This window comes from Blattabacterium sp. (Cryptocercus punctulatus) str. Cpu (assembly GCF_000236405.1).
In the GTDB taxonomy this organism is placed as follows: Bacteria; Bacteroidota; Bacteroidia; order Flavobacteriales; family Blattabacteriaceae; genus Blattabacterium; species Blattabacterium punctulatus.
In genome coordinates this window covers 1-115343 of record NC_016621.1, presented here as the reverse complement: position 1 = coordinate 115343, position 115343 = coordinate 1, and the positions used below count along the sequence as shown (strand labels likewise).

108 protein-coding genes, 5 tRNA genes, 1 other RNA gene and 2 pseudogenes (1 of these 116 running past the window's edge) are annotated in these 115343 nt (G+C 22.7%); 46 read left to right on the top strand and 70 right to left on the bottom strand.

All coding sequences use genetic code 11. The features are described 5' to 3' along the window. Together asnS and rpoN are read left to right on the top strand one after the other, a co-directional pair. A protein-coding gene (asnS, locus tag BLBCPU_RS00550) for an asparagine--tRNA ligase (RefSeq protein ID WP_014246063.1) crosses the window boundary here: on the top strand, positions 1-327 show its end. 1092 nt of this gene lie to the left of the window's left edge; the window shows 327 of its 1419 coding nt (coding positions 1093-1419); its start codon lies beyond the left edge, outside the window; the stop codon is at positions 325-327. 3 nt (positions 328-330) lie between these two features. Continuing rightward, a complete protein-coding gene (rpoN, locus tag BLBCPU_RS00545) occupies positions 331-1821 on the top strand; it encodes an RNA polymerase factor sigma-54 (RefSeq protein WP_014246062.1) in 1491 nt (496 codons plus the stop codon). Positions 1822-1823: 2 nt separating this feature from the next. Here the strand turns inward: rpoN and BLBCPU_RS00540 are convergent, their stop codons facing one another. From BLBCPU_RS00540 to BLBCPU_RS00520, 8 genes are all read right to left on the bottom strand, one after another. Then, positions 1824-3182 carry an aldehyde dehydrogenase family protein gene (locus BLBCPU_RS00540; protein ID WP_014246061.1) on the bottom strand — a complete coding sequence of 453 codons (1359 nt, stop codon included), beginning with the start codon at positions 3180-3182 and terminating at the stop codon, positions 1824-1826. 59 nt (positions 3183-3241) lie between these two features. Further along, positions 3242-3667: a SufE family protein gene (locus tag BLBCPU_RS00535; protein WP_014246060.1), complete on the bottom strand. Its 426-nt coding sequence runs from the start codon at positions 3665-3667 to the stop codon at positions 3242-3244. A 79-nt stretch (positions 3668-3746) separates the two neighbouring features. Then, entirely contained in the window at positions 3747-3800 is a 54-nt protein-coding gene (locus tag BLBCPU_RS03070; RefSeq protein ID WP_235609661.1) for a hypothetical protein, read from the bottom strand. A gap of 198 nt (positions 3801-3998) precedes the next feature. Further along, a complete protein-coding gene (locus BLBCPU_RS03065; RefSeq protein ID WP_254044406.1) occupies positions 3999-4115 on the bottom strand; it encodes a hypothetical protein in 117 nt (38 codons plus the stop codon). Positions 4116-5195: 1080 nt separating this feature from the next. Then, on the bottom strand, positions 5196-5357 hold the full coding sequence (locus tag BLBCPU_RS03055) for a hypothetical protein (protein WP_254044405.1): 162 nt from the start codon (positions 5355-5357) through the stop codon (positions 5196-5198). A gap of 91 nt (positions 5358-5448) precedes the next feature. Beyond that, entirely contained in the window at positions 5449-6651 is a 1203-nt protein-coding gene (locus BLBCPU_RS00530) for a putative sugar nucleotidyl transferase (RefSeq protein WP_014246059.1), read from the bottom strand. An 18-nt stretch (positions 6652-6669) separates the two neighbouring features. Then, a complete protein-coding gene (locus tag BLBCPU_RS00525; protein WP_014246058.1) occupies positions 6670-6924 on the bottom strand; it encodes a type B 50S ribosomal protein L31 in 255 nt (84 codons plus the stop codon). Continuing rightward, positions 6893-8032 carry a 3-oxoacyl-ACP synthase III family protein gene (locus tag BLBCPU_RS00520; RefSeq protein ID WP_014246057.1) on the bottom strand — a complete coding sequence of 380 codons (1140 nt, stop codon included), beginning with the start codon at positions 8030-8032 and terminating at the stop codon, positions 6893-6895. Before BLBCPU_RS00520 ends, BLBCPU_RS00525 begins: the two co-directional genes overlap by 32 nt. 114 nt (positions 8033-8146) lie before the next feature. On the opposite strand from BLBCPU_RS00520, the gene ubiE reads away from it, so the two are divergent. The 5 genes from ubiE (at position 8147) to BLBCPU_RS00495 (ending at position 13906) form a co-directional block, all read left to right on the top strand. After that, a complete protein-coding gene (gene ubiE / locus BLBCPU_RS00515) occupies positions 8147-8890 on the top strand; it encodes a bifunctional demethylmenaquinone methyltransferase/2-methoxy-6-polyprenyl-1,4-benzoquinol methylase UbiE (protein ID WP_014246056.1) in 744 nt (247 codons plus the stop codon). 22 nt (positions 8891-8912) lie between these two features. Continuing rightward, entirely contained in the window at positions 8913-10418 is a 1506-nt protein-coding gene (locus tag BLBCPU_RS00510; RefSeq protein WP_014246055.1) for a GH3 auxin-responsive promoter family protein, read from the top strand. A gap of 60 nt (positions 10419-10478) precedes the next feature. After that, the gene (rpsO, locus tag BLBCPU_RS00505; RefSeq protein WP_014246054.1) at positions 10479-10748 is read left to right on the top strand and encodes a 30S ribosomal protein S15; all 270 of its coding nucleotides are present in this window, start codon (positions 10479-10481) and stop codon (positions 10746-10748) included. Positions 10749-10876: 128 nt separating this feature from the next. Then, on the top strand, positions 10877-13024 hold the full coding sequence (locus BLBCPU_RS00500) for a polyribonucleotide nucleotidyltransferase (RefSeq protein WP_014246053.1): 2148 nt from the start codon (positions 10877-10879) through the stop codon (positions 13022-13024). Between the two features lie 18 nt (positions 13025-13042). After that, the gene (locus BLBCPU_RS00495) at positions 13043-13906 is read left to right on the top strand and encodes an RNA polymerase sigma factor RpoD/SigA (protein WP_014246052.1); all 864 of its coding nucleotides are present in this window, start codon (positions 13043-13045) and stop codon (positions 13904-13906) included. 9 nt (positions 13907-13915) lie between these two features. Here the strand turns inward: BLBCPU_RS00495 and BLBCPU_RS00490 are convergent. From BLBCPU_RS00490 to BLBCPU_RS00480, 3 genes are all read right to left on the bottom strand, one after another. Beyond that, positions 13916-13989: transfer RNA gene (locus BLBCPU_RS00490), tRNA-Arg, on the bottom strand. 38 nt (positions 13990-14027) lie between these two features. Further along, positions 14028-14783 (bottom strand): triose-phosphate isomerase, encoded by a 756-nt coding sequence (gene tpiA / locus BLBCPU_RS00485; RefSeq protein ID WP_014246051.1) that lies wholly within the window; start codon positions 14781-14783, stop codon positions 14028-14030. A gap of 112 nt (positions 14784-14895) precedes the next feature. Next, a complete protein-coding gene (locus BLBCPU_RS00480) occupies positions 14896-15357 on the bottom strand; it encodes a DUF1599 domain-containing protein (protein WP_014246050.1) in 462 nt (153 codons plus the stop codon). A 39-nt stretch (positions 15358-15396) separates the two neighbouring features. Here BLBCPU_RS00480 and folP point away from each other — a divergent pair, with 39 nt between their 5' ends. The 5 genes from folP to BLBCPU_RS00455 all read left to right on the top strand — a co-directional run bounded on the left by folP (position 15397) and on the right by BLBCPU_RS00455 (position 20664). After that, positions 15397-16227 carry a dihydropteroate synthase gene (gene folP, locus BLBCPU_RS00475; protein WP_014246049.1) on the top strand — a complete coding sequence of 277 codons (831 nt, stop codon included), beginning with the start codon at positions 15397-15399 and terminating at the stop codon, positions 16225-16227. A 63-nt stretch (positions 16228-16290) separates the two neighbouring features. Further along, a complete protein-coding gene (locus BLBCPU_RS00470; protein ID WP_014246048.1) occupies positions 16291-17058 on the top strand; it encodes a diadenylate cyclase in 768 nt (255 codons plus the stop codon). 29 nt (positions 17059-17087) lie between these two features. Next, complete coding sequence (murF, locus tag BLBCPU_RS00465) at positions 17088-18392, top strand: UDP-N-acetylmuramoyl-tripeptide--D-alanyl-D-alanine ligase (protein WP_014246047.1); 1305 nt, start codon at positions 17088-17090, stop codon at positions 18390-18392. Positions 18393-18461: 69 nt separating this feature from the next. After that, complete coding sequence (gene pdhA / locus BLBCPU_RS00460) at positions 18462-19466, top strand: pyruvate dehydrogenase (acetyl-transferring) E1 component subunit alpha (protein WP_014246046.1); 1005 nt, start codon at positions 18462-18464, stop codon at positions 19464-19466. Between the two features lie 37 nt (positions 19467-19503). Beyond that, the gene (locus BLBCPU_RS00455) at positions 19504-20664 is read left to right on the top strand and encodes a dihydrolipoamide acetyltransferase family protein (RefSeq protein ID WP_014246045.1); all 1161 of its coding nucleotides are present in this window, start codon (positions 19504-19506) and stop codon (positions 20662-20664) included. Here BLBCPU_RS00455 and BLBCPU_RS00450 read toward each other — a convergent pair. Then, entirely contained in the window at positions 20661-21389 is a 729-nt protein-coding gene (locus tag BLBCPU_RS00450; RefSeq protein WP_014246044.1) for a DUF475 domain-containing protein, read from the bottom strand. The two genes, BLBCPU_RS00455 and BLBCPU_RS00450, sit on opposite strands and share 4 nt — an antisense overlap. A 16-nt stretch (positions 21390-21405) precedes the next feature. Next, positions 21406-23223: an ABC transporter ATP-binding protein gene (locus BLBCPU_RS00445; protein WP_014246043.1), complete on the bottom strand. Its 1818-nt coding sequence runs from the start codon at positions 23221-23223 to the stop codon at positions 21406-21408. 91 nt (positions 23224-23314) lie between these two features. On the opposite strand from BLBCPU_RS00445, the gene secD reads away from it, so the two are divergent. After that, positions 23315-26146: a protein translocase subunit SecD gene (gene secD / locus BLBCPU_RS00440; protein WP_014246042.1), complete on the top strand. Its 2832-nt coding sequence runs from the start codon at positions 23315-23317 to the stop codon at positions 26144-26146. Further along, positions 26143-26388 carry a twin-arginine translocase TatA/TatE family subunit gene (locus tag BLBCPU_RS00435; protein WP_014246041.1) on the top strand — a complete coding sequence of 82 codons (246 nt, stop codon included), beginning with the start codon at positions 26143-26145 and terminating at the stop codon, positions 26386-26388. Before secD ends, BLBCPU_RS00435 begins: the two co-directional genes overlap by 4 nt. On the opposite strand, the gene BLBCPU_RS00430 is transcribed toward BLBCPU_RS00435, so the two are convergent. The 3 genes from BLBCPU_RS00430 to BLBCPU_RS03050 are packed head-to-tail and all read right to left on the bottom strand — an operon-like array spanning position 26385 to position 30005. Continuing rightward, on the bottom strand, positions 26385-28517 hold the full coding sequence (locus BLBCPU_RS00430; RefSeq protein ID WP_014246040.1) for a peptidylprolyl isomerase: 2133 nt from the start codon (positions 28515-28517) through the stop codon (positions 26385-26387). The two genes, BLBCPU_RS00435 and BLBCPU_RS00430, sit on opposite strands and share 4 nt — an antisense overlap. Before the next feature lie 3 nt (positions 28518-28520). After that, positions 28521-29798, bottom strand: a complete 1278-nt coding sequence (locus BLBCPU_RS00425) for a hemolysin family protein (protein WP_014246039.1) — start codon at positions 29796-29798, stop codon at positions 28521-28523. Between the two features lie 9 nt (positions 29799-29807). Continuing rightward, positions 29808-30005 (bottom strand): hypothetical protein, encoded by a 198-nt coding sequence (locus BLBCPU_RS03050; RefSeq protein WP_014246038.1) that lies wholly within the window; start codon positions 30003-30005, stop codon positions 29808-29810. Positions 30006-30138: 133 nt separating this feature from the next. Between BLBCPU_RS03050 and BLBCPU_RS03045 the strand changes: the two genes are divergently transcribed. Together BLBCPU_RS03045 and BLBCPU_RS00415 are read left to right on the top strand one after the other, a co-directional pair. Next, positions 30139-30384 (top strand): hypothetical protein, encoded by a 246-nt coding sequence (locus BLBCPU_RS03045; RefSeq protein ID WP_254044404.1) that lies wholly within the window; start codon positions 30139-30141, stop codon positions 30382-30384. Then, a tRNA-Phe gene (locus BLBCPU_RS00415) sits at positions 30375-30447 on the top strand. Before BLBCPU_RS03045 ends, BLBCPU_RS00415 begins: the two co-directional genes overlap by 10 nt. A gap of 15 nt (positions 30448-30462) precedes the next feature. Here BLBCPU_RS00415 and BLBCPU_RS00410 read toward each other — a convergent pair. The 4 genes from BLBCPU_RS00410 to BLBCPU_RS00395 all read right to left on the bottom strand — a co-directional run bounded on the left by BLBCPU_RS00410 (position 30463) and on the right by BLBCPU_RS00395 (position 35235). Next, positions 30463-30969, bottom strand: coding sequence for an OmpH family outer membrane protein (locus BLBCPU_RS00410; protein ID WP_014246037.1), 507 nt, complete (start codon positions 30967-30969; stop codon positions 30463-30465). Between the two features lie 31 nt (positions 30970-31000). Then, complete coding sequence (locus BLBCPU_RS00405; RefSeq protein ID WP_014246036.1) at positions 31001-33376, bottom strand: outer membrane protein assembly factor; 2376 nt, start codon at positions 33374-33376, stop codon at positions 31001-31003. 155 nt (positions 33377-33531) lie between these two features. Beyond that, positions 33532-34263, bottom strand: a complete 732-nt coding sequence (uppS, locus tag BLBCPU_RS00400) for a polyprenyl diphosphate synthase (RefSeq protein WP_014246035.1) — start codon at positions 34261-34263, stop codon at positions 33532-33534. 87 nt (positions 34264-34350) lie between these two features. Next, positions 34351-35235: an NAD kinase gene (locus tag BLBCPU_RS00395; RefSeq protein ID WP_014246034.1), complete on the bottom strand. Its 885-nt coding sequence runs from the start codon at positions 35233-35235 to the stop codon at positions 34351-34353. A 156-nt stretch (positions 35236-35391) separates the two neighbouring features. On the opposite strand from BLBCPU_RS00395, the gene BLBCPU_RS00390 reads away from it, so the two are divergent. From BLBCPU_RS00390 to BLBCPU_RS00380, 3 genes are read left to right on the top strand one after another with little or no spacing between them, the layout of a single operon-like run. Then, a complete protein-coding gene (locus BLBCPU_RS00390; protein WP_014246033.1) occupies positions 35392-36333 on the top strand; it encodes a mevalonate kinase in 942 nt (313 codons plus the stop codon). Positions 36334-36370: 37 nt separating this feature from the next. Continuing rightward, positions 36371-37117, top strand: coding sequence for a pseudouridine synthase (locus tag BLBCPU_RS00385; protein WP_014246032.1), 747 nt, complete (start codon positions 36371-36373; stop codon positions 37115-37117). Further along, complete coding sequence (locus tag BLBCPU_RS00380) at positions 37104-37529, top strand: type II 3-dehydroquinate dehydratase (RefSeq protein ID WP_014246031.1); 426 nt, start codon at positions 37104-37106, stop codon at positions 37527-37529. The genes BLBCPU_RS00385 and BLBCPU_RS00380 overlap by 14 nt, the downstream gene beginning before the upstream one ends. Here BLBCPU_RS00380 and yihA read toward each other — a convergent pair. The 5 genes from yihA to BLBCPU_RS00355 are packed head-to-tail and all read right to left on the bottom strand — an operon-like array spanning position 37496 to position 41218. Beyond that, entirely contained in the window at positions 37496-38137 is a 642-nt protein-coding gene (yihA, locus tag BLBCPU_RS00375; protein ID WP_014246030.1) for a ribosome biogenesis GTP-binding protein YihA/YsxC, read from the bottom strand. The genes BLBCPU_RS00380 and yihA overlap by 34 nt on opposite strands. Further along, complete coding sequence (locus tag BLBCPU_RS00370; RefSeq protein ID WP_014246029.1) at positions 38112-38894, bottom strand: alpha/beta fold hydrolase; 783 nt, start codon at positions 38892-38894, stop codon at positions 38112-38114. The genes yihA and BLBCPU_RS00370 overlap by 26 nt, the downstream gene beginning before the upstream one ends. Before the next feature lie 52 nt (positions 38895-38946). Further along, positions 38947-39660, bottom strand: coding sequence for a ribonuclease III family protein (locus BLBCPU_RS00365; protein WP_014246028.1), 714 nt, complete (start codon positions 39658-39660; stop codon positions 38947-38949). Then, positions 39647-40909 (bottom strand): beta-ketoacyl-ACP synthase II, encoded by a 1263-nt coding sequence (gene fabF / locus BLBCPU_RS00360; protein ID WP_014246027.1) that lies wholly within the window; start codon positions 40907-40909, stop codon positions 39647-39649. The genes BLBCPU_RS00365 and fabF overlap by 14 nt, the downstream gene beginning before the upstream one ends. Before the next feature lie 42 nt (positions 40910-40951). Further along, positions 40952-41218: an acyl carrier protein gene (locus BLBCPU_RS00355; RefSeq protein ID WP_014246026.1), complete on the bottom strand. Its 267-nt coding sequence runs from the start codon at positions 41216-41218 to the stop codon at positions 40952-40954. Positions 41219-41308: 90 nt separating this feature from the next. Between BLBCPU_RS00355 and pckA the strand changes: the two genes are divergently transcribed. Continuing rightward, the gene (gene pckA / locus BLBCPU_RS00350) at positions 41309-42892 is read left to right on the top strand and encodes a phosphoenolpyruvate carboxykinase (ATP) (RefSeq protein WP_014246025.1); all 1584 of its coding nucleotides are present in this window, start codon (positions 41309-41311) and stop codon (positions 42890-42892) included. 9 nt (positions 42893-42901) lie between these two features. Here the strand turns inward: pckA and BLBCPU_RS00345 are convergent, their stop codons facing one another. Next, positions 42902-43486, bottom strand: a complete 585-nt coding sequence (locus tag BLBCPU_RS00345; RefSeq protein WP_014246024.1) for a riboflavin synthase — start codon at positions 43484-43486, stop codon at positions 42902-42904. Between the two features lie 59 nt (positions 43487-43545). On the opposite strand from BLBCPU_RS00345, the gene pdxA reads away from it, so the two are divergent. Then, positions 43546-44589 (top strand): 4-hydroxythreonine-4-phosphate dehydrogenase PdxA, encoded by a 1044-nt coding sequence (pdxA, locus tag BLBCPU_RS00340; protein ID WP_014246023.1) that lies wholly within the window; start codon positions 43546-43548, stop codon positions 44587-44589. On the opposite strand, the gene BLBCPU_RS00335 is transcribed toward pdxA, so the two are convergent. Then, the gene (locus BLBCPU_RS00335) at positions 44584-44820 is read right to left on the bottom strand and encodes a F0F1 ATP synthase subunit epsilon (RefSeq protein ID WP_014246022.1); all 237 of its coding nucleotides are present in this window, start codon (positions 44818-44820) and stop codon (positions 44584-44586) included. The two genes, pdxA and BLBCPU_RS00335, sit on opposite strands and share 6 nt — an antisense overlap. A gap of 24 nt (positions 44821-44844) precedes the next feature. After that, positions 44845-46350 (bottom strand): F0F1 ATP synthase subunit beta, encoded by a 1506-nt coding sequence (atpD, locus tag BLBCPU_RS00330; RefSeq protein WP_014246021.1) that lies wholly within the window; start codon positions 46348-46350, stop codon positions 44845-44847. Positions 46351-46439: 89 nt separating this feature from the next. Between atpD and BLBCPU_RS00325 the strand changes: the two genes are divergently transcribed. From BLBCPU_RS00325 to tyrS, 3 genes are all read left to right on the top strand, one after another. Next, the gene (locus BLBCPU_RS00325) at positions 46440-47402 is read left to right on the top strand and encodes a bifunctional riboflavin kinase/FAD synthetase (protein WP_014246020.1); all 963 of its coding nucleotides are present in this window, start codon (positions 46440-46442) and stop codon (positions 47400-47402) included. Beyond that, positions 47386-50118: a PD-(D/E)XK nuclease family protein gene (locus BLBCPU_RS00320; protein WP_014246019.1), complete on the top strand. Its 2733-nt coding sequence runs from the start codon at positions 47386-47388 to the stop codon at positions 50116-50118. The genes BLBCPU_RS00325 and BLBCPU_RS00320 overlap by 17 nt, the downstream gene beginning before the upstream one ends. A 596-nt stretch (positions 50119-50714) precedes the next feature. Continuing rightward, positions 50715-52004 carry a tyrosine--tRNA ligase gene (gene tyrS, locus BLBCPU_RS00315; protein WP_014246018.1) on the top strand — a complete coding sequence of 430 codons (1290 nt, stop codon included), beginning with the start codon at positions 50715-50717 and terminating at the stop codon, positions 52002-52004. A gap of 2 nt (positions 52005-52006) precedes the next feature. On the opposite strand, the gene era is transcribed toward tyrS, so the two are convergent. From era to BLBCPU_RS03020, 3 genes and pseudogenes are all read right to left on the bottom strand, one after another. Beyond that, positions 52007-52912: a GTPase Era gene (gene era / locus BLBCPU_RS00310; RefSeq protein WP_014246017.1), complete on the bottom strand. Its 906-nt coding sequence runs from the start codon at positions 52910-52912 to the stop codon at positions 52007-52009. Between the two features lie 70 nt (positions 52913-52982). Further along, positions 52983-53227, bottom strand: a pseudogene (locus tag BLBCPU_RS03025) (hypothetical protein); the annotation flags it as partial. 235 nt (positions 53228-53462) lie between these two features. Beyond that, positions 53463-53609: a hypothetical protein gene (locus tag BLBCPU_RS03020; RefSeq protein WP_167532484.1), complete on the bottom strand. Its 147-nt coding sequence runs from the start codon at positions 53607-53609 to the stop codon at positions 53463-53465. A 463-nt stretch (positions 53610-54072) separates the two neighbouring features. Between BLBCPU_RS03020 and prfB the strand changes: the two genes are divergently transcribed. The 6 genes and pseudogenes from prfB (at position 54073) to menD (ending at position 60616) form a co-directional block, all read left to right on the top strand. After that, positions 54073-55175, top strand: a protein-coding gene (gene prfB / locus BLBCPU_RS00305) for a peptide chain release factor 2 (protein ID WP_254044403.1) whose coding sequence is annotated in 2 segments (ribosomal slippage) — positions 54073-55117 and positions 55117-55175 — 1104 coding nt in all. Because the reading frame shifts where the segments join, the coding sequence is not laid out codon by codon here. Positions 55176-55201: 26 nt separating this feature from the next. After that, positions 55202-56593, top strand: a complete 1392-nt coding sequence (locus BLBCPU_RS00300) for a decarboxylase (protein WP_014246015.1) — start codon at positions 55202-55204, stop codon at positions 56591-56593. A gap of 40 nt (positions 56594-56633) precedes the next feature. Then, positions 56634-57480: pseudogene (gene speB / locus BLBCPU_RS00295) on the top strand (agmatinase). After that, positions 57477-58178 (top strand): (d)CMP kinase, encoded by a 702-nt coding sequence (gene cmk, locus BLBCPU_RS00290; protein ID WP_014246013.1) that lies wholly within the window; start codon positions 57477-57479, stop codon positions 58176-58178. Before speB ends, cmk begins: the two are co-directional and overlap by 4 nt. 9 nt (positions 58179-58187) lie before the next feature. Continuing rightward, a complete protein-coding gene (locus BLBCPU_RS00285; RefSeq protein WP_014246012.1) occupies positions 58188-58922 on the top strand; it encodes a beta-ketoacyl-ACP reductase in 735 nt (244 codons plus the stop codon). Positions 58923-58933: 11 nt separating this feature from the next. Then, positions 58934-60616, top strand: a complete 1683-nt coding sequence (gene menD / locus BLBCPU_RS00280; protein WP_014246011.1) for a 2-succinyl-5-enolpyruvyl-6-hydroxy-3-cyclohexene-1-carboxylic-acid synthase — start codon at positions 58934-58936, stop codon at positions 60614-60616. Here the strand turns inward: menD and BLBCPU_RS00275 are convergent. From BLBCPU_RS00275 to BLBCPU_RS00265, 3 genes are all read right to left on the bottom strand, one after another. Beyond that, positions 60608-61144 carry a vancomycin high temperature exclusion protein gene (locus tag BLBCPU_RS00275; protein WP_014246010.1) on the bottom strand — a complete coding sequence of 179 codons (537 nt, stop codon included), beginning with the start codon at positions 61142-61144 and terminating at the stop codon, positions 60608-60610. The two genes, menD and BLBCPU_RS00275, sit on opposite strands and share 9 nt — an antisense overlap. 83 nt (positions 61145-61227) lie before the next feature. Then, positions 61228-64512, bottom strand: a complete 3285-nt coding sequence (gene secA, locus BLBCPU_RS00270; RefSeq protein ID WP_014246009.1) for a preprotein translocase subunit SecA — start codon at positions 64510-64512, stop codon at positions 61228-61230. Positions 64513-64541: 29 nt separating this feature from the next. After that, a complete protein-coding gene (locus BLBCPU_RS00265) occupies positions 64542-64775 on the bottom strand; it encodes a DUF2795 domain-containing protein (RefSeq protein WP_014246008.1) in 234 nt (77 codons plus the stop codon). 159 nt (positions 64776-64934) lie between these two features. Between BLBCPU_RS00265 and fmt the strand changes: the two genes are divergently transcribed. Both fmt and BLBCPU_RS00255 read left to right on the top strand, forming a co-directional pair. Further along, on the top strand, positions 64935-65894 hold the full coding sequence (gene fmt / locus BLBCPU_RS00260; RefSeq protein ID WP_014246007.1) for a methionyl-tRNA formyltransferase: 960 nt from the start codon (positions 64935-64937) through the stop codon (positions 65892-65894). Positions 65895-65997: 103 nt separating this feature from the next. Next, complete coding sequence (locus BLBCPU_RS00255; RefSeq protein WP_014246006.1) at positions 65998-66264, top strand: HU family DNA-binding protein; 267 nt, start codon at positions 65998-66000, stop codon at positions 66262-66264. A 47-nt stretch (positions 66265-66311) separates the two neighbouring features. Here BLBCPU_RS00255 and pdxH read toward each other — a convergent pair whose 3' ends face one another. Then, positions 66312-66977, bottom strand: coding sequence for a pyridoxamine 5'-phosphate oxidase (gene pdxH / locus BLBCPU_RS00250; RefSeq protein WP_014246005.1), 666 nt, complete (start codon positions 66975-66977; stop codon positions 66312-66314). Between the two features lie 106 nt (positions 66978-67083). Here pdxH and BLBCPU_RS00245 point away from each other — a divergent pair. The 3 genes from BLBCPU_RS00245 to pheT all read left to right on the top strand — a co-directional run bounded on the left by BLBCPU_RS00245 (position 67084) and on the right by pheT (position 70401). After that, a tRNA-Met gene (locus BLBCPU_RS00245) sits at positions 67084-67157 on the top strand. 26 nt (positions 67158-67183) lie between these two features. Then, positions 67184-68326 carry a DNA polymerase III subunit beta gene (gene dnaN, locus BLBCPU_RS00240; RefSeq protein ID WP_014246004.1) on the top strand — a complete coding sequence of 381 codons (1143 nt, stop codon included), beginning with the start codon at positions 67184-67186 and terminating at the stop codon, positions 68324-68326. Beyond that, the gene (pheT, locus tag BLBCPU_RS00235) at positions 68323-70401 is read left to right on the top strand and encodes a phenylalanine--tRNA ligase subunit beta (protein ID WP_014246003.1); all 2079 of its coding nucleotides are present in this window, start codon (positions 68323-68325) and stop codon (positions 70399-70401) included. Before dnaN ends, pheT begins: the two co-directional genes overlap by 4 nt. A 12-nt stretch (positions 70402-70413) precedes the next feature. Here the strand turns inward: pheT and BLBCPU_RS00230 are convergent, their stop codons facing one another. Continuing rightward, the gene (locus BLBCPU_RS00230) at positions 70414-71877 is read right to left on the bottom strand and encodes a glycine--tRNA ligase (RefSeq protein ID WP_014246002.1); all 1464 of its coding nucleotides are present in this window, start codon (positions 71875-71877) and stop codon (positions 70414-70416) included. Between the two features lie 30 nt (positions 71878-71907). Continuing rightward, positions 71908-72846 (bottom strand): thioredoxin-disulfide reductase, encoded by a 939-nt coding sequence (gene trxB / locus BLBCPU_RS00225; protein WP_014246001.1) that lies wholly within the window; start codon positions 72844-72846, stop codon positions 71908-71910. Positions 72847-72875: 29 nt separating this feature from the next. Here trxB and BLBCPU_RS00220 point away from each other — a divergent pair, with 29 nt between their 5' ends. Further along, a complete protein-coding gene (locus BLBCPU_RS00220) occupies positions 72876-73307 on the top strand; it encodes a type I restriction enzyme HsdR N-terminal domain-containing protein (RefSeq protein WP_014246000.1) in 432 nt (143 codons plus the stop codon). On the opposite strand, the gene gap is transcribed toward BLBCPU_RS00220, so the two are convergent. The 6 genes from gap to fabZ form a co-directional block, all read right to left on the bottom strand. Continuing rightward, the gene (gene gap / locus BLBCPU_RS00215; protein ID WP_014245999.1) at positions 73295-74317 is read right to left on the bottom strand and encodes a type I glyceraldehyde-3-phosphate dehydrogenase; all 1023 of its coding nucleotides are present in this window, start codon (positions 74315-74317) and stop codon (positions 73295-73297) included. The two genes, BLBCPU_RS00220 and gap, sit on opposite strands and share 13 nt — an antisense overlap. Positions 74318-74333: 16 nt before the next feature. Further along, entirely contained in the window at positions 74334-76130 is a 1797-nt protein-coding gene (gene lepA, locus BLBCPU_RS00210) for a translation elongation factor 4 (protein ID WP_014245998.1), read from the bottom strand. 109 nt (positions 76131-76239) lie between these two features. Beyond that, positions 76240-76803, bottom strand: coding sequence for an aminoacyl-tRNA hydrolase (gene pth / locus BLBCPU_RS00205; protein ID WP_148256100.1), 564 nt, complete (start codon positions 76801-76803; stop codon positions 76240-76242). A 7-nt stretch (positions 76804-76810) separates the two neighbouring features. Further along, complete coding sequence (gene sucD, locus BLBCPU_RS00200) at positions 76811-77698, bottom strand: succinate--CoA ligase subunit alpha (RefSeq protein WP_014245996.1); 888 nt, start codon at positions 77696-77698, stop codon at positions 76811-76813. Between the two features lie 35 nt (positions 77699-77733). After that, positions 77734-78300 carry an elongation factor P gene (locus BLBCPU_RS00195; protein ID WP_014245995.1) on the bottom strand — a complete coding sequence of 189 codons (567 nt, stop codon included), beginning with the start codon at positions 78298-78300 and terminating at the stop codon, positions 77734-77736. A gap of 53 nt (positions 78301-78353) precedes the next feature. Then, positions 78354-79628: a 3-hydroxyacyl-ACP dehydratase FabZ gene (fabZ, locus tag BLBCPU_RS00190; protein ID WP_014245994.1), complete on the bottom strand. Its 1275-nt coding sequence runs from the start codon at positions 79626-79628 to the stop codon at positions 78354-78356. Positions 79629-79803: 175 nt separating this feature from the next. Between fabZ and BLBCPU_RS00185 the strand changes: the two genes are divergently transcribed. Both BLBCPU_RS00185 and rpmH read left to right on the top strand, forming a co-directional pair. Next, a complete protein-coding gene (locus BLBCPU_RS00185; RefSeq protein WP_254044402.1) occupies positions 79804-80166 on the top strand; it encodes a hypothetical protein in 363 nt (120 codons plus the stop codon). A gap of 16 nt (positions 80167-80182) precedes the next feature. After that, entirely contained in the window at positions 80183-80332 is a 150-nt protein-coding gene (rpmH, locus tag BLBCPU_RS00180) for a 50S ribosomal protein L34 (RefSeq protein WP_014245992.1), read from the top strand. Here rpmH and BLBCPU_RS00175 read toward each other — a convergent pair. Continuing rightward, positions 80322-81584 carry a M14 family zinc carboxypeptidase gene (locus tag BLBCPU_RS00175; protein WP_254044401.1) on the bottom strand — a complete coding sequence of 421 codons (1263 nt, stop codon included), beginning with the start codon at positions 81582-81584 and terminating at the stop codon, positions 80322-80324. The genes rpmH and BLBCPU_RS00175 overlap by 11 nt on opposite strands. Before the next feature lie 180 nt (positions 81585-81764). Between BLBCPU_RS00175 and BLBCPU_RS00170 the strand changes: the two genes are divergently transcribed. After that, on the top strand, positions 81765-82553 hold the full coding sequence (locus BLBCPU_RS00170; protein WP_014245990.1) for a type II CAAX prenyl endopeptidase Rce1 family protein: 789 nt from the start codon (positions 81765-81767) through the stop codon (positions 82551-82553). 74 nt (positions 82554-82627) lie between these two features. Next, on the top strand, positions 82628-83551 hold the full coding sequence (locus BLBCPU_RS00165) for a ribonuclease Z (protein WP_014245989.1): 924 nt from the start codon (positions 82628-82630) through the stop codon (positions 83549-83551). Here the strand turns inward: BLBCPU_RS00165 and BLBCPU_RS00160 are convergent. Then, positions 83540-84745, bottom strand: coding sequence for an ABC transporter permease (locus tag BLBCPU_RS00160; protein ID WP_014245988.1), 1206 nt, complete (start codon positions 84743-84745; stop codon positions 83540-83542). The two genes, BLBCPU_RS00165 and BLBCPU_RS00160, sit on opposite strands and share 12 nt — an antisense overlap. Before the next feature lie 6 nt (positions 84746-84751). Further along, positions 84752-85075: a ribosome-binding factor A gene (locus tag BLBCPU_RS00155; RefSeq protein WP_014245987.1), complete on the bottom strand. Its 324-nt coding sequence runs from the start codon at positions 85073-85075 to the stop codon at positions 84752-84754. 89 nt (positions 85076-85164) lie between these two features. Here BLBCPU_RS00155 and BLBCPU_RS00150 point away from each other — a divergent pair. Next, positions 85165-85238: transfer RNA gene (locus BLBCPU_RS00150), tRNA-Ile, on the top strand. A gap of 20 nt (positions 85239-85258) precedes the next feature. Here the strand turns inward: BLBCPU_RS00150 and BLBCPU_RS00145 are convergent. From BLBCPU_RS00145 to BLBCPU_RS00075, 15 genes are all read right to left on the bottom strand, one after another. After that, a tRNA-Arg gene (locus tag BLBCPU_RS00145) sits at positions 85259-85332 on the bottom strand. A 14-nt stretch (positions 85333-85346) separates the two neighbouring features. Then, the gene (rpmA, locus tag BLBCPU_RS00140; protein WP_014245986.1) at positions 85347-85601 is read right to left on the bottom strand and encodes a 50S ribosomal protein L27; all 255 of its coding nucleotides are present in this window, start codon (positions 85599-85601) and stop codon (positions 85347-85349) included. 25 nt (positions 85602-85626) lie between these two features. Continuing rightward, positions 85627-85953, bottom strand: a complete 327-nt coding sequence (rplU, locus tag BLBCPU_RS00135; RefSeq protein ID WP_014245985.1) for a 50S ribosomal protein L21 — start codon at positions 85951-85953, stop codon at positions 85627-85629. Positions 85954-85959: 6 nt separating this feature from the next. Beyond that, complete coding sequence (locus BLBCPU_RS00130) at positions 85960-87195, bottom strand: aminotransferase class V-fold PLP-dependent enzyme (protein WP_014245984.1); 1236 nt, start codon at positions 87193-87195, stop codon at positions 85960-85962. A 3-nt stretch (positions 87196-87198) separates the two neighbouring features. Further along, positions 87199-88497 carry a Fe-S cluster assembly protein SufD gene (sufD, locus tag BLBCPU_RS00125; RefSeq protein WP_014245983.1) on the bottom strand — a complete coding sequence of 433 codons (1299 nt, stop codon included), beginning with the start codon at positions 88495-88497 and terminating at the stop codon, positions 87199-87201. A gap of 14 nt (positions 88498-88511) precedes the next feature. After that, positions 88512-89273: a Fe-S cluster assembly ATPase SufC gene (sufC, locus tag BLBCPU_RS00120; RefSeq protein WP_014245982.1), complete on the bottom strand. Its 762-nt coding sequence runs from the start codon at positions 89271-89273 to the stop codon at positions 88512-88514. A 26-nt stretch (positions 89274-89299) separates the two neighbouring features. Beyond that, positions 89300-90742, bottom strand: a complete 1443-nt coding sequence (gene sufB, locus BLBCPU_RS00115; RefSeq protein WP_014245981.1) for a Fe-S cluster assembly protein SufB — start codon at positions 90740-90742, stop codon at positions 89300-89302. Positions 90743-90776: 34 nt separating this feature from the next. Next, on the bottom strand, positions 90777-91106 hold the full coding sequence (locus tag BLBCPU_RS00110; protein WP_014245980.1) for an iron-sulfur cluster assembly accessory protein: 330 nt from the start codon (positions 91104-91106) through the stop codon (positions 90777-90779). A 40-nt stretch (positions 91107-91146) separates the two neighbouring features. Further along, positions 91147-91503 carry a DUF192 domain-containing protein gene (locus tag BLBCPU_RS03040; protein ID WP_014245979.1) on the bottom strand — a complete coding sequence of 119 codons (357 nt, stop codon included), beginning with the start codon at positions 91501-91503 and terminating at the stop codon, positions 91147-91149. A gap of 170 nt (positions 91504-91673) precedes the next feature. Then, positions 91674-92525 (bottom strand): prolipoprotein diacylglyceryl transferase, encoded by an 852-nt coding sequence (lgt, locus tag BLBCPU_RS00100; protein WP_014245978.1) that lies wholly within the window; start codon positions 92523-92525, stop codon positions 91674-91676. A gap of 5 nt (positions 92526-92530) precedes the next feature. Then, positions 92531-92749 (bottom strand): membrane protein insertion efficiency factor YidD, encoded by a 219-nt coding sequence (gene yidD, locus BLBCPU_RS00095; protein ID WP_014245977.1) that lies wholly within the window; start codon positions 92747-92749, stop codon positions 92531-92533. A gap of 12 nt (positions 92750-92761) precedes the next feature. Next, complete coding sequence (locus BLBCPU_RS00090) at positions 92762-95023, bottom strand: aconitate hydratase (RefSeq protein ID WP_014245976.1); 2262 nt, start codon at positions 95021-95023, stop codon at positions 92762-92764. 275 nt (positions 95024-95298) lie between these two features. Next, positions 95299-95514: a hypothetical protein gene (locus BLBCPU_RS00085; protein WP_041178598.1), complete on the bottom strand. Its 216-nt coding sequence runs from the start codon at positions 95512-95514 to the stop codon at positions 95299-95301. 113 nt (positions 95515-95627) lie between these two features. Continuing rightward, positions 95628-96362: a pyridoxine 5'-phosphate synthase gene (locus tag BLBCPU_RS00080; protein ID WP_014245975.1), complete on the bottom strand. Its 735-nt coding sequence runs from the start codon at positions 96360-96362 to the stop codon at positions 95628-95630. Positions 96363-96378: 16 nt separating this feature from the next. Then, positions 96379-97635, bottom strand: coding sequence for a mechanosensitive ion channel family protein (locus BLBCPU_RS00075; RefSeq protein ID WP_014245974.1), 1257 nt, complete (start codon positions 97633-97635; stop codon positions 96379-96381). Between the two features lie 182 nt (positions 97636-97817). Between BLBCPU_RS00075 and nusA the strand changes: the two genes are divergently transcribed. From nusA to aspS, 3 genes are read left to right on the top strand one after another with little or no spacing between them, the layout of a single operon-like run. Then, a complete protein-coding gene (nusA, locus tag BLBCPU_RS00070) occupies positions 97818-99074 on the top strand; it encodes a transcription termination factor NusA (protein ID WP_014245973.1) in 1257 nt (418 codons plus the stop codon). Positions 99075-99115: 41 nt separating this feature from the next. After that, positions 99116-101758: a translation initiation factor IF-2 gene (gene infB / locus BLBCPU_RS00065; protein ID WP_014245972.1), complete on the top strand. Its 2643-nt coding sequence runs from the start codon at positions 99116-99118 to the stop codon at positions 101756-101758. 1 nt (position 101759) lies between these two features. Beyond that, the gene (gene aspS, locus BLBCPU_RS00060; RefSeq protein WP_014245971.1) at positions 101760-103487 is read left to right on the top strand and encodes an aspartate--tRNA ligase; all 1728 of its coding nucleotides are present in this window, start codon (positions 101760-101762) and stop codon (positions 103485-103487) included. Positions 103488-103498: 11 nt separating this feature from the next. Here the strand turns inward: aspS and BLBCPU_RS00055 are convergent, their stop codons facing one another. Further along, positions 103499-103990: an inorganic diphosphatase gene (locus BLBCPU_RS00055; protein WP_014245970.1), complete on the bottom strand. Its 492-nt coding sequence runs from the start codon at positions 103988-103990 to the stop codon at positions 103499-103501. Beyond that, positions 103987-105192, bottom strand: a complete 1206-nt coding sequence (locus BLBCPU_RS00050; RefSeq protein ID WP_014245969.1) for a dihydrolipoamide acetyltransferase family protein — start codon at positions 105190-105192, stop codon at positions 103987-103989. Before BLBCPU_RS00050 ends, BLBCPU_RS00055 begins: the two co-directional genes overlap by 4 nt. Before the next feature lie 70 nt (positions 105193-105262). Between BLBCPU_RS00050 and BLBCPU_RS00045 the strand changes: the two genes are divergently transcribed. Continuing rightward, positions 105263-106810, top strand: a complete 1548-nt coding sequence (locus BLBCPU_RS00045; protein ID WP_014245968.1) for a bifunctional ADP-dependent NAD(P)H-hydrate dehydratase/NAD(P)H-hydrate epimerase — start codon at positions 105263-105265, stop codon at positions 106808-106810. A 4-nt stretch (positions 106811-106814) separates the two neighbouring features. Here BLBCPU_RS00045 and lnt read toward each other — a convergent pair whose 3' ends face one another. Then, positions 106815-108491 (bottom strand): apolipoprotein N-acyltransferase, encoded by a 1677-nt coding sequence (lnt, locus tag BLBCPU_RS00040; protein ID WP_014245967.1) that lies wholly within the window; start codon positions 108489-108491, stop codon positions 106815-106817. A gap of 24 nt (positions 108492-108515) precedes the next feature. Further along, positions 108516-108914: a transfer-messenger RNA gene (gene ssrA / locus BLBCPU_RS02960) on the bottom strand. A 37-nt stretch (positions 108915-108951) separates the two neighbouring features. Here ssrA and BLBCPU_RS00035 point away from each other — a divergent pair. Then, the gene (locus tag BLBCPU_RS00035) at positions 108952-109803 is read left to right on the top strand and encodes a YitT family protein (RefSeq protein ID WP_014245966.1); all 852 of its coding nucleotides are present in this window, start codon (positions 108952-108954) and stop codon (positions 109801-109803) included. Positions 109804-109823: 20 nt separating this feature from the next. Here BLBCPU_RS00035 and rodA read toward each other — a convergent pair whose 3' ends face one another. Genes rodA through BLBCPU_RS00010 form a run of 5 tightly spaced genes read right to left on the bottom strand, consistent with a single transcriptional unit; the run spans position 109824 to position 115343 of the window. After that, positions 109824-111062, bottom strand: a complete 1239-nt coding sequence (rodA, locus tag BLBCPU_RS00030; RefSeq protein WP_014245965.1) for a rod shape-determining protein RodA — start codon at positions 111060-111062, stop codon at positions 109824-109826. Continuing rightward, complete coding sequence (gene mrdA, locus BLBCPU_RS00025) at positions 111046-112950, bottom strand: penicillin-binding protein 2 (RefSeq protein ID WP_014245964.1); 1905 nt, start codon at positions 112948-112950, stop codon at positions 111046-111048. The genes rodA and mrdA overlap by 17 nt, the downstream gene beginning before the upstream one ends. Next, the gene (locus BLBCPU_RS00020; RefSeq protein ID WP_014245963.1) at positions 112947-113462 is read right to left on the bottom strand and encodes a hypothetical protein; all 516 of its coding nucleotides are present in this window, start codon (positions 113460-113462) and stop codon (positions 112947-112949) included. The genes mrdA and BLBCPU_RS00020 overlap by 4 nt, the downstream gene beginning before the upstream one ends. After that, the gene (gene mreC / locus BLBCPU_RS00015) at positions 113459-114286 is read right to left on the bottom strand and encodes a rod shape-determining protein MreC (RefSeq protein ID WP_014245962.1); all 828 of its coding nucleotides are present in this window, start codon (positions 114284-114286) and stop codon (positions 113459-113461) included. Before mreC ends, BLBCPU_RS00020 begins: the two co-directional genes overlap by 4 nt. Positions 114287-114305: 19 nt before the next feature. Continuing rightward, positions 114306-115343: a rod shape-determining protein gene (locus tag BLBCPU_RS00010; protein WP_014245961.1), complete on the bottom strand. Its 1038-nt coding sequence runs from the start codon at positions 115341-115343 to the stop codon at positions 114306-114308.

Below are 115343 nucleotides of genomic sequence, written 5' to 3'. Positions count from 1 at the left end.
TATCCTTCCTGTATTAAAGCTTTTTACATGCGTATAAATAATGATGGAAAAACAGTGAGGGCAATGGATATTTTGTTCCCAAAAATAGGAGAGATTATTGGAGGATCTCAAAGAGAAGAACGTTATGATCTTTTATTGAAGCGAATGAAAGATACAAAAATAGATGATAAAAAACTTTGGTGGTATTTAGATACTCGTCGTTTTGGTTCTGTTCCTCATAGTGGATTTGGATTAGGATTTGATCGTTTAGTTCAATTTATTACAGGAATGAAAAATATTCGTGATGTAATTCCTTTTCCAAGAACACCAAATAATGCAGAATTCTAAAACATGTTAAAACAAAAATTATTACAGAAAGGAAAACAAAAACTTTCTCCCCAGCAAATAAAACTAATGAAATTGGTGCAATTATCTACTTTGGATTTTGAACAAAGAGTTAAACAGGAATTGGAAGAAAATCCAGCATTGGAAATGGAAGATGATCTATTAAATTCTATCAGTATTAGTGAAGAAGAGGAAAATTTAGATATATCAGAAAATATGATGGATCTTTCAGAAGATCAAAATCCATCTATAGATAGTGATGAAATAAATATTGATGAATATTTAAGTGATGATGAAATTTTGGATTTCAAAAATAATATCCCTAATCAAAATCATAGTGAAAAAAAATATATCCCAATAATTTCTGGAATTTCTTTTCAAGAATATTTAAAAAATCAATTACATACTTTTCGTTTTTTAAATAATGAAGATTTATTGATATCAGATTTTATAATAGGAAATATAGATGAAGATGGATATATAAGAAGACCAATTTCTTCTATAGTAGATGACATATTTTTGATACTTGGAATATCTGTTACTGAAGAAAAAATTGAAAAATTACTTTCAAATTATATACAAAAACTAGATCCTATAGGAATAGGAGCTAGGAATTTACAAGAATGTATTCTTATACAATTAGAAAATAAAAAAAAAACTACAGAAGTTTTTCTTGCCAAAAATATTATACAAAATAATTTTGAATTTTTTACAAAAAAACATTATCAAAAGCTGCAAAATAAATTAGGAATAACAAAAAAAAATTTACGAAAAGCTATTTATCAAATAGAAAAATTGAATCCAAAACCAGGTAAAATATATTCTGAAAATACTAGAAATTTAAATCATTTAATTCCCGATTTTACAATTTGTATTGTAGAAGGTGATTTAGAACTATCTCTAAATCATAGAAATACTCCAGAATTAAAAATATCTTCTATATATTTAGATATGTTGAAATCTTATAAGTATTCAAAAAAAAATATGAAAAAAAACGATAATAATACTATTTTTTTTATAAAACAAAAAATAGATTCTGCTAAATGGTTTGTTGAATCGATAAAACAACGTCAAAATACATTAATGTTAACAATGAACGCTATTATGGATTATCAAAAAGAATATTTTTTTACTGGAGATCCATATAAAATAAAACCTATGATTTTAAAAAATATATCCCAAAAAATTGGAGTAGGTATATCCACTGTTTCTCGTGTTGCTAATAGTAAATATGTGAATACTCCATATGGAACATTCTTGATAAAAAGTTTTTTTTCTGAAAAAATGATTAATAAAGAAGGAAAAGAAATTTCTTCCATTGAAATTAAAAAATTATTAGTAGAATCTATTGAAAAAGAAAATAAAAAAAACCCACTTACTGATGAAAAATTATCAAAAATTTTAAAAAAAAAAGGATATATAGTGGCTCGAAGAACTGTAGCTAAATATAGAAATCAAATGAAAATATCTGTATCAAGAATGCGAAAAATTTTATGATCTTATTTTTTTATAATAATAGTTTTCCAATTAGAAAATTCTTTTATAGATAGAGCAGAAAGTTCTCTTCCATATCCAGATTTTTTTACTCCTCCAAAAGGGAAACGAGGATCTGATTTTACAATTTCATTAACAAATACCATTCCAGTATTTATTTTTTGGGATAATATTTCTGCTTTTTTTAAATTTTTAGTCCATATAGATGCTCCTAATCCATAACAAGTAGCATTAACAATAGAAGGAATTTCTTTTTCATTATAAAAAGTATAAACTAATCCTATTGGACCAAATATTTCCTCTGAAAAAAATAGATTATTATCTTCTATTTTTAATAAAGAAGGAGAAAAAAAATTTCCATTTTTTTTAGTTTCTAAGCATATTTTACATCTATTAGATGAAATAATATTCTTATATTGTTTATACAATTTTTCCGATAAGTCTGAACGAGCAATATAACCTATATTAGTAGATTCCTCATATAAATCTCCTTGATGATATTTTTTCATTTCTTGAATAATAAGATCTATAAAATCATCTACAATAGAATGATCTATAATAAAACGTTTAGCAGAAATACACGATTGTCCTGTATTATTTAATCTCGACTCTGTAGCAAATTTTGCCGTTTCTTGGATATTTTTTACATCTTTCATTACAATAAAAGCATCATTTCCTCCTAATTCTAGAATAGATTTTTTAATATGCTTACCAGCTATATTTCCTATATGACTCCCAGTTAAATAACTTCCTGTAAAAGTGACTCCTTGTATAATAGGATTTTCTATTACTAATTCTATTTTAGGTATATCTATTAAAAAAACTTGAAAAATTCCTTTTGGAAATCCAGATTCAATAAATATTTTTTCTAAAAGAATAGAACAACCTACCGTATTAATAGCAGGTTTCAAAACAATTACATTTCCTAGTAAAATATTAGGAATTGCATATCTTATAGTTTGCCAAATAGGATAGTTCCAAGGCATAATTCCTAATATAGGACCTATAGGTTCAAATCTAATATAAGATTTTTCATATTCAGTATAGATATTTTTAAAAAAAATAGATTCTTCTAAATCAATATAATATTTGCATAAATTGATACTTTTATTTACTTCTTTACGGGATTGCGTTATAGGTTTTCCCATTTCTTGGGTTATTAAATATGATAAAATATCTAAAACCTCTTTCATGGAAGATATTAATTTATTAATGTATTCAATCCTAGAAGAAAAAGAAAAAGATTTCCATTCTTCATATGCTTTATTAGCTAAATTAAGTTTATCATTAATTTTTTCATCCTCTATAAAAGAATAAGTATTTAATATATTATTATCAACAGGATTAATAGTTTGGAATTTCATAATTTTTTTTATAAAAAATAAAAGAATGGTAAAATTTCTATATATTATTACCATTTAAGTTAACAGAAATTTTTTCCATTAAAAGCTATTGCATAAAACTTAATTTTTTTTAAAAATAAAAGCATACCATTAGCACGAATCGGGGATAAAAATGATCGAAACCCAATTTCAGAAATAAAATTGGCCTTATATGAAATAATTTCAAATGGAAAATGACCTGAATATATCCGAATCATAATAGCTGCCATCCCTCTAGGTAAAAGAGCATCACTATCTGCATCAAAAAAAATACGTACTCCTTTTAATTTAGCTTCTAACCAAACATTAGATTGACATCCATGAATTAATTTATCTTCAGATCTAAAAATATTGGACTTTTTTGGTAAATTTTTTCCTAAATCTATAATGTATTCATATTTTTCTTCCCAATTTTTGAGAAGAAAAAATTCCTTTTTAATTTTTTCTTCTTTATTCTGTAATGTCATTTCAAATATTTTACAAAATTAAAATATAATTGATCAATTTTTTTATAGCTATTTTTTCCGATACTATCATATTTTTAAGTTATTTTATTACTTCATACCATTTTCTATTTTTTAATCCACAATCTGGATTAATCCAATTATTTTTATAATTGATATTCTATTAGAAACTTTTTGAATTAAATCGAATATTTTTTTTACAGTAGAAATTTTTGTAGAAAAAATATCATATACCACTTCTAAATTTCATTTGGATAAGAAAATTTTGAAAAGGCCTTTAATAATTTAATTATTTCTAAAGTAATCACATCGGAATATAGATCTTTTATATGTTTCAATATATTATTAAAAAATACCTGTAACACATATGTGTATGAATTTGTATTTCATCTTCCACTCCACTTGAAGAAAGACGAAAGTCTTTAATAGACCATTTAAAATAAAAGTCCAAATCTTTTTTTTTCAACAGATTTTTTCTAAAGATTTTACTTCATCTACCCCCTAATAATCCAAAAAATCTGATAGAAAATAGTAAAAATAGGTTGATCATTTTTCTCAAATGATCCATGTCCCAAAACATCTAAATTTATTTTTTCATATTTTCTTTTTTACTTAACTTTCTTTTTCGGAATTTACTTTTTAAATTTCAAATTTATTTTTTTTGAGGAAATGATCCAATAGTTATTATTGGAAATAAAGATAAATTAAATTTTTGATGCTATTTTTTTTTACGAATCTTAAAAGGATTTTTTATTTTTAGTACTCTTTCTTTAACTTTTTTATCATTAAAAATAAAAGAAGTTTTTATTTTTTCAAAAAAATACAAATTTTTTATTAAAATAGAATTATTTCCTTTTATAATATTTTTTAAATTGATTAATTCATAAATTTTTTGTTTAGTAAAAGACTATTTTTTTTTGATATCCATACATAGGAATAGAATGTTCATATCCTATATATATCTATATAGGAATATGTAAAAGTGAACAATTAGGTGCAATCATCACTCTTTTTTCTCCTAATAATTTTATTGATTTTTCAATTTTTTTTATGGAATTAACATAATTATTTTTCAAAATATTTTTTCCATCGATGAATACTAAAGATAAAATTGTTTTTTTATCTATTAAAAAATCTAAGATTATTTATAATTTTCTGGATATTCTATTAAATAAATATGTAAAGTTTGGATAGAAAGATTTTTAAGAAAAAAAATATTTTCTAAAATTCCATCAAAATAGGATGGAAGTAAAATATTTATTTCCGAACAAATTTTATATATTTCTTGATAATCATATTTAAATATTTCTATTTTTTTTTAAAATAAATCTAAAACTAAAATTGATACATCTATTTGAATATAAGTAGCTTCTTAATCCTTTAATTTTTTAATTATTTTTATATAAACTGGAATAATATTTTCAATTAAATCCATTTTATGAAATAAATTTTCTTTTTTTATATCCCATACATCTTTTTAAACTCCTCTAACCATGGAAAAAATAAAGATCTATATCATGTTTCATAGGAATTAAAGAATAATATTTTGGAATAGATTCCAATAAAAAAATATATCTAGAACATGATCATAAAAACTAAAATCATTACATGGAATCAAATCTAAACCAGCATATTCTTGTATTTTTAAATTTTTTTTTCGTATTTTATAACCAATGTTCAATAAATCCTTCAATAGGATAACCTAAATTATGTTTCAGCATAAAATTATTTTTATTTATATTAAAAACCAATTATAATTCTATTTGTTATAAGAAATAAATAAGTTATATTTTATTACCCATTGAATGATATAAATATTCTAATATTTCTTTATCTAAAAAAGAAAAAGAAATATTTCTTCTATTCATCATTATCTCAGCAGTTTCACAAACCTTTACAAAAGGAATTACTTTTCTATTTTGTATTCCACCTAAAGAAAAAGAAGGAATATATCTAGGAGGAAATCCATATCCAAAGATATTTGTATTTACACCTACTATTGTAGCTGTATTAAATTGAGTATTAATTGAAGATTTGGAATAATCGCCCATGATCATTCCAAAAAATCGAACATCAATAGGAAAAAATTTTTTTTTTTCATAACTCCAAACTTTAACTTTAGAATAATCATTTCTTAAATTAGAAATATTGGTACCAGCTCCTAAATTACACCATTCGCCCAAAACCGTATTTCCCAAAAAACCATCATGAGCTTTATTAGAATAAGAAAAAATAACAGAATTTTTAATTTCTCCTCCTACTTTACAATTAGGACCAATCGTTGTCCCACCATATATTTTAGATCCCATATTTAAGATGGATTTTTTACAAATTGCTACAGGTCCTCTAATCATAGATCCTTCCATTATTTGAACTTCTTTTTCAAGATAAATGGGACCAAATTTTGCATTTAATACAATATTCTCGGCTGTCATATCTTCTTCTAAAAAAATTTTTTCTTTACAAAGAAGGTTATTTTTTCCAAATAGAGAAAACGAATTTTTTCCTTTTGTTAAAAAATGAAAATCTTGTTTTAAGATAATTTCATTGTTTATAAATATATCCCATGGATATTGAATATAAATTACCTGGTTAATATGATATATTTTTTTATATTTTTTTAAAAATGGAGTATCTTTTCTATAAAAAAAAAGAGATTTTCGTACAGCTACCATTTTTTCTTGAAAAAAGATAGCCTCATTTTCTTTTAATTCAAAAATTATTTGAATCAATTTTTCATTTGGAATAAATGAAGAATTGATTAGTAATATATTTTTGTGCATTCCCTTTTTTTTTTCTATTCCAAAAGAATATTTTTTTGAAAGAAATGGTTTTGTAAGAACAAATGCTTTTCCTCCAATATATTTTTCCCATCTTTCTCTTATTGTAAATATTCCTAATCGAATTTCTGATACTGGTCTAGTAAATGTGATAGGAAGTAAATTTTGCCATTCAGTATTACCATCGTATAATATGAAATAATCCATATAGTAAGATAATTTATATTAAAATTTTTTATATTTTTCGTATTTTTTTTTAAATTTTTCTGCTGGTCCTGTTTTACCTAAAAATTTTTTTTCTCCAGTAAAAAATGGATGAGAATAACTAGATATTTCCATTTTATATAGTGGATAAATAGATTCATCTATTTTAATGGATTCTTTTGTATTGACGGTAGATCTACAAATAAATAGTATTTCGTTGTTAATATCTTTAAATACAACAGGTCTATAATTTTCTGGATGTATTTTTTTTTTCATAATATTTTTTAATTTTTTTTTTAGGAAAACGATAAATCATTCCATTAATATTCATACCTGCTCCTAATGAAGCCATTAATATGGTATCTCCAGGATTAATTTCATGAGGAGGCATTCTTTTTTTAAGAATTAAATCCAATATAGTTGGAACAGTGGCAACAGAAGAATTTCCAAATTTTTGAATAGTCATTGGCATTAAATTTTTACAAAAATCTTTATTTGAAGATGAATACTCATACAAGTTCAACAATCTTTTTAAAATAGCATAATCCATTTTTGCATTAGCTTGATGAATAAGAATTTTTTTAAGATCTTTAATATGAAAATTCGAATGATCTAGTATATTTTTTAGCATATTTGGAACTTCTTTTAATGCATATTCATAAATCCGTCTTCCATTCATTTTAATATTCACTAAAGATTTTTTATAATTAGGATTTAAAGAGTAACTATTAGTCAAATAATGTAGTTCCTCATTATTATTGCATTGAGTATCATAATGAATAATTCCTTGATTATCTTCTACTATTTCGATAGCGGATAAAACTACAGCTCCCGCTCCATCTGAAAAAATCATAGAATTTTTATCATGTGGATCTATTACTTTAGATAAAGTTTCAGAACTAGTAATCAAAATATTTGTAGCGTTTTTAGATCTTAAAAGTTGATCTGCTAATATCATTCCTTCTATCCATCCTGGACAACCAAAAATCATATCATATGGACGACATTTTTTATTTTTTATTTGGAGTTTATTTTTTACTCTAGAAGCTATAGATGGCATTAAATCAGATTGTAAAGAAATCGGATTAATATCTCCATAATTATGGGCAGAAATAATATAATCTATTTTTTCTTTATTAATTTGAGAATTTATTAAAGCTCTTTTTGCAGCTATAGAAGCAATATCAGAATTCAATAATGAATTATTTATATATCTTCTTTCTTCTATTTCTGTAATTTTTTGAAATTTTTTGATAATTTCTTCATTAGGTTTTTCACTTTTTAATCCTTTTTTATCGTAAAATATATGTTTTAAAAAATGATTATTACTTATAATTTTATTTGGTAAGTAATGTCCAGTTCCTGTAATTATTGATCGAATCATTTTTTTTAATAAAAATAATAATTAAAAATAAAAAGCAAAAAAAAATAAAATTTTTAAATAAAAAATCATTTTTATTAATAACTTAAAATAAGTAAATATTAATTCATATCATTTATGAACAAAAATTCTATTTCATCAGAAGATAAATTAACAAAAATGTTTGATAATATCTCTTCAAAATATGATTTTCTAAATCATATATTATCTTTTGGAATAGATATATTATGGAGAAAAAAAGTAATAAATTTACTAATCACTATTAAAAAAAAAAAATACAAAAAAATATTAGATTTGGCTACTGGAACTGGAGATTTAGCTATATTATTAGCAAAAAAATTTAGAAATGCTTCTATTATTGGTTTAGATCCTTCTGAAAAAATGTTAAAAATAGCAAAGAATAAAATAAAAAAAAATTTTTTAGAAAAAAGAATAACTCTAATTCAAGGATATTCACAAAATATACCTTTTGAAAAAAATACTTTTGATTTAGTAACTATTGCGTTTGGAATAAGAAATTTTAAATATATTCACCTTTCTTTACAAGAAATATATAGAATACTAAAACCTTTAGGAATTTTAGAAATTCTAGAATTTTCTAACCCTTCAAATCCTTATATAAAAATATTTTATCATCTTTATTCTCATTCTATTTTGACTAGAATAGGAACTTTTTTTTCAAAAAATTATTTTGCTTATAACTATTTACAAGAATCTATTAAATATTTTTCTTATTATGGAAAAAAAATGAAAAAACTATTAAAATACCACGGATTTAAAAATTATTCTACAAAAGAATTAACTTTTGGAATTGTTTCTATTTATTTATCCCAAAAAAATAATTCAAAAATTTATTTTTGATTAATTAAAAAATTTCATTATAATGAAATATTTATCTGGATATTTAACATCTTCTTTTATAAAAAAAAGAATAAAAAAAATAGAATCGATCATACGATCACCAATAAAAATACAACATAATTTAATCCATAAAATGATATTTTATGCAAAAAAAACAGAATTTGGAAAAAAATATGGATTTCAGGATATTAAAGAATATCAACAATTTTCTGAAAGAATTCCTATATGCAATTATATAGATTTAATTCCTATAATTAAAAGAATTCGTAAAGGGGAAAAGGATATATTATGGCCTGGAAAAGTAAAATGGTTTGCTAGATCTTCTGGTACTACCAATACAAAAAGTAAGTACATACCTGTTACTAACTTTTCTATGCATGATTGTCATTATAAAGCCGGAAAAGATATGCTATCTATATATATTCATAATCACCCAGAAACAAAAGTATTCTTTGGAAAAGCTCTACGTTTAGGAGGTAGTCATGAATTATGTAAAAAATACAATACTTTTTATGGAGATTTATCTTCCATTTTAATAAAAAATCTTCCATTTTGGGCAGAATATATTAGTATTCCTAGAAAAAAAATAGCCTTAATGAGTGAATGGGAAAAAAAATTAGAAACTTTAGTAAAAGTAACTGCATCCAAAGATGTTCGTATTTTATTAGGAGTTTGTTCTTGGCTATTAATTTTTTTAAATCAATTATTAAGCAAATTTAATAAACAAAAAATAAATGAAATATGGCCTAATTTAGAAGTTATATTCCATGGAGGGGTAAATTTTAATCCTTATATTAAACAATATAATGATTTATTTAATACACCTATTAATTATTATGATGTATACAGTTCATCCGAAGGATTTTTTGCCGTACAAGATCAAAAAAATGTTGATGGTCTTTTACTTTTATTAGATCATGGAATTTTTTATGAATTTATTCCTATGGAAGAATTTCATAAACCTTATCCAAAAATTTTTCCTATTGATAAAGTAGAATTAAATAAAAATTATGCTTTAGTGATTTCTACTAATGCTGGACTATGGAGATACATAGTTGGAGATACTATTAAATTTACTAGTATATCTCCATATCGTATATCTATTTCTGGAAGAACAAATCATTATATCAATTCTTTTGGAGAAGAATTAATTATAGAAAATGCAGAAATAGCTTTAAAAAAAACTTGTTTAAAAACAAATTCTATTATTCATGAATATACTGCAGGACCAATTTACATGAAAAAAAAAAATTCTGGAGCTCATGAATGGATTATAGAATTTAAAAAAACTCCAAAAAATTTATCCTATTTTAGAGATATTTTAGATAATGAATTAAAATTATTGAATTCTGATTATGAAATTAAACGATATAAAAATATGGTTTTACGTCCACCTGTTATATATATAGCTAGAACTGGATTATTCTACGATTGGTTAAAAATACATAAAAAACTAGGAGGTCAAAATAAAGTTCCTCGTTTATCTAATGATAGAAAATATCTAGATTCTCTACTTAAATTAAAATAAAGTATAAATACATATTTATAAAATATTTTTAACTTTATCAAATAAAGATATTGTATTATTATGTATTTAACTGAAAATAAAAAAAAGGAAATATTTAAAACATATGGAATTTCCGTTTTGGATACAGGATCTTCTCAATCTCAAATAGCTTTATTTACTTATCGAATTAATCATTTAAGTAAATATCTAAAAAATAATAGAAAAGATTTTAATACAGAAAGATCACTGATAAGATTAGTAGGAAAAAGAAAAAAATTATTAAAATATATAGAAAAAAAGGATGTAAATAGTTATAAAAAAATTATAAAAATCCTAGGATTAAGAAAATAATATAATTTTTGATCATTCATTATTACATATAGATAATTTCTTTTCATATCATTCATACTACTACACACATAATAATAAAAAAACATAATTTTTGTTATTTTTTTTAATACAAAAGTAAAAAATTAAACATGCTAGATACAGTAAAGGAAATTATATCTCTAGGAGATGGACGCACTATTATTATAGAAACAGGAAAATTAGCTAAACTGGCAGATGGTTCAGCTATTATACGTATAGGTAATACAATACTATTAGCTACTGTAGTAATTTCCAAAAAAATAAAAAATGAATCCAATTTTTTACCATTAACAGTAGATTATAGAGAAAAATATTCTGCAGGTGGTAAAATTCCTGGTGGATTTATAAAAAGGGAAGGAAGACCTTCTAATGAAGAAATCTTGACAATGAGATTAGTAGATCGTGTTTTAAGACCTACTTTTCCTGAATCTTTTCGAAAAGAAATACAAATCATGATCTCTTTATTATCATATGATAATAAAGTTTTACCAGATGGATTAGCTGGACTTGCGGCTTCTACAGCATTATCTATTTCTGGAATTCCATTTAATGGACCTATATCAGAAGTTCGTATCATACGTATAAATGGAAAATTTTTTATAAATCCAAGTTTAGACCAATTGAAAAAATCTGATATAGATTTAATAGTAGGAGCTTCTACCGATTCTATTATTATGATAGAAGGAGAAATGAAAGAAATTACAGAAGATGAATTTATTCATGCGATTACTATAGCTCATCAAGAAATAAAAATTCAAATAAAAGCTCAAAATAGATTAGTAGAAAAATTACTAAAACTAAAATCCAATAATCCTTATTTTTCACGTTATGTACATAATCATATAGAAGATCCATATTTATTGGAAAAAAAAACTATGAAAAAAAAACTTTTTTCTTTTTCATATGAAAAAATTTATAAACTATATAAACAATTTTTGGATAAAAAAACCAGATCTATTCAAGAAAATAAAATTTTAAATAATTTTAAAAAAAAATTACCTATAGATGATCAAGAAAAAAATGAAATTTTTATTGATCAATGTTATGAAGAAATAAAAAAAGAAATTACCAGAAACATGATTTTAAAAGAAGAGATTAGGTTAGATGGAAGAACCAATAAGAAAATCCGAAAAATATGGAGTATTGTGGATTATCTTCCTGGAGTTCATGGATCAGCTTTATTCTCAAGAGGAGACACTCAATCATTAACTACCGTAACATTAGGGTCCTCTTTAGATGCTAATAAAATTGATAATGTAATTATGGAAAATAATGAAAAATTTTATCTACATTATAATTTTCCTCCTTTTTCAACAGGAGAGATACGTCCAATTAGAAGTGTATCTAGACGTGAAGTAGGACATGGAAATTTAGCACAACGTGCCTTAAAAAATGTTATACCTGAGAATCCTTATACGATTCGTGTAGTATCGGATATTTTAGAATCTAATGGATCTTCTTCTATGGCTACAGTTTGCGCAGCAAGTTTAGCATTAATGGATGCCGGAATTTCTCTTGAAAAACCTGTTTCCGGTATTTCTATGGGATTATTTATAGATAAAGAAAAAAAAGTTATTTTATCTGATATTATGGGAGAAGAAGATAGTTTTGGAGACCTTGATTTTAAAATAACAGGTACAAAATATGGAATTACAGCATGTCAAATGGATGTAAAAAAAATCCAAGGATTAACTTATGATCTTTTAAATAAAATTTTAATACAAGCTTTAGAAGGTCGTAGATTTATTCTAAAACAAATGCTAAAAACTTTTCCTATATATAGAAAAAAATTAAAACCTAATGCTCCTAAAATACATACTTTCAATATTCCAAAAAATTTTATAGGTTCTGTAATCGGTCCTGGTGGAAAAGTTATTCAAGAAATACAATCTTGTACAGAAACAAGTATTTTAATTGAAGAAAAAGGGAATATGGGTAATATTGAAATTATAGGAAAAAATTATCAAAAAATAGAGGAAGCAATTCATAGAATTAAAGAAATTACTTTTGTACCTGAAATAGGAAAAATTTATAAAGCGAAAGTAAAATCTATAAAAGATTTTGGAGCTTTTGTTGAAATATCTAAAGGTGTGGAAGGATTGTTGCATATTTCTGAAATAGGATGGAAAAGGCTAAATAATATAGAAGATGAACTCCAAATTGGAGATATCATCGATGTAAAATTTCTGGGAATTGATGATAAAAATAAAAAAATGAAACTTTCTAGAAAAATACTTTTACCTCGTCCTAAAAAATGAGTAAAATAATAAAAAAATATGAGACAACTTAAAATCACCAAACAAGTCACAAATCGGGAATCTGAATCTTTAGATAAATATCTTCATGAAATAGGAAAAATTCCATTATTAACTCCAGAAGAAGAAGTTGAATTCGCACGTAGAGCAAGAGAAGGAGATTCATCTGCTATAGATAAACTAGTAAATGCAAATTTACGTTTTGTAGTTTCTGTTGCAAAACAATATCAAAATCAAGGACTAAGTTTATGTGATTTAATTAATGAAGGGAATCTAGGATTGATAAAGGGGATATTGAGATTTGATGAAACAAGAGGATTTAAATGTATTTCTTACGTTGTATGGTGGATAAGACAAGCTATATTACAAGCTATAGCTGAACAATCACGTTCTATTCGACAACCTACAAATAAATTGGCATTATTAAACAAAATACTTAAAACTCTTGCTCAATTAGAGCAAGAACTTCAAAGAACACCTTCTGCAAGAGAAATAGCAGAAAATTTAGAGATGAATGAAAAAGAGGTAGAGGAATCTTTAAAAAATTCTGGAAGACATATTTCGATGGATGCTCCATTAATAGATGGGGAGGATTCTAATCTATACGATTTAGTAAAATCTGATGAATCTCCTCGTCCAGATGAACATTTAGAAAAGGAATCTCTTCGTAAAGATATAAAAAGAATTTTGGAAACTTTAAGTGAAAGAGAACGTCGAGTGATCATTTTACATTTTGGATTAAATGGATCCCCACCAATGACATTAGAAGAAGTAGGACACTCTTGTGATTTAACAAGAGAACGTGTAAGACAAATAGAAAGTATAGCCTTAAAAAGATTAAAACATTCTTCTAGAAGTAAAATACTAAAACCTTATTTAGGATAAAATAAAATGAGACCTCGAGGGGACTCGAACCCATAACCTTCTGATCCGTAGTCAGATGCTCTATCCAATTAAGCTACGAGGCCATAATATTTCTTCAAATTATAAAGATAATAAATAAAAATTAGGATTGAATAATTTTTAAAAATTTTTTTATATTAAGGGAATAATTACCAACTAAGCCCCCATCGATATCTTTTTGTAAAAAAAGATCTTTTGCATTTATATCATTTATACTTCCCCCATACAAAATAGATAAATTATTGGCACTACGTTTTCCATATTTATTCAAAAATAAGGTACGTATATATTTATGCATATGTTGAGCTATTTCAGGAGTAGCTGTTTTTCCAGTACCAATAGCCCATATAGGTTCATATGCTATAATAAAGGAATTTATTTTTTCTAAAGAAAAATAAAAAATTGTTTTTTCTAATTGATTTTTTACGGTAAGAAAATGCTCTTTTTTTTCTCTATCTACTTCCGTTTCTCCTACACAAAAAATAATATTAAATCCATATTTTAATGCAATTTTAATTTTTTTGATGAGAATTTCATTCGTTTCGGTAAAATATTTTCTACGTTCACTATGTCCTAATATTACCTTTTTAATTCCTATAGATCTCAACATAGGTGCCGATACTTCTCCAGTATAAGATCCATTGTCCATTTGATGGATATTTTGTGCTGCAATACTTAAAGTAGTTCCCTGTAAAATTTGATTTGAAATATGTAAAAAAGGAAAAGATGGAGCAATAATTATTTTTTTTTGATTAATTTTATTTTCAAAAATGATTTTTAATAAGTTTCTAAGATAAGAAGTCGTTTCATAGAAATCGTGATTCATTTTCCAATTTGCAATTATAACTTTTTTTTTCATTTTTAAATTTATTCTAATAATCCTAAGATAAATTTTTGATAAAATATAAATAAAATTTCATTTATTTTTTCTTATATCCTTCATCAATAAAAGAATTGTTATTTTTAAAATTTTAAAAAAAAATTTTTTCTAAATTATTAGATAATATTTTTTCTTTTTTTTTTTTCAAATAGAAAATATATTCTAAAATTTTATCTATTGAAGGATCCCCTATTTTTTTATTATATAATTCTATATTTTTTTTCCAATTTTTAATTTTATTAAATTGTTGAATATAAAGACAAATAATCTTAGAATGAGAAATATTTTTTTCAAGATGATTAGAAATATTTAATTTTATTATCGTAATAACAATATAATTTATCACATCTATATATGTATCTATAATTTTTTCTTCTTTGACTTTTTGATATCCTCTTTTTTGAATATTTTGTATACGAAATACTTTAATAAAAATTTGATCTATCATAGAATATATTTTTATTATTTTCCACGATAAATCATAATCTTTTAATTTTGTTTTAAATATTTTTTTACATTTTTTGATGATAAAATCAATGGAAATATGATTCATCTCATTTAATTTTAAAAATGAATTAAAAATAGTTTTTTAATGACAATTAATTGTGCAGGAACTTTATTTTCTTTTAAAGAACCAAAAGTGATGGGAATAGTTAATTTAACTCCTGATTCTTTTTATGATGGAGGTAAGTTTAATTCTGAATTAAGTGTATTAAAACATGTGGAAAATCTATTAAATGAAGGATCAGATTTCATAGATATTGGGGGATGTTCTACTCGTCCAGGATCTAAATATCTAACAGTAGAAGAAGAAATAAAACGTGTTATAAAACCTATTCGTTCAATAATAAAAAAATTTCCAAATGTTCGAATATCTATAGATACTTTTCGAAGTGAAATAGCAAGAATTGCTGTAGAAGAAGGAGCTATAATGATCAATGACATATCTGGAGGTATGTTAGATCCAAAAATGTTTTCTTTATTATCGAAACTTAAGATACCATATATATTAAATCACATGAAGGGAACTCCAGAAAATATGCAAAAAAATCCATATTATTATAACATTATTATAGAAATAAATAATTTTTTTGCTAAAAAAATTTTTTTATTAAAAAAATATGGAATTAATGATATCATTTTAGATCCAGGATTTGGTTTTGGAAAAACTGAAAAACATAATTTCCAATTATTAAAAAATTTATCTTTACTGGGATTTGAGGATCATTTAATTTTAATAGGGATTTCTAGAAAATCTATGATTCATAATATTCTTAATATTTCTTCTAAAGAATCTATGAATGCAACTTCTATCATTCATACATTAGCTCTTTTAAAAAAAATAAAATTATTACGTGTTCATGATGTAAAAGAAGCTATAGAATGTATAAAATTAGTACAATATTATAGAAAAATTTTCTAAATTTTATTAAATAAAATTTTATATTAATTATAAATTCCCTTTTTTTTTTCATTTTTATATTTTTTGAAAATTTCTTTCATTGATATTTTAGATATTTTTCTAGTAGCTATTATTTTATTTCAAGTATATAGACTTGTTTATAATACAGCGGCTTTAAATATTTTTTACGGAATTATTGCAACTTTTGTATTCTGGAAAATAGTAGAAGCGTATAAAATGAAACTCCTTAGCATCGTTATAAGCATTTTTTTTAAAGGAGGATTTTTAGCTTTAATTATTTTATTTCAACCAGAAATAAGAAAATTTCTTCTTATAGTTGGAAGTAGAATTTTTTTAAAAAAATTTATTCTTTCTATCTTTGGAAAATTCGAAAAATCAAGATTTTCCGTAAAAACAGAAACTATAGATAGTGTTGTAAGATCTTGTGCAATTTTATCAGGAGATAAAACGGGTGTTTTAATTGTAATTCAATTATATCAAGATATAAAAGAATTTATACAAAATGGGGATGAAATGGATTCTAAAGTAAATAGTCCTATTTTAGAAAGTATTTTTTATAAAAATAGTCCATTACATGATGGTGCAGTAATTATTATAGGAAATAAAATAGTAAGAACAAGAGCAATTCTTCCTGTTTCTTATAATAAAGAAATTCCATCTCGTTTAGGTCTTCGTCATAGAGCAGCTATTGGATTATCTGAAAAAACGGATTCCATTTGTCTTGTTATTTCCGAAGAAACAGGTTATATATCTTATATTAAAGATCAAAAAAGAACAGTTATTACTAATATTAATAATTTAAAAATGAAACTTGAAAAAGATCTTCTTTAAAAATTTTTTATCTATTTACTAAAATATGGATGACCATACAAAATTTATATAATTTTTATTCTATTTCCTCTGGAATAGAAATAAATAGTAAAAAAGTAAAAAAAAACTCTATTTTTTTTTCTTTAAAAGGAAAAAAATTTGATGGGAATCAATTTGCTTATGAAGCAATTTTAAATGGAGCAATGATTGCTATAGTAGATAATAAAAAATATTCTCTTCTTCATAAGAATATTTTTTATGTAAAAAATTCCTTATATTTTTTACATAAATTAGCTATTTATCATAGATTTAAACTAATAAATATACCTATTATTGCTATTACAGGAAGTAATGGAAAAACAACTACTAAAGAATTAATAACATCTATTCTCTCTAAAAAATATGAAAATGTTCATCATACTAAAGGTAATTTTAATAATCATATAGGAATTCCATTAACTATATTATCTATGCCTAAAAATACACAAATATCAGTGATAGAAATTGGAGCAAATCATGAAAAAGAAATCAAAAAAATGTGTTCTATAATTAATCCAGATTATGGATATATAACTAATTTTGGAAAAGCTCATTTAGAAGGATTCAAAAATATAAAAGGAATTATTCGTGGAAAATTGGAATTATATAATTTTTTAAAAAAAATAAAAAAAGTTTTTATCAATGGAGATGATCCTATACAATTAATTAACAGTATAGAAATGAATAGATATATTTTTTCAGAAAAAGTAAATTCAAATCCAAATATCATCATTCAATATTTATGGAATAAAATTGGATTAAGATCTATTTTATGTATTAAAAATATAAAAATAGTTTCTCCATTAGTAGGAGATTATAACTTATATAATATAGCTGCTTCTATAACTATTGGAATTTATTTTAAAATTTCTTTAAAAAAAATTAAAAAAACTATAGAAGAATTTATTCCTCATAATAATCGTTCTCAAATTTTAAAAAAAAATAATATAAAAATCATTATAGATTGCTATAATGCTAACCCTAGTAGCATGATAAAAAGCTCTTTACTTTTTTTTAATAATAAAATTATAGGAAATAAAATAGCTATATTAGGTGATATGTTAGAATTAGGAAATTATTCTGAGTATGAACATAAAAAAATTATTTTTTACTTGGAAAAAAGCAATATAAATTCAATATTTTTGATAGGAAAAATATTTTTTAATACTAATATTCAAACATCCGATAAAATTATAAAATTTTTTAATAAAAATATATTCATAAAACAGATAAAAAATATATCTTTTAAAACAGATTATATACTTATCAAAGGTTCTAGAAAAAATACATTAGAGAGTTTGATTCCTTTTATCTAATTATCTAAATTTTTTGTAGATTTATATGATAAAATTTGTAAATAATAACATCGTAAAGTTTTTTCTTTTATGAAAAAAATTACCACAGAAATTTACCTAAAATGGTTTAAAGACATGTTTTTTTGGAGAATTTTTGAGAATAAATGTCGATCCTTATATTTAAAACAAAAAATTAGAGGATTTCTACATTTATATAATGGACAAGAAGCTATTCCTGCTGGAATAACCCATGCGATGGATCTTTCGAAAGATAAAATTATTACGGCTTATAGATGTCATATATTACCTATTTCTATGGGAGTAAATCCGAAAAAAGTTATGGCTGAACTTCTAGGTAAAGGTACAGGTACTTCTCATGGAATTGGAGGTTCTATGCATATTTTTAGTAAAAAACATCGTTTTTACGGTGGACATGGTATTGTAGGTGGACAAATTCCATTAGGAGCTGGTATAGCTTTTGCTGATAAATATTTTAATAATGATGCAGTTACATTAACAATTATGGGAGATGGTGCTGTTAGACAAGGATCCTTACACGAAACTTTTAACATGGCTATGTTATGGAAATTACCAGTTGTATTTATTTGCGAAAATAATCAATATGCTATGGGAACTTCCGTAGAAAAAAGTACAAATATAAAAGAAATTTATAAAATTGGGCTATCCTATGGAATGCCTGCTTATCCTGTAGATGGAATGGACCCAAAAAAAATAGCAAAAGCAACTTATAAAGCTATTAAAATTGCTAGAAGTGGAAATGGTGCTACTTTTTTAGATATTAAAACTTATAGGTATAGAGGACATTCTATGTCGGATTCAGAATTATATCGTAACAAAGAAGAAATTCTTTTATATAAGAAAAAAGATCCTATTTTAAAAATAAAAAATATTATCATAAAAAATAAATGGGAAACTGTAGAAAATTTAAATTTTATTGAAAGTAAAATAAAAAAAGAAGTAGAATCCTGTGCTGATTTTGCAGAAAAATCAGATATTCCTTCTATTCAACAAATGTATAATGCTGTTTATTATGAATCTAATTATCCTTTTTTAGATGAAGTTCCATATTCATGATAGTTTTTTTTTGTGTAAAAAAAAATACATTAAAATAATGGCTGAAATAATATTCATGCCTCAATTAAGCGATACCATGCAGGAAGGTACTGTAATCAAGTGGAATAAAAAAGTAGGAGATCAAGTATCAGAAGGAGATATTTTAGCGGAAATTGAAACCGATAAAGCAATTCAAGATTTTGAACTTGATGTAAGTGGTTATTTACTTTTTATTGGTGTAAAAGAAGGAGAAACAACCCGTGTTAATGATATATTAGCTATTATTGGGGAAAAAGGAGAAGATATAAATTCATTAATAGAAAACTCTAACTTTTTTTTAAAAAAAGAAGAAAAAAATAATCTTAAAAAAGAAAAAAAATGTAGAATTTTTATTTCTCCTTTAGCAAAAAAAATAGCAAAAAAAATAGGAATTTCTATAAATAAGATTAAAGGAAGTGGAAAAAATAATCGTATTATTAAAAGAGATATTGAAGCTTACGAAGAAAAATTAATAAGAAAATCAAAAGATCCAAAAGAAGATAAACGAATAAATATTTCTTCTATGAGGAAAAAAATAGCAGAACATTTAATATATTCCAAATTTACAGCTCCACACTATTATCTTTTTATAGAAATTAATGCAGAAAAAATGATTAATTTGAGAAAAAATTTAAATGATAAACTTTCTAAAGAAGAAAAAATATCTTTTAATGATATCATTATTAAAGCAGTAACTATATCTTTAAAAAAATATCCAAATTTAAATGTTTCTTGGAAAGAAAAAGAAATTATATACCATTCCTATATTAATATTGGCATTGCAGTAGCTATAAAAGATGGTTTAATTGTTCCAGTAATTAAAAATGCTGATAAAAAATCATTATTACAAATTTCTCAAGAAATAAAATATAAAGTTTTATGTTCAAAATCAAGAAAAATACAACCAGAAGAATTAGAAAATAGCACATTTACAGTTTCAAATTTAGGAATGTATGGAATTGAATTTTTTACTTCTATTATTAATCTTCCTAATTCTTCTATTCTATCTGTAGGATCTATTATAGAAAAACCTATCATTAAAGATTCCAAAATTATAATCGGAAATATTATGAAAGTTACTTTATCTTGTGATCATAGAATTATAGATGGTGCTACAGGTAGTAATTTTATTTCTTTTTTAAAAGAAATATTAGAAGATCCAATAATCATATTAATTTAATTTTTTTTTGTGTATATCCAATTGGATATATAAGTATAAAAAATTGGGGATAAAAATAAAATTATGGTAATAAATGAAAAAATGCTTTCTAAATAAATATGATAATTTGTATAATCTTTTTTCTCAAAAAAAGAAAATAGAAGTTTTATTCCAAGTAATAAAATAACGGAAAAGGCAGAATTTTTTAAAAAAGGATAAATTTCCATTAATTTTACAAATTTTTGAGCGGTAAATCTCATTGTTAAAATTCCTATAAAAATTCCTAAAAAAATTAATATAAAATTTTCTGAAAAAGCAATAGTAGCAAATATATTATCAATGGAAAAAGTTAGATCCATTATTTCTATAGAAATAATAATTTTCCAAAAAGAATTTCGTAATATTATATTTTTTTTCGAATTTTTTTTAATCAATTTTTTTTTAAAAAAATGACTTATTCCAATATAAACTAAATATAGGCCTCCTAATAGTTTTAACCACCAAATTTTAATCAAAATAGAAGCAAATATTAAGCTAATTCCTCTAAAAAAATAAGCTCCAAAAATTCCATATTTTAAAGCTTTTTTTCTATCTTCTTTTTTTAATTTCATAATCATAGAAGCTAACATAGCTGCATTATCTATTGATAAAATACTTTCTATTAAAAATAAATTTCCTATAATCGAAAAAGACCTTATCGGATTTTCAATAATATCTATAATATAATTTAAAATAAAATCTTTCATTTTTTTTATTTAAAAATTATTGTAAGTTCCTTTTTTTAGATATTAAAACATGTGTAGGACCTTGTTCAATTATTTTGCCTTTTTCTAAAATCATGATATAATCCACATTTTTTATAATATTAGAAGATAATCTATGCGCTATTATTAATGAAGTAGAATTTTTCATCATCTTATTTAAAGAATTTTGAATCATTATTTCTGATTCTATATCTAAAGAGGAAGTTGCTTCATCTAAAATCATAATTGGAGGATTTTTTAATACAGCTCGAGCTATACTAATCCTTTGTTTTTGACCCATAGATAATTTATTTCCATTATAGCCAATAATAGTATCATATCCATTTGGAAGTTTTTTAATAAAATAATGAGCATTTGCAATTTTAGCTGCTTTTATTACAGAACTTATAGATATTTTTTCTTCCAATCCTAATGCAATATTATTTAAAACAGAATCATTAAAAAGAACTGGTTCTTGCGTAACCATTCCTAATAACTTTCTATAATCTTTATTTTTTAAATAACTAATATTAATTCCATCAATAGTAATTTCTCCAGAAGAAACTTCATAAAAATTAGCAAGTAAATTTGCAATAGTAGATTTACCACTTCCAGATCTTCCAATTATAGCTATGTTTTTCCCTTTTTTTAAAGAAAAATTTAAATTCTGAATTAATACTAATTTATTATATGTTAATGAAACATTACGAAATAAAATTTCATTTTCAAAATGAAAAATAGATTTTAATTGTTTTTTTTGATCATGTTGAAAACATTTAGTATTTAATATTTCTACAATTCGTTCTGCAGAAGCCTTACCTTTTTGAATATTTGATATAGAATTAACTAAATTTTTTGCTGGATTAATAATTTGAAAAAAAAGACCTACAAAAGAAAAAAGTATTTCTGGGGCAATTCCTTTTTTTTCTAAAAAAAGTTTTCCTCCATACCAAACAATCAATATCATAGTAATAGTTCCTAAAAATTCACTAATAGGAGAAGCTAATTCTTTTTTACGATTTACACGTGCAGAAAGTTTTTTTTGACATTCAGATACTTTTTCAAAACGTTTTTGTATTTTATTTTCTGCATTAAAAATATTTATAATTTTTGTAAAATTTAAGGTTTCTTCTACAACTGAAAATAATTCTCCTAATTGATTTTGAGCGCCTCTTGCATCTTTTTTCAAACTTTTTCCTATAATAGAAATTAATGTTCCCATTAGTGGAAGTAAAATAAAAGTAAATAAAGTTAATTGATAACTCATAAAAGATAAAGTAAGTAAATGAAAAAAAACCATAATGGGAGAACTAATTATATTTGCTAAAGAATTTACAATAGATATTTCTATTTCATTTACATCATTAGATAATCTAGACATCAAATCTCCATTTTTTTTATCATAAAAAAATATTGTTGGAATAGATAATATTTTTCGATGAAAATCATTTCGAATATTTCTGACAATAGATGTTCTTATTCCTATCATGAAATATTCAGCTAAATATCTAAAGGTATTTCGTAAAAAACAAAGTAAAATAATAAAAACACAAAAAATTCCAAGTGTATTTATTTTTCCATATTTGTCTGATAAAATATTAATGTAATAATGAAAATATTTTTGAATAAAACTAAAGGATCCATCCAAAAAATTTAAAAATGTTGTTTTATTTTCTTTTTTTACATCAGTAATTTTAAGAAAAATACTTAATACCGGGGAAATAGATATTATAGATAAAACTGAAAATAAAGAATGTAAAAAATTACACGATATATTTAGAATATAGTGATATTTGTAAGGTTTTGAATAAGATAAGATTTTTTCAAGTGCATTCATTTAATTTTTTTAATCCACTAAAAGTTAAAGATAATTAGAAAATTTTATTCTATTCTAATTTTTATATTTTTACCATAAAAAAATCATTAGAATGCGTATAAGAAACTTTTTTACAATTTTTACAGTTATTTCATTAACTATAATTTGTTTGTATTATATATTTTTTAGTTTTTATCCTTCTAAGTTAGGAAAAGAGGCATACGTTGATTCTAATGTAAATTTAGAAAATGAAAAAAAAATAGGATTATTAAAAAATAAAACCATCAATCTAGGATTAGACTTAAAAGGTGGAATCAGTATGATATTAGAAATATCTGAAAAAGACTTATTAAAAAAATTTTCTGATAATTCTAAAAATCCTATTTTTTTAAAATCATTGGAAAAAACAGATAAAAAAAAAGAGAACAATCCAAATATTGATTATTTTTCTTCTTTTTTAAAATATTTTTATAAAGAAAGAGAAAAAATGAACATAGATTTTTCTCTTTCGGATTTATTTGGAATAAAATCTCATATAGAAGAAATAAACTATAATAGTTCTAATAAAGAAATAGAAAATATTATTAAAAAAAAGATAGATCAATCTATTACTTCCACTTATAATATTCTTAGATCTAGAATAGATAAATTTGGAGTTATTCATCCGAATATACAAAAAATTAATAATTCAAATAAAATTTTAATAGAATTATCTGGGATAAAAAATGTCGATAGAATAAAAAATATTTTGCAAAAAAAAGCTGAATTAAATTTTTTTGAAATATATAGTTTACAGGAAATTATTCCATATTTTGAAGATATAAATAAAAAATTTTTCAAAAATAAAATTAATGAAAATAAATCTTTAATAGATATATTAAACATTCCTCATATTATTAAATATACTAATAATCCAATTGTAGGTTTAGTAAATCAAAAATATTTGAAAATAGTTAATGAATTTTTGAATTCAAATGAATCTAAAGAATCTTTACCATATAATTTACGAGATATAAAATTTTTTTGGGGATATAAAAAAAATCAATATAAAAATAAAAAATTTTTTCAATTATTTTCTATAAAAAAAACAAATTATGAAAAAGAAATTTATCCGTTAAATGGAGATATGATTGTTAAAGCATATAAATCTTTTGGTCCCTTTAATGAAATAATTGTTAATATAAAAATGAATCAGATTGGATCTAGAAATTGGAAAATGCTTACTGAAAAAAATATTGGAAAAAATATAGCTATAGTTCTAGATAATTTAGTTTATACAGCTCCAATTGTTAAATCAATAATCCCCAATGGTATGTCCCAAATATCAGGACATTTATCTTTACAAGAATCTGAAGACTTAGTAAACATATTAAATGCTGGAAAATTACCTACTTCAGTAAAAATAATTCAATCTGAAATAATAGGTCCATCTTTAGGAAAAGAATCTGTTCAAAAAGGAATATTTTCATTTTTTATATCTATATTTTTCGTGTTTATTTGGATATTTTTTTATTATTATATTCCTGGTTTATATGCTAATATAGCATTAATTTTTAATTTAATATTTATATTTGGAATTCTAATATCTATCAATGCTGTATTAACTTTTCCTGGAATTTCTGGAATAATATTAACATTAGCAATGTCTATGGATGCTAATGTTCTTTTTTATGAAAAAATTAAAGAAGAGATAAAAAAAGGAAATTCTATACGTATAGCTATTTACAATAGCTATACTATAAATGGAGCATTATCTTCTGTTATTGATGGTCAAATAACTACTCTATTATGTGGTTGTATTTTATTTTACTTTGGAATAGGTCCTATTAAAGGATTTTCTACGACATTGATTATTGGAATTTTTACTTCTATGTTTACTTCTATTTTTTTAGTAAGATTATTCTTAGAATTTCATTTAAATAAGTATAAAAATATTTCCTTTAACTACCACAAAATATTAATTAATAAGATTAAAAATATTCAATGGGATTTTTTATCTCAAAGAAAATTAACTTATACTATATCCTTTATCTGTATTATTATTAGTTTTTTATCACTTTTTTATAAAGGATTGAACTTGGGAATAGATTTTGTTGGAGGACGTTCTTATCTTATTCGTTTTGATCATAAAGTTATTCCAGAAAAAATATCTTACCTTTTGTCCAAATCTTTTATAGAAAATGGAATACCATCATTTCCAGAAGTCAAAACATTTGGTAATGAAAATCAATTGAAGGTAATAACTAAATATAAAATACGGAATGAAAGTAATAAAGTAGACAGAGAAATTTTGGAAAAAATGTTTATGACATTAAAACCTTATTTTAATACTATTGATTTTAATAGTTTTAAAATATTAGGAAAAGAAAAATCTTTAGGTATTTTATCTATCGAAAAAGTTGGACCTATTATAGCTAAAGATATTACTAATAATGCATTTATTTCAATATTTTTATCATTATTAGTAATATTTTTTTATATTTTTATTAGATTTAAAAAATGGCAATTTGGTTTAGGTGCTTTAATTTCTTTACTACATGACATAATTATTGTTCTTGGAATATTTTCTTTTTTTCATAAATGGATTCCTATTCTAGAAATAGATCAAACTTTTATTGCAGCTTTATTGACTATAATTGGTTATTCTATCAATGATACAGTCATTGTTTATGATAAAATTCGAAAAATATTAAAAATTACACCTTCTTCAATTTCTTTTTATAAAATTATAAATAATGGAATTAATCAAACTTTAACCAGAACTATGAATACATCATTCATAACTATGTTAGTTATTTGTACTATTTTTTTCTTTGGAGGAACTACTATTCGTGGTTTTATGTTAGCTTTGTTTCTTGGAATAGGAATTGGAACTTATTCTTCTATATTTATAGCATCGTCTATAGTATATGATTTATCTAATAAAAATCAGAAAAAAAAATGATAAATTTTTTATTTATTAGTATTGAAGAAAGTTTTTTTATTATTTTTATAGCTATAATTATATTTGGACCCAAAAAAATACCGGATATAGCTCGTAGTATGGGAGAAGGAATAAGATATTTAAGAAATGCAAAAAATAAAATTCAAAATGAAATAAGTAAAAATAATATTAATTCTTATTATGAAAAAAAACAAAAATCTATTAAAAAATCAAAAATATATTCCTCTATAAAACGTAATTAAAAATTAGTTCTATAATCTTTTATTTTCGAATTATTTATCAATTTTTTTGCTAAAGATTCTAAAATTTTTTTTCTCAAAAAAGAATTTAAAACTTCTATTTCATAAGAAAAATAAGAAGGTTGTTTATAATTATAAATATTCTTTAATGGTTTTATAAAAAAAATTCCATTTTTACCAAAAATAGGTTTAGAAGTATTTTTTAATTTTAAAGAAAAAGAATAACCAACTACTTTAGGCTCTTTATAATTATTAATCATAGAATCAGAAAAATTTATTTTATAATTTTTTTTTATTTTTTTAGTAAAAATAAAAATAGCTATTTTTTTCTTAAATTTACTTAGAAATAGATTTTTTTCTATTATATTGTATAATAATTTTTCTATTTTCTTTTTTCTAAGAAATCTAGTTAAGTTATTTTTTATTTTTTCAATAGGAAATACTCTTTTTTGAATTTTTGAAAGATAAATAATAATACAATCTCTATTTGAATTATATATTATTTTTATATCTCTTTCCTTTCTTTTATTTTCAAAAGACCAATTAATAATTTCTCTATCTAATTCTGTATTTAAATCACTTATTATCCATTGATTATATCTAACATTTTTCAAAAAAATAGTTTCATATTCTTTTTTTCTTGCATTTTTAATAAATGTATTCAAATTAGAATTTTTATTTTTTATAATAAATTTTCTAACATTATTAGAAATAAAATTTTCCGTTGTTTTAGATGGAATAAGTGTTTTTATAATTACAGCAAATTGATAAGCAGATTCAATAGGACTTTTTTTATCGATTTTTAAAATATGATATCCATATTCAGTTTTTGTTAATCCAATTGTTCCATTTTTATTTTTTTCATCAAAAATATTAAATGTACCAAAAGAATTTTGTTCTTCATATTTTAACCATCCTAAACTTCCTTTATTCTTTTTATCATTAACTGTATCATCAGATTTTTCTTGAACTAAAGAATCAAATTTAGAAGGATCTTTTTTAAGTATATTATATATTTTTTTAGCAATTTCTTCAGCTTTTTTTTCAGTTCTTTTATTAGAAGAACGTATAGCATTTTTATGAGAAATCAATATATGGCTTGATAAAACAGAATCAGATATCATTTTTTTTCCAATAATTTTTGCCATTATATATGTATTCCCTATTTTTAAAGGACCAAACATACTTCCATTTTTATTTTTTTGAATAATAAAATTTTGCAAAAAAATAGGAAGATTTTTTTTTAAATAAAAATTTGGGTCAAAAGATTTTTCAGATTGTTTGGAAACAAAAATAGAATTTTGATTGGTATATTTAAATTTTTTAAATAATTCCTTCATTTTATTTTCCATATCCCTCTCATCTTCTAAAGAAGGTTTTGATCGAATAATTGCAAAACTAAGACTTCTTAAATCTTCTTTTTTATAAAGGAATTTATGTTTTTTTATATAGTTTTTAATTTCAGAATCTTCTAAATAAATATTATATTTATGTTCTATTTCTGAATAAGGAATAAAAATATAATCAACAATAGAAAAAGAATTCTTTTCTTTATAATTCAATTCCGCTTCTAACGAGGAAGTATTTAATCCATACATTAGCATTTCTATATATTTTTTTGCAAGAATTCTTTTTGGAATATTATTTTTTTCATAAGACCAAATATTTTTTTCTTCTTCAATTTGAGAATTAGTTACAATATTTTTTTTTTCCAATTTTTTTAAATATAATTGAAATTTATTCATATCTAAATTTCCATTAGAATCTTGAAATTCAGAAATATAACTATATATAGATTGTTTAGATATAGCATTCCAAAAATCTTTATTTGTAATTTGTAATCCTAATTTTAATGCTTGTTGATTTAATAATTTTTCATGAATTAATAAATTCCAAGCTTCATTTTTTAAATAAAAATCTGGTTCTTCCTGACGAAATCGTTTTAAAAATTGAAAACAATCAACATATTCTTTTATAGAAATATTTTCTCCATTTACTTGACCAATAATATTAGAATTTCTAGTAAAAAATTTAAATAAAATATTGGGATCTAATATAAAAGATAATAAAGCTATTCCTATAAACATAAATAAAATCCATGTATTTTTTCTAATTTTTTCTAAAAAACTCATCTATTATAAATTTTTTTTTCTAATAAATCTAAGAAAAACTTCTTCTATTTTATTTTTAGAGACCTTTTTAATCTCAATATACAAAATATCGTCAATAATTATTTTTTCTTTACTATTAGGAATAGATCCTGTATGAAAAACAATTAAACCTCCTAAAGTTTCATATTCCTCAGATTTTGGAATACCTAATTTATATTTAGCGTTAATAAAATCAATTTTTAAACGAGCAGAAAATAAAAATTCATTATCATTAAATTTTTTTTCAACAAATTTAATTTCATCATGTTCATCTCTTATATCTCCAAGAAATTCTTCTAATATATCCTCTATTGTTATCATTCCTGCTGTTCCTCCATATTCATCCAATACTATAGCTATACTTTTTTTTTTCTTAATAAGAATATCCATTATTTCTCGTATTGGAGTAGTCATATGAACTAATTCTACAGGTCTAATTATAGATTCTATATTTTTTGGTTTTTTCAAAATTTCTAAATAATGAATATATCCTATAACATTATCTATATTATTTTTATAAATGATAATTTTTGATAGTCCTTTTTCTGTAAATTTATAACGAATATTATCAATAGAAGAAGTATATATATTGGAAGATACTATTTCTTTTCTTGGTACCATACATTCTCTCGCTTTTTTTTCAGAAAAATCTAAAGCTTTATGAAATATTTCTACTTCCGATTCTACTATACCATGAATATTATTTTCTATATTTTCTGATACAAAATAAATTAAATCTTCTTTATCAAAAATTTGAGTTCTATTATCTTCTTTTTCTCCAAAAAATTTCAAAAAAATATTGGAAATCCAAATAATAGAATTTGTAATAGGAGATAAAATTTTATCTAGAATATATACAGGAACAATCAATAAACTTAATAATTCATTAGAATATGCGCTAAAGATAATTTTAGGAATAAATTCTCCAAAAATAAGAATAATAGTAGCGGAAACTATTGTTTCTAAAAAAAAAATAAAAAAAAAATTATCGTTAATTAAAAACCATTTTGGAAAAAAATATAAAAATAATTTTTCCATATGAATTCCATATACTACCAAAGATATAGTATTCCCAATTAACATTGTAGTTATAAATTTTTTTGATGTTTTAATACTCTTGGAAAGTAATTTAGAACGAAAAGAATCTTTCTCTTTTTCTAATTCTATTTGAAATAAACTGGAAGAAATTAAAGCCATTTCCATTCCAGAAAAAAATGCAGATAGAAGTATAGTAATGAATACCATACTAATATGAAAAGCCATAGGAATATTTTATTGTATAGGAAAAATACCACTAATATTTTTTAACCTAATTTTTTTTAGGTCATCAGTAGCTTCTAATCCATTCATAGCTTTTAATACAGTACCATCGGTACAATATATAATTGTATATTTATTATTAAATATTTTTTTATATTTTTTATTCCAAAATATTTCCTCCGTTTTTAAAAAATCTCCATCAGAATTCATAATAATAATATTTCCTTTAATATGATAAAATATTTTTTCAATTGATTTAACCCAATTTGCACTAAGATAAGTATACTTATTTGTTTTTTTTCTATAAATAAATAATTTTAATCCATTTGGAAATAATGTATAAATGGAATATTCTTTTATAATTGGGGAATATATAAATGATCGAATAATTCCATTTTCTTTATATAAAATACTTGTACGAATAAAAATTCTATTAGGTATTTCTTTTTTATTTTTTTTAAATTTAACAAAAATTTCTCTTCTTGTACAAGAAAGAAAAAAAAATACTAATAAAAAAAATAAACTTTTTAATTTTTTACTTATTATTTTATTATTGTATTTTTGTTCTTTATTTGGGTTGGTATCTTAGCTCAGTAGGTAGAGCAAAGGACTGAAAATCCTTGTGTCCCCGGTTCGATTCCGGGAGATACCATTCATTCTCTTTTTATTAAAACCCCAATTCTTTTTTTACATCTTCCGTAATATCTATTCCTTTATTAACTAAAACACCTTTACCCGGACTACAATCATCAACTCTAACAATAGTTTTGTCTTTTTCCATTACTATATTAATAGCTTTTTCTATTTTTTTATAAATAGGATCTAATAATTTATTTTGTTTTTTAGATAAATCATCTGCAGCATTTTTTTGATATGCTTGTGCCCTATATTGTAATATTTCTAATTCTTTTTTAAGAATTGGATTTCTATTTTTTTGAAATTTTTCTGCCTTTTTATGAAATTCTTTTGCCAATTTTGCTAATATATTTTCATGATTTTTACTTAATTTTTCCAATTCTTTCTGAACTTTAGAAAATTCTGGCATTTTTTCTAAAAGAATAAAACTATTAAGACAAACAATTTTCTGATGACATTCCTCTTTAGAAAATAATGATTTTCCTATTCCAAATAGGAAAAAAAACAATAAACAATAAAAAATTGTATTTTTTTTCATATATTTTATGTATTTATATCTGAATTATTAATTAATCTTTACCTATAATAAAATTAGTCTTCCATCCTGATTTAATAGAAAAATCTTTTCTATCTACGGGATTACATATATCTATTCCAAAAAATCCTATAGAAAATAAAAAAATCCGAAATCCAATTCCAAATGATTTTTTCATTTTTAATGGATTAAATTTTTTATAAGAATCACTAATATTTCCTCCTTCTATAAAAATATTACTCCAAAATTTGGATGTATTAGAAAATTCCTTAATCAAATAACGAATTTCTAAAATAGATTTATTATAAATAAGTCCTCCATCATTTGTAGAAATATTTTCTGTATTCTTTCTATTAGGCGAAGAATATCCTCTTAATGGAATATGATCTATATTTTCTATTTTAGAATTAAATGAATTTTTATCTCCACCCATATAAAATCTTTGTATTGGAAATAATATTTTTGTTTTATCGTATCTTCCTAAAAATCCAAATTCATTACCTACTTTAATTACTAGATTATCTATAATTTTTTTATACCAAAAAGTATTTATTTTAATTTTGAAAAATTCCATCCAATAGATTTTAAATCTTTTAGTATTTCTGAATAAAATGGAATAAGGAGGAGTAAATATTCCAATTAATTTTAATTCTGATCCTTTAAAAGGAAAAATAAAATCTGGATCATTTGAAATTCTTTGTAAAGAAATTAAAGATTTTATATTAGTATATTTCAATTTTCTATTATGACTTGAAAATAGTTTTGTATTGTAATTCAATGCCTCATAATCCATAGATAATCTAATTTTAGAATATGGATCTAAAATAACTAAAGGCTTATTTAAACTCAAAGACATTTCTATTTTATCTATAAATCCTTCATGAACTGTTATATCAGAATTAAAAAATCTAGGTAATAAAAAAACATTTTCGGATTTTTTTATTTTCTTTTTTGAATAATTTAAATGAAAACTAAGTGATGTAGGACTAGTTTTCTCTATCCAAGGTTCTATAAAAGAAAATCCATAAGATTTTGTATCCTTACTAAATTTACTAAACAAAAATAATTTTTGCCCATCTCCTTGAGGTAATGGATTCCATGATTTAACTTTCAAAAAATTACTTAGAGAAAAATTTCCAAAATTTAATTTAAAATTTCCAATAAATTCATCCCCACCATATCCTCCATATATTTTAATTTGATTAGAATTTTTTTCAATTATACGCCATTCTATATCTATAGTATTATTTTCTTTATTTTGATGAATTAAAGGATGAATTTTACTATTATCAAATAAATTTAAATCAACTAAACGTAGCATACTATACTTAATTTTTTGAGTAGAAAATAAATCTCCTGGATAAGTAGTTAATTCCCGTCTAATAACATGATCTTTAGTTGTTGTATTTCCGGATATATTTACTTTATTTATATATACTGGTTTATTTTCTTCTATTTTTATTTCTAAATAAATTTTATTATTTTCTATTCTTTTTTCTATTGGAACTATTTTCACAAATAAATGTCCAATATTTAGATATTTTGAAATAATACTAGATTCGTATTCCGAACTAAAAATATTATTATGAATTCCAATTTTATTATAGATATCTCCTTTTTTATAAGAAAAAATTTTTCTTAATAAATTTGTTTTAATAAAAGTATTACCTACAAAATTAACATCTCCTAAAAAATATTGATTTCCTTCAATTATTTTTATTTGTATTCCATAATTACCAGAATTTTTTTTCCATATATAATCTAAAAATACTTGAGCATCTAAAAATCCCATTGATTGATATTTACGTAAAATATTTTTTAAATCCTCTTTAATATTTTCATGAGAAAAATAAAAGGAATTTCCTACTATTGGTATAAAAAATTTTTTTCTTATCTTAACCATAAAATTAAGTAATTCTTCTTTAGAAAAATAATTATTTCCATCAAACAAAATATTTTCTATTTCTATTTTTTTTCCTTTATCTACATATATATTTAGAATATTTTTACCATTCTGAATACTCCATTTACTTTTTATAGAAATTTCATTATATCCTTTTTTTATATAATAATTTTTAATATCGTTTTTAATAATTTGAATTGAATTTTCAGAAATTTTATCTCCTGACTTAATTTTTTCAATAGAAAAAAATTTAATTATACCGGTACCTTTTACATTAATCTTATCAACTTCTATTAAATCTTCTAAATCAAAAAATAAGTCTATTTCATTTGAATTTAAAGAAGAACTATTTTTTTTTATAAATAGATATCTTTCCAAAAAGATTACTTTTTCCATAATTTTTTTAATAGCTTGATCTATTTTTTTACTAGGTATAAAAATTTCATCTCCTGGATAAATATGAGATAAATTTGAAATAAAATCACGATTATATTTTGTTCCCCCCATAATAAAAATATTCTTAATTAAAAAAGATGAAAATAACTCTTTCCTTTTTTCTTTCTGAATTATTTCAAGGTTATTTTTATTATTATTTTCCGTTTTAGAAAATGATATATCTAAAAAAAGAAAAAAAATAACGGAAATAAAAAAAATTTTTTGATTTATAAAACTTTTCCAAAACGACGTTTTCTTTTTTGATAATTGATTATGGCTTCAAAAAAATCTTTTTTACGAAAATCTGGCCATAAAATATTCGTAAAATATAATTCTGCATAAGCAGATTGCCAAAGCAAAAAATTACTAATCCGTTGTTCGCCACTAGTTCTAATAATAAGATCAACATCTGGTATTTTATTAGTAGTATATAAATAATTTTGAAAAGAAGAAAGATTAATATCTTTTAGTGATAATTCTCCAAAATAAACTTTATTAGCTATAATTTTTGTTGCTCTTAAAATTTCCTCCCTAGATCCATAACTTATGGCTAAAACTAATGTTATAGATGTATTATTTTTTGTTTTTTTAATAAAAAAAAGTAATTTATCTTGTATTATAATAGGAAATTTTTTTATTTCTCCTATAACAATAATTTTTACATTTTTATTATGAATTTCTTCTAAAGAATGTTTTAATTTTTCATGAAATAAACGTATTAAATTATCTATTTCTTTTTTTGGTCTATTCCAATTTTCTGAAGAAAAAACATATAAAGTTATGTAAGGAATTCCTAATTCTTTACAGCTATTTATAGAATCTATAACAGAATTAATCGAATTCTCATGTCCAAATGTTCTCAATTTTCCTCTTTTTTCTGCCCAACGACCATTACCATCCATAATAATTGCTACGTGATTAGGTAGACTATTTAAATCTATTTGTTCTAATAATTTCAAATATCAATCATTCTAACTATTTAATAAAAACAAATATATAAATAAAAAAAAATAAAGAAAAATAGATTTTTTCTAACTTATCATTAATTAATTTCTTTGATCCATCCCCCATAATAATTTTTCTCGTAAAGTTTTATAATAAGTATATTTTTCTTCTTGAATAATATATATATAAAAAGGGGCTTTTCTAATATATAATTCATTATTTTTTTTTAAAGATGTCAATCTAGTATCCATAGATAATGAATAATATTTTACTCTACTATGTATTTTTAAATGTACTTTTTGACAATCGGAAATAATCAATGGACGTGAAAATAAATTATGTGGAGATATAGGTGTAATAACAAAATTTTTATTTTCAGGAGTAATAATAGGTCCTCCACAACTTAAAGAATATCCAGTAGATCCCGTAGGAGTAGAAATAATTAATCCATCTGCCCAATAAGAAGTCAAAAATTGCTTATCTATATAAGCGTCTATAGTAATCATAGAAACAGTTTCTTTTCGGAAAATCACAATCTCATTTAATGCAAAATTAAAAAATGGATTATGATCCGTAATAGAAGTTTCTAACCACAATAGACTTCTAGGAATCAAATGAAATTTTTGATCGAAAATTTGATCTATTTTTTTAATAAAAACATCTTTATTAAAGGTAGCTAAAAATCCTAAATTTCCTGTATTTACACCTACAATAGGAATTCCAGTATCTCTAATAAAAGTTAAAGAAGATAAAATAGTTCCATCTCCTCCAAAAGTAAACATTAAACTAAAATCTTTTGTTAATTCTTTATAATGAGAAAAAACAGGAACATTAAGATTTTTAAATTCTTCAAAAGAAGACAAAATATTAAAAAATGATTTTTCAATAGATATATCTATTGAATTATTAAATATATAGCCAATGAACTGATTAAGATATGGAATATTTTTTTTTCCAATTTTTTGTCCATATAAGGCTACTTTCATCGTTATTTATTATTATTGAATCTACAAAATATGGTAAAAAAAATATAAAATATTATTTTTAAAAATTTCATCTATAAAAAAATAATTTTAATGATTTTAATTAAATTTATTTTCTTTTTTATTATTTATTATTTACAATAAAAATAAAAAAAAAGTATGAAACAATCGATTTTTTATTCTAAAGTTCTTTTATTTGGAGAATACGGAATTATAGAAAATTCTATTGGACTTTCCATTCCTTATAATTTTTATAAAGGATCTTTAAAATTTCTTAATTCTACCAAAAATAAAGAATTTTTTTATTCCAATTTAGAATTAAAAAAATATTATAAATTTTTATTTTTTTTAAAAAAAAGTAAAAAAAATTTAGTGAAAATTGATCTTAAAAAATTACAAAAAGATATCCAAAAAGGAATTTATTTTCAATCAAACATCCCTAAAGGATATGGAATAGGGAGTTCTGGTGCTTTAGTTTCCTCTATTTATGATAAATATGCTAAAAAAAAACTAAAAAAATGTTTAAATAATAAAAATATAATAATTTTAAAAAAAATATTTAGCCAAATGGAATCTTTTTTCCACGGAAAAAGTTCCGGAATAGATCCTTTAATTTGTTATTTTAATAAACCATTACTTATACGTTCATCAACAAATATTTCGGCCATAAAAATTCCTGAAAAAAATAAATTTAAAGGGAAAGGAGCAATTTTTTTACTGGATACTGGTTTTTCTAGAAAAACTTCTTTTATGATAGAAAAATTTTTTTTCGTAAAATTAAAAAATGATGAATTCAAAAAAATATTAAAAGAAGAATTTATGAAATATAATGAAAAATGTATTGAATCCTTTTTAAAAGGAAATTTTAAAATTATGCTAAAAAACGTAAAATTACTTTCTACTTGGGTTTTTATTCACTTTCGTCCTATGATCCCCAAAATATTTTGGAAAATATGGAAAAAAAGCCTTTTTACTGACCTTCATTATTTAAAATTATGTGGTTCTGGAGGGGGGGGATTTATTTTAGGATTTACTCCAAATTATGATATTTCTAAAAAAATATTAAAAAAGTATACAACAGAAGTTTTATTTCGTTTTTAAGTACTATACTATGATTAAAAAAAAATTAAAAATTATAATGAATAATATACAAAATAAAAAAAATAAATTTATACGATTAAATCATTATTTATCCAATTCTGGCATCTCTTCTAGAAGAGATGCAGACAAATTAATTCAATCAGGAATCGTAAAAGTTAATGGAATACCCGTTACAAAATTGGGGACAGTTATACATGTAAATGATGTTATAAAATTAAATGGAAATAAAATTAAAAAAAAAAATAATATATATATACTTCTTAATAAACCTAAGGGATTTATTACTTCTACACATGATCCATTTAATAGAAAAACAGTTATGAGTTTAATTCCCAATTTTTCTAATTATAGAATTTTTCCTGTTGGAAGATTAGATCGTTCAACTACAGGAGTTTTACTTCTTACCAATGATGGATTTATAACTGAAAAATTAACTCATCCAAAATATAATATAAAAAAAATATATCATGTTTTACTAAATAAAAAAATTAACGATGAAGATATCTATAAAATTCAAAAAGGAAAAATATTTCTCAGAGAAGGAAGAGTAAAAATAGATTTTATATACAGAGAACAAAAAAATAGAATAAAAATTGGATTACATATAGGATGGAATAGAGTAATTAAACGTATTTTTAAAAAATTAACTTATAAAGTAGTTCAATTAGATAGAATTAATTTTGGAGGTCTTACTAAAAAAAATATTAAAATAGGATGCTGGAATTTTTTAAATAAAAATGAAATAGATAATACTGTAAAAAAATTTTTTTATGAAAAAAATTAGTATTATTAATGGTCCTAATTTAAATCTTTTGGGGAAAAGAGAACCAGAATTATACGGTACTGAAAATTTTATAAATTATTTTAATAGATTAAAAAGAAAAAAAATTTTTTCTTCTATAGAAATGACCTATTATCAAAGTAATCATGAAGGTAAAATTATAGATATATTACATGATATAGGATATCTATCAAATGGGATTGTTCTCAATGCTGGAGCATATACTCATACTTCTTTAGGGATTGCTGATGCTATTAAATCAATTTCTACTCCAGTTATAGAAGTTCATATTTCTAATATCTATTCAAGAGAACTTTTTAGACAAAAATCATTTTTATCTTCTGTTTGTAAAGGTACTATTTTTGGTTTTGGATTGAAATCCTATGAATTAGGAATAATAAGTTTTTCTCTATAAGGTTTTTTTTTAAATTCAAAATATTCATTCAAATTTTGAATAACTTGAATAAGTTTTTCTCTTCCATATTTTTTTTTTACAGAAACTTTAAAATATTTAGGCATTGAAAAAAAATTTTTTTCAATTTTTTCTTTACAATAATTTATATTTCTATCTAAAATTTTTGAATTTATTTTATCCGTTTTCGTAAAAACAATACAAAAATGTATGTTATAAGTTTTTAACTTTTTTATAAAATCTAGATCTAATTTTTGTATAATTATTCTACAATCTATAAGTAAAAATAAATAAACTAAATTAGTTCTATAAAAAATATAATCTTTAATTAATTTTTTTTTTTCTATTATTCTATTTTTTTGAAAAGAATAACCATATCCAGGTAAATCTATTAAATACCATTTATGGTTAATTAAAAAAAAATTAATAAATTTCGTTCTTCCAGGATAAGATGAGACTTTAGCTTCTTTTTTGGAATTAATAATAAAATTTATCAAACTAGATTTACCTACATTAGAACGTCCCGAAAAAGCATATTCAGGAAAAGTAGAATAAAAAAATTGATTAGAATTTTCTATACTTTTTTTAAACTTTACAGAAAAAATTTTCATGATTTAAATTAAATTTAGATAACCATTTTTCTAAAATTTTTATAAATTTTTTTGGATGTTCCATCATAGGAACATGGCCACATTTATCTATCCAATATAATTCGGAATGAGGTAATAATCTATGAAATTCTTTTGCCACTTCTGGTGGAGTTACCGGATCTTGTTTCCCCCAAATTAAACAAATAGGTTTTTCAATAACGGATAAATCTTTTGACATATTATACTTCATAGAACTTTTCGCAATATATAAAGTTTTAATTCCCTTTTTTTTATCATTCACGATATGAAATACTTCATCTACTAATTCTTTAGTAGCAATTTTAGGATCATAAAATACCTCTTGTGATTTTTTTTTAATATATTCATAGTTCTCTCTTTTAGGAAAAGCATCTCCAAAAGCTTTTTCAAATAATCCAGAACTTCCTGTAAGAACTAAAGAATGTACTAAATCTATTCTTTTTTTTGCTATAATTAAAGCAATATGGCCACCTAATGAATTTCCTATCAATGTAGAATTTTCAATTCCTATTTCTATTAAAAAATGAATAATATATTTAGATAAACTGTAAATATTTGTAAGAAATAGTGGCATCTTATAAAGAGGTAAAACAGGTATTATTACTTGATATCCTTTTTCTGGAAAAAAATTTAAAAGGGCATTAAAATTACTTAATCCACCCATTAAACCATGAAGTAATATTAGTGGATGTCCTGTGCCTTTTTTTATATAAGAAAACTTTTTTTCTTTATTATACATAACATCATATATTTTCTTGATCAATTTTTTTATGTATTGTAATTTTCAAATATCAAATATTTTTTTTATACTTTTTTTGAATAAGAAAATAAGCTTTTTTTGCTGCAAGTTCTTCTGATTTTTTTTTGGATGGGCCTCTTCCTACTGTTTGAATTTCATATTCAGATATGTAAAATTCCGATAAATAAGTAATTATATTTTTATTTTTTTCTTCTTTAAAAGTATTAAAATTTATCAAAAATTTATTTTTTTGAGACCATTCTATAATCCATACTTTATAACTAAAAATTTCCTTCTGTAATTTCATAATATTTACATGAAAATGTAATATTTTTTTATACACAAAATTTTGACAACCCTGATATCCAATTTCTAAATAAATAAAACCTATTAAAGATTCAAGTGCATTTCCAAACATATTATCAGATATCATTGATTTATTTTTTTTAAAAAAAATTTCTGTTAACGTTAGTTTTTTAAAAATTTCATTTAAATTTTTCCTACATACAATTTTAGATCGTACTTGAGTTAACTCACCTTCTTTTTTTTCAGGAAGTTTTTCATATAAAAAATGGGAAATAATAGAATTCAATACGGCATCTCCTAAAAATTCTAATCTTTGAAAATCTATATAATAATTTTTATTTTTTTTCTTTGTAGAAAAGCTATATATAAATACTTCTTTTAAATAACTTATTCTTTTGGGACAAAATCCTAATATTTTTTTTAATTTACTAACTAAAATAGAATCTTCATCTTTTAACATCTATTTTTTTAAATAAAATACAAACGTTATGTCCTCCAAAACCAAAAGTATTGCATATACTAATTTTAATTTCTTTTTTTATTGCATTATTTGGAGTAAAATTAATTTTAGAATCTATTTTTTTATCTATTTGAAATAAATTTATAGTTGGAGGTATAATTTTTTCCTTTAAAGGAAGTATAGAAGCAATAGCTTCTATAGAACCAGCCGCACCTAATAAATGGCCTGTCATAGATTTAGTAGAATTAATATTAATGTTATATATATTTTTATGAAAAACTTTTTGAATAGCTTTTACTTCTGCGAGATCTCCTAAAATAGTAGAAGTTCCATGAGAATTAATATGATTAACTTCTTGATATTCAATTTCCGCATCTTTTATAGCTGCTTTCATAGCAATAATAATCCCTTTTCCTTCTGGATGAGGAGCTGTAATATGATATGCATCTCCAGACATACCCACTCCACCTATTTCAGCATATATATTAGCATTTCTATTTTTAGCATGTTTATATTCTTCCAATATTAGACATCCTGCTCCTTCACCCAAAACAAAACCATCCCTATCTTTATCAAAAGGACGTGATGCAGTTTTATAATCCTCATTTCTAGTAGATAATGCATGTAAGGCATTAAACCCACCGACTCCACTTTGTGTAATTGCTGCCTCAGAACCACCAGTTACCATAATATCTGCTTTTCCTAAACATATTAAATGATAGGCATCTACAATTGCATTAGAAGAAGAAGCACAAGCGGATACAGTAGCATAATTAGGTCCATGAAGTCCATATTTCATAGAAATAAATCCAGCAGTAATATCTATTAACATTTTAGGAATAAAAAAAGGACTAAATTTAGGAAATCTTCCTCCATTTACATAATCAGAAATTGATTCTTCTAAATTGAGAAGACCTCCAATTCCAGAAGACCAAATAACTCCAATACGTTCCCTTTTTTCTTTTGAAAAATTAATTCCACTATTTTTTACGGCTTCAGAGGATGCTAAAATTCCATATTGTGCACAAGGATCCAATTTTTTTTGTTCTTTTTTACTAAAAAAAATATTTGGGTCATAATTTTTTAATTCACACGCAAATTTAGTTTTATATTTTTTAGTATCAAAATAGGTAATAGGCTCTGCACCATTTTTTCCATTAATAAGGGAAGTCCAATATTCTTCTAAATTATTTCCTATTGGAGTAATAGATCCAAGTCCTGTAACTACTACTCTTTTTAATTTTTTCATAAACATAACATATAAAAAAGAATCAATACTTTTTATATATAATCAGACCGAACTATTCTCCTCTTTTTTTTTCTCATCTAAAATATTTTTGATAGCTTGTATAGCCTCGCCTACAGTGGTAATTTTTTCTGCTTTTTCATCAGAAATACTAATATTAAATTCTTTTTCAAATTCCATAATAAGCTCTACTATATCTAAGGAATCTGCACCTAAATCATTAGTAAAACTAGCCTTATTAAAAATCTCATTTTCTTCTACACTCAATTTTTCTACAATAAGTGACTTTACTTTTGATGCAATATCAGACATAGGATCGTAATTTTTATTTTTTCTAATACAAAATTAGTAAACTTTTATAAATCGTATATAAATTTGTTTTATTAAGAAATACAATAAAAAATGAGTTCTCTTAATCTAGAAAAATATGGAATCTTAAATTCTTCAAATAATTGGCAATTATCTTCTGAAGAATTACAAAATATAATTATTAAAAATAAAATGGGTGTAGAAACTAAATCAGGAGTTTTAGCAGTAAATACAGGTATATTCACTGGTCGTTCTCCTGAAGATAGATTTATTGTTAAAGATAACATTACAAATAAAAAAATTTGGTGGGATGAAAAATTTAATCAATCTTTTAATTCTAAAAAATTTGATCATGTATATCAAAAATTAGTCAGATACTTATCCAAAAAAACCTTATACGTAAGAGATGGATATCTTTGTTCTGATAAACGGTATCAACTTAATATTCGGTCTATTAGTGAATATCCATGGTCTGATTTATTTATCCATAATCTTTTTTTTAGAATTTCTAAAATTGAAAAAATTTTTCCAGATTGGTTATTAATATGTGCACCTGGATTTCAGGCAAATCCAATTATAGATGGTACACATAAAAAAAATTTTACCATATTAAATTTTAAAAAAAAAGTTATATTAATTGGTGGATCAGGATATACAGGAGAAATAAAAAAATCTATTTTTTCTGTTCTAAATTTTATACTTCCTATATATAAAAATGTTTTTCCTATGCATTGTTCTGCAAATATTGGGATTTCTAAAAAAGATACAGCACTTTTTTTTGGATTATCTGGGACTGGAAAAACTACTATTTCTAATGATCCTAATAGAAAATTAATAGGTGATGATGAACATGGGTGGACGGAGGACAACATTATTTTTAATTTTGAAGGGGGTTGTTATGCAAAAATATTAGGTATTTCTAAAAAAACAGAACCTATGATTTATTATGCTATTAAAAAAGGAGCAATGTTGGAAAATGTAATTTTAAAAAAAGATACTAATGAAGTAGATTTTTTAAATGATTCTATTACACCAAATATACGAGTAAGTTATCCAATTAATTTTATAAAAAATATAGAAAAAAAATTAATATCTTCCAATATTAGAAATATTTTTTTTCTTACTTATGATGCTTTTGGGATATTACCTCCTATATCAAAACTAAATAAAGCACAATCTGCTTATTATTTTTTATTAGGTTATACTTCTAAAATAGCTGGTACAGAATTAAATATAAAAAACCCACAAGCTACTTTTTCTTCCTGTTTTGGAGCTCCATTTATGTTATTAAATCCAGTTAAATATACAAAAATGTTAATAAAAAAATTAAATAATTTGGAAATAAATGTCTGGATGGTAAATACAGGACTACTTTTTATTGAAGAATCCATCGGATTTAGGATAAAATTAAAATATACACGAAAACTTGTTCAATGTGTTTTAGATGGATATTTATCCAAAGTAGATTATGAAAAATACCCTATATTTAATTTTCATATTCCAAAATACTGTCCAGGTATATCTTCCAATATTTTAAATCCAAAAAAAACATGGAAAAATAAAAAAATGTATCAAAATCAAGTAAAAAATCTTGTAAAAAAATTCATAAAAAATTTTGATATATACAGAAAATATACGGATAAAGAAATTTTATCGGGAGAACCTAAAATAGAATAAATTTTCATTTCAAAAACATAATTTTTTTATAATATACTTTCCAAGTATATCATATTCTACGTTAACAAAATCTCCTACTTTCATAAAATGAAGATTGGTTTTTTCATAAGTATAAGGAATAATAGATACACTAAATATTTTATTACTATATTTTGTTATAGTAAGACTAATTCCATTTACAGAAATAGAACCTTTTTCTATAACTAAGTTATCTAATTTTTTTCTAGATTTGAAAGAAAATAACCAACTCCCATTTTTTCTATTTATTTCAACAATTTTAGCTATTGTATCTATATGACCTTGTACTATGTGTCCGTCGAATCTTTCATTAACTTTCATTCCACGTTCTAAATTTACTTCATCTTTAATTTTTAAAAAATCTAAATTAGTACAACGTAAAGTTTCTTCCGATGCAATTACTGAATAGGTTCCATTTATTATCTCTTTGATACTTAAACATATTCCATTGTGAGCAATACTTTGATTAATTTTAATATGATCTAAAAATGGATTTTTAAAAGTAATACAAAGATTATTTTTTTGACGATTTAATCTATATACTTGTGTAGTACATTCTATTATTCCAGTAAACATAATTGAAATTTATCCATATTTTTTTTATAAATTAAAATATTTATTTCATAAAATATGGTATGAATTATAGAACAAAAAAAATAAAAGTTGGTATTTCTACAGGAGATATTAATGGAATAGGAATAGAAATTTTTTTAAAAGTATGTCGGGAAAAAAAACTTTTAGATTTTTTTACACCGGTTTTATTTGGATCTACAAAATTATGTTCGTATTATAAAAAAATTTTAAATATCGAAGTAAATAATATACGAGAAATAAAAAATTTAAAAGAAATTATAGATTATAAAATCAATGTTTTAAATATATGGAAAGAAGATATTAGATTTGACTTAGTCAAAATAAACCATGAATCAGGAAAATATCCTATTTCATCTTTAAAAAAAGCCACAAAAGCTTTAAAAGATGGAAAAATTGATGTTCTAGTTACAGCACCTGTAAATAAAAAATGGATGAATTTTAAAGAATTTTATTTTTTAGGCCATACTGAATATTTACAAAATATTTTAGATGGAGAATCCTTAATGTTAATGATTCATGAAACATTAAAAATAGCATTAGTTACCAATCATATACCATTAAAAAATATTAGTTCTGAATTAACTATAAAAAAAATTGTAAAATCCATCAAAATTTTACATCAATCTTTAAAAATTGATTTTTCTATAGAAAAACCTAAGATTGCAATTTTAGGATGTAATCCTCATTCAGGAGAAAATGGTTTCTTAGGTGAAGAAGAAATGACTAAAATTAAACCAGCTATGAATATTTTATTTCAAGATCAAGGAATATTAGTTTTCGGACCTTATTCTCCAGATGGTTTTTTTGGAAATAATAGTTATAGAAATTTTGATGCAGTTTTAGCTATGTATCATGATCAAGGATTAATACCCTTTAAAACATTAACTTTTAATGAAGGAGTTAATTTTACGGCTGGTCTTTCTCATATACGTACTTCTCCAGATCATGGAGTAGCATATGATATTGCTAAAAAAGGTATTGCTAATGAAAATTCTTTTAAAGAAGCTATTTTTAATGCTATAAAAATTTTTAAAAATAGAAAAGAATATATGAAAATAATTTCTTCTAAATCTAGATTACTATAAAATAACTATAACAACATTATTTTTAACTCGTAAAAATCCTCCATTTATTGATATTTTTAAAATTTTATCATTAAATGATTTATTTAATTTTATACATCCATTACTCAATATGGAAATAAATGAATCATGATTTTCTAATATTTGAAAATAACCATTCAATCCTGGAGCTATAATAGAGATTGCTATATCTTTATATAATATTTTTTCAAAATCAATAATCGTTACTTGCATAATTTCATTTTATCTTCTATTTATTTATGTAGATAAGATTTCTTTTCCTGTTTCTATAACTTGTTCAATAGTTCCTTTTAAATTAAAAGCCATTTCCGGAATATGATCTAATTCTCCATCCATTATCATATTAAATCCTTTAATCGTATCTTCAATTTTTACAAATTCTCCTTCTATCCCCGTAAATTGTTTTGCTACATGAAATGGTTGAGATAAAAAACGTTGAACACGTCTAGCTCGATAAACTATTAATTTATCTTTTTCACTAAGTTCTTCTATTCCTAGAATAGCAATAATATCTTGTAAAGAATTGTATTTTTGAAGAATTTTTTTAACACGTTCTGCACAATAATAATGATTTTTATCTATTAAATCCGGAGATAATATACTAGAAGAAGAATCTAATGGATCTATTGCTGGATAAATTCCTAAAGAAGCTATTTTTCTGGAAAGTACGGTAGTTGCATCTAAGTGGGAAAATGTAATGGAAGGAGCTGGATCAGTTAAATCATCAGCAGGGACATAAATAGCTTGTACTGAAGTAATCGAACCTTTTTTTGTAGATGTAATTCTTTCTTGCATAGATCCCATTTCCGATGATAAAGTTGGCTGATAACCTACAGAAGATGGAATTCTTCCTAATAATGCAGAAACTTCTGATCCTGCTTGAGTAAATCTAAATATATTATCTATAAAAAATAAAACATCTTGTCCTTTTTTTTTCAAAACTTGATCTCTATAATATTCCGCTAATGTTAATCCAGATAATGCAACTCTAGCTCTTGCACCAGGAGATTCATTCATTTGCCCAAAAATAAAAACTGCTTTAGACTTTTTTAAGGATTCCTTATCTACTTTAGAAAGGTCCCAATATCCTTTTTTCATAGATTCCATAAATGAATTTCCATATTTTATAATTCCTGATTTTAACATTTCTCGTAATAAATCATTTCCTTCTCTAGTCCTTTCTCCTACACCAGCAAAAACCGAATGGCCTCCATGTTTTTTCGCTACATTATTGATTAATTCTTGTATTAAAACAGTTTTTCCTACTCCAGCACCACCAAATAATCCAATTTTTCCTCCTTTTGAATAAGGTTCAATCAAATCAATTACTTTAATCCCTGTATATAATATTTCGGTATCTGTAGATAAATCTTTAAATTTAGGGGGTGGATTATGAATAGATCTAGAATTAGACTTATCTAAAGGAAATAATCCATCAATAGGTTCACCTAAAACATTAAATACTCTACCATTAATAGATTCTCCTATTGGAATACTAATTGGGCCACCTATAATTTCCACCTCTTGTCCTCTTTTTAATCCATCGGTAACTTCCATAGAAATACAACGTACGCTATATTCTCCAATATGCTGTTGAACCTCTAATATAATTTTATTTCTTTTGGATAATTTTACTTCTAATGCATCGTAAATTTTAGGTAGAGATGCTGTATCTTTAAAAGATACATCAATAACTGGTCCTATAATTTTAATTATTTTTCCTTTTAATTTTTTTTTATTCATGCCATCAAAAAAACTATTAATTAGTATAGTATACGTTAATCATATATATTTGCAAATATATATGTAAGAGAAAAAAAAGATAATAAATTTTGAAAATTTATTCATTTATTGATGAATTTTCTTCCTTTTTACCATGTGTATTTACACTTGGTTTTTTTGATGGAGTTCATATAGGACATAAAAAAATTATTCAAAACTTAATTTTTAGAGCAAAAGGAAAGTATTGTACTGTTTTATTAACTTTTAACCAACATCCTAAAGAAGTACTAATTCCTAAAAAAAATATTTTATATTTAAATACTCTTACTGAAAGAATTCATAATCTAAAAAAAACAGGAATAGAACATTTGATTATTCATCCTTTTACCAAAAAATTTTCAAAATTAAGTATTCAATATTTTTTTCAAAAGATTTTATTTTCTAAAATGAAAATTAAAAAAATTATAACTGGATATGATTCTCATTTAGGAAAAAATAGAGATGGGACATTCCATCAACTAAAAAAAATTTCTAAATTATATGGAATCAAAATTTATAAAGTAAATCCTTATAAATATAAAAAAAAAATTATTAGTTCTACTAATATACGAAAATCTCTTTTAATAGGTAATATAGAATGGGCTAATAATGCTTTAGGTTATTTATATAACTTATCTGGTTATGTAATAAAAGGTAAAGGAATAGGTAAAACATTAAATTTTCCAACCGCTAATATTCAACTAAATGAAAATAAATTAATTCCAAAAAAAGGAGTTTATGCTGTAAAAGTTAATATTTTTAATCCTTTTTATAAAGGAATGATGAATATAGGGACCTGCCCTACAGTTAATAAAAAAATAAAAATAAAAATTGAAGTTCATATTTTCGATTTTTATCAAGAAATATATGGAAAGAAAATTGATATTTTTATTGTTAAAAGAATTCGTGAAGAAAAAAAATTTAGTACACTTTATGATCTGAAAAGACAAATCAAAAAAGATCAAATAAAAATAGAATATTTTTTTTCAAAAAAATCGTTTAAAAAAAATTTTTATTGTGATAAAAAAAATTGATCAAGTAATTCAATATTTATTAATTCAAAAAAAATACTTGAAAAAAAAATTAATATTGATATCATTTAACGATTCTATTATAGAATATATCAAAAAAAAATACCAATCTAAAAATCATCTATTTACAGAAATTTATACAATAGAAAAATTTATTGAAAAAATATCCGGTTTATATATTTTTAATGAATCTTATATACTTTTTCATTTTTTTTATTTTTTTAAAGAAGAAAATAGTTATTTATCAAAAAAATTTAATGATTTTTTAAAATGGGCTCCTTATATTTTAAATGATTTTCAAGATTTGGATTTTAATTTGATTAATATTGAACATTTTTTTGCTTATATTATTTCTACAGAAAAAATTAAAAAATGGAATCTGAATTTAGAAAATAATTTGATAGAAAAAAAAAAATTTCTTTTTTGGAAAGAAATTTATAAATTTTATAAAATTCTAAAAAGTATCCTTTTAAAAAAAGGGATCGGTTATACTGGAATGATTTTTAGAATAGCTATTTCTCGTTTAAATAATTTTTTATTAAAAAACTCAGATATACGAATCATTCTATTTTTTTCAAAATCCCAATTATTAAATAAATGTGAAATAGAATTTATAAAAAAAATCATACAATTAAAAAAAGGATCTATATATGATTTAGATAAAAAAAATATATTAATAAAAAATCCTTTTAATTTTTTCATCAAAAAAAAGATAAAACCAACTTTAATCAACGATATATATCTTAATCATATAAAAATTATTAGTGTTTCTAAAGAAATAGAACAAGTTAAAATAGTAGAAACATTAGTCTATAAAATGATCAAAAATGGGATAAATCCATATAAAATTGGTATTATTTTAGGAGATAAATATTTAATTATCCCTTTATTTAATTCACTAAAAAAAATTTTAGGAAACAATCTATCTATATCTATAGACTATCCAATAAAAAATATCCCTATTCATTATACATTTTTTTCAATTTTTGAATTATTATTAAAAAAGGAAAAATTTAAAAAATTTTATGGAAAAGATATACTAAGATTATTATCAGATGGATATATAAAAAAATTTTTATTAAAAAATTTATCGTTTATAGTAGATAAATGGAATGTAGAAAATTCAAATTTTATTCCAGAATCTATAATAAATAAATATTTATCCAAAAATGATATAAATATCATTTTTCAAATACAAACTAATGACACTAAAAAATGTATTATTGGTATTATAAGCTTTATTAGAAAATTGAAAATTATATTTATTTCAAATTCAAAAAATAATCTATTAGAATTAAAATTTCTTTCAAAATTGGAAATTTATATGCAAAAATTAAGAATATTAGTACGAAAAACAGAAAAAAATTTTTTAGGAATTAAAGATATATTCAATATTTATCAACAATTTATAAATACAGAAAAAATACCATATATACAAAAAAATCCAAAAGGATTGAATATAATAGAATTTATAGATTCTTATTTCGAAAATTTTGAAAATACTATTATAACTTCCGTTAACGAAGGGGTAATTCCCCCAGATAGAATAAAAAAATATAATACTTTTATTCCATTTGATATTAGGAATCAATTCAATCTTTCCATTTTTCAAGAAAATGAAGAAATTTATCATCATTATTTTAAAAAAATTTTAAAAAATTCAAAAGATATTTATTTGATTTATAAAAATCAACCAGATGAACTTAATTCGGGAGAAAAAAGTCGTTTTATTCATCAAATAGAAATAAGTTCAAAACTTACTATAGAAAAGAAAAAAAATTTTTCATTTTTATTTTCAAAGTCGAAAATATATCCTATTGTGATAAAAAAAACAGAATCAATGATTCAACGTCTAGATAAAATATCTACTCATGGTATATCTCCTTCTTCTATTAATCTGTATAATTATAATCCTCTTCTTTTTTACTACAAAAAAATTCTTGGATTAAATGATCTAGAAAAAATTTCTATAAAACAACAAGTAGGAAAAATAATACATAAAACATTAGAAATCTTATATCATCCTATTAAAGGATATTTAATTACTATAGATTGGATTAATGAAATGAAAAAAAATTACGAATATATTACAGAAAAAGTAATATTAAAATATATCAAAAATTCTTTTATAAAAGGTAAAAATATATTATTATATTCTATAGTAAAAAATTATATAAAAAATTTTATTTCCTGGGAGGAAGGTTTTGTTCATAAAGGTCATCAAATTTTAATTAAAGAATTAGAATGTAGTTCTTCCACAATATTGGATATTGGAAAGCATCAAGTTAATTTATATGGAATCATAGATCGAATTGACGAATATGATGGAATTACACGTATTATTGATTATAAAATAGGAATATCAAAAATAAAAAACATACATATTCCTTTGAATAAAATTGAAAATATATTTCAAGATCCCGATAATAGAAATACTATGCAATTATTGATTTATATGTATTTATGGTTTAAATCACCTATATTTTTAGGATTAAAAAATTCTCCACCAATTATTTCTATTGTTTCACCAGAAAAAGATAAAAATAATTCAATATTAACAATTCCCGTAATTTTTTTTCATCAAAAAAAAAAATTTATTACATATGAATGTTATGTAAAAATTTTTCTACCATGTCTAATTAATAGAATTTCAGAAATTTTAAATCCAAAAATTCCAATTATAGAAAAAAAAATAGGAATTTTTGATAAATTTTTCTAAAAGTATTTTTTTTCATATGATATGATATGATATGAATTACTCCAACATCTACACATAAAATACAATATAGTATTATTCCAAATATATAAATGAAACTATCTACATATCTAAAAAAAAATTTCATAAAAAAATAGAATATACTAGATTATAGTATATATACATAAATTATTCAAAGTATTAAAAATAACTTTTATTATTCCGACAATTTATTAAAATTATAGTTTTGAAAAAAAGTATCATCAAATACGAAAAAATAAAATTAATAATTGTTGGAATTGAATTCAAAAGATTATATTCAATAATTAAATAAAAAAATATATAAATATTACAAAATAACTGTAAATTGAAAATATAATATATAAATCAGTTCTTTTATTTATGGTTAACAAATAAAAAAAGAAAAAAAAACTATTAATAGGAAATAAAAAAATATATATTTTTAATAAAAAAAAATTTTTTTCATAAAAAAAAAGTTCCATATTATATGAATAAAACTAAAAAAAAAAGTTAAAAAATTATATGTTATAGTTTTTTTTAGAAAAAATTTCATAAAAATAATCAAAGATAAATTTATTAAGTTACCTTAATTTTTTAATATGAAAAATATTATTGATGAACTTACTTGGAGAGGGTTAATAAAAAATAGTGTTCCTGGTGTAGAAAAACAATTAAAAAAAATTACTACTATATATATAGGGTTCGATCCAACATATGATTCTTTACATATAGGTAGCTTAATTCCAATTATTATATTAATCCACTTTCAAAGAATGGGGCATAAATCCTTAATATTAATTGGAGGGGCAACAGGTTTTATAGGAGATCCATCAGGAAAATATGATCAAAGAATTTTTTTAAAAAAAAAAACATTACAAGAAAATATAGAATCTATTAAAAAACAATTATCTAAATTATTAGATAGTTATTCAGAAAAAATAGAATTTATCAATAATTTTGATTGGATAAAAAATATTTCTTTTTTAGAATTTATCAGAAATATAGGAAAACATTTTACTATAAATTATATGATATCTAAAGATTCTGTTAAAAACCGTATAAAAAATAATAATAAAAAATATAAAGGAATCTCTTTCATGGAATTTACTTATACTCTTATTCAAGGTTATGATTTTTTTTATTTAAATAAAAAAAAAAATTGTTTTCTACAAGTTGGTGGATCAGATCAATGGGGGAATATAACTACCGGAATAGAACTTATTAAAAAAAAAACAGGAAAAAAAGCATATGGAATTACTTTTCCTTTGGTTACAAGAACTGATGGATTGAAATTTGGAAAAAGTATGCAAGAAGGAAATATCTGGTTAGATCATAATAAAACTTCTCCATATAAATTTTATCAATTTTGGATCAATATTTCAGATATTGAAATTGAAAATTTTATTAAAATTTATACTTTTTTTTCTAAAAAAAAAATTGAAACATTAATTTTAAAACATAGGAAAAATCCAGAAAAAAGACTATTACAAAAAAAATTAGCATCGGAAATAACTAAATGGGTTCATGGAAAAAAATCTTATGAAAAAGTAGTAAAAATTTCACATATTTTATTTGGAAAAAAATATACCAATAATCTATTTTCATCTTTAGATGAAGATATACTTAGTTCACTTTACGATAATATTCCGCATATGCTTTTATCTTATAAAGATTTTAGAAAAGGAATTTTTTTATTAGATTTATTAAAAAAAAGTAATCTATTTAAATCTAAAAGTGAAGCTAATCGTGCTTTAAATTTAAATTCTATTTCTATAAATAAAAAAATTATTAAAAAAAATATACTTCTTAAAAAAGAAAATATAATAAAAAAAAAATATATTTTACTTCAATTTGGAAAAAAATTTTTTTTCATTATAAAAATTGAATAATTTTAATATCCAAAATTTTGGAGTTTTTTATAATTTGAACGCCAATTTTTGCATATTTTTACATTTAATCTTAACCATATTTTTTTACTAAAAAAATTTTCTATTCCTTTTATAGAAAAATATCCTAATTTATTTATAGAATTTCCTTTTTTTCCAATTAAAATTCCTTTTTGGGAATCACGTTCTACATATATGGAAGAATCTATATGTATGCTATTCTTTCCATTCTTAAATTTTTCCGTAGAAATTTCTACAGAATAAGGAATTTCTTTTTTATACATTAAAAATATTTTTTCTCTAATTATTTCATTTACAAAAAAGCGTTCAGATCTATCACTTAAAATTCCTTTAGGATAATAAGGAGGTCCTTTAGATAATAAATCTAAAATTTTATTTAGTAATAAATCTTGATTTATATTTTTTAATGCAGATATTGGTAATATTTCTGAATTAGGAAAAAAATTATTCCAATAATTTATTGTATCATATAACATATTTTCACTATATACTACTCCAATTTTATCAATTTTATTGATTAATATAAGAATAGGAATTTTTTGTTCTTTAAGAAACTTCAAAAAGGATAAATATTTATTCAATAAATTAAATTTTCCTATTTCTGTAGTAAATAATATAATATCAGCGTCTTTAAAAGATTTTTTTACATATTGCATCATAATTTTTTGCATAGAATAAATCGGTTTTATCATAATACCAGGAGTATCTGAAAAAATAATTTGGTAATCATATTGATCTATTATTCCCAATATTCTATGACGAGTTGTTTGTGGTTTATTGGTTATTATAGATATATTTTCTCCTACAAGAGAATTCATTAATGTTGATTTCCCTACATTTGGAAATCCTATAATATTAACAAATCCAGATTTATGTTTATGATTAATCATTTTATCTTTTTATAGCCTCTATTTGAATTTACATTTTCATTATTTTCCTATGTAAAATATCTAATTTTTATGGTTTAGAGTTTATTTCCATTTTTATTTTTGAAGTTGCTTCATCAATAATATCAATAGCTTAATCTGGTAAAAAACGTTCGTTAATATAACGTTGAGATAATTCAACTGCATAAATAATAGATTTATTTTGAATTTTTTATCTTTAATACCACGTAAAATAAATATAGAATTTTTTATAGATGGTTATTCAATATATACCTGTTGAAATATTCTTTTTAAAGATTTATTTATTTTAAAATATTTCAGCATTTATAGCACTTTTTCTATCCCCAGGATTTACCATTAATGTATGAATTGCATCGATAAATTTAAGAATAATTTTAAAAAAAAACGTTATTCAAATTTTCCTTTATATTTATATAGATTCTGCAATGATAGAAGCCACATCTAAAGAAAAAATTTTTTTATTTTTTAAATTATACGTATTGTTTCATCATGTCTAATAATAAGATCTAATTTCCCTTTATTTTCCCATTCATTAATATTTTTTTGCATATTTATCTAAAAAATTATAAGTATTTTTTTTTAATTTATAAATTAAATTTTTACTTTTTTTTCTGATATTTTCAATCATATTTTGAATATTTTTATCTATAATTTTTTGATTTATAAATAATTGATGCATTATATCCTAATTTTGTAAAAATTGAAAAAAAATTATGTTATCTAGAAATAAATTCATTTTTTAAAATATTAGTATAAAGTTCTGCTTTTTTAACATTTATATATATAATTGTTTAAATGTTTAGTAGAAAAAAACATATCCTTTCTACTTTTATTTTTTAAAAAAGATAAAAAGAGAGTATTTTATTTAATTCTTTTATTTTATTAATTGATAATTTATATTTAATTTTTTTTATAAAAAAAGGAATAAAATTGTCTTTTTTTTTACTAAAAAAAATTTTATAATATGTACATTTTCAATAGAAAATTTATTTTTTTTAAAAGTAATATGTTAAATTTTTTGTATTATTTTTTGAGATTTTATAGTAAATTTATTGAAGTTCATAATTACAGATAAAAATTTTTGTATTTATTTTTTACATAATTTTTGAATTCTATATTTTAAATTAATCTATTTTCGTTTTATGATCATAAAAGATGAAATACAATCTATTTCAGAAAGAATTGATAAACTTTATAAAGTTCTTAATATTGATGAGATTAATAAATATCTTGATAAAGAACAAAAAAAATTTTTAAATCCTCATTACTGGAATAATTATAAAAAATCCAAAAATTTTATAAAACATTTTCATGTTATGAAAACATATATAAAAGATTTTTTTGAATTAAAAAATTCTCTAGAAGAATTAGAATTAATATTTTCTCTTTCTAAAGAAGAAAATCTTGAAAAAGATCTTAAAATTCAATTATATAAAACAAAAAAATTACTATCAAATTTAGAATTAAAAAACTTTCTTTCAGAAGAGGAAGACAGTTTAAATGCTATACTTCAAATTTCTTCTGGAGCAGGGGGAACTGAAAGCTGTGATTGGAGTTCTATGCTCATGAGAATGTATATTATGTGGGCTGAAAAAAAAAAATATTCTGTTAAAAATATTCATCTCATTTCTGGAGATATAACGGGAATAAAATCCATTATTTTAGAATTTAAAGGAATATATGCTTTTGGATATTTAAAAGGAGAAAATGGAGTACATCGGTTAATCCGTATATCTCCATTTGATAATAATTCAAAACGTCATACTTCTTTTTCTTCTGTTTATGTCTATCCTTCAATAGATAAAAATATAAAAATTGATATAAAAATATCTGATATTCATTGGGAAACCTTTCGATCTTCTGGATCAGGTGGACAAAATGTAAATAAAGTTGAGACAGGAGTTAGATTACGTCATATTCCTACTGGAATTACTATTGAAAATACAGAATATCGTTCACAAATACAAAATAGACAAAGAGCTTTGCATCTTCTAAAATCTAGATTATTTGAAATAGAAATAAAAAAAAAAATGAGAAAAAAAAATAAAATAGAATCTGAAAAAAAAAAAATAGAATGGGGAAATCAAATTAGAAATTATATTATGCATCCTTACAAATTAGTCAAAGATTTACGGACAGGTTATGAAACTACAAATATTAATTCCGTAATGGATGGAGAAATAGATATTTTTTGAAAAAATTTATGATATATAGAAAAAAAATAGAAAAACAAAAAAAATTTTAAATTTTTCTACCCCTTAATTTTATTCAATGAAAATTCGATATTCTGATCTTATAGATCAAACTTTTAATTTTCCTACCGAGGAATTTACTATTAAAAATAATTTTTTAGAATTCCATGGAATTCCATTAATAAATCTCATTCAAAAATATGGTACTCCATTAAAATTTAACTATTTACCAAAAATTTCTCAAAATATACAAAAAGCAAAAAAATGGTTTAAAAAAGCAATTCATTCTAATCAATATAAAAATAAATATACCTATTGTTATTGTACAAAAAGTTCTCATTTTTATTTTGTATTAGAAGAAGTATTAAAAAATAATATTAGCATTGAAACTTCATATGCTTATGATATAGAAATCATTAAAAATCTTTATCAAAAAGGTAAAATGAATAAAAATATTGAAATTATTTGTAATGGATTTAAAACTCATAATTATATAAAAAATATATCAGAATTAATTAACAACGGTTTTTATAATACTATTCCAATATTAGATAATTATGATGAATTGGAAAAATTAAGTTTTTTTATCCATTATCCATTTAAGTTAGGTATACGTATTGCTTCTGAAGAAGAACCAAAATTTGAATTTTATACTTCCCGATTAGGAATAGGATATAAAGATATCCTTATTTTTTATTTGAATAAAATAAAAAATAATTCAAAAGTTGAACTAAAAATGTTGCATTTTTTCATCAATACAGGAATAAAAGATACCTCTTATTACTGGAATGAACTTTTTAAATGTTTACATATTTACGCTAGATTAAAAAAAATTGCACCTGAATTAAATATCCTAAATATAGGAGGTGGATTCCCTATTAAAACATCTATGTCATTTAAATATGACTATGAATACATTACCAATGAAATTATTTATCAAATCAAAAAATTTTGTAAAAATGAGAATATTTTAGAACCACATATATATACAGAATTTGGTTCCTATACAGTAGGAGAAAGTGGTGGAATTATCTATAAAATACTTAATCAAAAAAAGCAAAATGATAGAGAAAAATGGAATATGATTGATAGTTCTTTTATGACTACTCTACCAGATACTTGGGCTATAAATAGCCGTTTTATTATGATGGCAATTAATCGTTGGAATGATTCTTATGAAAGAGTATTTTTAGGGGGGTTAACCTGTGATAGTGATGATTATTATAATTCAGAACAACATCTGAATGCAATATATCTTCCCTGTTTCCGGAAAAAAATACCACTTTATATTGGATTTTTTAATACTGGAGCATATCAAGATACAATAAGTGGATATGGAGGAGTACATCATTGTCTTATTCCACAACCAATCCATATTTTAATCAATTATGACGAAAAAAAAAACTTAGTATATAAAATATTTCGTTATTCACAAAAATATGAAGAAATATTAAAAATATTAGGTTATTGAAAATAATATTTTTTTATGAAAAAAAAAAACTTTTGCTGGAATTCCTAAAAAAATATGCTACTCTTGAAAAATCTAAAATAGTCCTTATTCCAGTTCCATATGATTATACAGGTACGTGGAGAAAAGGTTCTAAAAAAGGTCCTAAAGCATTTTTATCTGCATCAGAACATATGGAATTATATGATATAGAAACTAATTCTGAAGTTTATAAAAGAGGTATATATATATCTTATCCTATAATTAATTATTCATTTTCTTCCAAAAAAATGATAGAACAAGTATATAATATTACTAAAAAATATCTTTTTAAAAAAAAATTTGTAACTCTAATTGGGGGTATCCATTCTATATCTATAGGTAGTATTCGAGCATTTGGAGAAAAATTCCCTGATATGAGTATTCTACACATGGATGCACATGCCGATTTACGTCCTAAATACAATGGAGATCCTTATAATCATGCTTGTTCTATGTATGAAGCTTCAAAAAAATTTCCAATTATACAAATAGGGATTCGAAGCATGAATATACTAGAGAAAAGGTATATCCAAAATGATAATATTTTTTATTTTCATGAAATATATCAAAATGATTTATGGATGAAAAAAGCGATTCAAAGATTATCTAAAAATGTATTTATAAGTATAGATATAGATGTTTTTGATCCAAGTATAGCCCCTTCTACAGGAACTCCAGAACCAGGAGGTTTTTTTTGGTACGAAATTTTAAAATTTTTAAAAATGGTTTTTGAAAATAAACAAATTATAGGTTTTGATATTGTTGAACTTTTACCAAATGAAAAAGATTTTTCTACAGATTTTTTATCTGTTAAACTTTACTATAAATTATTATCATATAAATACGAATTAATTTATTCTCCATTATGAATCGAAAAATGATTATAGCTATAGATGGATATTCAGCTTCTGGAAAAAGTACTTTAGCTAAAAATCTTTCTAAAAAATTAAAATATACTTATATAGATACCGGAGCAATGTATAGAAGTATAACATTATTAGCTATTAGAAAAAAAATATTTCATAGTGATTTATGGAATATAACAAATTTTATTCCTTTTTTGATAAATATAAATTTTCAATTTAAATGGAATAATAAATTAAATAGAACCGATATATTTATAAATAAAGAAAATGTTCAATCTGAAATTAGATCAATAGAAGTAAGTAATAAAGTTAGTTTAATAGCTAGAATTCCAGAAATTCGAAAAAAATTAACAATTATACAAAAAAATTTTGGAAATAAAAAAGGAATTATTATGGATGGAAGAGATATAGGATCTAATATATTTCCTCAATCGGAATTGAAAATTTTTATGAAAGGGTCTATAGAAGTTCGTTCTTATAGAAGATTTGAATATTTTAAAAAAAAAGGAAAAACAATTTCTTATGAAGAAGTAAAAAAAAATCTCTTTTATAGAGATATGATGGATCTATATCGAAGAATTTCTCCACTTAAAAAACCAAAAGATTCTATAGAAATAGATAGTACATTAATTAGTACTGAAAAACAATTAAATATGGTACTTAAATTAATAGAAAATATTAGATTATCTCAAAAAAAATAAAAAATATATATGAAACTTTTAAATGGAAAAATAGCAATAGTTACAGGTGGCTCAGGAGATATAGGAAAATCTATTGTGAAAACATTTGTAAAACATGGTGCACAGGTAATTTTTACTTTTTTTTCTTCAAAAAAAAATGCTAAAAAATTATCTGATGAATTGGGAAATTCGGTAGTTTCATACGAAATTGATCTTAAAAATTTAAATTCTTCAAAAGAATTAGTAAAAAAAGTTATAGAAAAATTTGGAGTTATAGATATATTAGTGAATAATGCAGGAATTATAAAAGATAATTTTTTATTTAGAATGTCAGAAACAGATTGGGATCAAGTCATTCGAACTAATATTTATTCTATTTTTAATCTAACCAAATATGTAATATTTCCTATGATAAAACAAAAAAATGGAAGTATCATTAATATGAGTTCTATCATAGGAATAACAGGAAATTCAGGACAATCTAATTATTCAGCATCTAAAGCAGGAATTATAGGATTTACTAAATCAATTTCTAAAGAATTAGGAAAAAAAAATATTCGTTGTAATGTTATAGCTCCTGGCTATATTTCTACAAAAATGAATTTGCATATTCAATCCAAAATAAAAGAAAATTGGATAAATAAAATTTCCTTAAAAAGACCTGGAATTCCTCAAGATGTAGCTAACTGTAGTTTATTTTTAGCTTCTGATTTATCTAATTATATTACTGGCTCTGTATTTAATGTTAATGGAGGAATGATTTAATTTTTTTTAAAATGTATTCAAATAAAAAGATAGTACAAAGTTTAGGTGAAATATTGATATCAAAATCAATATTTCATATAATAATATCTCCAGGTTCTAGAAATGCTCCAATAATTATCCATTTTACCCAGCATGATTCCTTCAAAACTTATAGCATTGTTGACGAGCGTTGTGCTGGATTTTTTGCTTTGGGAATAGCACAAAAAATAAAAAAACCTGTAGTTCTTAGTTGTACTTCTGGTTCTTCCGTAGTAAACTATTATCCTGCAGTGACGGAAGCATTTTATCAAAATATTCCACTTATTTTTATTACTGCAGATAGACCAAAAAAAATTATAGATATTCTTGAAGGCCAATCTATTGATCAAGAAAATATTTTTAAAAATCATGTTGAATCATCTATTCAATTAACCGAAGAAGAATCTAAATTAGGATTATGGTATAATGATAGATTAATCAATGAATCTATTAATAAATGCATTTTTAAAAAAAAACCTATACATATTAATATCCCTTTTTCAGAACCTCTTTATGAGACTACAAATTTTTTGCAAGTAAAACCTAAAATTATAAAAACTTTACCTGTAATAAATTATATTGAAAAATCTAAATATTATAAAAAAGAAGAATTTATATGGAAAAAATCTAAAAAAAAAATGATTTTATTAGGATTATATCATTCAGAAAAAAAATTGGAAAAAATTTTAAAAAAATTAAGTATAGATCCTTCTATAGTTATTTTTACCGAAACTACATCTCATGTATACGGAAAATTATTTTTTTCATGTATAGACCAACTTATTTTTAGTATAAAAACTCAAGAATGGATTAATTTAAAACCTAATATTTTATTAACTATTGGTGGAAATATTATATCTAAAAAAATAAAATTTTTTTTACGAAAATTTCCACCTTTATATCATTGGCATATAGGAGAAAATATAAAAAATTACCCAGATACTTATTATAGTCTAACGAATTTTTGGTCAATAAAACCTGAATTTTTTTTCAAAATATTTCATGGAAATAATTTACAATCCTCTGATTATAGATATAAATGGGAAATATTGAGAAAAAAAAGAATAAAAAAAAATAATTTTTTTTTAAAAAAAGAAAAAAGTTTTTCAGATCTTAAAGTTTTATTTTTTATATTTAAATCCATTCCTAAATATTCCATTTTACAATTAGGAAACAGTACTATAATACGCTATTATCAACTTTTTGATAAAAAAAAATATTCTGTACAATCTTATTGTAATAGAGGTACGTCAGGAATAGATGGTTGTGTTTCTACTGCTATAGGTTATGCTGTAAAAAGTAAAAAAATAGTAACTTTAATTATTGGTGATATCAGTTTTTTTTATGATAGTAATGCTTTATGGAACAATTATACTCCAAATAATTTCCGTATTATCCTTATAAATAATGGAGGAGGGAATATTTTCAGATTTTTATCAGAAAAAAAAATTTCTAAAAAAATTTTTAATTTTTTTGAAACAAAACATTTTTTAACTGCAAAAAAAATTTGTGAAATGCATAATTGGAAATATGAAATAGTATCCGATAAACTTTCTTTAAAAAATAATTTGTATGTTTTTTGGAATAAATCGGATAAACCATTTCTTTTAGAAATTAATACTCAAAAATCTAATAATGCAGAAATATTAAAAAAATATTTATCCTATTTATCTTAATTTTTTTGTTTTAAAAAAAAATAAAAATATATCCCATATAACTTTAATTCTAGCGAAAATTTCCCTAATCTGTATTTTCCAATCAAAAGAAATATTTTTTGCATTAAAACCTATAATATCTAATCCTAAACAATTTCCAATAAAGATGGCTCTTTCATTATGAAATTTTTGAGAAATAATGGTAAATTTTTTTTGATTAAAAATTTTATAAACTCTTAATACAGAATGTATAGTACTAATTCCAAAAAAATCTTCATATATAAAATAATCGGGAATTCCTTTTTTAATTAATTCTTTTTTCATCATTTTTGGTTCATTATAATTTTTTTCTCTATTATCTCCACTAACGATAATGTAACGAATTTTTTTATGATAAAAAAGAAAATAAGCTGCATCTATTCTATATTTAAAATAAGCATTTATCCCCCCACCATGTAAATATTTAGAAGTTCCTAAAACAACACCAAATGTATTATATGGAATTTCATCAATATTATCATACTTTTTTTTTATGGAATATAAACTCATCCCAAAATAAAAAAAAACTATAAATAAAATTATAATAAAAAATATACGTTTTATTTCTAATTAACATAACCGGAAGTTTCTAACTAAAAAAAATCCTCTTCTATGATCCAATCTCCTTTTTTCAAAAAAAAATCTACCTGTTTAAATTTTATATTTTTGGTTTTTCCTGTAACTAAATGACGGATAATAATTCGATTATTTCTTCCTAATTTTTGATTATTTTTTCCTTTTAAAAAAAAATCTATTATCCTATTATTTTTTGGAATACATAAAATATTACCTTTCATGATAGTAGATTTAATAAAAAAAGAAATAATTTTTCTATTAATTTCATAAACCCTTTCTTGAAATAAATTAAAAGCATTTTGTTTATAAACTATCAAAGGATCTTTTTGTTCAAAAATAGCATTTTGTACCGAATATCGTAAATTATCCATTTCCCGTAAATGTTCTTTCCATTTTTCATCTAGAAAACACAATATAGTTTTTTTTTCAAATATAGATAGTAATGATAAACCTCGATCTTTATAACTTTCTTTTAAACTATATTCAGAGCTAATGTTAGTAATACCATCTGTAAACGTTATCTGAATTTGACAATCTATATGATTTTTTTCAAAAATATTGGATATAATAGGATAAATTTCTTGATAAATTCTTTTTTCTTTTTTTTTTTCATAAAAATTTATAATTAGATTATGTATTTTATTGATACAATCTCGTTCTTTATATAAAAAGAATTCATTTTCTGGTATAGGAAAGTTAATTCCAAAAATTTGAAAAAATTCGTATTCTAAATTTTTAAAATCATTTAAGGATTTATTAACTAGTATCATAATATCCAATAAAACATATATCATATTAGAAATATCTAAACTAAGATCTTTTCCACATAAAGCATTCTTACGCTTTTTATAAATAAACTCTCGTTGTTTATTAATAACATCATCATAATCTAACAAACGTTTTCGAATACTAAAATTATTATCTTCTATTTTTTTTTGTGCTCTTTCTATAGATTTCGTTAACAAAGAATGTTGGATAATATCCCCTTCTTTATGGCCAAAACGATCCATTAATTTAGATAATCTTTCTGAATCTATAAATAAACGAATTAAATTATCCTCTAGAGATACATAAAATTGAGAGTTTCCTGGATCTCCTTGACGGCCAGCACGCCCCCTTAATTGATTATCTACTCTTCTAGAATCATGTCTTTCAGTTCCTAAAACATAAAGTCCACCATATTTTACAACTTCTTTTGAAAGTTTTATATCTGTTCCTCTACCGGCCATATTAGTCGCTATAGTTACAGATCCAGGTAGACCTGCTTTTTCTATAATTTCTGCTTCTTTATCATGTAATTTTGCATTTAAAACATTATGTTTAATTTTTCTAAATTTTAAAGCTCTACTAATAAATTCAGATACTTCAACGGAAGTTGTTCCAACAAGAACAGGACGTTTTTCATATTTAGATAAATAAATAATTTTTTCTATAATCGCATTATATTTTTCACGTTTTGTTTTAAAAACAAAATCTTGTAAATCCATTCTTTGGATTTTTCTATGTGTAGGAATAACTATAACATCTAATTTATAAATGTGAAAAAATTCTCCGGATTCTGTTTCCGCTGTACCAGTCATTCCAGATATTTTTTTATACATTCTAAAATAATTTTGTAAAGTAATAGTTGCAAAAGTTTGACTAGAAGATTCAATTTTTACATTTTCTTTTGCTTCAATTGCTTGATGAATTCCATCTGAATAACGTCTTCCTTCCATTATCCGACCAGTTTGTTCATCCACTATTTTTACTTTTCCTTCTAAGACTACATAATCTATATCTCTTTCAAATAAAGTATATGCCTTAAGAAGTTGATTTATTGTATGTATACGTTGTAATTTAACTGTAAAATTATTTAAAAGTTTTTCTTTTTCTTTTATTTCTTTTTCTTTAGAAAAAAATTTTTTTTCTAATTCAGTAATTTCTAAATTAATATCAGGTAATACAAAAAATCTTATATCTTTTACATTTTTAGATAAAAATTCAATTCCCTTATCCGTTAATTCTACAGTATTATTTTTTTCATCTATAACAAAATAAAGATCTTTATCTACTTTATACATCTCTCTTCCGTTATCTTGTAAATAATAATTTTCTACTTTTTGTAAAAGTAAGCGATTCTTATCTTCACTTAAAAATTTAATTAAGGATTTTTTTTTGGGTAAACCTCGATATACTTGAAAAAGTTTAAATCCTCCTAATTTTTTATTTCCAGATTTAATTAAATTTTTAGATTCATAAAAAAAATTTTTAATTTCTAAATTTTGATTTTTTACAAGATCTTCTACTTTATTTTTTAATAATTTAAATTCCTCTTTATTATCATTATGAGAATCAACTGGACCTGAAATAACTAAAGGAGTCCGTGCCTCATCTATTAAAACGGAATCAATTTCGTCTATAATAGCGTAATTTAATTCTCTTTGTACCAAATCCTCTTTAGAAGAAACCATATTATCACGTAAATAATCAAATCCAAATTCATTATTGGTACCATAAGTAATATCTGCTTTATAAGCTTTTTTACGCATATAAATATTAGAAGATGGATAATCATCAATACACTCTACTCTTAATCCGTGAAATTCCATTAAAGGTGCCATCCAATTTGTATCCCTTTTAGATAAATAATTATTAACTGTTACAATATGCACACCTCTTCCAGAAAGAGCATTTAAATAAGCGGATAAAGTAGCTACAAAAGTTTTTCCTTCTCCAGTAGCCATCTCGGCAATTTTTCCTTGATGAAGGACAATTCCACCCATTAATTGAACATCATAATGGACCATATCCCAGATTACAGATTTTCCACAGGCATCCCATTTATTTTTCCAAATTGCCATATTATTGCTTAATACAACATAAGGTTTAACTTTTGATAACTTTTCATCAAAATCCGTTAATTTTACTATAAGTTGTTTTTTTTCTTTAAAACGTTTAGCAGTTTCTTTAATAACAGCAAAAGCTTTTGATAAAAGATTCATTAATACTTTTTGTTCTACTTTATAACACTCTTCCTTAATTTTTTCTTTATTTAATTTTACTTTTTCTAAATTAAGTATGTTACAATATTTTTTTTCTACTTTTTTTATAAAAGATTCTTTTTTTTCATAAAATTTTTTCGTAGATAATTTTATAATATTTTTAAATTCTTGAGTTTTATTTCTTAATTCATCATCAGATAACGATAATATTTTTTTTTCTTCTTCCTTAATATGAATCAAAAAGGTTTTAACTTTTTGAAGATCCTTTTCATTTTTATTTCCTAATAATTTTTTTAATATATTTCTAAAAAGACTCATCAATTATAATAATTAAACGTATTTTTCAGTTAAAGTTCATATTCGTCTCTATTCCAATAAAAATCTTCGTCATCTCTTGGATAATCTGCCCATATATCTTCTATAGATTCAAAAATTTCTCCTTCTCCATTTTCTAACTGTTGAAGATTTTCTACAACTTCTAATGGAGCACCTGTTCGAATAGCAAAATCGATTAATTCATCCTTTGATGCTGGCCAAGGAGCATCTTCTAAATGAGAAGCTAATTCTAAAGTCCAATACATATTTTATTACCTATTGATATTTATTTGAATTATATTTGAAAATCGGATAAATTATTGTTTAGGTTTGATTTTCAAAAATCAATGAACTATTTTTTTATTACAAGATAATAAAATTAGTGAATTTAAATTACAAATAAAATAGTTTAATATTATTCATATATGAAAAAGTTTCCTAGAATTGTATTTATAGGTTCTACTCCTTTTTCTCTTTTTTCTTTAAAAGAACTTTATATTAGACAATATAATATTGTAGGAATAATTACAAATCCTGATTCTATTTTCAATAAAAAAAAAATAAATAATAAATCTGTCAAAAAATATGCATTAGAAAATCATATTCCTATTTTACAACCAAAAAATCTTCTAGATTCTTCTTTTTTAAAAAATTTAAAAATATGGAAAGCAGATATACAAATTATAGTTTCATTTAAAATTTTACCTAAAGAAGTTTGGGGAAATCCAAAAATGGTGACCTTTAATCTACATGCTTCTTTACTCCCACAATATAGAGGAGCTGCTCCTATTAATTGGGCAATTATTAATGGAGAAAATAAAACTGGATTAACTACTTTTATTGTAAATGATCAAGTTGATTCTGGGAAAATTCTTTTACAAAAAGAAATAGAAATAAAAAAGGAAGAAACTGCTGGAACACTTGAAAATAAATTAAAAAAAATTAGTGGATCTATAATTATAAAAACTCTAGAAGGTATTCTTCAAAAAAAAATAAAACCTAAAATTCAAAAATATATTCCTTATTTACCATTAAAATATGCTCCAAAAATATATCCTATAAATTGTAGAATTTTTTGGAAAGAAACTTCTATTGAAGTTATTTATAATAAAATTCGGGGACTAAGTCCTTATCCTACAGCATGGACATTTTTATTTTTTAATGAACAAAAATTTTTTAGATTTAAAATTTTCATTGTTAAAAAAATAAAAAAAATACATTTTTTTCCAATTGGATTTGTATTTTTTTCAGAATCTGAAATGAAAATTTCGGTAAAAGAAGGATTTATTTCTATTATTGAAGGACAAATAGAAGGCAAAAAAAAAATGAATATAAAAAATTTAATTAATGGAATAAAAATAAGAAAAAATATTTTTGTTCGATAAAAAAAAAATTTTTACTCAGTCATACATATTTATCCATTATATTTGCTATCATTAATTATAAAAATGTTGTTTTATAGTTAATTAAAATTAAATTAATTGTATAATGAACAAAACAGAATTGGTGAATTCAATAGCTGAAAAAACCGGGATTACAAAAATAAAAGCGAAAAATATTACAGATGCATTTATTGAAACCGTAATTGAATCCCTAAAAAAAGGAGATAAAGTTACTTTAGTTGGATTTGGAACCTTTTCTGTTATAGAAAGGAATCCAAGAAATGGAATTAATCCTAGAACAGGAAAAAAAATTTTTATTCCAGGAAAAAAGGTTGCTAAATTCAAAATAGGTGCCGAACTAACAAATTTGTAGTTTTTTTTTCATGAAGATAAAGTGAGAAAATCACCTTATCTTCTTTGTTATGGAGATAAACGATATAATTTCCATTTATTTTTTTTTTCTAGATTATAATAAATTAACCTATCATGAAGTCTATTAGGTTGTCCTTGCCAAAATTCTATTTTATAAGGTTTTACGATATATCCACCCCAATAAAAAGGACGTTTTATCATGTGTATTTTAAAAAAATGAGTCCATTTTTGATATTGAATCAATAAATATTCTTTAGATGGTATAATTACACTTTGTTTAGAAGCCCAACATCCTATTTGATTTTTTTTTGGTCTTTTATAAAAATATTCATCCGATTCATTTTTTGATAATTTTAGAATATCTCCTTGAATAATAATTTGTCTTTCTGTATTTGGCCAATAAAAAGAAATACATGCTTTTGGATTTTTTTGAATAGATCTTCCTTTTAAGCTATAATAATTTGTATAAAAAATAAAACCTTTTTGAGAATACATCTTTAACAAAACAATTCTAGTTTCAGGAACTCCATCTTGTCCTATAGTTGAAATTGACATAGCATTAGTTTCTTCATTTATTTTTTTATGTATTTTATGAATATTTTTTTCTTCTTGAAACCAATTATGAAATAATTTTAAAGGATCCGATGGAACATCAGATTCTATTAAATTATTTTTTTTATAAATTTTTCTATAATCACTTAAATCAAAAGTCATAATATTAAAAATGTATTATTTTATAATCTAAAAATAGATTAACTTTAATATTTTGTAGATTTCTTTTATAAAATTTATAATTTTTTCTATATTTATAAAAACATAAAGCGTGATAGCTCAGACGGTTAGAGCGTTGGATTCATATCCCAGAGGTCGGGGGTTCAATTCCCCCTCACGCTATTATTCTGTTTTAAAAAAAATATAACATGCATTTTTTTGTTTCTAGTTTTTCTCTTTTACAAAAATTATATGTTTTACATAAAATTATAAAAAATAATTCAGAATATTTTCTTTTTGAACTTTTCGGAGAAAAATTGATCATTATAATTTCAGATTCAGAAAATAACATTATTACTACAGAAATAAAAGTATGTGTAAAAAAAAAATCAAAAGAAAAAATAGCTATTTATCCAAAATTAATGATAGATATTTTAAATACCCTTCCTGAAGAGCCTTTTCTTCTAATAAAAAAAGAAAAAAATATACTTAATATTTATTCTAAACAAGGTAGTTACCCAATCCCTAGTATCTCTAATGAAATTAAATCTATAAATAACTATTTAAATACTTTTTTAGTAATAAAAAAAAAGAAAAAAATTTTTCTATATTCAAAAATACTTTTGAAAATTTTAAAAAAAACTTTATTTGCTGTTGCAAATAAAGATTTCAATCCCATTATAAATGGAGTTTTTTTTCATTTTTCTCCATATGGAGCTACTTTTGTAGCTACGGATACTTATAAATTAGTAAAATATACCATATATAATATTAGATTAAATTATTCCATTAAATTTACTATACATAAAAAATCTCTTCAGATACTTCAAAATATTTTAAATGAAGAACACGAAAAAAGTATTGTTTATATTGAATATAAAAAAATTGATATAATTAAATTTAATTTTAAAATAAAACTTTTTTTATGTAGATTAATTAATGAAAAATATCCAGATTTTAACTCTGTAATTCCTAAAAATAAAGATATATCATTCATTATTAATCGTATATTATTTCTAAATTCTATTAAAAGAATTTCTATTTTTTCTAAAAAAAAAATCAGTTTTATTCGATTTTATTTAAAAAATAATAAATTAAAAATTTATGAAGAAGATCCTATTATTTCCAATTATTCAAAAATACAATGTAAATCTATTTATGAAAAGTATCAAGGTGGATATATTAAAATGGGGTTTAATTCTAAGTTTTTAATAGAAGCATTATCTTCATTTAATGAAGATTTTATTAGTTTTGAATTGTGTAATTCAAATAAAACCGGTATTATTAGACCATATTCTAATATAAAAAAAAAAGAATCAATTCTAATATTAATTATGTCTATAATAATATGAGAATATCATATAATTGGCTTAAAAAATATATTTCCGTTAATCTTAATTCGAAAAAAATATCGAATATATTAACCGATATTGGATTATCGGTAAAAAATATAAGTAAAATTACTACAAAAAATAATAGTGAAGATACTATTCTAGATATAGATCTTCCACCTAATCGTTCCGATGCTATGAGTCATTATGGAATTGCTCGAGATTTATATGCAATTTTAAGTTATCGTGGATATAAACCTATTTTATCAAAACCTATAATAAATAATTACAAAAAAGATCTCAACAAATATTGTTTTAAAATATTGATTGAAGAAGAAAAAAAATGTAGAAGATATTCTGGAATAGCTCTTTCTAAAATAAAAATAGATTCATCTCCAGATTGGTTAAATGATCAATTAAAATCAATAGGAATAAAATCTATTAATAATGTAATAGATATAAAAAATTTTGTGATGCATGAATTAGGTCAACCTATACATGTTTTTGATATTGACCAAATAAAAGGAGAAAAAATAATTATAAAAAATGCAAAAAATAATACTTATTTTAAATCTGAAGATAATTTTACAAAAGAATTAGATAAAAAAGATTTAATTATATCTGATACAAAAAATCCTTTATCTATAGCTGGAATTATAAATAGTTATAATTCAAATATTAGTATAAAAACAAAAAATATTTTTTTAGGAAGTGCATATTTTAACCCTATTTACATTCGTTCTATTGGAATAAAACATATAATAAAAACCGATGATAGATTTCTATTTGAGAAAGGTATAGATCCTAATCAAACCGTATATGCATTACAAAGAATGGTATCTCTTCTTAAAGAAATTATAAAATGTCAAATAAGTTCTGATATAGTAGATCTTTATCCAAATCCAATTTTTCCATTAAAAATACAACTTCGTTATAAAAAAATTAGGGATATTATTGGAAAAAATATCTGTAAAAAAAAAATCAAAAAAATTTTATCATTACTTGAAATTGTAATTCTTTTAGAAAATGAAAAATCATTATTAGTTCTTGTTCCACCTTATCGAATAGATGTACAAAGAGAAATAGATTTAATAGAAGAAATATTACGTATTTATGGAATAAACCAAATAAAAAAATCCAGTAAAATAAAAATATATTCAATTCCTAATTTTTGTTATAAAACAAAAGAAAAAATACAAAAAATTATTTTTAATCAGTTAGTAAATTATGGATTTCAAGAAATTATAAATTCTCCTATGAGAAATCAAAATTCAGTATTTTCTTTATTAAATTCTTTTTTTGATAGAGAATTAATTAATATTATTAACCCTATAAATAAATATTATAATTCAATGCGTTCAACTCTATTATTTGGAATAATAGATAGTATAAAATATAATTATAATAGAGGAAGTAACAATATAAAATTTTTTGAAATTGGAAAAATTTATTATAGAAAAAATCATCAATTTTTAGAAAAAACCTGTCTTAGTATTGCTATATCAAAAATAGAAAAAAATAATAGAAAAATAATAGAAAATAAAAATTATGGATTTTTTTATTTAAAAGGAATTATAGAACAAATTTTTCAAAGAATTGGAATTAACTATTATACTCAAGAAACTACTATTAATCCTATTTTTAAAGAAAATATATCTATTAAATATAAAAATAAAAATCTTGTAGAATTAGGAAAAATTCAAAAAAATATATCTAAAAATATAGAAATATTTTATGCAGAAATTGATTTGGAATATTTAATTTCTCTTGTTCAAGAAAAAAAAATAATTTTTATTCCATATTCTAAATATCCTACTGCAAAAAGAGACTTATCATTATTAATTGATAAAAAAATTCCATTCGAAAAAGTTTATCAATTAATAAAAACAATGGAAAAAAATTTAATTAAAAAAATAGAAATATGTGATTTATATGAAGGAAAAAATATACCAAAATCAAAAAAATCTTATACTATAAGTTTTTTTTTTGAAAGTAAAAATAAAACATTAACCGATATTATTATTAATAATTTAATGAAAAAAATAGAAAAATTTTTAAAAAATAAATTAGGAGCAAAAATTAGAGGAATATTTTAATTTATTAATATATTATATTGATAATTTTTTTAAAATTTTTCGTATTCCAGTTTTATATTCTATAATTTTAGAAATATCTTTTATATAAATTCTTTTTTGTTTCATAGAATCTCGATCTCTCATAGTTACTGTATTTGTTTTTATAGTATCATAATCTATAGTAAAACAAAGAGGAGTTCCAATAGCATCTTGTCTTCGATAAAGTTTTCCAATAGATTTTTTTTGATCATAAACTAGTTGATAATCCATTTTAAGATTATTAAATATTCGTTTTGCAATTTCTGGTAATCCATCTTTTAAAACTAATGGAAATACAGCTGCTTTTATAGGAGATAAATAAGGGGGAAATTTTAATACAATCCGTTCATTTCCATTTTCTAATTTTTCTTTTTTAAGAGAAGAATAAAATATAGCTAAAAAAAGACGATCTAAACCTAGGGATGTTTCTATTACATAAGGAATATAATTTCCAATCATCTTTTTTTTTCCAAAAACTCTTAATTTTTTTTTTGAAAATTCCTCATGTTGTTTTAAATCAAAATCTCTTCTAGAATGTATACCTTCTATTTCTTTAAATCCAAAAGGAAAATTAAATTCTATATCTGATCCGATACTAGCATAATGTGCAAGTTGTTCATGATCACGTATTTGATATTTTTTATTTCCTAAATTTAATTCTAAATGCCATTTTAACCTATTTTTTTTCCAATATTCATACCATTTCATTTCGTCTTCAGGAAGAATAAAAAATTGCATTTCCATTTGTTCAAATTCACGCATACGAAAAATAAATTTTCTAGCAATAATTTCATTACGAAATGATTTCCCTATTTGAGCAATTCCAAAAGGAATTTTCATTCTACTAGAATTTTTTATATTTAAAAAATTAGAAAATATACCCTGTGCAGTCTCCGGACGAAGATATAATAAATTTCCTTTTTCTTCTTCAATTTTAAACATCATATTAAATAAACGAATATTTGTCCAATTATGAGATCCACATATTGGATCAGGTATATTTAATTCATCAATTAAAACCCTAATATCTAATAAATCCTTTTTTTTTAAGGATTGATACATTCGAAATAATATTTTTTCTTTAGGAATATTTACTAAATGACCTTTATTTTTATTATTCATTAAATTAACATATTCTCTAATTAATATCTCAGGGCAATATCTTTTTTTAGAATCCTTATTGTCAATTAAAAAATCATTAAATTTTTCAATATGTCCAGAAGCTTTCCAAATATCAGAATGCATAAGTATAGAAGTATCTATACCAACTATATTTTCATGAAGTTGAGTCATCGACTTCCACCAATATTCTTTAATATTATTTTTTAATTCTATTCCATATTGTCCATAATCATAAATAGCATGTACCCCTCCATAAATTTCACTAGATGGAAAAACAAAACCATAATTTTTGGCATGGGAAATTAAAAAATGGAAAAAATGATAATTTTCTTTCATGCATAAAAAAAAATAAAAAATATTTAATAATTAATATAAATATAAATATCTTTCCAAATCTAAAGCTGCCATACATCCAGTTCCAGCTGAAGTAATAGCTTGACGATATATAGGATCTTGAACATCTCCTGCAGCAAATACACCTGGTTTATTCGTAGAAGTACCTCCTTTTTCTACAATAATATAACCATTTTTATCTAGATTAAGTTGATTTTTAAATAATTCTGTATTAGGAGTATGACCTATGGATATAAATAGACCACTAATAAAAAGGATTTTAGTATTTTTATCTTTATTATTCATTATTTTAATTCCTTCTAAAAAACGATCTCCAATAATTTCTATCACTTGATAACAAAAAAAAATATTTATATTTTTCTTTTTAAGAATACGATTTTGTAAAGCTTTAGATGCTCTAAAATAATTTTTTCTAACAAATAAATATACATTTTTACAAATTTTGGATAAATAACTAGCTTCTTCTAAAGCAGTATCACCTCCTCCTACAACTGCTACATCTTTTCCTTTATGAAAATACCCATCACAAGTAGCACAAAAAGAAACTCCAAGTCCTATAAATTTTTTTTCTTTATCTAACCCTAAAAATTTAGGACGAGAACCTGTAGCTATGATAATACCTTTACTTTTTATATTTTCTTTATTTTCTACATTAATAAAGTGTACCCCACCTTTCTGATTAGATAAATATACTTCAGTAATAGTTTTATGAATAATAATAGTATTGAAACGTAATGCTTGTTTTTTACAATTTTCCATAAGTTCATTTCCACTAATTCCTATTGGAAATCCAGGATAATTATCCACCTCCGTAGTAACTGTTAATTGACCACCAGGTTGAAATCCTAAAAAAAGGGTAGGATGTAGATCTGCACGAGCGGAATATATAGCTGCTGAATATCCAGCAGGACCAGATCCAATAATTACACAATTCATTATTTTTTTTGACATAAAAAATATTTTTTTTATATTGAGTATATATGTATTTTTTTGATTTTTTTTCCAATTATTTACATTTAAAAAAAATAAATAATAAAACTTATATATTTTGTGTAATTCGAAAAAAATTTTATTCCTTTACTAAGGAAGAAGTAATTCGTCAATACATAATTTTTTTACTAAAAAAAGTAAAAAATTATAAAAATTCTGATATATGGGTCGAACACCCTTTTCATATCAATAAATTAAATAAAAGATTAGATATTTTGGTTCATTTAAATAAAAAACCACATATACTTATTGAATGTAAAGCACCTAATATTTTATTAACACAAAAAATTTTCGATCAAATATCTAAATATAATAAAAATATCAAAGCACCATATCTAATGATCAGTAATGGAATAAAAAATTTAGTTTTTAAAACGGATCAATATAATAAAAAATTTTCATTTTTAAATTATATTCCATAATCACGATAAACCATATAATGAATAAGATCTATTAATTTATTAGAATAACCTACTTCATTATCATACCATGAAACTATTTTTATAAAAGTTGGATTTAACATAATACTTGAACTAGCATCAAAAATAGAAATTCTTTTATCTCCTATAAAATCTGTAGATACTACTGCTTCCTCAGTATATCCTAAAATTCCCTTTAATCTAGTTTCAGATTCTTTTTTTATGCAATATTTAATACAATCATAAGTAGTACGCTTCTTTAAACGAACAGTTAAATCTAATACTGATACATCTGATATAGGAACTCTAAAAGCCATTCCTGTTAATTTTCCGTTTAAACTAGGTATAATTTTTCCAACTGCATTTGCAGCTCCAGTAGATGATGGAATCATATTAATTAAGGATGATCTTCCACCTCTCCAATCTTTAGATGAAACAGAATCTACAACTTTTTGAGTTGCAGTAGAAGCATGTATTGTAGTCATTAATCCTTCCAATATCTCAAAATTATCATTCAATACCTTAACAATTGGAGCTAAACAATTAGTAGTACAAGAAGCATTAGATATAATATCTTGATTTGAATTAATAGTATCATGATTGACTCCCATAATATACATCGGTATATCATCTCCTTTTGGAGGAGCGGATAATATTACTTTTTTAGCTCCTGATTTTAAATGTATTTCAGCTAATTTTTTCGTTAAAAAAAGACCAGTAGATTCAACAACATAATTTACCCCTAAATTCCCCCATTCTAAATTTTCAGGATTTTTTTCATTAGTTATTTTTATCCTTTTTTCATTTAAAATTAAATAATTGTTATTTTCTATCCGAATATTTCCTTTAAAAGGACCATGTACAGAATCGTATTTTAATATATAAGCTAAATATTCTATGGGGGCTAAATCATTTACGGATATTACTTCAATATCATTTTTATTTAAAGCAGATATTAAAACCAATTTTCCTATCCTTCCTAGACCATTTATTCCTATTTTAATTTTGGACATATTGAAAAATTTTTAATTAATTTTTAATTTTTAAAAAATTTACAAAAGTAGATGAAGGAATTTCAACTTTTCCTATCTGACGCATTTTTTTCTTTCCTTTTTTCTGTTTTTCCAAAAGTTTTCGTTTTCTAGAAATATCCCCTCCATAACATTTAGCAGTTACATTTTTTCTTAAAGATTTAATAGTCTCTCTAGCAATAATTTTTCCAGAAATAGAAACCTGAATAGGTATACTAAATTGATGCTTTGGAATCAAAATTGCTAACTCTTTACATATTTTTTTTGCTATAAAAAAAGCTTTTTCTTTATGTACTAAAAGAGATAAAGCATCTACTTTTTGATGATTAATTAATACAGTAATTTTTTTTAAATCAGAATTTCTATAATCTAAAAAATAGTAATCAAAAGTAGCATATCCTTTAGATATTGTTTTTAATTTATCATAAAAATCAAATATTATTTCAGATAAAGGAATTTCAAATGTAACTTTTATTCTACTAGAGGTTAAATGATGTTGATCTCCAATTATATTTCCTCTTTTTCCTATACATAAAGATATCACATTACCTATGAAATTTTTTTTAGTAAGAACAGAAACTAAAACATAAGGTTCCTCTATTTTTTGTATTTTTTCCATTTCTGGAAAATCTGAAGGGTTATTTACAATAATAACCTGATTCGATTTTTTTTTCATAAAAACTTTATAAGAAACATTAGGAATAGTAATGATTACGGTAATTCCATATTCACGTTCAAGACGTTCTTTCACAACTTCCATATGAAGTATACCTAAAAAACCACAATGAAATCCAAATCCTAAAGCAGGTGAAGATTCAGAACTAAAAGTAAGAGCAGCATCATTCAATTGCAATCTTTCCATAGCAGAACGTAATTCCTCATACTTATCATAAGTTACAGGATAAACACTAGCAAAAACCATAGGTTTAACTTCTTCAAATCCACTGATAGATTTTAAAGCTGGATTTTTAGCATCAGTAATCGTATCTCCTACTTTTACTTCATAAGTATTCTTAATTCCAGAAACGATATATCCTACATCTCCTACTTCAATCTTATTTTTAGAAATACGTTTTAATTTAAGAATCCCTATTTCATAAGCATAATAAATTTTTTCTGTAGACATAAAACGTAATTTTTGCCCTTTTTGTATAAATCCATTTTTTACTTTAAAATAAGCGATTACTCCAGTAAATGAATTATAAAAAGAATCAAAAATCATTGCTTGTAAAGGTGCTTTACTATCTCCATTTGGAGGTGGGATATGTGTAATAATTTTATCTAAAACTTCCTTAATTCCAAATCCATTTTTAGCACTAACAGAAATAATATCTTCCGATTTGCATTTTACTAGTTCTATAATTTCTTCTATAACATCTTCAGATCTTGATTCAGATAAGTCAATTTTATTTAATATTGGAATAATGAAAAGATTTTTTTTTAATGCTAAATAGAGATTAGATATAGTTTGTGCTTGTACACTTTTAGTACAATCAACAACTAATAAAGCTCCTTCACAAGCTGCAATGGAACGTGATACTTCATAGGAAAAATCTACATGGCCTGGAGTATCTATTAAATTTAATTTATACTCTTTATTTTTATATTTATATTCCATTTGAATAGCATGACTTTTAATAGTAATACCACGTTCTCGTTCTAAATCCATATCATCAAGTAATTGATGTCTATATCCTTCTGGAACTGTTTTTGTAAATTCTAATAACCGATCAGCTAAAGTACTTTTTCCATGATCTATATGTGCAATAATACAAAAATTCCGAATGTTATGCATACATAATTTATTATTTTACTTTATATATATAATGATAATATTAAATAAATTCGAACTAATTTAATAAAAATCGATATCTTCATTTATTATAATAATTTTAATATTATTATTAAATTTTTTTATTGAATAAATTCATTGTTTTTTGTAATCCATTTAAAATAAATGAAAATATTATATTAATACTTATTTCTAATTTATTGAGTATATTTTTTAATTCATTTTCCTTCCAAATTCCTAATACATAATCTACTTTTTTAAAAAAATCATTTTTAATTCCAAAACGAAGACGTGCATAATGAGAACTTTTTAATTCTTTTTCAATACTTTTTAATCCATTATGTCCTCCATTTCCTCCTTTTCCTCTTAAACGAAGAGATCCAAAATTAAGATAAATATCATCAGATATTATAAGAATATTTTTTAATAGTATTTTTTTTTTATTCATCCAATATTTAACCGATAAACCACTTTCATTAACATAAGTAGAAGGTTTTAGAAAAAATATTCGTTTTTCATAAAAAATGAATTCTGAAAGAAAACCTAATTTTTTTTTATAAAAAGAAAATAAATATTTTTCTGATATTTTATCTAAAATAAAATAACCTAAATTATGTCTTGTTTTTTGATATAAACTCCCCGGATTTCCTAATCCAATTATTAAAAATTTATCCATTTTTACATTATTTTTCATTATCATGAAGAACTTCATTCACTTTCATTCCTATATATGCAAGAGATAAAACAATATGTATTCCACATTTTTTCATGATATTCATTTTTACTTTTGCAGTTTCTGATGTACTTCCTATAATAGCACCGGCATGACCCATTGTACGTCCTTTAGGAGCTGTTTGCCCTGCGATAAATCCTATGATTGGTTTTTTATTTTTTGATTTTTTTATCCATTCTGCAGCATCAATTTCTAATTTTCCACCTATTTCTCCAATAATAACAATACATTTCGTCTCATCATCTTTCAAAAATAATTCTACAATTTCTTGGATATTCATTCCAATAATAGGATCTCCTCCTATACCAATTGCCGTAGAAATGCCATATCCATATGTTACTATTTGATCGGCAGCTTCATAAGTAAGTGTACCAGATCTAGATATAATTCCTATACCTCCTTTTTTATTAAAAACTATATTAGGCATAATTCCAACTTTTGATTTTCTCGGAGAAATAATTCCAGGACAATTGGGGCCAATTAATCGTGATTTTTTTCCTTTTAAAAAATATTTTACTCGTATCATATCTAAAACTGGAATTCCTTCAGTTATGCATACAATTACTTTAATATTCATACTAATTGCTTCCATAATAGCATCTGAAGCAAATAAAGAAGGAACAAAAATAACACTTACATTTCCTCCAGTATTATTAACTGCTTCATACATAGTATTAAAAATAGGAACTCCTAAATAAATTTTACCTCCTTTCCCAGGAGTTACCCCACCAACTACAGTAGTTCCATAATTCATCATCCTTTCAGTATGAAATAAACCTTCTTTTCCAGTTAATCCTTGTACAATCACTCGAATGTTCTTATCTATCAAAATACTCATAATTATTTATCTGATATTCTAATATATTTTTTTTATTATTTTCTAACTCTTTCTATATAGGATTTACTATCCGTATTAATTTTAATATATTCTCCTGAATTTATAAATGTAGGGACTAAAAGTTTAGTTTTTGTTTCTAAAATAGCAATTTTATTAGCTTTATTAATAGTATCTCCTTTTTTTACAGATTCTGTATATTTAACTTTTAAAATAACAGTAGGATTATTTTTTATAAATAAAATAATTTTATTATTATTTTTTACATGAAAAAAAATAGTAAATTCTATACCTTCTTTTAAAAATTCGATATTTTTATAATTTTTTTCAATTTGTATTTGATCATAATTTTTTATATTCATAAAATAATATAGATTTTGACATCTATATAAATAACGATATGATTCAATTTCTATTTTTTCTTTTTTTATTTTATGCTTAGCTGAAAAATTAATTTCTAAAATATGACCTGTCATAATATTTTTTAATTTAGTTCTTATAAAAGCATATCCTTTTCCTGGTTTTACATGAAGAAAATCAATTATTTTGTATATATCGTTATTATTATGTAATATATACAATCCTTTTTTGATATTTGTATACATTTATTAAAATTAAATATGTAAAAATTTTTTTATAATTAATAATTTAAAAAAAATCAATCAATTTTCATTATTTTTGCCAATACTTCTGCTTCAACTACCAATTTTTTATTTACATATCCTTTCCCTTTCATATGAATAATTCCTCTTCTTATAGGTTCTAATAAATCTACTTGAAAAACTAATAAATCTCCAGGAACTACTTTTTGTTTAAATTTAACTTTATCTATTTTTAAAAAATAGGTAGAATAAGATTCTGGATTTTTTAATTTATTTAAAACTAAAATTCCACCTACTTGTGCTATAGCTTCTATCTGTAAAACTCCAGGCATTATTGGTTCTTTAGGAAAATGACCCATAAAAAAAGGTTCATTCATAGTTACATTTTTTACTCCTATTATATAATTTTCTGTTAATTCTATAATTTTATCTACTAAAAGAAATGGAGGTTTATGAGGTAAAATTCTCATAATACTTTTTATATCAAATAGAGGATTTTTTGTTAAATCAAATTGAGGAATATCTTTTTTTTTTAATAGTTTAATTTTTTTTATCAATCTTTTTGCAAATTGTGTATTTATATAATGACATGGTTTATAAGCTATTATTTTTCCTTTTAATTTTACTCCTATTAAAGTTAAATCACCAATAATATCTAAAAGGTAATGTTTAGCCATTTCATTAGAAGTATTATAATGTAAAAAATGAAAATTGTTTCTATTCAAAATTTTTTCTTCTTTTTCATAAAGAAAACAAAAAGTTTTTGAACTTGCTATTTTTTTCTTAAACTGATTTAAATTTTTTAATACAGCATTTTGTGTATCAATAAATTTTGAATTAAAATCCATCAAAATTATTATTTCAAATTTTTTAGAAGGTAATGCAATAATTTCTCCTCCTGTTTTTGAATCTTCATAAGATATAATTTCTTTTATTGAATAATATTTTCTTTCTGCATTTTGTTCTATAATTCCAACTTTTTCAATAGCTTCTACGAAATATTTGGAAGATCCATCCATTATAGGAAATTCAATATTATCTAATTCTATAATAACATTATCTAAATCCATACCCGTCAAAGCAGCAAGTACATGTTCACTAGTACGGATTTTAAATACATTATTTTCTAGAATAAGACCTTGTTCAGTTTCATTTAATAGAAATGATAGATTTGCCTTCATATAAGGGGTTCCTTTTATATCGGTTCTAACAAAAATAAATCCTGTATTTTCTGGGGCTGGTTTAAAAGTAATAGTAACTTTTTTTTCAGTATATAAGCCAATTCCTTGAAAAGAAATTTTTTTTGCAATGGTTTTTTGTTTGTCCAACATAAAAATTAATATTATTAAAAGAAAAGATTACTCACTAACATTTTTAATTTTTTATCACTAATTTTTATTATATTTATTGAAATAATTTTAGTAAATTATTTATAAATTTAATTTTAAAAAACTTTATGTAATTTAGGAATTGCCAAATTTATTTTTGTAATTGATTATGAATTTCATGAGGCGTTTTTATTTTTTTTTAACAGGTTTTATTATTGGTATTATCATTTTATACTATTCCTATAATTATTCTACTTCTTATCATCAAAAAATATTGAATAATAATATAAAAAATAAGAAAATAATAATTGAAGTAAATAAAAATAATATACAAAAATGTAAAAAAAACTCTATATTATGCAATCCTTTTTTTATAAAATCAAAAATTTTAAAAAAAGGAAAAATTTTTTTTCAAAAAAAAATTTTTAAAAAAAAACCTTTTCCTTTGATTTATCATATTGAAATTATAGAAAAAAATAAAAAAAAAATATTTATAATAGAAGAAAAATTAGAAACGATTATTATAAAAAAAATTATATAAAATATTTTAATTTTTTATGAAAAGAACTTATCAACCTTCTAATAGAAAAAAAGTTAATATTCATGGATTTCTAAAACGAATGAATACAAAAAATGGTCGTAATCTTCTATCTAGAAGAAGAAAAAAAAATAGAAAAAAATTAACAGTTACTAATTTTAAAAAATGAATTTAAAAAACATCAAATATGTATTGATCTCCAATTTCTGGAAAATTTTTACCTTTTTTTTTCTTTTTATATAAAAATTTTTTTCATTAAAAATAATATCTTCATATGCAAAAAAATTAGATAAATCTCCTATATCAACAATTTTTGAAATTAAATTGATATTTTTTCGGATAGGATCAAATTTTTCTATAGTCCTCATTCCAATATCAACTAAAAATTGATATTTACCTTTTTTTATTTGAAATTTTCTATAAATTTTATCGAATAAATTTTTTTTATTTTCAGGAATAAAAAAATAAGATTTATATTCTTTTTCAATATTTATTTTATTAGTAGAAAGTAAATAAAAACCTAAAAGAATAGAAAAAGTATTATATTTTCTAATTATCTCTTTTTGATTATCTTTAGGTAACCATCCTGCTTCAAAAAGAATAGAAGGATAACCTAATTTTTGAAAATTATCTCCAGTAGCTGTAGGATATATTTTATCTGAATATCGTCCTATCGATCCGATACTGGGTAATATACCTCTCATTTTTTTTTCAATAGAAGAAATCAATCCCATAGATTTTTTTCTTTTATAAGTTATTTTTTTATCTCCTTCTACAGAAGGAGATAAAAATGATAAAATAGATGGATTAAAATATTTATCTCCAATATTATAAATACTTTTTTGATCATGTAAATTAAATAAAATATGAGGATTAGTCTTCTTTATTTCATAAAATAATATTTTAATTTCTGGAGATTGTAAACGAATAGCATCTCTATTTAAATCAATATTTACTGAATTTCTTCTTTTAAATTTTTCTGAACCATCAGGATTTAACATAGGTATAAATAAAATAGTTAATTTATTCCTTAAAAATCTAACTAAATCATGATTTTTTTCTTTTGAAAAAAAATGAAAAATATCAAACATAGATTTTGTCCCTGTAGTTTCATCACCATGCATTTGAGACCAAATAAAAATTTTAAAATCCCCTTCACCCCATTGAAATTTAAAAATTATTCTTTTCTCTATGGAAAATCCTACAGGTTTAATAGAACATATATTCTCGTATTTTTTAACCATTTTCAATAATTTAGAATATTTAAAAATTCTAGAAGATGTTATAGTCTTATCCTTAATAAGAGAATTATAATATCTAAATAAAGTATCTATATCAAAATATAACATAATAGATTTTATTATTTTTATATTGAATAAATTATCTCCTCTTTTTTTTAAAAAAATTGTTTTATCTTTCATTTTTTGTTTACTACAAAAATACAATTGAAAAATGATTAAATTCAAAAAATATTCATTAAATATAATAAATTATAAAACTTTATAAACTAGTAAAAATACTAGATTTTCGTAAAAAAATGTATATAATATTACATAATTCCTATAAAAAAATTTGATGAATTAAATGAAATTTTATTTTTTATGAAGAATTATTTTAAAATAAGTTATACTGAATCTTTTCTATTAATTTTATCATTTACTTTTTTAAATTTTTTCAATATAATTTTTAGAAAATTATTGATCACTATAAATTTACCTGAAAGTATGATATTTTCTATATCGTATACAATTCCATTTATTTTTTTATTTATTTTTGTTTCTTATCAAGCACAAAAGAAAAATCTTATTATAGAATTATCATTTAAAATATCTCCATGGTATATTTATTTAGTTCTTTTTTGTGTAATGTTTTGTATGATTATATTGAATGATTACATATCTTCATTTGTTCCAAAAGACGGACCATTATTAGGAAATATGTATAAAGAAATTGAAGATTTTTTTAAGGAAGAAATAAAAAATCCAATTCCTTTTTTCTCTACAACTGTATTATTAGCTCCTATATGTGAAGAAGTACTTTTTAGAGGAATTATTTTAAATGGAATGTTAAAAAACAAAATCCATCCAATTAAAGCTATTTTATTTTCTTCTTTTTTATTTGGATTAACTCATATGAATCCATGGCAATTTGTAGGGGGGCTTTTTATTGGAAGTTTTATAGGATTTATTTATTTTACAACAACTTCCATAATAGATTGTATTTTATTACATATATTTAATAATGCTTTCGCATTATTTACCATGTTTTTTTTCATTAAAAATGAAGAACTTTTTTCAAAACAGAAAAATTTTAATTTTTTATTAATTTTGATTATTAGTTTAATAATAACTATTGGTTGTATTTTTCTTTTTAAAAAGAAAAAAACATGAAAAACAATTATAGAATTATATATTTTAAAAATTTGATAAAATTCATGAATTAATTATCACCAATATTATTATTAATGAAAAAATCTTCATTAACTATTTTAGGGTGTCACTCTTCAATTCCAACTAAAAAATTTTATCCAACAGCTCAAATATTAGAAATGAAAGGATCTATTTTTCTTATTGATTGTGGAGAAGGGACACAAGTTCAATTAAGAAAAGCAAAAATAAAATTTAATAAAATAATACATATATTCATATCTCATTTACATGGAGATCATTTTTTCGGACTAATTGGATTACTTTCTACTTTTCATTTATTAGGAAGAGAACAATCAGTCAATATTTATGCTCCAAAAGGATTAAAAGATATTATCAATACTCATTTTAAATGGTCTTATACACGAATAAAATATTGTATAGATTATATAGAATTATCTTCTAATAAATTAGAAAAAATAATGGAAAATGAAAAAATAGAAGTTTATACTATTCCATTAAAACATAGAATTTACACTAATGGATTTCTTTTTAAAGAAAAACTTAGTAATAGAAAATTAAATATGGAAGAAATAAAAAAAATTCCTGATATCAATATCGTACATTATCAGGACTTAAAAATTGGAAAAAATTTTAAAACTAATGAAGGTATAATTATCCCAAATTGTCAACTAACATTTGATCCTCCTAAAATATTATCTTATGCTTTTTGTTCAGATACTTCCTACTATTCTCCTATTATTGATCATATAAAGTATATAGATTTACTATATCATGAATCAACTTTTTTAAAAACAGAAGAAATAAGAGCTAATAATACAGGTCATTCAACAGCTAACCAAGCAGCATATATAGCTAAAAAAGCTAAAGTAAAAAAATTAATATTAGGACACTATTCTAATAGATTTCCAAATATTAAAGATTTCGAAAAAGAAGCAAAAAAAATTTTTTATAATGTAGTAGCATCAGAACCTTTAAAAAAATATTATTTAGATCAATAAATAATTCATTTTTTTAGATGAAAAAAAAGATATGATTATACCTATTGTTAAAATTATACATGTTGTCATACAAAAATCTTCTATTGTAAATTTTACTAGAAAAGGAAATTTTCCTCCAATTTTAAAAATATGATATCTTTCTTGTAAAAAAGATGTAACATATGATATACATATTCCTAAAAACCATCCGGAAAAAGTAATAATGAAACCTATATAGAAAAAAATTTTTTTAATTCTATATAAAGAATAACCAAAACTACATAAAATAAAAATATTTTCTTTTTTATCTAATTGTAATATAAAAATAGCACTAATTAAATTAAATCCAGCAATTAAACTTATTAAAAATAATAAAAAATATATAAATATTTTTTCCGTATTAATAATTTTTAAAAAAGCTTTTTCTTTGTCTATACGTGTTTGTATCATGTATTTAGACCCCCATTTTTTTTTCAAAATATTTTTGATATTATTTACATTTTCATTTTTATGAATTTTTATTTCTAAAAAATGAAAAGTTTTTTTTTTAATTAATTTTTGAATTTCGGAAATATCACAAAATAAATATTGATTATCTATTTCTTGATTAAAATGAAATAATCCTTTTATTTTTACTTCTTTTTGTATAATAATTGGGGTATTATTTGTTTTTTTTTTATCAAAAAAAAAACAAATAATTTTTATAGAATTTTTTTCTATTTTATCAAAAAATAATAATGGAAAAAAAGGTAAAATTGAAGTTAATCCTATATATATCTTTAATTTTTTATCAAATAATTTATTTTTTTTTATAAAAATAATTTTTTTAAAATTTTTCATTACTTTTCCATATACGGAATCTACACCTTTTAAATAAAAAAAATATTTATTATTTTTATAATATAAATACACTTTTTTTTCTATAGTTTTAGAAAAAGAAAAGATTCCTTTTATAGATTTCATTTTTTTTTTTAAAATTTGATCATTGATTAAAATATTTTTTTTATTACAATAAGAAAGAATTATATCAGGATAATTATTTTGATAAAATTTAATATTAAAATTTTTTACACCTGAAAAAATAGATAAAATAGAAGATAGAGAAAATGTAGATATACTAAGAGATAGAATAGATAAAAAAATAATAATATTAACAATATTAGTTCTTTTTTTAGAAAAAAAATAACGTATAGCTATATAAAAAGAAGGATTCAATAAAAATTATTCAATCAAATGTTTTCTTGAAAAATAATTTTCTAAACGAAAATCTAATTTTGGAATTTTTTTTACACGATATCTAAGTTTCTTAGATAATAATTTTCTATAAAATCCAGATTTTGATCGAATTTTTTTAAAAATATTTTTCTTTATAAAAGGATATATAGATATATATCCTTTTATAAAAGTCATATCGGGATTAATACAAACTTTGGTCAAAGTAATTAAAAATCCTTCTCTATTTTCATTATTAAATTCTTGATGAAGTATTTCAGCAATTTCTGTATAAAATATTGAAGATATTTTTTTATTTTTAATGGAATCCATTATTATAAAATTTTTATAACTTAAATTTACTAAAAAAAATATAATTTTTTTTGAATCAATCAATAATTTTTTGTAAAATTGTATTTATAGGTCCCATAGCTCAGTTGGTTAGAGCATCTGACTCATAATCAGGAGGTCGCTGGTTCAAATCCAGCTGGGACCATTATTTTTTTATTTTTTATATGACCGGGGAGGGATTCGAACCCACAACTTACAGTTTAGGAAACTGTTGTTCTATCCTATTGAACTACCCAGCCTCATTTTATTTTCATTATTTGGATATAACAGATACAATAGACCTATTTTTTTTTATTTTTTTAAAAATCACAAATCCTGTTTTTATAGCATATAAAGTATGATCTTTCCCCATTCCTACATTTATTCCAGGATAATGTTTTGTCCCACGTTGACGAACAATAATATTTCCTGATTTAGCAAATTGATTTCCATATATTTTTATTCCTAATCTTCTACCTTCTGAATCACGACCATTTCTAGAACTTCCGGAACCTTTTTTATGAGCCATTTTAAATTAAAATTTTTTTATATTTTTATTTTTCAATTTCTGAAAAAGAAATCACTTTAATTTTTGTAAAAAATGGTCTAAATCCATTTTTTACTTTATATCCTTTTCTCTTTTTTTTTTTAAATACAATTATTTTATTTCCTTTTAAATGTTGTAAAATTTCTATTTGAATATTTATATTTTCTAAAAATGGATTTCCTATTTTTGTAAATCCATTTTTAAAAAATAGAAATATTTGATTAATCCATATTTTTTCTCCTAAATTCATAGAAGAAAGACGAGGAACATAAACGAACTTATTTTCAATAAGTTTAAATTGATTTCCTAAAATATTTACAATTGCGTATATCATATATTTTTAATGCTTTAATAAAAATTTTTTTGTTTTTAAAATACTATCAAATAAATAATCTATTTCTTCAAAAGTATTATATATAGAAAAACTAGCACGAATCATTCCTTTTACATTAAAAAAATTCATTAAAGGTTGAGCACAAAGATGACCAGTTCGTACAGCTATTCCAAAACGATCTAAAATACTTCCAACATCAAAACAATGTAATTTACTTAAATTAAAGGATATAATACTAGATCTTTTTTTTAAATCACTTCCTCCATATAATTGGATACCATCTATTCTACTTAAAAGTTTGATAGCATAACTTAAAAGTTCTTTTTTATAATTTTGGATATTTTCTACTCCTATTTTTTCTACAAAATCTATAGCTACCCCCCATACAATAATTCCTTCTATATTTGGAGTTCCAGCTTCAAACTTAAATGGTAAATCTGAATAAGTAGTTTGATCAAAACTTACTTTATTAATCATTTCACCTCCAGTTTGATAAGGATCAAGAGAATTTAATATTTTCTCCTTTCCATATAAAATTCCAATTCCAGTAGGTCCATACATTTTATGTGCAGAAAATACATAAAAATCAGCATTTAAATCTTGAACATCTAAATCTAAATTAGATGGAACTTGCGCACCATCAATCAAAACTAAGGCACCATATTCATGAGATTTATCAATAATATTTTTTACAGGATTTATTATTCCTAAAACATTAGATATATGATTAATTGCTACAATTTTAGTCTTTTCTGAAATTAAAAAATTAAAATATTCTAATTGTAATAATCCATCTTGATTAATGGGAATTATTTTTAATAAAGCTTTTTTTTTTGAACAAAGAATTTGCCATGGTACAATATTAGAATGATGTTCAAGATAGGAAATAATAATTTCATCTCCTTTTTTTATCAAAAAACTAATACTAGAAGCTACTAAATTAATAGATTCTGTAGTACCTTTTGTAAAAATTATTTCTGAAGAATGTTTTGCATGAATAAATTTTTGAATTTTTTTTCTTACATTTTCTACATAAAAAGTAGATTCTTGACTTAAAAAATGTAATCCTCTATGAACATTAGAATTTATAGTGGAATAATAAATTTCAGAAGCTTTAATTACTTGAAAAGGTTTTTGAGTAGTAGCAGCGTTATCTATATAAACTAAAGAATTTGAATAAATTTTTTTTTTTAAAATTGGAAATTGATCTCGAATTTCTTGAATTTTTTCTTTTGAAAACATATACTATAAATATATGCCTAATTTTTTTTTTATTTTCTTAGAAATTATATTTTTTAATTTTAAAATATTAATAGGTTTTAATACTTCCTCTAAAATAGAAAGTAATAATAAAACCTTTCCTTCTTTTTCTGGAATTCCTCTTGATTGAAAATAAAATAAATCAGATTCTTGAAAACTCCCAATAGTACAACTATGTGAACATTTTACTTCATCAGAAAATATTTCTAATTGAGGTTTTGCATATATATAAGCTTCATCCGAAAGAAGAATATTATTGCTTTTCTGAAAAGCATTAATTCCTTTTATTCCTTTTTCAACAAGTATTTTTCCATTAAAAATATTTTTAGATTTTTCTAATAAAATACTTTTATATAATTGAAAACTATAAGAATTTGAATATAAATGATCTATTAAGGTATGATGATCTATCAATTGTTTTCCTGATAAAAGAGAAATTCCATATAATAAAGAAGAAGTATTTTCTCCGTTAGAATAAAAATTTAGATTATTTCTAATAAAATTTCCTTGAAAAGAAAAAATATGAACTGAACATTTACTATATAAGTTTTGTTGAATAAAAGTATTATCTATCAAATTATCCCCTTTAATATCATCTTGAATTTTATAATATTCTATTTCACTATTATCCAATGCATAAATTTCACTAACAGAATTGCTAAATAATAAATGTTTTTTTAAAGATTTATGATGTTCAATAATTTTAACCTTGGATGATTTACCTACTATAATTAAATTTCTTGGATTTAATAGAATTTTTGATTCTAATCCGGTATAAATATGTAATATTTCTATAGGAGTTTTTAAATAAACATTATTAGGAATATAAATATATCCTCCATCATTTGAAAAAATAGTATTTAAACTATTAAATGCATCATATTTACGTAATAACTTACCATAAAATTTTTTAATTTTTTCTTCTTTTTGTGAAGATATATTGGATAATATAATATTTTTTTTTTCATTATTATATTTATGGGATAGATAAAAATTATATTCTCCATCAATAAAAACAAGAATAAAAGAATTTTTTTCTTTTAGAAAAACCATTTTTTCGATTTTCTGATATTCTAAATTTTTTTTTCTTTTTGAAAATATTTTATAGTCTTGATTAAGAATTGAATTTATATTAGTCTCTCTCCATTCTTCATTTTTAGAAGATGGAAATCCATTTTTTTTAAAAAGATTGATCGATTGATATCGTAATTTGGATAAATAAGAATCCTCTTCACTAGAATTTAATTCTGAAAATGATGAGATAATTTTATCTTTTAATAACATTATAATCTAATTATTTAGATAAATATTTTTTTTTCATTTATAATCCAGTTATATCCTTTTTTTTCTAATTTATCAGCTAATTGTTTATTTCCGGATTTAACTATTTTTCCATCATATAAAATATGCATTATATAATCTGAAAATAAATAATCTAATAATCTCTTATAATGAGTAATAATTAAAATAGAATTTTTATTATTTTTTAAAGTATTAATTCCATTTGAAACAATACGTAATGCATCTATATCTAATCCTGAATCTACTTCATCTAAAATAGATAATAATGGATCTAACATAGACATTTGAAATATTTCATTTCGTTTTTTTTCTCCTCCGGAAAATCCTTCATTCAATGATCGATAAAAAAAATTTTTTTCAATATTTAAAAGTACGGATTTTTTTTTCATTTTAAAAAGTATTTCTTTAGCGGGCATCTTATCCAATCCTTTTGCTTTACGAGATTCATTAATAGCCGTTTTAATAAAATTAATTACAGAAATTCCAGGTATTTCTACTGGATGTTGAAAAGATAAAAAAATTCCCAAATGTGCACGTTTTTCTGGAGAAAAATTTAGTAAATTTTTATTATTAAAATAAATATTTCCTTTAATTATATTATATTCTTTTTTACCTGCAATAACAGAAGCTAATGTACTTTTTCCAGAACCATTTGGCCCCATAATTACATGAATTTCTCCTAAATTAATTTTTAAATCAATTCCCTTAAGAATTTTTTTATTTTCTATAGAAACATGTAAATTATTTATAATTAACATATAAATTATTTAAAATATTTTTTTTATTATCCAACAGATCCCTCTAAAGAAATTTCTAAAAGATTTTGAGCTTCTACTGCAAATTCCATTGGTAATTTTTTTAAAACTTCATTACTAAAACCATTTATAATAAGAAAAATAGCTTTTTCTGTATCAATTCCTCGTTGATTACAATAAAAAATCTGGTCTTCTCCAATTTTTGAAGTAGTAGCTTCATGTTCTACTTGAGAATTAGAATTATATACATTTATGTATGGAAAAGTATTTGCTTGACATTGATTTCCTATTAATAAGGAATCACATTGAGAATAATTACGTGATTTTATAGCTTTAGAATAAATTTTAACTAACCCCCTATAATTATTTTTAGATTTACCAGAAGATATTCCCTTTGATATAATTACACTTTTCGTTTTTTTTCCAATATGAATCATCTTAGTCCCTGTATCTGCTTGTTGAAAATCTTTGGTTAAGGCTAAAGAATAAAATTCCCCAATAGAATAGTCGCCTTTTAGAATACAAGATGGATATTTCCAAGTAATTGATGACCCCATTTCTACTTGTATCCAAGATATTTTAGCTTTTTTTTCACATAATCCACGTTTTGTTACAAAATTGTAAATCCCACCTACACCTTCTTTATTACCAGGAAACCAATTTTGTACAGTCGAGTATTTAATTTCAGAATTTTCTAAAGCAATAATTTCTACTACAGCAGCATGTAATTGATTTTCTTTTCTTTTTGGTGCAGTACATCCTTCTAAATAACTAACATAAGATTCTTTATCTGCAATAATTAAAGTTCTTTCAAATTGCCCAGTTCCATTTTCGTTAATACGAAAGTATGTAGATAATTCCATAGGACATCGAATTCCTTTTGGAACATAACAAAAAGATCCATCTGAAAATACAGCTGAATTAAGAGCTGCATAAAAATTATCTTTTTTGGAAACTACAGTACCTAAATATTTTTTTACAAGATTTGGAAATTTTTTTAAAGCATCATTAATAGAACAAAATATAATTCCATAATCCTCCAATTTTTTTTGAAATGTAGTTACCAAAGAAACGGAATCTAATACTATATCTGTAGCAATTTTAGAAATGTTTTTTTTTATAGGAACTCCTAATTTATTAAATGTATCTAATAATTCTGGATCCGTTTGATCTAAATTATCTAGATCTATTTTTTTTTTTGGAGATGAATAATAACTTATTTCTTGAAAATTTGGTTTTTTATATTTTATATTTGCCCAATTTGGCTCTTTCATTTTTTTCCATACATAATAAGATTCTAATCTCCAATTTAACATCCATATTGGTTCTTCCTTTTTTTCTGATATTTTTCGAATAACATTTTCATTTAATCCTGCTGGAATTTTATCCGATTCTATTGGAGTATAAAATCCATATTTATACTCATAATCAGAATTAGTAAAATTATCCAATACTTTATTTTTTTTTTTCATATAATAGAAATATAACTAAGATTAAGATGAAAAATTAAGATGCAAAACTTTTTCCGCATCCACAAGTATGTTTAGCATTAGGATTTTTAAAATAAAATCCTTTTCCATTCAAACCACCTGAATATTCTAGTGTAATTCCAACTAAATAAGGGAAACTATTTTCATCTACTAATATTTTCATTCCTTCATACTTAAAAAGTTTATCTTCTTTTTTCTTTTTTTCATCAAAAGTAAGTTCATAAGATAAACCAGAACATCCTCCATTTTTAACACCAAATCTTACGAAAGAAAGATCATTAGAGAGTCCTTCTTCTTTCATAATGGCAATTAATTTATTTTTAGCTTGATCAGATATAAAAACCATAATAATTATAAAATTTTAAATTTTTAAAGTTAAATAATATTCAATATTTATTATTTGTATTTATTAAAAAAATTTTTGTTTTTCCTTGTTTTATGCCCCATTTATCTGACATACCCGCATTTATTTCCAAAATATATTTTATTTTAGAAATATTAAATTTTTCTATCCTATTCATAGGATAAATATATTTATTTATAAAAAAAACGGTATTAAAATAATCAATATAAATAATATCTAAAGGAATTCGCATATTTTTCATATTTATTTGATGAATATTTTCTTTATTGGTTAATAAAAATAACATTCCTCTATTTTCTTTTAGAGAAGATCTATACATTAATCCATTTTTTATTTTTATAGGTGTGTTTGCTAATTCTACATCAATTTTTTTTATCAAAAAGTTTTCATTTTTTATATACAATTCTCCGTTTTTTAAAAATTCAATTTCTAATTGATCTCCTACATCAAAAAATAAGGATTCTTCATTTTCACTTTTTTCAGAAGAAGAAAAAAGAAAAAATTAAATTAATAAAATTTTATTTTTATTTTTTTCATGAAAAAAAATGTTTATTTTTTTATAGAAAAATAAAAAATAAATATTCCAAAAATAATGCATGGTATACTAAGCCATTGTCCAGTATTTAGAGAGTACATATTTATGATCTCATATCCTTGTGGTTCTTTCATAAATTCTAATAAAAACCTAGAAGACCAAAGTAAAATAAAAAAAATACCAGATATATATCCAGTAATATTTCTAATATTTTTTTTTCTATATAAAGAACATAAAAATAAAAAAATGAAAAAATAAATAATCGATTCATATATTTGAGTTGGATGTCTAGGAACTATTTCACCATATCCTGTATCCATTTGTAAAAATTTTACAGACCAAGGTAAAGCAGAATTGCATGGAATTCCTACAATTTCAGAATTGAAAAAATTTCCAATTCTTATAAAAACGGCAGATAATGTAGCTACAATACATAACCTATCACATATCCAAAAAAAGGATTTTAAGTATTTTTTTACTATAAAAAAAATAGATAAAATAATTCCTATAGTAGCTCCATGACTAGATAATCCTCTATAACCAATAAATTCATAACCTTTTATTATTCCTAATTTAGAATAATTTTCTTTTACAGGAAAAAAAGCTTCTATCCAATGATCTGAAAAATATGAAAAATCATAAAAAAATATCTGTCCTAATCTTGCTCCTATAACAGTTCCTAAAACTGTATATACCAATAAAGTATCTAAATATTTTTGATTAATTTTTTCTATTTTATAAATATATTTCATAATATACCATCCTATTAAAAAAGATAGAAAAAACATTAAACTATAAATATGTATAGAAAACCCTTTCCATAAAATAAATTTATGGATAGGATCCCAATTAATATATTTTAACATAATTTTTATTTTATAGGATCGTATCCTGAATTACCCCCTGGATAACATCTACAAATTCTTTTCAAACTAATTAATATAGCTTTATAAAAGCTATATTTTATTAAAGATTGAATCATATAATCGGAACAAGTTGGTATATATCTACAATGTTTTCCTATCCATGGAGATATTCCTATTTGATAAATTCGAATACTTTTTAATAAAAAAATATGGATAATATTCATATAAAATTATTTTTATTTTTTTTCTCGAATAAAATTTAAAAAAGATCCAAATATAAACCATTGAATTTGTCTTTTATTATAAGAATGTTGGACTTTTATTCTTTCTATTTTTCCATTATTATGAATTAATTCTACATCAATATTTTTTGTAGGCCGAAAATCTTTTATATAGAAATGAAAAATATCCTCTTCTTTAATTTTATAATAATCGGAAGAATGCAAAAAAGTTAAAGCTAAAATTCCTTGTTTTTTTAAATTATTTTCATGTATTCTTGAAAAAGATTTTACAAGAACTATACGAACTCCTAAAAAACGAGGTTCCATAGCAGCATGCTCTCTTGAAGAACCTTCTCCATAATTTTCATCTCCAACAATTAAAGTTGTAATTTTTTTTAATTTATAAAATTTAGCAGTATCGGGAACTGTTCCATAATTTCCTGTAAAAATATTTTTTATTTCATTAATTTTATTATTAAAAGCATTAACAGCTCCAATTAATAAATTTTCAGAAATCTTCTCAAGATGCCCTCTATATTTAAGCCATGGACCTGCCATGGAAATATGGTCTGTAGTACATTTTCCTTTTACTTTTATTAAAAGTCTAATATTTAATAAATTTTTTTTATTCCAAGAAGGAAATTCAGATAATTCTTGTATTCTTTTTGATTTTGGATTTATATATATAGATAGATTTTTTCCATTTTTTTCGGGGTTTTCGTATCCTAACGTTTTTAAATTAAAATTTTTACAAATAGGCATATCTATAGATTTTGGCTCTTCAAATTTTATATATTCTCCTATTTCATTTTTTAATTTATCTATTCTAGGATCAAAGGTTAAATATCCGGAAAAAATTAAGGCAGTAACAATTTCAGGAGATGCTATAAAAGCATGTGTTTTTGGATTTCCATCATTACGGGATGAAAAATTTCTATTAAAAGAATGAATAATTGTATTTTTTCTTTTTTTATTATTTTCTTTTCTACTCCATTGTCCAATGCAAGGACCACAAGCATTAGAAAAAATTTTTGCACCTATTTTATGAAAAATAGAAATAAATCCTTTTTTTTTTATTAAACGATATACTTTTTCAGATCCTGGCGTGATTAAAAATTCAGAATAAATTTTTAATCTTTTTTTTTTTGCTTGTTTAATAATAGAAATGGATTTTGATAGATCTTCATAAGAAGAATTTGTACAAGATCCGATTAATCCTACTTCTATTTTAATAGGCCAATTATTTTTAATCACTTCTTCTTTCATTTTAGAAATTGGAATAGCACGATCAGGAGTAAATGGTCCATTAATATGTGGTTCTAATATATTTAGATCTATTTCTATTATTTTATCATAATATTGACATGGATTGTTATATACTTCTCTATCTGATTTTAAAAATTTGCTTAATTTATCTGCCATTTTAGATATTTCTTTTCTTCCACTTTGATCTAAAAATAAACTCATTTTCGGATCATATGGAAATAAAGAAGAAGTAGCTCCAATTTCAGCCCCCATGTTACATATAGTTGCCTTACCTGTACATGAAATACTTTCTATCCCATCTCCAAAATATTCAATAATAAAACCTTTAGCTCCTGAAACACCTAAAATTCCAGATAATTTTAATATTACATCTTTAGGTGAGGCCCATCCATTTAGATTCCCTTTTAAATGAACTCCAATAATTTTAGGCATTTTTAATTCTAAAAAGTATCCAGACATTACCTCAACGGCATCTGCCCCTCCTATTCCTATAGCTAACATACCTAACCCACCAGCATTAGGAGTATGAGAATCTGTTCCAATTATCATTCCTCCAGGAAAAGCATAATTTTCTAAAACAATTTGATGAATAATTCCTGATCCAGGTCTCCAAAATCCTATCCCATATTTATTAGATGCCGATTTCAAAAAATCATAAATTTCTTGGTTTTCAATTATAGATTCCTTTAAATCTTCTTCTGCTCCATTGACTGATTTTATAAGATGATCGCAATGTATCGTTGTAGGTATTTTTGTTTTATTTTTTCCAGTTTTCATAAATTGAAGAATAGTCATTTGTGCTGTAGCATCTTGCATAGCTAGACGATCCGGCAAAAAATTTAAATAAGAATCTTTAAAATTTTGATTATCTAAATTTATTTTATTTGAAATATGAGAATATAGAATTTTTTCAGAATAGTTCATAGGCCGACCTATTTTATTTCGAATTTTACTAATTCTAAATTTTAAATTTGAATAAAAACTTCGAATCATTTTAATATCCAAGATCATAATATTGTTTTTTTTTGAAAATTTAGAAATTATGTCATTTTTTTTAAAAAATACTTAAATAAGATTTATGTATTTTCGTTTAAAAAATCAGATACTTTTTTTTAAAAAAAATATTCAGGAATAATATAATAATATTCTCCACGTAAAAAAAAGGAATCATAATTTTTTTCAATTCCAAATAAAAAAAATTATTGAACTTCTACATTTTGAATAAATGGTTTTAAAAATAAATCAAGATTTTTTCTCGTTTTGAATAATATTAAAATTTACACTTTTTAATATTTAAATAATATTTTTATAATATTTATAGAAGAATAGACCTTAGAAATAAGATCCACAATTATAATTTTTTTTTTAGGAATCCATGGATAATTGAAAAAAAATTTCATAACTTTTCTATCTTCAATAGAATGACCTATAAATATTGTTTGAAATAAATTATAATAACGAATATATTCTAAAATATCTTTTGATATAAAATCATAATCCATTTTTTTTGCAAAAAATATCCAATTTTATCAATTATCAAATAATCCATTAAAAACTAATATTGTAAATCCAATTCCAAAAATTTTAGAATGTAAAATCATAATATTTAACTTTATTATTGACTTTTTTTACAAGATTTATAAATTTTTTTTAAATAAGTTTGAATTGTATTTTCTAATCCCATGTAAAGAGAATCACTAATCAAAGAATGACCTATAGATACTTCTTCTATATTTGGAATTTTTTCAATAAAAAAAGAAATATTTTCTAAATTTAAATCATGTCCAGCATTCACTAATAAATGATAATTCATAGCTTCTTTTGCTGTCATAATATAAGGCTGAATACAATCCCATTTTTTATTGGCGTATCCTATCGAAAAATTTTTAGTATATAACTCTATTCTATCGGCACCTGTATTAGCCGCAAATGGAACTAATTTTGGATTTGGATCTAAAAATATAGAAGTCCGAATTCCATGATCTTTCAACTTATTAATTTTTTCAGTTAATAAATCTTGATAAAGAATTGTATTCCATCCTGAATTTGATGTGATTACATTTTCTAAATCAGGTACTAATGTCACTTGATTTGGTAAAATATCCAATACTAATTTCATGAATTTATTGATAGGATTTCCTTCAATGTTTAATTCAGTTGTAATAATAGATTTTATATCATAAACATCCTTATAGGATATATGCCTTTCATCAGGACGTGGATGAATAGTAATTCCATTCGCACCAAATTTCTGAATATCTATCGCAACTTGTAAAACATTGGGAATATTCCCTCCTCTTGAATTTCTTAATGTTGCTATTTTATTTAAATTAACACTTAATTTTACCATATTTTTATCGTTTTAATTAAGGAGAAATATTTGTAGTTACTTGTGTTACTTTTAAGCTAAATTCTTTAGCAGCTGTTAATAAATGATCAAAAACACTAGCTTGTATTTGTTCATATTTTACAGATTCAGAAGTATTCGTAAAACAATATAATTCTATCGGAAGACCATAAGGTGTAGGATTCAAATGTCTAACCATCAAAGTTTCTGATTGAGATATTTTAGGGTGTTGATGTAAATATGATAATGCATATTGACGAAAAATTCCAATGTTAGTTAATTTTCTTCCATTAATATTTATATTAAGATCAATATTTTTATCTTTATTAAAAATTTCTATTTCTTTTTGTTTTCTATGAATATAATTTTTTATCAAATAAAAATGTTGAAATTTTTCTAAACTTTCTGAATTACAAAACTGAAATGATTGTATACTAAATAAAATAGATCTTTTTATTCTACGTATATTTTTTTTACGCATTACCTCAAAATTAGTTACTGCAGTAGATATAAGATCATAAGTCGGTACACTTGTAATAGTTTTATCAAAATTTTCTATTTTTGCAGAAGTTAAATTTATTTCTATTACAGTTCCTTCTATACTATATTTATGTATTCCTATCCAATCTCCTACTTTAATCATTTTAGTAGAAGCCATCTGGACTCCAGATACAAATCCTAGAATTGTATCCCTAAAAACTAGTATAACAATAGCAGTTATTGCTCCTAAACTAGTAAGAACGGTAATAAGATCATTTTTTGTTAAAATAGAAATAATTATCAAAACACAAAACATAACCGATATTATTTTTAATAATTGCGAAAAAGAACGGACTGCAATGGTTTGATGACTATTTTCACTAGTCGAAATTCTCATAATTGAATTAACTACTCTAATCAAAAATTGTAAAATTATCAATACAAATAATATATCAAATATTTTTTCTATATATAGAATAATTTTAGGATAGTTTTTAAAAACTGGGTTGATTAAAATAAATCCAATTGATAATGGAAAAAAATGTGCTAAACTATCAAAAACTTTATTTTCATATAATATATTATCCCAAACAAAGTGAGTAGAAATTATAATCCTCCTACCTATAAAACGAACTACTTTATTAAAAATAAATTCCAAAATAATTAATAAACCAGTAAATAAAAATATTTTACCAATTATTATAAAAGCTATACTACCCCATTTTTTTAAAAAAAAATTGTTAGTAAATTCATAAAAAATCCATTTATATTGAATATTAATTTTTAATATTTCCATAATAATTTTTAAAAAATATAGATTAATTTCTCTATTATTCAAATTAACTTCTTTTAGTATTATAAGTTATTTTCAATAAATTTTATCCTTTCTTGGTATATTGAAGAATATAATAGATATTGAATTACGTTATAAAATATAAAAGATAAAAAATTTTGATTTAAGTTTTAAATTTAAAAATTATGGATAATGAAGCTTTAATAGATTCTTTTTCAGATTTTAAATATGCAAAAAACATAGATAGAGTAAGTTTAATGGCCATACTAGAAGATTCTATAAGATGTGTATTAAAAAAAAAATATGATTCTTCTAAAAATTATGATATTATTGTTAATCCAGATCAAGGAGATTTAGAAATTTGGAGAAATCGTATAGTAGTTAAAAATGGGACTGTAAAAGATCCAAATAAAGAAATAGAATTATCTACAGCCCGTAAAATAGAAATGGATTTTGAAATTGGAGAAGAAGTCACCGAAAAAGTAGAATTGAAATCTATAGGGAGGAGAGCTATTTTATCTCTAAGACAAAATTTACTTTCAAAAGTAAATGAATATGATAATACTAACACCTATAAAAAAATTAAAAATAAAATAGGAGAAATTATTAATGTAGAAGTATATCATATTTTACCTAAACAAATTATAATGAAAGATGATGAACAAAATGAAATGGTTCTACCTAAACAAGAACAAATTCCAAATGATTTTTTTCGTAAAGGGGATCCTGTTAAAGTATTGGTAAAAAAAGTAGATTGGAAAGATAGTAAACCTTTGGCAATTTTGACCAGAAAAGACGAAGCTTTTTTAGAAGAACTTTTTAAATTAGAAATACCAGAAGTATCTGAAGGATTAATTACAGTGAAAAAAGTAGCACGTATTCCAGGAGAAAAAGCGAAAGTTTCCGTAGAATCTTATGATGATCGTATAGATCCGGTTGGAGCTTGTGTAGGAATGAAAGGATCTAGAATTCATCCTATTGTTAGAGAATTAAAAAACGAAAATATAGATGTTATTAATTATACTACCAATATACAATTGTATATAACAAGAGCTTTAAGTCCAGCTAAAATTTCCATGATGGAAGTAAATGAAGATCACCAATATGTAAATGTATATGTAAAATTAGAAGAAATATCCAAAGCTATTGGTAGAGGTGGGCAAAATATCCGATTAGCCAGTCAATTAACTGGATATAAAATTCATATATTTAGAGATTTTCCTTATGAAGATGATGTAGAATTAACGGAATTTTCTGATGAAATAGAACCAAAAGTTATTGAAAAATTTCATCAAGTTGGTTTAAATACCGCAAAATCTATTTTAAATTATAGAAATAACGATCTCAGTAAAAGAACTAATCTTGAAGAAAAAATTATCAAAAAAGTAATTTTTATTTTAAAAAAAGAATTTGAAGAGGAATTAAATAATATAAATATCTAATTTTTTATAGATAAATAATTTTTATCTTTATTTTTATTATTATGACTGATAAAATCAGATTAAAAAACGTATTGACTAAATTTAATATTTCCTTAAAAAGAGTCGTTAATTTTTTGAAAAAAAAAGGAATTAAAATAGAAAATAATCCTAATGCAAAAATAGAAGAAAAAATATACAAATTTATTGTACGAGAATTTAAAACTTATAAAGAAATACGAGATGCTTCTGAAAAAGTTTTTTTGCAAAAACAAATAGAAAAAGAGAAAATAAAAAAAGAATTATTAAAATCAAAATATTCTCCTAAAATCATTCGTGCAAAATCAGAAAATTTAATTGTTTTTAAAAAAATAGGAAAAATAAATATAGATACACTAGAAAAAAAACATGGAAAAAAAGAATTTTTTACAGAAAAAAAAAAGGATTTTAATAATAAAATTAGAGAAATAAATAAAAAACCTGATTCTTTTAAATCCATTCATAATAAAGATAAAAAACCTGAACATATAGATACAATCTATCAAAAATTAGATGGAGTTATGTTAACAGGAGATAGGATTGATTTATCTCAATTTGAAAAAAAACGAATAAGACTAGAAGATAAAATTAAAAAAAAACGAAAAAGAATTAAAAAAGAAATTTTTGTTGAAGATATGAAAAATATTCCTGTAAAGAAAAAACAGGAAAAAGAAAAAAAAATTTATTTTACCCATTCTTCTTATAAAAAAATTGAAAAATCAAAAAATAAAAAAAATTCACAAAAATCTGGAATTACAAAAGATCAAATTGAAAAACAAATTAAAGAAACTTTAGAAAAAATTTCTTCAAAAGGGATAAAATCAAAAGCTTCAAAAATTAGAAAAGAAAAACGTCAATACAAAAAAGAAAAAAGAATTCTTCAAAATGAAATAGAAAATAAAAAACAAGAAAAAACACTCAAAATAGCTGAATTTACAACTGTAAATGAATTATCATCTATGATGAATGTAAATGCAACAGATGTAATTATTTCTTGTATGTCTTTAGGAATTATGGTTACTATGAATCAACGATTAGATGCAGAAATAATAACACTAGTGACAGATGAATTTGGATATAATGTAGAATTTGTAGGATTAGATTTAGAAGAAATGATTCAAGATGATAAAGATTTAGAAGAAAATCTACAAAATAGACCTCCTATTATTACTGTAATGGGGCATGTAGATCATGGAAAAACCTCTTTATTGGATCATATTAGAAATACTAATGTAATTGCAGGTGAAGCTGGTGGAATTACTCAACATATAGCAGCTTATAGTGTAGAATGTGCTAATAATCAAAGTATAACTTTTTTAGATACTCCAGGTCATGAAGCATTTACAGCTATGCGTGCAAGAGGAGCACAAATTACAGATATTGCGATTATAGTTATTGCAGTAGATGATCAAGTCATGCCTCAAACAAAAGAAGCTATTAGTCATGCCCAAGCAGCTAATGTTCCTATGATATTTGTATTCAATAAAATGGATAAACCAAATGCAAAATCTGATAAAATTCGAGAACAATTAGCTAATTTAAATTTCTTAGTAGAAGAATGGGGAGGAAAATATCCGTCTCAAGAAATATCCGCAAAATTAGGAACTGGAGTGGATAAATTATTGGAAAAAGTACTTTTATTATCAGAATTATTAGATTTAAAATCAAATCCAAATAAACCTGCTGTAGGTACAGTTATAGAAGCTTCTTTAGATAAAGGTAGAGGCTATATTACTACCATTCTTTTGCAAGGTGGAACATTAAAAATAGGAGATTATGTATTAGCAGGAATTAATCATGGAAAAGTAAAAAATATTTTAGATGAACGTGGAAAATCTATTCATTCAGCAGGACCTTCCAAACCCATTACTATATTAGGATTAAATGGGGCACCTACTGCTGGGGATAAATTTAAAGTTTTTAAAGATGAAAAACTAGCTAAACAATTAGCTTCAAGAAAAGAGCAATTACAAAGAGAACAAAATATACGATCTCAAAAACATCTAACATTAGATGAAATAGGAAGAAGGATTGCCTTAGGGGATTTTAAAGAATTAAAAATAATTCTTAAAGGTGATGTAGATGGCTCTGTAGAAGCTATTTCGGATGCATTACAAAAATTATCTACAAATACCATTATGGTTAATATTATCTATAAAGGAGTAGGACAAATTACAGAATCCGATGTATTATTGGCGAGTGCTTCAGATGCCGTTATAATAGGATTTAATGTTCGTCCAAATAATGGATCTAAAAATATAGCAAAAAAAGAAGATATAGAAATACGTACTTATTCAATTATATACAATATTATTAATGATCTTCAAGAAGCTATGGATGGAATGTTATCTCCTGAAATAAGAGAAAAAATATTAGGAAATGCAGAGATAAGAGAAATTTTTAAAATTTCAAAAACTGGTAATATAGCTGGATGCATGGTAATAGAAGGAAAATTATTACGTCAAGGAAAAGTAAGATTAATTAGAGATGGAATAGTTATATTCCAAAATGGGGAATTGACTTCTTTAAAACGTTTTAAAGAAGATGTTAAAGAAGTATCTAAAGGATATGAATGTGGTTTAGGAATCAAAGATTATCATAATATTAGACATGGAGATATCGTTGAGGTTTATGAAGAATTATCTACTACTAATAATAAAAAAAGTTAATATGCTTTACCGAACACATAATTGCGGAGAATTATGTAAAAAAGATATTGGTAAAAAAGTTGTTTTATCTGGTTGGATTCAAAAAATAAGAAATTTAGGATCCTTAATTTTTATAGATATTAGAGATTATTTTGGAATAATACAACTTGTTTTTTCAAAAAATTTAATACAAAATCACTTTGATTTAGGAAAAGAATTTCTCATTAAAGTTAATGGAAAAGTAGTAAAAAAAAAATCTAAAAATTACAATATATCTACAGGAGAAATAGAAATTTTAGTTTCTAAATTAGAAATATTGAATCCATCTATTCTCCCACCTTTTATTATAGAAGATAAAACAGATGGAGATGAAGAATGTCGTATGAAATATAGATATCTTGACATCCGAAGAAATCCTATAAAAAATAATTTGATACTTCGTCATAAGATATCTATAGAAATACGAAATTTTCTTTCTAAAAATGGATTTATAGAGATAGAAACTCCTTTATTGATAAACCATACTCCAGAAGGAGCTAGAAGTTTTGTAGTTCCTTCTAGAATTCATTCCGGTAAATTTTATTCTTTACCTCAATCTCCTCAACTATTTAAACAATTATTGATGATAGGAGGAATAGATAAATATTTTCAAATTGTAAAATGTTTTCGAGATGAAGATTCTCGTTCTGATCGTCAAATTGAATTTACACAAATAGATTGTGAAATGTCCTTTGTAGAGGTTAATGAAATTCTTCTTTTTTTTGAATATTTTATTAAATATATATTCAAAAAAATAAAAAATATTCAATTAGAACCTTTTACTTGTATTACTTATTCTGACGCAATGACAAAATATGGAACTGAAACCCCGGACCTCCGTTTTATAATAAAAATTTTAGATATAAATAATTTTATTCAAAAAAATGAATTTGAATATTTTCAAAAAAAAAAATTTATAATAGTAATTAACGTACTAAAATGCAGTCATTATACATATGATCAAATTCATTCAATAATCAAATCGATTAAACAATCCAAAATAGAAGATAAAGAAATTTTTTGGGTAAAATTTTTTCCTGATAAAACATTTTTTTATTCAAAAAAAAAATTATTTACTAGAGAAAATTTAGTGAAAATTATAAATAATATAGATTCTAATCCTGGTGATTTATTATTTATTTTTTTTGAAAAAAAAATACAAACAAAAATAAAACTTAATAAATTACGTATAGATATATCAAATTGCTTAAATATTCTAAAAAATTATCAAATATTTAAACCTTTATGGATTATAGATTTACCTCTTTTAGAATGGAATGAAAAATTCCAAAGATATAGGTCTTTTCATCATCCTTTTACTAGTCCAAAAAAAGAAGATATACATTTATTGGAAAAATTTCCAGGTAATATTCGTTCTAAATCCTATGATTTAATTATTAATGGTGTAGAAATAGGTGGTGGATCTATACGTATTCATGATAAAAAAATACAAAATTTAATTTTCAAACATTTAGGATTATCCATAAAAGAAATAAAATCTGAATTTGGTTTTTTAATTAAAGCTCTTGAATATGGTGCCCCTCCTCATGGAGGAATTGCATTTGGATTAGATAGATTATTATCTGTTTTGGAAGGAAAAGGGAATATAAAAGATTTTATTGCTTTTCCAAAAAATAATTCTGGAAAAGATATTATGGTTAATTCTCCATCTTTTTTAAAAGAAAAAAAGTTAAAAGAATTGAATATATAAAAAAATATACATTAATCTTTATGATTTTTATATCTTAAATAAGATTCTTTATAAATAGAAATTGCTATATCTTTATTTTTCCAATCACCTATGATCACTTTCTTATTTTCTAAATCTTTATATACTAGAAAAAAATGTTCAATTTCTTTTTTAGCATGAAAAGAAATTTCATCAATATCGTTAATTATATTATAATTTGGATCTGAAATAGGAACAGAAATAATTTTTTCATCTTCTCCATTTTCATCAGTCATAAAAAAAATACCAATTGGTTTTACTCTGATCAAACATCCTGGAATAGTTGGTTCAGTTAAAAAAACTAAAACGTCTAATGGGTCTCCATCTTTTGAAAGAGTTTTTGGAATAAAACCATAATCTGTTGGATAACTCATAGGAGAGTACAATACCCGATCTAATCGAATTAAATTATTTTTTTTATCAAACTCATATTTATTTCTACTTCCTTTAGGAATTTCGATAAATACATCAAAATTTATTTTCATATTATTGTTGTATAACATTTATATTCTTCTAAATATAAGGCAACTTTTTTAACAAATCCACCTCCGAGGATACCATCTATTACACGATGATCATAAGAATGAGATAAATAAATCTTATGTCTTATTCCAATAAAATCTCCTTCTGGTTTTTCTATAACAGATAATTTTTTTTGTATTAATCCTATTCCCATAATAGCAACTTGAGGTTGATGTATAATAGGAGTTCCAAATAGATTTCCAAAACTTCCTATATTACTAATAGTATAGGTACCTCCTTGAGTTTCTTCAGGTTTTAATTGATTAGATTTAGCTCTTTTTATTAAATTATTGATAATTTTGATTAATCCCCCCAAACTATAAGAATCTGCATTTTTAATCACAGGAACAATGAGATTACCATTAGGTAATGCTATAGCTAATCCTATATGAATATTTTTTTTTTTTATAATATTAGTTCCATTGACAGATATATTTATCATAGGAAAATCTTTTATAGCTTTCACTACACATTCTACAAATATAGACATCAAAGTCAATTTTTCTCCTGTATTTTTCTTAAAAATATCCTTCATTTTATCTCTCCATTTGACTATGTTTGTAACATCAGCTTCAACAAAAGATGTTACATGAGCAGATATTTTTTTACTAGTAACCATATGAGATGAAGTTATTTTACGAATTCTATCCATTTCTACTATAGTTTCGTTTTCATCTTCGTTATTCTGCTGATTATTATTTATGATACAATAAGTAGGAGATAAAATAGTATCATTTTTCCTAACTATTTTTTTTTCTTTTTTATTTTTAATATATTTTATAATATCATTTTTATTAATTATTCCATTTTTTCCAGTACCTTCTATAAATTCTAATTCATCAAAATTAATCCCTTCTTGTTTAGCAATGGTACGTACAAAAGGGGAATAAAATCGTTTTTTATTTTCTAGATAAATTTCTTTATCTTCTATTTCTAAAATAGCTATAGAACTTCCTACTTTAGCTACTTCATTTGTAGAAAATAATTTTTTTTTCAGTATTCCATTTACTGGAGAAGTAATTTCCGAATCTACTTTATCCGTAGAAATTTCTACTAATAAATCTTCTTTTTTTATATAATCTCCTTCTTTTTTTAACCAACGAATAATAGTAGCCTCAGCTATACTTTCACCCATGGATGGAAGAATTAAATTATACTCGGACATCTAAATTTATCGTTTTATATATATTATTTTTATTTTTGTTTAATCAAAAATAATAAATTCATTTCAAAAAATGAAAATTCTTTCGTTAAATCAAATTAAAAAAATAGATCAATATTGTATTGATAACGAAGATATTTCTTCTATAGAATTAATAGAAAGATCTGCAAAAAGTTGTTTAAATTGGATTATTCATAATTATCATAATATTCAAAAAGTTATACTATTAGCAGGAAATGGAAAAAATGGTGGAGATGGACTTTCCTTAGCAAGAATGTTATCTAAACAATATGGGAATAGTACGGTAATAACTATATATATTCTTAATATTTCTAATCATTTTTCTCCAGAATTTATCATTAATAAAAATAAAATACTAAAATATGGAGGAATAAAATTGAAAACTATTCATGAGGGAGAAGAATTTCCTATTTTTTTAGATAATAAAGATAGTCTACTTATTGATGCAATTTTTGGAATTGGATTGAATAGACCTATAAAAAAATATTGGAAATCTTTTTTTAATTATATTAATGAAAATAAATTTATATCCGTTATTTCTATAGATATTCCATCAGGCCTTTTTATGGAAAAAAATCAAAATAATTTTGAAGGAATTATAAAAGCTACTCATACATTAACTTTTAAAAGTCCTAAATTACCTTTTTTTTTATCAGATTATGCTAACTATATTGGAAAATGGCATTTATTGAATATTGGATATAAAAAATCATATACAAATGAAATGTATGTAAAAAATTTTTATATCGATGATATTTTTATTAAATCCATATATAAAAAAAGAAAAAAATTTTCTCATAAAGGTACCTATGGTCATGGACTACTTATTGGAGGATATCATGGAATGATTGGATCTATGGCTCTTTCTTCAAAAGCAAGTTTTCGAATTGGTATTGGAAAATTGAGTATATATGTACCACGTTGTGGATATCAAATTTTACAAATTCTCATACCAGAAGCTATTATAAATACAGATTCCGAAGATAAATTTATAAGTAATATACCTATTAATATTCATGTAAATGCGATAGGTATAGGAATGGGTATGGGAAAAAAAACTATAACTGCATATGCATTAGAATCTTTTTTTTTAAAAAATAAAAAAAATAAAATACCTATGGTCATAGATGCTGATGCCATAAATATATTAGCCAATCGATTCAAAATAATAAATTTTATACCAGAAAAAACTATTTTTACTCCACATACAAAAGAATTTAGAAGATTATGTGGTCCATGGAAAAATGATTATCAAAAATTAAAATTATTAAAAAAATTTTCTAAAAAATATAAAATTTACATTGTATTAAAAGGAGCACATACAGTTATTTCAACTCCTAATGGAAATCTTTATTTTAATAGCACTGGAAATCCAGGAATGGCTACCGCAGGAAGTGGAGATGTATTAAGTGGAATGATTACGGGTTTATTAGCTCAAGGATATACACCCAAACAATCTTGTATTATGGGGGTATACTTACATGGGTTAGCAGGAGATATAGCTTCAATAGAAAAAAATGAAGAATCTATAATAGCGGAAGATATCATAAATTATATAGGAAAATCTTATCAAAAAATAAAAATGTATAAAAAAAAATAAATATTCAAATCTTATTTTTTATATAAAAACGAAATATTGTTGTATAAATGAAAATTATTATTACTGTTAATAAACTTATCTTAGCAAGATAATCTCCATTTTTTGTATAAAAGGTCATCCTTCTATTAATGATAACTTTATCGGATAATATTCCCTTTTTTCCATAAGGAATAGAAGAAATTATTTCTCCTTTTTCATTAATAAAACAAGATACTCCTGTGTTGGAAGATCTAGCTATATACTTTCTATTTTCAATTGCTCTAAGACGAGCATAATAAAGGTGTTGTTTGTATCCTTGTGATCTACCCCACCATCCATCATTAGTTATTATTACTATAAAATCCGCATTATTTTTTTTAATAAATTTAGATACGTATTCTCCAAAAATAGATTCATAGCAAATGATAGGAACTACTTTAATTCCAAAATTAGGATGTATAAATATATCGGAAAAAGGATCTTTTGATTTTCCATGTTCCATTATACTTCCTCCAAAATTAAGTAAAATATCCCCTAATATAGGGCAAAGAATTTTTTTATAAGGAAAAGTTTCTACAGCTGGTACTAGTTTTGATTTATGATGAATTTTTGTATTTTCAGATCCCCCAATTTGAATTATAGAATTAAATAAATCCAACCATCGTATATTATTTTCATATTCCAAAAAAATGGGAGTAGAAGTTTTACTTCTATTCCATTTATGATATAAAGCATATAATTCTACTCCTGTAATAAATACGGTTTTTGGATAAAATCTACTGAGATAATTTCTAAATATTGAAATAGTTCTATCTTTTTCGATATTTTCCATAGAAATTTTTTTACCTTTTCCAGGTAAAACTGTTTCTGGAGCTATAATAAATGTTTTTTTTTTAAAAGATATTTTTTTATCCATTAATTTTTTCAATCGAAAAATTAATTTATCCGTAGAAATTTTATACTTCTGATAATATGGATCAATATTAGGTTGTAAAATGAATACTTCTACAGATCCATCATTTTTTTCTTCATATTTCAAATATATATAGTTTGAAATAAAAATTAGTAAAAATATTTTTCCTACATTTATAAAAATTTTTTTGTATAATTTTAGTTGATTATTATTTGTTTGATATTCTATAATAGAATTCATTAATCCTATATTAACACTCCATATCCAAATGCTACCCCCTAAAGATCCCGTATATTCATACCATTGTATCCAATCAATATGATTAGAAAATCCATTTCCTAAATTTAACCAAGGCCAAGATAATTCCCATTCTAAATGCATTTTTTCAAATGATATCCATATACAAATTAAGAATATATATCCTATCTTTTTATTGTCTACACTTTTTTTTATCCATGAAAAAAAAATGAATACCATTGACATAAAAAAAGCATTACAAAATACAGGAATTAAATAAGCTTCTATCGCAAAATCACCATTAGGTCTTTTTGCATAAGATAACCACCATGTAGAAATCGCATTCCAGATTAAAAAACTAAGAAAAGAAAATATAAAAATTAAAAAGATAATTTTTTTGGAATAGAAAAAAGAATTACTCAAACTTTCTTCTATATATAATAAAGGAATAAAAGCTATGAATAAAAATAAGGGATTCCCATTAGTAGGCCATCCTAATCCCAATAAAATTCCAGAAAGTATACTATAGAAAAAAAATAATTTATAATGCAATTTAAAAATAAATTTTTGTATAAAAAGTGGAGCTGACGGGATTCGAACCCGTGTCCAAACAAATATTATAAAGGAATTCTACATACTTATCCAAAGCTTATTTTTTCAGATTAAAATCGGACTTTGGATCCAAAATAAAATCCTAGATTCCAAAATTATAATTAGAAAACTTTAGAATCATCCATTTTCTAATCCTTATATTTTGAGTACCTCTATATCAGAAACTATAAGAAAAATTACTGAGAGATATTTTACTTCTGTATCTTACAGATTAAGCTATAATGATATTTCATTAAGCAGCAAAAGCGTATTGTTTTTCGCCATTTATATATTTGTAACGCTTTTATTTACGTGTAATACCTTACGTGACACGGTATGCTATCCTTCATAAATAATCTTGCTGTCTATTCCAAAATCAGCCCCTATTTATTTAATAATTTTAATCAAAAAAAAAATTCTAATGAAATATACAAATTTTTTGAAAAATCTTAAATATATACTACAAATTTTTTTAGGGATAAATAGTGTTGCTTTTGGATTAGAAAGTTTTCTTATTCCAAATTCTTTTATAGATGGAGGAATAATGGGTATTTCTTTACTGTTAAATATGCTAACTCCATTAAAATTACAATTTTTATTAATTTTTTTAAATTTTCCTTTTATTATTTTAGGATATAAACATATAGGACATGATTTTGCTATAAAAACTTTGATTTCTATGTTTTTATTATCATTAGTTTTAATAACTATTAATTTTCCAATTTTAACAAAAGATAAAATGTTAGCTTCTATTTTTGGAGGATTTTTTATAGGTTCAGGAATAGGATTAACTATTAGGGGCGGTGGAGTTTTAGATGGCACTGAAGTATTCGCTATTTATGTAAGTAGAAAAATAAGTTATTTTTCTGTAAGTGATATTATCATATTAATTAATATTTCCATTTTTTTAATATCTTCTTTTTATCTATCAATAGAATCCGCTTTTTATTCAATATTAAGTTATTTAGTAGCAGCTAAAACTATTGATTTTATTATAGATGGAATAGAAGAATATACCAGTGTTACTATTATAACTGATAAATCAAAAAAAATACATCAGATGATTAAAAAACTAGGATTTGGAGTAACCATTTATAATGGAAAAAGTGGATATAATATGAAAAAATTGAATATTATATATACAATAGTCACTCGTTTAGAAATAAATAAACTTAAAATAGAAATAGAAAAAATAGATTCTAAAGCTTTTATTATTACACAAAATATTAAAAATACGCAAGGTGGTATGGTAAAAAAAAGACCTTTTCATTAATATGTATTTCATATTATATTTCAGATTAAATTAGTTTGATCTGAAGAATCTAATCGAATAAAAATAAATAGTAAAACAGTAAAAGACCAAATAGAAGATCCTCCATAACTAAAAAATGGGAAAACGATTCCTATTGTTGGAAATAAACCCATAACCATTCCTAAATTTAGGATAATATGGATAAAAAAAATATTTCCTACAGAATATCCAAAAATTCTTCCAAAAATATCTTTTTGCCTTTCAGATAAAAAATAAATCCGACTAATAAACCATAAATAAAATATAATTATAATAAAACTTCCTATGAATCCCCATTCTTCTCCTACAGTACAAAAAATATAATCTGTATGTTGTTCAGGAACAAATTTTCCTTTTGTAATGGTCCCTTTTTGATATCCTTTTCCAAAAAATTTTCCAGATCCAATAGCAGTTTTGGAATATAAAAGATTATATCCTATATTTTCTCTATATTTTTTATCAAATTCGTTTTTAAATAGGATATTTATTCTATCTCTATGATGTTTTTTCAATAATTTTTTATAAAAAAATGGAGATACAAAAACAAAAGTAGAAAAAATTATAAAGAAAAAAATAGAAAATAATAAATCATTTATGGTTTTTTTTTTTAAAAAAAGAATCAGTATAAAAATAAAAAAAAGAAAGAATACAAGGATACAAGGTGAAATGTTTAACGAAAGTACGAATAAAAAAACTAAAAATAATAGATAAAATATAAAAATTACAGATAATCCTTCTCTATATAAAGTTAGAATAAATGAAGAAAAAACTATAGAAGTACCTGGATCAGGTTGAAAAAATATGAATAATGTAGGTAATATTACTATTATAAATATATATAATAATGTATTTTTATTTTTTTGAATATTTTCTTGACTCATAATACGAGCTATCATCAAAGAAGTCGAAATTTTAGATAATTCAGAAGGTTGAAAACTAATAGGACCAAAAACATACCAAGATTTTGATCCATTTATATTTTTACCAAAAAAAAATACGCCGATCAAAAGAAATAACGTAAATAAAAAAAATAATGGAGAAAAATATTTATAATGTATTGGTTTAAATAAAAAAACTATAAATATGAAAATAAAACTAAATATAATCCATATCAATTGTTTTTCCGCTTTTTCATAAGAAACAGAACATAGGTTCATATATCCAAAAAAAATCATAAAAATATAAATTATTACAATCCACCAATCAATATTTACTAATAATGTTTTATTTCTTTTTATCAATAGAATATTTTGTATTTTTTTTATTATAACCTTTCATCTTTGCTATAGAATCGTATACTATTTTTAACCCTGAATTCATTATTTTTTTCTCAAGATTTTTTCTATATACATTATTATTAATATATTTTTCTGCAATAAGACTAGCTATAGGGCCTGCCCAACGAGATCCAAATCCACCATTTTCTATTATAACTGAAATAGCTATTTTAGGATTTTCTACTGGAGCAAATAAAATAAAAACAGAGTGATCAGGAAGAGTAATAGTATTATGATTAATTTTAATAAAATTTTGTGCAGTACCTGTTTTTCCAGCCATTCTAATATCTGAAGATTTAAAACTTTTTCCAGTTCCAATTGCAAAAACTTTTTCCATACCATGAATAATGTAATCAAAATACTTACTTTTTACTTTAGTATATTTAGCAAAAGTATAGTTTAAATTAGAAATAGGTTGATTATTAATATATTTTACAATATGTGGAGTATAAAAAAAACCTTTATTTGCTATAGCACAAACCATATTAGCTAATTGAATAGGAGTTACATTAATTTCTCCTTGTCCAATACTATTTGAAATAATAGTAAGAGCATTCCATTTGGAATATCCATATTTTTTATTGTAATAATCTCCAGATGGGATCATTCCTTTTTCTCCAGTAGCTAAATCATTATACAAATAATTTCCAAATCCAAAACTTTTAATAATTTCACACCATTCATTAACACTTTTCGTTATATTTTTTGGATATTTTTCAATTACACGTTTATAAACTTGTGCAAAGTAATTGTTACAAGATACAGCAACAGCAGTTTCTATCCCTATTGGAAATCTATGATATCCAGAATGACAATGAATTCTTTTTTTTCCAAACTTAAATCCATTATAGCATATAAAATGGGTTTTTGTATTTACTACACCCATTTGAAGACCTGCTAATTCTGTTAACAATTTAAATGGTGATGCGGGAGGATAACGTGCTTGTGTCGTTCTATCAAATAATGGATAATCTATTGTATTTTTAATTAATCTTTTAAATTCTTTAGAACGATGTATCCCTACGAATAAATTAGGATTATTAATTGGACTGGATACTAAAGATAATATTTCTCCATTTTTAGGATTAATAGCTACTATTCCACCTTTTTTTTGATACATTAATTGTTCTGCATATTTTTGTAGATTCCAATCGATAGTTAAAGAAATATCATTTCCACTAATAGATTTTACATTATTTTTTTTATTATTATAACTTTCTATAATACATCCATTTCTATCTTTAATCCAATATTTTATTCCTTTTTTTCCTCTTAATATTTTTTCATAAGATTTTTCTACTCCAGCCCATCCTATAAAATCTCCCATTTGATAATAATTCGATTCTTTTTTAATATTTTTTTGATTTACCTCGCCTATATATCCTAAAATATTTGCCGAACTTTCTACTTTATAATCTCTAAGAGAACGTTTAGTCCAATCAAATCCTTTATATTTATAAAGTTTTTCTTGTATAGTAGCAAATTTTTCCTTTGAAATAAAAGGAATAAAAACAGAAGGTAAATATTTAGAATAAGCTTTTGCTTTATTTAAATTTTTATGAAAAGTATCTTTTTTTATTCCTAGAAGATTACAGAATTCTATGATATTAAAATTTTCATCTATTAACATGGGGACTACTATTAATTCATAAATAGACTTATTAAATACTAATAAATTATTATTTCTATCAAAAATAGAGCCCCTTTCAGGAATAATAATTTCTTGTTTAATAGATGTATTAAATGCATTTAAAATATACTTTTCAGTATATATTTGTAGATAAAATAATCTAATTATAAAAATTAAACCTATAGAACTTAATAAAATATAAAATATATGTAATTTTTTCAATTTTTAATTTTTCTAAAAAAAAAATATACCATACATAAAATTGTAGTAAAAATACTGCTAAATATAGTTTTCAATAAAATAATTTTATTAAAAAAAGAAATTTTAAATACTTCTAATATAAATAATGAAAAATGATGAGCCAAAACTAATGAAAATATATAAAGTATTTTTCGAATAAATGGTAATTCATAAATCGAAAAATCACTTCTTGTTAGAAAATTTTTTCCGTCAAAAAATTGAAGTAATTTTAATCTAAAAAAAGCAGAAAAAGTAGTAGAAAAAGCATGATTCCCACCAGTGTTCATACAATTATCTATAATCCATCCAATTATAAAAGATAAACACAAAAATATAGATTTATTTCCATGATATGGATATGTTAATATAAAAAGTATATAAATATAAGTATACCATCCAAAAAATATAGGATTCAATATTGATATTTGAATTAAACAAAGAAAAAAAATATAAAAAACATATATGAAAAATATTCTAATAAAAATAAAATTCATTGTTCATGTTCAACTTTATAAAGTTGAATATTATTCCATTCTTTTTTGAATAAATTTTTCACAACATAAGCATTTTCTAGAGTAGAAAAATTTTCAAAAAGTTTTACTTTTATTACATAATTTGCATATTTTTCATCAAATTTATAACAAGTAACTCTCCCAATCGGTATTCCTTCAGGAAAAGTTGAAGATTTTCCATCTGTTTCTACTATTTCTCCTTTATAAAAAATAGAATGCCTAGGAATATCATATAAAACAATATATTCATGGTCCAGCCCATCCCAACTTACCGTTCCAAAATATTTATTTTTTTTTAATCTAGCATTAACTTTAATTTTTGGATTCAAAAGTGAAATAGCTATACTGAAATGTGGTGAAGTTTTTATAATTATTCCAGCTATTCCATAAGATAATATTATCCCCATATCTGTTTTAATTCCATCTAAACTTCCTTTATTAATAGTTATATAATTCTCCTGTTCATATATACTATTATTTATAATTTTTACAGGTGTATAAATATATTGTTGTAAATAATCGATATTTTTTTTTTTAAAATCTTTAGTAATTTTTTTTATTTTCGAGGATATAATAAAATGACGTAATTTTGCATTTTCATTTATAAGTTTTTCATTCTCAATATCTAAAAAAAAATAACGACGTAATCTATAAATAGATTTATAAATATTTCCAATAATAAAATTAGAAGAACCAGTATCAATATTTTGATGAAAATTATTTTTTGAAAAAGAGAGAAAAAGTGCTGTAGATTCTAATAAAATAAATAAAATAAAAAAACGCCATTTTAAAAAAAAATCACGCATAATAATATTCTAGATTTCATTATTTCATTAAAAATGTAAATTTATCAATATTTTTCAAAGCTACCCCTGTTCCTTTTACTACTGCTCTCAAAGGATCTTCTACTAAAGAAACAGAAAGTCCAGTTTTTTTAGAGATTCTTTTATCTAAACCTCTTAAAAGAGACCCCCCACCAGCCATATATATCCCCGTGTTATAAATATCTGCAGCAAGTTCTGGTGGAGTACTAGAAAGAGTCTCCATAACTGCATCTTCAATACGTAAAATAGATTTATCAAGAGCAGGAATAGTTTCTTTATAAGAAAGATTCATTTCTTTAGGTTTTCCTGTAGGTAAATCTCTTCCTTGTATACGAATATTTTCTGGGGGATTATCAATAGATTCTGCGGCTGCTCCAATGTCTATTTTAATTTTTTCTGCCGTTCTTTCTCCAATATATAAATTATATTTAGTTCTAAGAAAATAAGCTATATCATTAGTGAAAACATCTCCAGCAATTTTAATAGATTTTTGACAAACAATTCCACCTAAAGCTATTACTCCACATTCTGTAGTTCCACCACCAATATCAATAATCATATTACCTTCAGCTTTAGTTACCGATATTCCAGAACCAATTGCGGCTGCCATGGGTTCCTCAATTAAATATACTTCTTTTGCATTAAGATGTTGGGCAGAATCTTTTACGGCTCTTTTTTCTACTTCTGTTATTCCGGATGGTATACAAATAACCATAGTTAATGATGGAGTAAAAAATTTTTTATTGATACCAGGAACTTTTTTTATGAATTCTCTTATCATAAGTTCTGCAACTTGATAATCTGCAATAACTCCATCTTTTAATGGTTTATATATTTTAATATTATCATGTGTTTTTCCTTGCATTTTTTTTGCTTCTTCTCCTACAGCTAATACTTTTTTAGTTCTAACATCTATAGCAATTATTGAAGGTAAATCTACAATAACCTTATTGTTATGCATGATAAGAGTATTTGCGGTACCTAGATCTATAGCAATTTCTTGATTAAATAAATTATTGATAAAATCAACTAAACCCAT

Coding starts and splice junctions, on each gene's coding strand:
- rpoN (WP_014246062.1), top strand. CDS start 331: ATGTTAAAACAAAAATTATTACAGAAAGGAAAACAAAAACTTTCTCCC.
- BLBCPU_RS00540 (WP_014246061.1), bottom strand. CDS start 3,182: ATGAAATTCCAAACTATTAATCCTGTTGATAATAATATATTAAATACT.
- BLBCPU_RS00535 (WP_014246060.1), bottom strand. CDS start 3,667: ATGACATTACAGAATAAAGAAGAAAAAATTAAAAAGGAATTTTTTCTT.
- BLBCPU_RS00530 (WP_014246059.1), bottom strand. CDS start 6,651: ATGGATTATTTCATATTATACGATGGTAATACTGAATGGCAAAATTTA.
- BLBCPU_RS00525 (WP_014246058.1), bottom strand. CDS start 6,924: ATGAAAAAAAAAATACATCCAGAAAATTATAGACCTGTTGTATTTAAA.
- BLBCPU_RS00520 (WP_014246057.1), bottom strand. CDS start 8,032: ATGATTCGATCAATAATTACAGGAACTGGACATTACTTACCAAATAAA.
- ubiE (WP_014246056.1), top strand. CDS start 8,147: ATGAACAAAAATTCTATTTCATCAGAAGATAAATTAACAAAAATGTTT.
- BLBCPU_RS00510 (WP_014246055.1), top strand. CDS start 8,913: ATGAAATATTTATCTGGATATTTAACATCTTCTTTTATAAAAAAAAGA.
- rpsO (WP_014246054.1), top strand. CDS start 10,479: ATGTATTTAACTGAAAATAAAAAAAAGGAAATATTTAAAACATATGGA.
- BLBCPU_RS00500 (WP_014246053.1), top strand. CDS start 10,877: ATGCTAGATACAGTAAAGGAAATTATATCTCTAGGAGATGGACGCACT.
- BLBCPU_RS00495 (WP_014246052.1), top strand. CDS start 13,043: ATGAGACAACTTAAAATCACCAAACAAGTCACAAATCGGGAATCTGAA.
- tpiA (WP_014246051.1), bottom strand. CDS start 14,783: ATGAAAAAAAAAGTTATAATTGCAAATTGGAAAATGAATCACGATTTC.
- BLBCPU_RS00480 (WP_014246050.1), bottom strand. CDS start 15,357: ATGAATCATATTTCCATTGATTTTATCATCAAAAAATGTAAAAAAATA.
- folP (WP_014246049.1), top strand. CDS start 15,397: ATGACAATTAATTGTGCAGGAACTTTATTTTCTTTTAAAGAACCAAAA.
- murF (WP_014246047.1), top strand. CDS start 17,088: ATGACCATACAAAATTTATATAATTTTTATTCTATTTCCTCTGGAATA.
- pdhA (WP_014246046.1), top strand. CDS start 18,462: ATGAAAAAAATTACCACAGAAATTTACCTAAAATGGTTTAAAGACATG.
- BLBCPU_RS00455 (WP_014246045.1), top strand. CDS start 19,504: ATGGCTGAAATAATATTCATGCCTCAATTAAGCGATACCATGCAGGAA.
- BLBCPU_RS00450 (WP_014246044.1), bottom strand. CDS start 21,389: ATGAAAGATTTTATTTTAAATTATATTATAGATATTATTGAAAATCCG.
- BLBCPU_RS00445 (WP_014246043.1), bottom strand. CDS start 23,223: ATGAATGCACTTGAAAAAATCTTATCTTATTCAAAACCTTACAAATAT.
- secD (WP_014246042.1), top strand. CDS start 23,315: ATGCGTATAAGAAACTTTTTTACAATTTTTACAGTTATTTCATTAACT.
- BLBCPU_RS00435 (WP_014246041.1), top strand. CDS start 26,143: ATGATAAATTTTTTATTTATTAGTATTGAAGAAAGTTTTTTTATTATT.
- BLBCPU_RS00430 (WP_014246040.1), bottom strand. CDS start 28,517: ATGAGTTTTTTAGAAAAAATTAGAAAAAATACATGGATTTTATTTATG.
- BLBCPU_RS00425 (WP_014246039.1), bottom strand. CDS start 29,798: ATGGCTTTTCATATTAGTATGGTATTCATTACTATACTTCTATCTGCA.
- BLBCPU_RS03050 (WP_014246038.1), bottom strand. CDS start 30,005: ATGAATTCTGATGGAGATTTTTTAAAAACGGAGGAAATATTTTGGAAT.
- BLBCPU_RS03045 (WP_254044404.1), top strand. CDS start 30,139: ATGGAATATTCTTTTATAATTGGGGAATATATAAATGATCGAATAATT.
- BLBCPU_RS00410 (WP_014246037.1), bottom strand. CDS start 30,969: ATGAAAAAAAATACAATTTTTTATTGTTTATTGTTTTTTTTCCTATTT.
- BLBCPU_RS00405 (WP_014246036.1), bottom strand. CDS start 33,376: ATGGGGGGAACAAAATATAATCGTGATTTTATTTCAAATTTATCTCAT.
- BLBCPU_RS00395 (WP_014246034.1), bottom strand. CDS start 35,235: ATGAAAGTAGCCTTATATGGACAAAAAATTGGAAAAAAAAATATTCCA.
- BLBCPU_RS00390 (WP_014246033.1), top strand. CDS start 35,392: ATGAAACAATCGATTTTTTATTCTAAAGTTCTTTTATTTGGAGAATAC.
- BLBCPU_RS00385 (WP_014246032.1), top strand. CDS start 36,371: ATGAATAATATACAAAATAAAAAAAATAAATTTATACGATTAAATCAT.
- BLBCPU_RS00380 (WP_014246031.1), top strand. CDS start 37,104: ATGAAAAAAATTAGTATTATTAATGGTCCTAATTTAAATCTTTTGGGG.
- yihA (WP_014246030.1), bottom strand. CDS start 38,137: ATGAAAATTTTTTCTGTAAAGTTTAAAAAAAGTATAGAAAATTCTAAT.
- BLBCPU_RS00370 (WP_014246029.1), bottom strand. CDS start 38,894: ATGTATAATAAAGAAAAAAAGTTTTCTTATATAAAAAAAGGCACAGGA.
- BLBCPU_RS00365 (WP_014246028.1), bottom strand. CDS start 39,660: ATGTTAAAAGATGAAGATTCTATTTTAGTTAGTAAATTAAAAAAAATA.
- fabF (WP_014246027.1), bottom strand. CDS start 40,909: ATGAAAAAATTAAAAAGAGTAGTAGTTACAGGACTTGGATCTATTACT.
- BLBCPU_RS00355 (WP_014246026.1), bottom strand. CDS start 41,218: ATGTCTGATATTGCATCAAAAGTAAAGTCACTTATTGTAGAAAAATTG.
- pckA (WP_014246025.1), top strand. CDS start 41,309: ATGAGTTCTCTTAATCTAGAAAAATATGGAATCTTAAATTCTTCAAAT.
- BLBCPU_RS00345 (WP_014246024.1), bottom strand. CDS start 43,486: ATGTTTACTGGAATAATAGAATGTACTACACAAGTATATAGATTAAAT.
- pdxA (WP_014246023.1), top strand. CDS start 43,546: ATGAATTATAGAACAAAAAAAATAAAAGTTGGTATTTCTACAGGAGAT.
- BLBCPU_RS00335 (WP_014246022.1), bottom strand. CDS start 44,820: ATGCAAGTAACGATTATTGATTTTGAAAAAATATTATATAAAGATATA.
- atpD (WP_014246021.1), bottom strand. CDS start 46,350: ATGAATAAAAAAAAATTAAAAGGAAAAATAATTAAAATTATAGGACCA.
- tyrS (WP_014246018.1), top strand. CDS start 50,715: ATGAAAAATATTATTGATGAACTTACTTGGAGAGGGTTAATAAAAAAT.
- era (WP_014246017.1), bottom strand. CDS start 52,912: ATGATTAATCATAAACATAAATCTGGATTTGTTAATATTATAGGATTT.
- BLBCPU_RS03020 (WP_167532484.1), bottom strand. CDS start 53,609: ATGCATCAATTATTTATAAATCAAAAAATTATAGATAAAAATATTCAA.
- BLBCPU_RS00300 (WP_014246015.1), top strand. CDS start 55,202: ATGAAAATTCGATATTCTGATCTTATAGATCAAACTTTTAATTTTCCT.
- cmk (WP_014246013.1), top strand. CDS start 57,477: ATGAATCGAAAAATGATTATAGCTATAGATGGATATTCAGCTTCTGGA.
- BLBCPU_RS00285 (WP_014246012.1), top strand. CDS start 58,188: ATGAAACTTTTAAATGGAAAAATAGCAATAGTTACAGGTGGCTCAGGA.
- menD (WP_014246011.1), top strand. CDS start 58,934: ATGTATTCAAATAAAAAGATAGTACAAAGTTTAGGTGAAATATTGATA.
- BLBCPU_RS00275 (WP_014246010.1), bottom strand. CDS start 61,144: ATGAGTTTATATTCCATAAAAAAAAAGTATGATAATATTGATGAAATT.
- secA (WP_014246009.1), bottom strand. CDS start 64,512: ATGAGTCTTTTTAGAAATATATTAAAAAAATTATTAGGAAATAAAAAT.
- BLBCPU_RS00265 (WP_014246008.1), bottom strand. CDS start 64,775: ATGTATTGGACTTTAGAATTAGCTTCTCATTTAGAAGATGCTCCTTGG.
- fmt (WP_014246007.1), top strand. CDS start 64,935: ATGAAAAAGTTTCCTAGAATTGTATTTATAGGTTCTACTCCTTTTTCT.
- BLBCPU_RS00255 (WP_014246006.1), top strand. CDS start 65,998: ATGAACAAAACAGAATTGGTGAATTCAATAGCTGAAAAAACCGGGATT.
- pdxH (WP_014246005.1), bottom strand. CDS start 66,977: ATGACTTTTGATTTAAGTGATTATAGAAAAATTTATAAAAAAAATAAT.
- dnaN (WP_014246004.1), top strand. CDS start 67,184: ATGCATTTTTTTGTTTCTAGTTTTTCTCTTTTACAAAAATTATATGTT.
- pheT (WP_014246003.1), top strand. CDS start 68,323: ATGAGAATATCATATAATTGGCTTAAAAAATATATTTCCGTTAATCTT.
- BLBCPU_RS00230 (WP_014246002.1), bottom strand. CDS start 71,877: ATGAAAGAAAATTATCATTTTTTCCATTTTTTAATTTCCCATGCCAAA.
- trxB (WP_014246001.1), bottom strand. CDS start 72,846: ATGTCAAAAAAAATAATGAATTGTGTAATTATTGGATCTGGTCCTGCT.
- BLBCPU_RS00220 (WP_014246000.1), top strand. CDS start 72,876: ATGTATTTTTTTGATTTTTTTTCCAATTATTTACATTTAAAAAAAATA.
- gap (WP_014245999.1), bottom strand. CDS start 74,317: ATGTCCAAAATTAAAATAGGAATAAATGGTCTAGGAAGGATAGGAAAA.
- lepA (WP_014245998.1), bottom strand. CDS start 76,130: ATGCATAACATTCGGAATTTTTGTATTATTGCACATATAGATCATGGA.
- pth (WP_148256100.1), bottom strand. CDS start 76,803: ATGGATAAATTTTTAATAATTGGATTAGGAAATCCGGGGAGTTTATAT.
- sucD (WP_014245996.1), bottom strand. CDS start 77,698: ATGAGTATTTTGATAGATAAGAACATTCGAGTGATTGTACAAGGATTA.
- BLBCPU_RS00195 (WP_014245995.1), bottom strand. CDS start 78,300: ATGTATACAAATATCAAAAAAGGATTGTATATATTACATAATAATAAC.
- fabZ (WP_014245994.1), bottom strand. CDS start 79,628: ATGTTGGACAAACAAAAAACCATTGCAAAAAAAATTTCTTTTCAAGGA.
- BLBCPU_RS00185 (WP_254044402.1), top strand. CDS start 79,804: ATGAGGCGTTTTTATTTTTTTTTAACAGGTTTTATTATTGGTATTATC.
- rpmH (WP_014245992.1), top strand. CDS start 80,183: ATGAAAAGAACTTATCAACCTTCTAATAGAAAAAAAGTTAATATTCAT.
- BLBCPU_RS00175 (WP_254044401.1), bottom strand. CDS start 81,584: ATGAAAGATAAAACAATTTTTTTAAAAAAAAGAGGAGATAATTTATTC.
- BLBCPU_RS00170 (WP_014245990.1), top strand. CDS start 81,765: ATGAAGAATTATTTTAAAATAAGTTATACTGAATCTTTTCTATTAATT.
- BLBCPU_RS00165 (WP_014245989.1), top strand. CDS start 82,628: ATGAAAAAATCTTCATTAACTATTTTAGGGTGTCACTCTTCAATTCCA.
- BLBCPU_RS00155 (WP_014245987.1), bottom strand. CDS start 85,075: ATGGATTCCATTAAAAATAAAAAAATATCTTCAATATTTTATACAGAA.
- rpmA (WP_014245986.1), bottom strand. CDS start 85,601: ATGGCTCATAAAAAAGGTTCCGGAAGTTCTAGAAATGGTCGTGATTCA.
- rplU (WP_014245985.1), bottom strand. CDS start 85,953: ATGATATACGCAATTGTAAATATTTTAGGAAATCAATTTAAACTTATT.
- BLBCPU_RS00130 (WP_014245984.1), bottom strand. CDS start 87,195: ATGTTTTCAAAAGAAAAAATTCAAGAAATTCGAGATCAATTTCCAATT.
- sufD (WP_014245983.1), bottom strand. CDS start 88,497: ATGTTATTAAAAGATAAAATTATCTCATCATTTTCAGAATTAAATTCT.
- sufC (WP_014245982.1), bottom strand. CDS start 89,273: ATGTTAATTATAAATAATTTACATGTTTCTATAGAAAATAAAAAAATT.
- sufB (WP_014245981.1), bottom strand. CDS start 90,742: ATGAAAAAAAAAAATAAAGTATTGGATAATTTTACTAATTCTGATTAT.
- BLBCPU_RS00110 (WP_014245980.1), bottom strand. CDS start 91,106: ATGGTTTTTATATCTGATCAAGCTAAAAATAAATTAATTGCCATTATG.
- lgt (WP_014245978.1), bottom strand. CDS start 92,525: ATGTTAAAATATATTAATTGGGATCCTATCCATAAATTTATTTTATGG.
- yidD (WP_014245977.1), bottom strand. CDS start 92,749: ATGAATATTATCCATATTTTTTTATTAAAAAGTATTCGAATTTATCAA.
- BLBCPU_RS00090 (WP_014245976.1), bottom strand. CDS start 95,023: ATGATCTTGGATATTAAAATGATTCGAAGTTTTTATTCAAATTTAAAA.
- BLBCPU_RS00085 (WP_041178598.1), bottom strand. CDS start 95,514: ATGGATTATGATTTTATATCAAAAGATATTTTAGAATATATTCGTTAT.
- BLBCPU_RS00080 (WP_014245975.1), bottom strand. CDS start 96,362: ATGGTAAAATTAAGTGTTAATTTAAATAAAATAGCAACATTAAGAAAT.
- BLBCPU_RS00075 (WP_014245974.1), bottom strand. CDS start 97,635: ATGGAAATATTAAAAATTAATATTCAATATAAATGGATTTTTTATGAA.
- nusA (WP_014245973.1), top strand. CDS start 97,818: ATGGATAATGAAGCTTTAATAGATTCTTTTTCAGATTTTAAATATGCA.
- infB (WP_014245972.1), top strand. CDS start 99,116: ATGACTGATAAAATCAGATTAAAAAACGTATTGACTAAATTTAATATT.
- aspS (WP_014245971.1), top strand. CDS start 101,760: ATGCTTTACCGAACACATAATTGCGGAGAATTATGTAAAAAAGATATT.
- BLBCPU_RS00055 (WP_014245970.1), bottom strand. CDS start 103,990: ATGAAAATAAATTTTGATGTATTTATCGAAATTCCTAAAGGAAGTAGA.
- BLBCPU_RS00050 (WP_014245969.1), bottom strand. CDS start 105,192: ATGTCCGAGTATAATTTAATTCTTCCATCCATGGGTGAAAGTATAGCT.
- BLBCPU_RS00045 (WP_014245968.1), top strand. CDS start 105,263: ATGAAAATTCTTTCGTTAAATCAAATTAAAAAAATAGATCAATATTGT.
- BLBCPU_RS00035 (WP_014245966.1), top strand. CDS start 108,952: ATGAAATATACAAATTTTTTGAAAAATCTTAAATATATACTACAAATT.
- BLBCPU_RS00020 (WP_014245963.1), bottom strand. CDS start 113,462: ATGAATTTTATTTTTATTAGAATATTTTTCATATATGTTTTTTATATT.
- mreC (WP_014245962.1), bottom strand. CDS start 114,286: ATGCGTGATTTTTTTTTAAAATGGCGTTTTTTTATTTTATTTATTTTA.
- BLBCPU_RS00010 (WP_014245961.1), bottom strand. CDS start 115,343: ATGGGTTTAGTTGATTTTATCAATAATTTATTTAATCAAGAAATTGCT.